Source organism: Mangrovimonas sp. sgz306409 (assembly GCF_059735265.1).
In genome coordinates, this window is record NZ_JCAPEU010000009.1 from 57,672 (window position 1) to 173,014 (window position 115,343).

At 38.4% G+C, this 115,343-nt stretch carries 112 protein-coding genes and 6 tRNA genes (2 of these 118 cut by a window edge); 40 read left to right on the forward strand and 78 right to left on the reverse strand.

Features of this window, described 5'->3' with window-relative positions; all coding sequences use genetic code 11:
* The 4 genes from mnmA to pyrG form a co-directional block, all read right to left on the reverse strand.
* Positions 1-100 carry the 5' end (the start) of a tRNA 2-thiouridine(34) synthase MnmA gene (mnmA, locus tag AC6I5C_RS14870; protein WP_497905846.1) on the reverse strand. The gene continues 1,088 nt to the left of window position 1, outside the view, so 100 of the gene's 1,188 nt are visible here — the first part of the coding sequence; it begins with the start codon at positions 98-100; the stop codon falls past the left edge of the window.
* Positions 101-206: 106 nt separating this feature from the next.
* Positions 207-911: a toxin-antitoxin system YwqK family antitoxin gene (locus tag AC6I5C_RS14875; RefSeq protein ID WP_497905847.1), complete on the reverse strand. Its 705-nt coding sequence runs from the start codon at positions 909-911 to the stop codon at positions 207-209.
* A 117-nt stretch (positions 912-1,028) separates the two neighbouring features.
* Positions 1,029-2,930 carry a membrane protein insertase YidC gene (gene yidC / locus AC6I5C_RS14880; protein ID WP_497905848.1) on the reverse strand — a complete coding sequence of 634 codons (1,902 nt, stop codon included), beginning with the start codon at positions 2,928-2,930 and terminating at the stop codon, positions 1,029-1,031.
* Positions 2,931-3,008: 78 nt separating this feature from the next.
* A complete protein-coding gene (pyrG, locus tag AC6I5C_RS14885; RefSeq protein ID WP_053977465.1) occupies positions 3,009-4,649 on the reverse strand; it encodes a CTP synthase in 1,641 nt (546 codons plus the stop codon).
* 226 nt (positions 4,650-4,875) lie between these two features.
* Between pyrG and AC6I5C_RS14890 the strand changes: the two genes are divergently transcribed.
* Entirely contained in the window at positions 4,876-5,772 is an 897-nt protein-coding gene (locus AC6I5C_RS14890) for a DnaJ C-terminal domain-containing protein (protein WP_497905849.1), read from the forward strand.
* Between the two features lie 2 nt (positions 5,773-5,774).
* Complete coding sequence (locus tag AC6I5C_RS14895; protein ID WP_053977463.1) at positions 5,775-6,071, forward strand: chaperone modulator CbpM; 297 nt, start codon at positions 5,775-5,777, stop codon at positions 6,069-6,071.
* A 5-nt stretch (positions 6,072-6,076) separates the two neighbouring features.
* Here AC6I5C_RS14895 and AC6I5C_RS14900 read toward each other — a convergent pair whose 3' ends face one another.
* The 5 genes from AC6I5C_RS14900 to bshC form a co-directional block, all read right to left on the reverse strand.
* Entirely contained in the window at positions 6,077-6,307 is a 231-nt protein-coding gene (locus tag AC6I5C_RS14900) for a DUF3820 family protein (RefSeq protein WP_053977541.1), read from the reverse strand.
* A 156-nt stretch (positions 6,308-6,463) separates the two neighbouring features.
* Positions 6,464-8,377, reverse strand: a complete 1,914-nt coding sequence (locus AC6I5C_RS14905) for a PBP1 and LysM peptidoglycan-binding domain-containing protein (protein ID WP_497905850.1) — start codon at positions 8,375-8,377, stop codon at positions 6,464-6,466.
* A gap of 49 nt (positions 8,378-8,426) precedes the next feature.
* Positions 8,427-9,962, reverse strand: coding sequence for a glutamine-hydrolyzing GMP synthase (gene guaA / locus AC6I5C_RS14910; RefSeq protein WP_497905851.1), 1,536 nt, complete (start codon positions 9,960-9,962; stop codon positions 8,427-8,429).
* A 52-nt stretch (positions 9,963-10,014) separates the two neighbouring features.
* Positions 10,015-11,385, reverse strand: a complete 1,371-nt coding sequence (locus AC6I5C_RS14915; protein ID WP_497905852.1) for a pyridoxal phosphate-dependent decarboxylase family protein — start codon at positions 11,383-11,385, stop codon at positions 10,015-10,017.
* Positions 11,386-11,388: 3 nt separating this feature from the next.
* A complete protein-coding gene (gene bshC / locus AC6I5C_RS14920) occupies positions 11,389-12,993 on the reverse strand; it encodes a bacillithiol biosynthesis cysteine-adding enzyme BshC (RefSeq protein WP_497905853.1) in 1,605 nt (534 codons plus the stop codon).
* Positions 12,994-13,105: 112 nt separating this feature from the next.
* Here bshC and AC6I5C_RS14925 point away from each other — a divergent pair, with 112 nt between their 5' ends.
* Positions 13,106-15,604 (forward strand): M14 family metallopeptidase, encoded by a 2,499-nt coding sequence (locus AC6I5C_RS14925; protein ID WP_497905854.1) that lies wholly within the window; start codon positions 13,106-13,108, stop codon positions 15,602-15,604.
* Positions 15,605-15,653: 49 nt separating this feature from the next.
* Here AC6I5C_RS14925 and rimO read toward each other — a convergent pair whose 3' ends face one another.
* Positions 15,654-16,958: a 30S ribosomal protein S12 methylthiotransferase RimO gene (gene rimO / locus AC6I5C_RS14930; protein ID WP_497905855.1), complete on the reverse strand. Its 1,305-nt coding sequence runs from the start codon at positions 16,956-16,958 to the stop codon at positions 15,654-15,656.
* A 119-nt stretch (positions 16,959-17,077) separates the two neighbouring features.
* On the opposite strand from rimO, the gene AC6I5C_RS14935 reads away from it, so the two are divergent.
* On the forward strand, positions 17,078-18,157 hold the full coding sequence (locus AC6I5C_RS14935; protein ID WP_497905856.1) for a serine hydrolase domain-containing protein: 1,080 nt from the start codon (positions 17,078-17,080) through the stop codon (positions 18,155-18,157).
* On the opposite strand, the gene AC6I5C_RS14940 is transcribed toward AC6I5C_RS14935, so the two are convergent.
* The 15 genes from AC6I5C_RS14940 to recR all read right to left on the reverse strand — a co-directional run bounded on the left by AC6I5C_RS14940 (position 18,154) and on the right by recR (position 32,505).
* Entirely contained in the window at positions 18,154-19,800 is a 1,647-nt protein-coding gene (locus AC6I5C_RS14940) for an amidase family protein (RefSeq protein ID WP_497905857.1), read from the reverse strand. The two genes, AC6I5C_RS14935 and AC6I5C_RS14940, sit on opposite strands and share 4 nt — an antisense overlap.
* A gap of 83 nt (positions 19,801-19,883) precedes the next feature.
* On the reverse strand, positions 19,884-20,840 hold the full coding sequence (gene ftsY / locus AC6I5C_RS14945) for a signal recognition particle-docking protein FtsY (RefSeq protein ID WP_497905858.1): 957 nt from the start codon (positions 20,838-20,840) through the stop codon (positions 19,884-19,886).
* A 167-nt stretch (positions 20,841-21,007) separates the two neighbouring features.
* Complete coding sequence (locus AC6I5C_RS14950) at positions 21,008-21,160, reverse strand: DUF4295 domain-containing protein (protein WP_076663445.1); 153 nt, start codon at positions 21,158-21,160, stop codon at positions 21,008-21,010.
* A 9-nt stretch (positions 21,161-21,169) separates the two neighbouring features.
* Positions 21,170-21,352, reverse strand: a complete 183-nt coding sequence (gene rpmG, locus AC6I5C_RS14955; RefSeq protein ID WP_031444791.1) for a 50S ribosomal protein L33 — start codon at positions 21,350-21,352, stop codon at positions 21,170-21,172.
* Between the two features lie 26 nt (positions 21,353-21,378).
* Positions 21,379-21,615, reverse strand: coding sequence for a 50S ribosomal protein L28 (gene rpmB, locus AC6I5C_RS14960; protein WP_497905859.1), 237 nt, complete (start codon positions 21,613-21,615; stop codon positions 21,379-21,381).
* An 88-nt stretch (positions 21,616-21,703) separates the two neighbouring features.
* Entirely contained in the window at positions 21,704-22,954 is a 1,251-nt protein-coding gene (locus AC6I5C_RS14965) for a competence/damage-inducible protein A (RefSeq protein ID WP_497905860.1), read from the reverse strand.
* Positions 22,954-23,295, reverse strand: coding sequence for an Hpt domain-containing protein (locus tag AC6I5C_RS14970; RefSeq protein WP_497905861.1), 342 nt, complete (start codon positions 23,293-23,295; stop codon positions 22,954-22,956). The genes AC6I5C_RS14965 and AC6I5C_RS14970 overlap by 1 nt, the downstream gene beginning before the upstream one ends.
* Positions 23,296-23,907: a fumarylacetoacetate hydrolase family protein gene (locus tag AC6I5C_RS14975; RefSeq protein ID WP_497905862.1), complete on the reverse strand. Its 612-nt coding sequence runs from the start codon at positions 23,905-23,907 to the stop codon at positions 23,296-23,298.
* 29 nt (positions 23,908-23,936) lie between these two features.
* Complete coding sequence (locus AC6I5C_RS14980) at positions 23,937-24,713, reverse strand: 3'-5' exonuclease (protein ID WP_076663441.1); 777 nt, start codon at positions 24,711-24,713, stop codon at positions 23,937-23,939.
* A gap of 84 nt (positions 24,714-24,797) precedes the next feature.
* Positions 24,798-26,351, reverse strand: coding sequence for an L-aspartate oxidase (gene nadB, locus AC6I5C_RS14985; RefSeq protein ID WP_497905982.1), 1,554 nt, complete (start codon positions 26,349-26,351; stop codon positions 24,798-24,800).
* A gap of 25 nt (positions 26,352-26,376) precedes the next feature.
* On the reverse strand, positions 26,377-27,315 hold the full coding sequence (nadA, locus tag AC6I5C_RS14990; protein ID WP_497905863.1) for a quinolinate synthase NadA: 939 nt from the start codon (positions 27,313-27,315) through the stop codon (positions 26,377-26,379).
* A 47-nt stretch (positions 27,316-27,362) separates the two neighbouring features.
* On the reverse strand, positions 27,363-29,174 hold the full coding sequence (locus tag AC6I5C_RS14995) for a hypothetical protein (RefSeq protein ID WP_497905864.1): 1,812 nt from the start codon (positions 29,172-29,174) through the stop codon (positions 27,363-27,365).
* A 172-nt stretch (positions 29,175-29,346) separates the two neighbouring features.
* Positions 29,347-30,690 (reverse strand): dihydrolipoamide acetyltransferase family protein, encoded by a 1,344-nt coding sequence (locus tag AC6I5C_RS15000; RefSeq protein ID WP_497905865.1) that lies wholly within the window; start codon positions 30,688-30,690, stop codon positions 29,347-29,349.
* Positions 30,691-30,770: 80 nt separating this feature from the next.
* Entirely contained in the window at positions 30,771-31,877 is a 1,107-nt protein-coding gene (locus AC6I5C_RS15005; protein ID WP_497905866.1) for a glycosyltransferase family 2 protein, read from the reverse strand.
* 10 nt (positions 31,878-31,887) lie between these two features.
* Positions 31,888-32,505 carry a recombination mediator RecR gene (recR, locus tag AC6I5C_RS15010; protein ID WP_497905867.1) on the reverse strand — a complete coding sequence of 206 codons (618 nt, stop codon included), beginning with the start codon at positions 32,503-32,505 and terminating at the stop codon, positions 31,888-31,890.
* 126 nt (positions 32,506-32,631) lie between these two features.
* Here recR and AC6I5C_RS15015 point away from each other — a divergent pair, with 126 nt between their 5' ends.
* Complete coding sequence (locus AC6I5C_RS15015) at positions 32,632-34,080, forward strand: sodium:solute symporter (protein WP_497905868.1); 1,449 nt, start codon at positions 32,632-32,634, stop codon at positions 34,078-34,080.
* Here the strand turns inward: AC6I5C_RS15015 and AC6I5C_RS15020 are convergent.
* A complete protein-coding gene (locus tag AC6I5C_RS15020; protein WP_497905869.1) occupies positions 34,051-34,413 on the reverse strand; it encodes a CoA-binding protein in 363 nt (120 codons plus the stop codon). The genes AC6I5C_RS15015 and AC6I5C_RS15020 overlap by 30 nt on opposite strands.
* A gap of 98 nt (positions 34,414-34,511) precedes the next feature.
* Here AC6I5C_RS15020 and AC6I5C_RS15025 point away from each other — a divergent pair, with 98 nt between their 5' ends.
* Positions 34,512-36,896 carry a TonB-dependent receptor gene (locus tag AC6I5C_RS15025; protein WP_497905870.1) on the forward strand — a complete coding sequence of 795 codons (2,385 nt, stop codon included), beginning with the start codon at positions 34,512-34,514 and terminating at the stop codon, positions 36,894-36,896.
* Between the two features lie 644 nt (positions 36,897-37,540).
* Here AC6I5C_RS15025 and AC6I5C_RS15030 read toward each other — a convergent pair.
* Positions 37,541-38,551 carry a 3-oxoacyl-ACP synthase III family protein gene (locus tag AC6I5C_RS15030; protein ID WP_497905871.1) on the reverse strand — a complete coding sequence of 337 codons (1,011 nt, stop codon included), beginning with the start codon at positions 38,549-38,551 and terminating at the stop codon, positions 37,541-37,543.
* Between the two features lie 235 nt (positions 38,552-38,786).
* Between AC6I5C_RS15030 and htpG the strand changes: the two genes are divergently transcribed.
* The 6 genes from htpG to AC6I5C_RS15060 all read left to right on the forward strand — a co-directional run bounded on the left by htpG (position 38,787) and on the right by AC6I5C_RS15060 (position 45,293).
* Positions 38,787-40,694 (forward strand): molecular chaperone HtpG, encoded by a 1,908-nt coding sequence (htpG, locus tag AC6I5C_RS15035; RefSeq protein WP_497905872.1) that lies wholly within the window; start codon positions 38,787-38,789, stop codon positions 40,692-40,694.
* 173 nt (positions 40,695-40,867) lie between these two features.
* Positions 40,868-41,548 carry a carboxypeptidase-like regulatory domain-containing protein gene (locus AC6I5C_RS15040; protein WP_497905873.1) on the forward strand — a complete coding sequence of 227 codons (681 nt, stop codon included), beginning with the start codon at positions 40,868-40,870 and terminating at the stop codon, positions 41,546-41,548.
* 15 nt (positions 41,549-41,563) lie between these two features.
* Positions 41,564-42,565: a transglutaminase domain-containing protein gene (locus tag AC6I5C_RS15045; RefSeq protein WP_497905874.1), complete on the forward strand. Its 1,002-nt coding sequence runs from the start codon at positions 41,564-41,566 to the stop codon at positions 42,563-42,565.
* A gap of 87 nt (positions 42,566-42,652) precedes the next feature.
* Positions 42,653-43,027, forward strand: a complete 375-nt coding sequence (locus AC6I5C_RS15050) for a hypothetical protein (protein WP_053977435.1) — start codon at positions 42,653-42,655, stop codon at positions 43,025-43,027.
* Between the two features lie 137 nt (positions 43,028-43,164).
* Positions 43,165-44,406 (forward strand): DEAD/DEAH box helicase, encoded by a 1,242-nt coding sequence (locus tag AC6I5C_RS15055; RefSeq protein WP_497905875.1) that lies wholly within the window; start codon positions 43,165-43,167, stop codon positions 44,404-44,406.
* Between the two features lie 20 nt (positions 44,407-44,426).
* The gene (locus AC6I5C_RS15060) at positions 44,427-45,293 is read left to right on the forward strand and encodes an alpha/beta hydrolase (RefSeq protein ID WP_497905876.1); all 867 of its coding nucleotides are present in this window, start codon (positions 44,427-44,429) and stop codon (positions 45,291-45,293) included.
* Here the strand turns inward: AC6I5C_RS15060 and AC6I5C_RS15065 are convergent, their stop codons facing one another.
* Together AC6I5C_RS15065 and AC6I5C_RS15070 are read right to left on the reverse strand one after the other, a co-directional pair.
* Positions 45,294-45,704 (reverse strand): hypothetical protein, encoded by a 411-nt coding sequence (locus AC6I5C_RS15065; protein ID WP_497905877.1) that lies wholly within the window; start codon positions 45,702-45,704, stop codon positions 45,294-45,296.
* Positions 45,694-46,272, reverse strand: a complete 579-nt coding sequence (locus AC6I5C_RS15070; RefSeq protein WP_497905878.1) for an RNA polymerase sigma factor — start codon at positions 46,270-46,272, stop codon at positions 45,694-45,696. Before AC6I5C_RS15070 ends, AC6I5C_RS15065 begins: the two co-directional genes overlap by 11 nt.
* A gap of 142 nt (positions 46,273-46,414) precedes the next feature.
* Here AC6I5C_RS15070 and AC6I5C_RS15075 point away from each other — a divergent pair, with 142 nt between their 5' ends.
* From AC6I5C_RS15075 to AC6I5C_RS15085, 3 genes are all read left to right on the forward strand, one after another.
* Positions 46,415-46,756 carry a DUF6249 domain-containing protein gene (locus AC6I5C_RS15075; RefSeq protein ID WP_497905879.1) on the forward strand — a complete coding sequence of 114 codons (342 nt, stop codon included), beginning with the start codon at positions 46,415-46,417 and terminating at the stop codon, positions 46,754-46,756.
* Between the two features lie 125 nt (positions 46,757-46,881).
* On the forward strand, positions 46,882-48,681 hold the full coding sequence (locus AC6I5C_RS15080) for a DUF885 domain-containing protein (RefSeq protein ID WP_497905880.1): 1,800 nt from the start codon (positions 46,882-46,884) through the stop codon (positions 48,679-48,681).
* Positions 48,681-49,670, forward strand: a complete 990-nt coding sequence (locus AC6I5C_RS15085; RefSeq protein ID WP_497905881.1) for a peptidase associated/transthyretin-like domain-containing protein — start codon at positions 48,681-48,683, stop codon at positions 49,668-49,670. Before AC6I5C_RS15080 ends, AC6I5C_RS15085 begins: the two co-directional genes overlap by 1 nt.
* 7 nt (positions 49,671-49,677) lie before the next feature.
* On the opposite strand, the gene AC6I5C_RS15090 is transcribed toward AC6I5C_RS15085, so the two are convergent.
* Positions 49,678-50,358: a M15 family metallopeptidase gene (locus tag AC6I5C_RS15090; RefSeq protein WP_497905882.1), complete on the reverse strand. Its 681-nt coding sequence runs from the start codon at positions 50,356-50,358 to the stop codon at positions 49,678-49,680.
* 31 nt (positions 50,359-50,389) lie between these two features.
* Between AC6I5C_RS15090 and AC6I5C_RS15095 the strand changes: the two genes are divergently transcribed.
* From AC6I5C_RS15095 to AC6I5C_RS15140, 10 genes are all read left to right on the forward strand, one after another.
* Positions 50,390-50,989: an alpha-ketoglutarate-dependent dioxygenase AlkB family protein gene (locus AC6I5C_RS15095; protein WP_497905883.1), complete on the forward strand. Its 600-nt coding sequence runs from the start codon at positions 50,390-50,392 to the stop codon at positions 50,987-50,989.
* Between the two features lie 436 nt (positions 50,990-51,425).
* Positions 51,426-52,307: an alpha/beta hydrolase gene (locus AC6I5C_RS15100; protein ID WP_497905884.1), complete on the forward strand. Its 882-nt coding sequence runs from the start codon at positions 51,426-51,428 to the stop codon at positions 52,305-52,307.
* A 142-nt stretch (positions 52,308-52,449) separates the two neighbouring features.
* Positions 52,450-53,178, forward strand: a complete 729-nt coding sequence (locus tag AC6I5C_RS15105; protein ID WP_497905885.1) for an outer membrane beta-barrel protein — start codon at positions 52,450-52,452, stop codon at positions 53,176-53,178.
* Positions 53,179-53,373: 195 nt separating this feature from the next.
* Positions 53,374-54,234, forward strand: a complete 861-nt coding sequence (locus AC6I5C_RS15110) for an SPFH domain-containing protein (RefSeq protein WP_497905886.1) — start codon at positions 53,374-53,376, stop codon at positions 54,232-54,234.
* A gap of 1 nt (position 54,235) precedes the next feature.
* Positions 54,236-54,394, forward strand: a complete 159-nt coding sequence (locus AC6I5C_RS15115; protein WP_497905887.1) for a DUF4177 domain-containing protein — start codon at positions 54,236-54,238, stop codon at positions 54,392-54,394.
* Between the two features lie 21 nt (positions 54,395-54,415).
* Positions 54,416-54,943, forward strand: coding sequence for a hypothetical protein (locus AC6I5C_RS15120; RefSeq protein WP_497905888.1), 528 nt, complete (start codon positions 54,416-54,418; stop codon positions 54,941-54,943).
* A complete protein-coding gene (locus AC6I5C_RS15125) occupies positions 54,936-55,121 on the forward strand; it encodes a type II toxin-antitoxin system antitoxin (RefSeq protein ID WP_076663414.1) in 186 nt (61 codons plus the stop codon). Before AC6I5C_RS15120 ends, AC6I5C_RS15125 begins: the two co-directional genes overlap by 8 nt.
* A 552-nt stretch (positions 55,122-55,673) precedes the next feature.
* The gene (locus AC6I5C_RS15130) at positions 55,674-56,888 is read left to right on the forward strand and encodes a DUF819 family protein (protein ID WP_497905983.1); all 1,215 of its coding nucleotides are present in this window, start codon (positions 55,674-55,676) and stop codon (positions 56,886-56,888) included.
* Between the two features lie 48 nt (positions 56,889-56,936).
* On the forward strand, positions 56,937-57,662 hold the full coding sequence (locus AC6I5C_RS15135; RefSeq protein WP_497905889.1) for a DUF4369 domain-containing protein: 726 nt from the start codon (positions 56,937-56,939) through the stop codon (positions 57,660-57,662).
* Positions 57,663-57,770: 108 nt separating this feature from the next.
* A complete protein-coding gene (locus AC6I5C_RS15140; RefSeq protein WP_497905890.1) occupies positions 57,771-60,080 on the forward strand; it encodes a transglycosylase domain-containing protein in 2,310 nt (769 codons plus the stop codon).
* A gap of 45 nt (positions 60,081-60,125) precedes the next feature.
* Here AC6I5C_RS15140 and AC6I5C_RS15145 read toward each other — a convergent pair.
* From AC6I5C_RS15145 to idi, 5 genes are all read right to left on the reverse strand, one after another.
* Positions 60,126-60,199, reverse strand: a tRNA-Thr gene (locus AC6I5C_RS15145).
* A gap of 58 nt (positions 60,200-60,257) precedes the next feature.
* Positions 60,258-60,527: a hypothetical protein gene (locus AC6I5C_RS15150; RefSeq protein WP_053977418.1), complete on the reverse strand. Its 270-nt coding sequence runs from the start codon at positions 60,525-60,527 to the stop codon at positions 60,258-60,260.
* A 96-nt stretch (positions 60,528-60,623) separates the two neighbouring features.
* Positions 60,624-61,595 (reverse strand): type I phosphomannose isomerase catalytic subunit, encoded by a 972-nt coding sequence (locus AC6I5C_RS15155; protein WP_497905891.1) that lies wholly within the window; start codon positions 61,593-61,595, stop codon positions 60,624-60,626.
* Between the two features lie 3 nt (positions 61,596-61,598).
* On the reverse strand, positions 61,599-62,009 hold the full coding sequence (locus AC6I5C_RS15160; RefSeq protein WP_497905892.1) for a 6-pyruvoyl trahydropterin synthase family protein: 411 nt from the start codon (positions 62,007-62,009) through the stop codon (positions 61,599-61,601).
* Positions 62,006-62,530 carry an isopentenyl-diphosphate Delta-isomerase gene (idi, locus tag AC6I5C_RS15165; RefSeq protein WP_497905893.1) on the reverse strand — a complete coding sequence of 175 codons (525 nt, stop codon included), beginning with the start codon at positions 62,528-62,530 and terminating at the stop codon, positions 62,006-62,008. The genes AC6I5C_RS15160 and idi overlap by 4 nt, the downstream gene beginning before the upstream one ends.
* A gap of 238 nt (positions 62,531-62,768) precedes the next feature.
* Between idi and AC6I5C_RS15170 the strand changes: the two genes are divergently transcribed.
* Together AC6I5C_RS15170 and AC6I5C_RS15175 are read left to right on the forward strand one after the other, a co-directional pair.
* A complete protein-coding gene (locus AC6I5C_RS15170; RefSeq protein WP_053977414.1) occupies positions 62,769-64,358 on the forward strand; it encodes a peptide chain release factor 3 in 1,590 nt (529 codons plus the stop codon).
* A gap of 149 nt (positions 64,359-64,507) precedes the next feature.
* On the forward strand, positions 64,508-64,738 hold the full coding sequence (locus tag AC6I5C_RS15175) for a (4Fe-4S)-binding protein (protein WP_053977413.1): 231 nt from the start codon (positions 64,508-64,510) through the stop codon (positions 64,736-64,738).
* Between the two features lie 58 nt (positions 64,739-64,796).
* Here AC6I5C_RS15175 and AC6I5C_RS15180 read toward each other — a convergent pair whose 3' ends face one another.
* The 28 genes from AC6I5C_RS15180 to AC6I5C_RS15315 form a co-directional block, all read right to left on the reverse strand.
* A complete protein-coding gene (locus AC6I5C_RS15180; RefSeq protein ID WP_076663409.1) occupies positions 64,797-65,114 on the reverse strand; it encodes a DUF3467 domain-containing protein in 318 nt (105 codons plus the stop codon).
* A 57-nt stretch (positions 65,115-65,171) separates the two neighbouring features.
* Positions 65,172-69,473 (reverse strand): DNA-directed RNA polymerase subunit beta', encoded by a 4,302-nt coding sequence (rpoC, locus tag AC6I5C_RS15185; protein ID WP_053977411.1) that lies wholly within the window; start codon positions 69,471-69,473, stop codon positions 65,172-65,174.
* 66 nt (positions 69,474-69,539) lie between these two features.
* The gene (gene rpoB, locus AC6I5C_RS15190; protein ID WP_497905894.1) at positions 69,540-73,352 is read right to left on the reverse strand and encodes a DNA-directed RNA polymerase subunit beta; all 3,813 of its coding nucleotides are present in this window, start codon (positions 73,350-73,352) and stop codon (positions 69,540-69,542) included.
* A 122-nt stretch (positions 73,353-73,474) separates the two neighbouring features.
* Complete coding sequence (rplL, locus tag AC6I5C_RS15195) at positions 73,475-73,852, reverse strand: 50S ribosomal protein L7/L12 (protein WP_053977409.1); 378 nt, start codon at positions 73,850-73,852, stop codon at positions 73,475-73,477.
* A 60-nt stretch (positions 73,853-73,912) separates the two neighbouring features.
* A complete protein-coding gene (rplJ, locus tag AC6I5C_RS15200; protein WP_053977408.1) occupies positions 73,913-74,434 on the reverse strand; it encodes a 50S ribosomal protein L10 in 522 nt (173 codons plus the stop codon).
* A 19-nt stretch (positions 74,435-74,453) separates the two neighbouring features.
* The gene (rplA, locus tag AC6I5C_RS15205; RefSeq protein ID WP_053977407.1) at positions 74,454-75,143 is read right to left on the reverse strand and encodes a 50S ribosomal protein L1; all 690 of its coding nucleotides are present in this window, start codon (positions 75,141-75,143) and stop codon (positions 74,454-74,456) included.
* A gap of 11 nt (positions 75,144-75,154) precedes the next feature.
* Positions 75,155-75,595 (reverse strand): 50S ribosomal protein L11, encoded by a 441-nt coding sequence (gene rplK / locus AC6I5C_RS15210; RefSeq protein WP_053977406.1) that lies wholly within the window; start codon positions 75,593-75,595, stop codon positions 75,155-75,157.
* 72 nt (positions 75,596-75,667) lie between these two features.
* On the reverse strand, positions 75,668-76,225 hold the full coding sequence (gene nusG / locus AC6I5C_RS15215; RefSeq protein ID WP_053977405.1) for a transcription termination/antitermination protein NusG: 558 nt from the start codon (positions 76,223-76,225) through the stop codon (positions 75,668-75,670).
* 11 nt (positions 76,226-76,236) lie between these two features.
* On the reverse strand, positions 76,237-76,431 hold the full coding sequence (secE, locus tag AC6I5C_RS15220; RefSeq protein ID WP_053977404.1) for a preprotein translocase subunit SecE: 195 nt from the start codon (positions 76,429-76,431) through the stop codon (positions 76,237-76,239).
* Positions 76,432-76,500: 69 nt separating this feature from the next.
* Positions 76,501-76,573: transfer RNA gene (locus tag AC6I5C_RS15225), tRNA-Trp, on the reverse strand.
* 65 nt (positions 76,574-76,638) lie between these two features.
* Positions 76,639-77,826 carry an elongation factor Tu gene (gene tuf, locus AC6I5C_RS15230; RefSeq protein ID WP_497905895.1) on the reverse strand — a complete coding sequence of 396 codons (1,188 nt, stop codon included), beginning with the start codon at positions 77,824-77,826 and terminating at the stop codon, positions 76,639-76,641.
* Positions 77,827-77,884: 58 nt separating this feature from the next.
* Positions 77,885-77,956 (reverse strand) — tRNA-Thr (locus AC6I5C_RS15235).
* 11 nt (positions 77,957-77,967) lie between these two features.
* A tRNA-Gly gene (locus tag AC6I5C_RS15240) sits at positions 77,968-78,040 on the reverse strand.
* 31 nt (positions 78,041-78,071) lie between these two features.
* Positions 78,072-78,153, reverse strand: a tRNA-Tyr gene (locus AC6I5C_RS15245).
* Between the two features lie 44 nt (positions 78,154-78,197).
* Positions 78,198-78,271 (reverse strand) — tRNA-Thr (locus AC6I5C_RS15250).
* A 100-nt stretch (positions 78,272-78,371) separates the two neighbouring features.
* Positions 78,372-78,674 carry a ribosome hibernation-promoting factor, HPF/YfiA family gene (gene hpf, locus AC6I5C_RS15255; RefSeq protein WP_053977402.1) on the reverse strand — a complete coding sequence of 101 codons (303 nt, stop codon included), beginning with the start codon at positions 78,672-78,674 and terminating at the stop codon, positions 78,372-78,374.
* A gap of 141 nt (positions 78,675-78,815) precedes the next feature.
* Complete coding sequence (locus AC6I5C_RS15260; protein WP_497905896.1) at positions 78,816-79,712, reverse strand: tyrosine-type recombinase/integrase; 897 nt, start codon at positions 79,710-79,712, stop codon at positions 78,816-78,818.
* A 109-nt stretch (positions 79,713-79,821) separates the two neighbouring features.
* Positions 79,822-80,016, reverse strand: coding sequence for a 30S ribosomal protein S21 (gene rpsU, locus AC6I5C_RS15265; protein ID WP_053977400.1), 195 nt, complete (start codon positions 80,014-80,016; stop codon positions 79,822-79,824).
* Positions 80,017-80,104: 88 nt separating this feature from the next.
* A complete protein-coding gene (locus tag AC6I5C_RS15270) occupies positions 80,105-81,523 on the reverse strand; it encodes a carboxypeptidase-like regulatory domain-containing protein (RefSeq protein ID WP_497905897.1) in 1,419 nt (472 codons plus the stop codon).
* Between the two features lie 6 nt (positions 81,524-81,529).
* Positions 81,530-82,696, reverse strand: coding sequence for an acyl-CoA dehydrogenase family protein (locus AC6I5C_RS15275; RefSeq protein WP_497905898.1), 1,167 nt, complete (start codon positions 82,694-82,696; stop codon positions 81,530-81,532).
* Positions 82,697-82,714: 18 nt separating this feature from the next.
* The gene (locus tag AC6I5C_RS15280; protein WP_497905899.1) at positions 82,715-83,581 is read right to left on the reverse strand and encodes a ComEA family DNA-binding protein; all 867 of its coding nucleotides are present in this window, start codon (positions 83,579-83,581) and stop codon (positions 82,715-82,717) included.
* An 11-nt stretch (positions 83,582-83,592) separates the two neighbouring features.
* Complete coding sequence (locus AC6I5C_RS15285; protein ID WP_497905900.1) at positions 83,593-85,218, reverse strand: alanine/glycine:cation symporter family protein; 1,626 nt, start codon at positions 85,216-85,218, stop codon at positions 83,593-83,595.
* A gap of 106 nt (positions 85,219-85,324) precedes the next feature.
* Complete coding sequence (locus tag AC6I5C_RS15290; RefSeq protein WP_497905901.1) at positions 85,325-86,347, reverse strand: potassium channel family protein; 1,023 nt, start codon at positions 86,345-86,347, stop codon at positions 85,325-85,327.
* 3 nt (positions 86,348-86,350) lie between these two features.
* Positions 86,351-86,578 carry a PspC domain-containing protein gene (locus tag AC6I5C_RS15295; RefSeq protein WP_053977394.1) on the reverse strand — a complete coding sequence of 76 codons (228 nt, stop codon included), beginning with the start codon at positions 86,576-86,578 and terminating at the stop codon, positions 86,351-86,353.
* A 78-nt stretch (positions 86,579-86,656) separates the two neighbouring features.
* Entirely contained in the window at positions 86,657-87,883 is a 1,227-nt protein-coding gene (locus AC6I5C_RS15300) for a S8 family peptidase (RefSeq protein WP_497905902.1), read from the reverse strand.
* A 96-nt stretch (positions 87,884-87,979) separates the two neighbouring features.
* Positions 87,980-89,251: a DUF2851 family protein gene (locus tag AC6I5C_RS15305; protein WP_497905903.1), complete on the reverse strand. Its 1,272-nt coding sequence runs from the start codon at positions 89,249-89,251 to the stop codon at positions 87,980-87,982.
* 71 nt (positions 89,252-89,322) lie between these two features.
* Positions 89,323-90,303, reverse strand: a complete 981-nt coding sequence (locus AC6I5C_RS15310; RefSeq protein ID WP_497905904.1) for a PLP-dependent cysteine synthase family protein — start codon at positions 90,301-90,303, stop codon at positions 89,323-89,325.
* A gap of 59 nt (positions 90,304-90,362) precedes the next feature.
* The gene (locus AC6I5C_RS15315; RefSeq protein WP_497905905.1) at positions 90,363-91,601 is read right to left on the reverse strand and encodes an ABC transporter permease; all 1,239 of its coding nucleotides are present in this window, start codon (positions 91,599-91,601) and stop codon (positions 90,363-90,365) included.
* A gap of 9 nt (positions 91,602-91,610) precedes the next feature.
* Here AC6I5C_RS15315 and AC6I5C_RS15320 point away from each other — a divergent pair, with 9 nt between their 5' ends.
* Positions 91,611-92,858: an exo-beta-N-acetylmuramidase NamZ family protein gene (locus AC6I5C_RS15320; protein WP_497905906.1), complete on the forward strand. Its 1,248-nt coding sequence runs from the start codon at positions 91,611-91,613 to the stop codon at positions 92,856-92,858.
* A gap of 3 nt (positions 92,859-92,861) precedes the next feature.
* On the opposite strand, the gene AC6I5C_RS15325 is transcribed toward AC6I5C_RS15320, so the two are convergent.
* From AC6I5C_RS15325 to AC6I5C_RS15335, 3 genes are all read right to left on the reverse strand, one after another.
* Entirely contained in the window at positions 92,862-93,740 is an 879-nt protein-coding gene (locus AC6I5C_RS15325; protein ID WP_497905907.1) for a glycerophosphodiester phosphodiesterase family protein, read from the reverse strand.
* Entirely contained in the window at positions 93,727-94,572 is an 846-nt protein-coding gene (locus AC6I5C_RS15330) for a sterol desaturase family protein (protein ID WP_497905908.1), read from the reverse strand. The genes AC6I5C_RS15325 and AC6I5C_RS15330 overlap by 14 nt, the downstream gene beginning before the upstream one ends.
* Before the next feature lie 66 nt (positions 94,573-94,638).
* Complete coding sequence (locus AC6I5C_RS15335) at positions 94,639-95,133, reverse strand: YkgJ family cysteine cluster protein (protein ID WP_307901612.1); 495 nt, start codon at positions 95,131-95,133, stop codon at positions 94,639-94,641.
* A gap of 63 nt (positions 95,134-95,196) precedes the next feature.
* On the opposite strand from AC6I5C_RS15335, the gene AC6I5C_RS15340 reads away from it, so the two are divergent.
* Entirely contained in the window at positions 95,197-95,892 is a 696-nt protein-coding gene (locus tag AC6I5C_RS15340) for a class I SAM-dependent methyltransferase (RefSeq protein ID WP_497905909.1), read from the forward strand.
* A gap of 39 nt (positions 95,893-95,931) precedes the next feature.
* On the opposite strand, the gene AC6I5C_RS15345 is transcribed toward AC6I5C_RS15340, so the two are convergent.
* Positions 95,932-98,127 (reverse strand): T9SS type A sorting domain-containing protein, encoded by a 2,196-nt coding sequence (locus AC6I5C_RS15345; protein ID WP_497905910.1) that lies wholly within the window; start codon positions 98,125-98,127, stop codon positions 95,932-95,934.
* Positions 98,128-98,282: 155 nt separating this feature from the next.
* Entirely contained in the window at positions 98,283-98,468 is a 186-nt protein-coding gene (locus tag AC6I5C_RS15350) for a VF530 family DNA-binding protein (RefSeq protein WP_497905984.1), read from the reverse strand.
* Between the two features lie 480 nt (positions 98,469-98,948).
* Here AC6I5C_RS15350 and AC6I5C_RS15355 point away from each other — a divergent pair, with 480 nt between their 5' ends.
* Together AC6I5C_RS15355 and AC6I5C_RS15360 are read left to right on the forward strand one after the other, a co-directional pair.
* A complete protein-coding gene (locus tag AC6I5C_RS15355) occupies positions 98,949-99,347 on the forward strand; it encodes a hypothetical protein (protein WP_497905911.1) in 399 nt (132 codons plus the stop codon).
* 58 nt (positions 99,348-99,405) lie between these two features.
* The gene (locus AC6I5C_RS15360) at positions 99,406-99,912 is read left to right on the forward strand and encodes a hypothetical protein (protein WP_497905912.1); all 507 of its coding nucleotides are present in this window, start codon (positions 99,406-99,408) and stop codon (positions 99,910-99,912) included.
* A 34-nt stretch (positions 99,913-99,946) separates the two neighbouring features.
* On the opposite strand, the gene AC6I5C_RS15365 is transcribed toward AC6I5C_RS15360, so the two are convergent.
* The 4 genes from AC6I5C_RS15365 to AC6I5C_RS15380 all read right to left on the reverse strand — a co-directional run bounded on the left by AC6I5C_RS15365 (position 99,947) and on the right by AC6I5C_RS15380 (position 102,862).
* Positions 99,947-100,171 carry a VF530 family protein gene (locus AC6I5C_RS15365; protein ID WP_497905913.1) on the reverse strand — a complete coding sequence of 75 codons (225 nt, stop codon included), beginning with the start codon at positions 100,169-100,171 and terminating at the stop codon, positions 99,947-99,949.
* A gap of 11 nt (positions 100,172-100,182) precedes the next feature.
* On the reverse strand, positions 100,183-101,487 hold the full coding sequence (locus tag AC6I5C_RS15370; RefSeq protein ID WP_497905914.1) for a DEAD/DEAH box helicase: 1,305 nt from the start codon (positions 101,485-101,487) through the stop codon (positions 100,183-100,185).
* A 118-nt stretch (positions 101,488-101,605) separates the two neighbouring features.
* Entirely contained in the window at positions 101,606-102,274 is a 669-nt protein-coding gene (locus tag AC6I5C_RS15375; RefSeq protein WP_497905915.1) for a uracil-DNA glycosylase family protein, read from the reverse strand.
* Positions 102,275-102,862, reverse strand: coding sequence for a hypothetical protein (locus AC6I5C_RS15380; protein WP_497905916.1), 588 nt, complete (start codon positions 102,860-102,862; stop codon positions 102,275-102,277). It abuts the gene before it with no gap.
* Positions 102,863-103,084: 222 nt separating this feature from the next.
* Here AC6I5C_RS15380 and AC6I5C_RS15385 point away from each other — a divergent pair, with 222 nt between their 5' ends.
* A complete protein-coding gene (locus tag AC6I5C_RS15385) occupies positions 103,085-103,216 on the forward strand; it encodes a 30S ribosomal protein THX (protein ID WP_497905917.1) in 132 nt (43 codons plus the stop codon).
* 1 nt (position 103,217) lies between these two features.
* Here the strand turns inward: AC6I5C_RS15385 and yaaA are convergent, their stop codons facing one another.
* The 4 genes from yaaA to AC6I5C_RS15405 form a co-directional block, all read right to left on the reverse strand.
* A complete protein-coding gene (gene yaaA, locus AC6I5C_RS15390) occupies positions 103,218-103,976 on the reverse strand; it encodes a peroxide stress protein YaaA (RefSeq protein ID WP_497905918.1) in 759 nt (252 codons plus the stop codon).
* Positions 103,977-104,078: 102 nt separating this feature from the next.
* A complete protein-coding gene (locus AC6I5C_RS15395; protein WP_168155216.1) occupies positions 104,079-104,447 on the reverse strand; it encodes a VOC family protein in 369 nt (122 codons plus the stop codon).
* Between the two features lie 66 nt (positions 104,448-104,513).
* Positions 104,514-105,560 (reverse strand): RluA family pseudouridine synthase, encoded by a 1,047-nt coding sequence (locus tag AC6I5C_RS15400; protein WP_497905919.1) that lies wholly within the window; start codon positions 105,558-105,560, stop codon positions 104,514-104,516.
* Between the two features lie 6 nt (positions 105,561-105,566).
* Complete coding sequence (locus AC6I5C_RS15405; protein ID WP_053977381.1) at positions 105,567-106,124, reverse strand: PASTA domain-containing protein; 558 nt, start codon at positions 106,122-106,124, stop codon at positions 105,567-105,569.
* A gap of 149 nt (positions 106,125-106,273) precedes the next feature.
* Between AC6I5C_RS15405 and AC6I5C_RS15410 the strand changes: the two genes are divergently transcribed.
* The 3 genes from AC6I5C_RS15410 (at position 106,274) to AC6I5C_RS15420 (ending at position 108,476) form a co-directional block, all read left to right on the forward strand.
* Positions 106,274-107,260, forward strand: a complete 987-nt coding sequence (locus AC6I5C_RS15410; RefSeq protein ID WP_497905920.1) for a D-alanine--D-alanine ligase — start codon at positions 106,274-106,276, stop codon at positions 107,258-107,260.
* 42 nt (positions 107,261-107,302) lie between these two features.
* The gene (gene coaD / locus AC6I5C_RS15415; RefSeq protein WP_497905921.1) at positions 107,303-107,758 is read left to right on the forward strand and encodes a pantetheine-phosphate adenylyltransferase; all 456 of its coding nucleotides are present in this window, start codon (positions 107,303-107,305) and stop codon (positions 107,756-107,758) included.
* A gap of 403 nt (positions 107,759-108,161) precedes the next feature.
* Positions 108,162-108,476 carry a rhodanese-like domain-containing protein gene (locus AC6I5C_RS15420; protein ID WP_053977378.1) on the forward strand — a complete coding sequence of 105 codons (315 nt, stop codon included), beginning with the start codon at positions 108,162-108,164 and terminating at the stop codon, positions 108,474-108,476.
* A 104-nt stretch (positions 108,477-108,580) separates the two neighbouring features.
* Here the strand turns inward: AC6I5C_RS15420 and AC6I5C_RS15425 are convergent, their stop codons facing one another.
* Together AC6I5C_RS15425 and alaS are read right to left on the reverse strand one after the other, a co-directional pair.
* A complete protein-coding gene (locus AC6I5C_RS15425) occupies positions 108,581-109,531 on the reverse strand; it encodes a GSCFA domain-containing protein (RefSeq protein WP_497905922.1) in 951 nt (316 codons plus the stop codon).
* Positions 109,532-109,535: 4 nt separating this feature from the next.
* Positions 109,536-112,148 (reverse strand): alanine--tRNA ligase, encoded by a 2,613-nt coding sequence (gene alaS / locus AC6I5C_RS15430; protein ID WP_497905923.1) that lies wholly within the window; start codon positions 112,146-112,148, stop codon positions 109,536-109,538.
* 231 nt (positions 112,149-112,379) lie between these two features.
* On the opposite strand from alaS, the gene AC6I5C_RS15435 reads away from it, so the two are divergent.
* The 5 genes in view from AC6I5C_RS15435 to AC6I5C_RS15455 are tightly spaced (at most 11 nt apart) and all read left to right on the forward strand, a layout consistent with a single transcriptional unit that may run on beyond the window.
* Complete coding sequence (locus tag AC6I5C_RS15435) at positions 112,380-113,351, forward strand: M23 family metallopeptidase (RefSeq protein ID WP_053977375.1); 972 nt, start codon at positions 112,380-112,382, stop codon at positions 113,349-113,351.
* A 6-nt stretch (positions 113,352-113,357) separates the two neighbouring features.
* On the forward strand, positions 113,358-113,687 hold the full coding sequence (locus AC6I5C_RS15440; protein ID WP_053977374.1) for a MerR family transcriptional regulator: 330 nt from the start codon (positions 113,358-113,360) through the stop codon (positions 113,685-113,687).
* Between the two features lie 11 nt (positions 113,688-113,698).
* The gene (locus tag AC6I5C_RS15445) at positions 113,699-114,298 is read left to right on the forward strand and encodes a LemA family protein (protein ID WP_053977373.1); all 600 of its coding nucleotides are present in this window, start codon (positions 113,699-113,701) and stop codon (positions 114,296-114,298) included.
* A 6-nt stretch (positions 114,299-114,304) separates the two neighbouring features.
* On the forward strand, positions 114,305-114,745 hold the full coding sequence (locus AC6I5C_RS15450) for a TPM domain-containing protein (protein ID WP_497905924.1): 441 nt from the start codon (positions 114,305-114,307) through the stop codon (positions 114,743-114,745).
* Positions 114,742-115,343, forward strand: partial view of a TPM domain-containing protein gene (locus AC6I5C_RS15455; protein WP_497905985.1) — the 5' portion only. It continues 232 nt past the right edge of the window; 602 of the gene's 834 nt are visible here — the first part of the coding sequence; its start codon is at positions 114,742-114,744; the stop codon falls past the right edge of the window. The genes AC6I5C_RS15450 and AC6I5C_RS15455 overlap by 4 nt, the downstream gene beginning before the upstream one ends.

Here is a 115,343-nt window from a genome sequence, read left to right on the forward strand (position 1 = left end):
TCATAAAAAGCCCAATGACCTCATAGCCTTGTTCCTTTAACAAATAGGCTGCCACACTGGAATCTACACCTCCTGAAAGGCCTACGATAACTCGTTTCATTTATGTAAGCGATTGAATTTGATTATACGTTGCAAAATTACAAAATAAAAAATGGTAACCTCTTAAAGTTACCATTATAAAACATTATAGCCTTGATAGCTTTAACCTATTGTTTGTAAGGGTTTTTGCTCTTTTTGGTAAAGTCCTTTTCTTCTTCAAGCTTGCCGCCTTTATAGTATTTCCAAATACCATCCTTACTGTCGTGCTTGTAGCTTCCTTCGGCCAATAATTGCCCTTCGTCATTGTAATATTTGGCTTCTCCGTGAAGTTCATCATTTACATAATGAAACTCCTTCAATACTACTCCTGTTTCCGAATACCATCTGGACACACCTTGTATTTTTCCATTCACATAGTTCACTCTTTCTGCAATCTGTCCATTGTCATAATACACCAGTTTTTCTCCTTCCAAATTTCCTTGGTCATTATAGGTTTCGGTAGACATGATGGCATTGGTTTTGTTGTGATAATACACCCATTTGCCCATATACAGTTTCCCATTCATCTTTCCTTCGCTGATAAGTTTTCCTGTAGATGAAAAGAACTTCACCTCGGCAATATCATTATTAGGATTGAAGGTTTTTGTGGCGCTCAACACACTCTTTTTATTATTTAAAGTATAATATTTAAACACACCAATTTCCTTACCATGATTGAACTCGCCTTCATAACGCAATTCTTTGGTTTCATGAAAATTTTTGCGCCAAATGCCGTGTCGCAATCCTTTGCTGTCAAATTGGTTGATCTGTTGGGCTAGAACCACAGAAGTTACCAAAAAACATAGGACCATTTGAATGTACTTCAATTTCATAGAGAAAAAAATTTGAGCTTCAAGTTAAAGAGATTATTGCTTTTGCAATATTAAACGAAAATATAATACAAATGTTATAGAAGAAAAAAGCTGCCTTAAAATAGGCAGCTTTTGGTTTTATTTTCTACGCTGTTGCGCATTTTTTTGCTGTTCAGCCTGCTCCATCATTTCCTTCATTTTCTTTTGGAAACGACTTTCTTTTTTAGGCTGTTTCTTTTTATGCTGAATTTTAGCCAACACCTTGTCTTCATCAATGATAAAGTTTTTGATTACCAACATAATTCCAATACTAATCAAATTGGAAATAAAGTAATACAAACTCAATCCTGATGCGTACTGGTTAAAGAATACCAACATCATTAGAGGTGAAATATACAACATCACCTTCATCATTTTCTGCATGTCTGGCATCCCTTCTTCCACTGGCTGAGCTGTCATTTGCTGTCCCGTGGTCATTCTCATATAGAAGAAAATGGCAATAGCAGCAAGAATTGGGAACAAACTCACATGGTCTCCATAGAATGGAATCTTGAACGGTAATTCTGCAATAACGTCATAAGATGACAAGTCATCTACCCAAAGGAATTTCTTTTGACGTAAATCGAAAGCCGATGGGAAGAACATGAACAAGGCATAGAACACAGGAATCTGCATCAAACCAGGCAAACATCCACTCAATGGACTTGCGCCTGCACGGCTTTGCAAGCTCATGGTTTCCTGTTGGATTTTCATTTTGTTGTCTTTGTACTTCTCTCTAATAGCGTCCATTTCTGGCTTTAGGATTTTCATCTTCGCCTGAGACAAGAACTGCTTGTACTGTACAAATGACAATAAAATCTTTACCAAAATAGTCATGACGATAATGGCAATACCATATGGCAAGAAAGAACTCAAGAATCCAAATAATGGAATGAATACCGATTTGTTGATCCATCCAAAAATTCCCCATCCTAATGGAATACTCTTCTCTAAACCTCTATCGTATTTCTTTAATACTTTGCTATCTGTAGGTCCAAAGTACAAGTTCATATTTTCGGTCAACTCGCCTCCTTTAAATTCCAAAGGCAATTTGGCCAAGTATTTTTTGGTGTAAAGTGTATCTACATCATCATTTTCCACCAAATCTTGAGACTCTAACTTAACCGTTTTAAATGGCACATCTCCAACCAAAATAGAACTAAAGAAGTGTTGACGGAACGAGATCCACTCTACATTTTCTTCGGTTTCGTCGTCTTCACCTGTTTGTGCCAATTTATCGATTTTATCTCCATCAAACTTATAGGTTAAACGGGTATAGCGGTTTTCATATTGAATACTCTTGTCGTGACGCATTCCCTTCAATCCCCAAGTCAAATCTATTGGTTGGGAACTGTTGAACACATCTCCCAAACCTTGAGACTTCACAGAGAAACCAACCATATAATCGTTTGGTTTCAACTCATATCTGTATTCCAAATATTTGGATTCAGATACTTTCAATCTCATGGAAACTACCGTATTTTCTCCATTTTTGGAAATTGTTGGTTGAAAATAAAGATCTTGTGTGTTAAGGATTCTATTGTCTGAAGTTCCAAAATTGATATTGAATTGCGTATTGCCATCCTTCACCATATAAATTGGCACCGAATCGTAATCTACAAACTGCGTTAACTTAACTTCAGAAAGATATCCTCCTTTATTGCTGAATTTTAAAGCTAATACCCCGTTCTCAACCAAGGTAAACTCATCCTTTGCTGAAGGTAAAGACGACGCATATGCAAATGCCCCTAACTTAACTTTTAATTGCTGAAGGGCTACAGAATCTAAAGCCCCAGTATTTGAAAAATCTTCGGCGGAAGTTACAAAGGCATCTTCCTTTACCTTTGCTTTTTGTTCTGCCTCAACTTGTTCTTGCTTTGCTTTTTCTTGTTCAGCAACCTCTTCTGGAGAAGGCTGGTTTGTCCAAAGCATGTACAATAAGATTCCAAAAATAAGCACAAAGCCTATTATGGAATTCACGTCAATTTTCTTTTCTTCCATGTATGATATCTAAATGTCCTATTGGTTGGATAATTACATTATTAACTTTTACAAGCTACACAAAACGTTGTCCACTTTTTAGTTTTGTGACACACTGGCACCTTTTTTATTTGTTTTGAAGCTCAAGGCAGCCTTAACAAAGGCCACAAATAATGGGTGTGGATTGGCCACTGTACTCTTGTATTCTGGGTGGTATTGTACGCCCACAAACCAATTGTTCTCTGGAATTTCAACAATTTCTACCAACCCTGTATCTGGGTTAAATCCAGTAGCTTTCATACCGGCGTCCTCGATTTGTGATTTGAAATCGTTGTTAAACTCGTAACGGTGTCTGTGACGTTCCTTGATTTGGCTGGAGCCATATACCTCTTTGGCAATACTTCCTTCCATCAATTCACAATCCCAAGCTCCCAAACGCATGGTTCCTCCTTTATCGGTAATTGTTTTTTGCGATTCCATAAGGTCAATTACAGGATGAGGCGTTGCTGGGTCCATTTCGGTAGAATTGGCATTTTCCAATCCTAAAACGTTTCTGGAATATTCAATAACGGCCATTTGCATTCCTAAACAGATTCCCAAAAACGGAATGTTGTTTTCACGTACATATCTTACGGCTTCAATCTTTCCTTCAATACCGCGCTCTCCAAAACCAGGCGCTACCAGTACCCCATCTAAATGTGCCAATTGTTTCGCAGCACTTTCAGGAGTCAAATATTCAGAGTGGATAGATTCTACCCTTACTTTCACTTCATTTTCAGCACCTGCATGAATGAAGGCTTCCAAAATAGATTTATAGGAATCCTGTAATTCTACATATTTTCCAATCAATCCAATGGTCACTTCTTCCTTTGGATTTTTATGACGGTTCAAGAATTGATTCCAACGCTCTAAGTTTGGCGTATCACTTTGCAATCCTAATTTTTTCAAGACTACTTTATCCAAACCCTGCTCCAACATTAAGTTTGGAACATCGTAAATGGTAGACGCATCAATAGATTGAATCACCGCCTCTTCTCTTACGTTGCAGAACAATGCCAATTTTCTTCTTAAATCTTCTGGTAATTCGTGCTCGGTACGACATACCAAGATATCGGCCTGTACCCCACTTTCCATCAACGTTTTTACACTGTGCTGGGTTGGTTTTGTTTTCAACTCCCCTGCTGCCGATAAATATGGCACCAAGGTAAGGTGAATCACGATTCCGTTTTGTTCACCCAAATCCCAACGCAATTGACGCACGGCTTCCACATAAGGTAAAGACTCAATATCCCCTACTGTTCCACCTATTTCAGTGATTACAATATCATAATCTCCCGAGTTTCCTAAAATCTGGATTCGGTGTTTAATTTCGTCTGTGATATGAGGAATTACCTGTACGGTTTTCCCAAGAAATTCACCACGACGCTCCTTTTGGATCACGCTTTGGTAAATTCTACCTGTAGTTACGTTGTTGGACTGGCTTGTAGGTACATTCAAAAAACGCTCATAATGTCCTAAATCCAAATCGGTTTCAGCTCCATCATCAGTCACATAGCACTCTCCATGCTCATATGGGTTCAAGGTACCAGGATCCACGTTAATATAGGGATCTAATTTTTGAATAGTTGTTCTGTAACCTTGTGCCTGAAGCAATTTGGCTAGTGATGCCGCAATAATTCCTTTTCCTAGTGAAGATGTAACCCCTCCGGTTACAAAGATGTATTTTGTATCAGTTGTCATGTTGCGCTTTTAAACGCAGGCAAATTTACAAAATTTAAATAGTTATGGCACATAGTTTTTCAGTTATTTGGGACGCTTTTAGCAAATTGGCATTTGCTTTACACAATGGTTTTCATTTAAACAGAGTCCTGCTTGATATTTTAAAAAAAATACCCGAAATTAGTTAATCTCCATTAGGATTTATCATTGTATTGCCAAGCATTGGCTTTTTTAAAACTCACACTGTATGAGATTTATAGATTATTACAAGATACTTGGTGTCGACAAAAACGCTTCAGAGAGCGACATCAAAAAAGCCTACCGTAAACTGGCTCGGAAATACCATCCGGATCTTAACCCCAACGACAAGGAAGCCGAAAAGAAATTCAAGGAAATCAATGAGGCCAATGAGGTGTTGAGCCATCCAGAAAATCGTAAGAAATACGACAAATACGGAAAAGATTGGCAGCACTCGGAAGCCTTTGAGAAAGCACAGCGCCAACAGCAATCCCAAAGAGGACATTACCAAAGCTCCTCCGGCCGATTCTCAGAGGAAGATTTCTCTGATTTTTTCAGTTCCATGTTTGGCGGCGGCGGAGGTTTTAGAAGTAGTCATGCCCATGGGCAACCAAAATTTAGAGGCCAAGATTATAATGCCGAATTGCAATTGGAACTTGAAGACGTGTACAAAACCCACAAACGCACCTTAACAGTCGACGGAAAAAACATCAGGCTTACCATTCCTGCAGGTGTAAGAAACGGACAGATTATAAAAATAAAAGGTTATGGTGGCGAGGGTATCAATGGCGGCCCAAAAGGCGATCTTCATATCAAGTTTTCCATCAACAACCACAGTAAATTTAAACGAGACCATAACAATCTGTACACCGATTTGGACCTAGACCTATATACAGCAATTTTGGGTGGCGAGGTCATTATTGACACGTTTGATGGCAAACTAAAGCTAAAGGTGAAACCAGAAACCCAAAATGACACGAAAGTGAAATTAAAAGGAAAAGGGTTTCCTGTGTATAAAAAAGAAGGGGAATTTGGCGATCTTTATGTGACCTATCACATTAAAACACCCACCAACCTTTCAGAAAAAGAAAAAGCACTATTTGAAGAATTAGCAAAATTACGATAGCGATGGACACAACTCATTTCATACCCATTTCCAAACTTTGCAGCTCCTATAATGTAACCATTTCCTTTCTGGAAGAGCTCGAGGATATTGGTCTTATTTCCATTATCAACATTGAAAAACAATATTATATGGACACCGATGCAGTTGGCTCCTTGGACAAAATACTAAGAATGCAGCGAGAGCTCAACCTCAACATAGAAGGAATCGATATTGTGTTCAACCTACTTCAAAAAGTAGATGCCCTTCAAGCCGAACTCAGTAATTTACAAAACCGCTTAAGGCTTTATGAACACGACTAAGAATTTTATTTTGGATACCTTTTTTTGATATTTCTAATCAAATCTTCCAAGCCGTTTACCTTTAGCTCATAAACCATTTGTAGCATGTCTCCTAATTTCCCCTTCGGAAAACCTTTGTTGTGATACCACACCACATAGTATTCTGGCAAGTCGATTAGATCGCGCCCTTCATATTTTCCAAATGGCATTTTGGTATGTGCCAATTTTATCAAAAAATCTTTGTCTTGTCCTAACATTTTGTCTTTCACTTATAATGCTCAAGGGACCTTAGCTGTTCCTAACTTAACATAGGAAACTAACCTCTTGATACAACAAATCCCTAAAAGTTCCATACCCGTTATGTGTACGCAACGTTTTAGGGATTATGTCAATATTGTGTTTTGTTTTGAAAACTATTCCGCTTCCACAATTGTTAAGTCGTCATACTTTACAATATAAACCGCTTCATTATAGTAGCCTCCAAAATACTTTTTAACGTATCTAAACTTGTTTTCCAAGTATTCGGTTTCCAACTCAGGAGTTGCTGCTTCATACAAATTTTCTTTGGAAGCCAAGCGCAACAAAATATCCAACGTCAAATCGAAACCACGAATAGCATACCTATTTGGTTCTACACCATACAAACTTTTATACTTTGTAATAAACCCATTGGTTGTAGGTGTAATTATAGTTTTGTTTGCCGACGGATAAGTAAATTTCAAATTAGACAAGTGATAATTTGAAATGTTCTTTCCTTCCAAGAATACCGAACTATTCTGGGTAGTCATCAACACAATATGCTGCTCTTCATTGTTCAAACCATTCAACATACTGGTTACATTAGAAGCAAAAGCTTCGTTTTGGGTCTCCAAAAACACGATATTTTCCCCTTCTATAAACATATCCTCCAAATCAGAAATCATGATGTAATTACTATCCTTCCCATCCTTATCCTTTCTGGAGAAGATTTGTTTTGCAGCCACAAACTCCGATTTCAATTGATCGCTAACCACCTTGTTTTTGGCATCGGCAATGATTACAATATGCTTTGGCAAAGAATCCCTTTTCACAAAACGAATCATTTCCTTTTGCATCAATTCACTTGAAGGCACGGTTTGAAAAACATTGTCGTACAAGTTTTCTGGTGTTGTAAAAGGAGAAATCACGGGAATGTGATCGCCTTTAACACTAGCCGCTACCCGTTCCAAATTCTTTGGAAACAAAGGTCCGATGATGGCATCGTAAGTTGAAAAATCATTATTCTTTAAAATATTGGACACCTCAGACAATTGATCCTTAGTATCAAACACCTTTAAGTTTGTAGAAATCCCCAACTGTTTTGCTGAATCCAAAGCCATTTCCACTCCCACATGAAAATCCAAAGAAATGGATAAGCGGGTATCGTTTTTAATAGCGCTTTTAGCCTCCTGCACAGAATCCACATCGATTCTATTCAATCTATAAGGCAACATCAAAGCCAAACGCTTGGTCTTTAGATTCTCAAAGTTAGTTTTGGTTAAATCGGTGTTTTCAAACTCATTACTACCCATAACCGTATTTGCCGAACCAGGAATTTTGATTACCATTCCCAATTTCAAGCCACCTTCCTTCAACTCAGGATTTAGGGTTTCCAATTCTTCCTGGGTGACACCAAACTTACGGTTTAAAGCCATATAGCCCTCACTTTTCTGTACCGTGTAGTAATTGTAATTTTCCTCGATAGCTTTCTCTTCGTTATCGGCTATGTTTGGAACATTCAAGACATCTCCTGGTTGCAATACCTCAGCCATATTTGGATTAAGAGCTTCCAACTCAGGAACTGTAATCCCAAACTTATAGGCCACACGCCATTTTCCTTCTTTAGGCTGTACCGTATACTTTTTTAGGGTATTGCTTACCTCAGCTTTAGCAACAACTGTTTTGAATTTTGGGATTTTAATTTTATCTCCCTTTTGCAGATTATTGGCATACAAGTAGGTATTGTATTTTTTGATATCGTCAACAGTTACATTGTACTGCTTTGCAATACTGTACAAAGTTTCCTTTTTCTTAGCCCGATGGTATTGGTAGCCAGTCACCTCTTTGGTTTCGGTTACAGCTTCATCTGGACGAATTTTGGAAGTAGGGATAATTAACACTGTGCCAACCGATAGCTTCTTTTTGGCATCTGGGTTAAGGGCATAAATGTCAAAAGGAGTTACCAAATATAATTTGGCAATCTCCTCTATCGTTTCTCCTTGTTTTACTTTATGTTGTTTAAAATTTTGAGCCTGTACAAAGCAAATGCTTGCTAGAGTAAACAGGGTAATTAAAACAAGTTTTTTCATATGGTTAAATTATTGTTTACGTTTATGGGGCAATAAATCGTTCACTATACTATTCCCATTCAATGGTTGCTGGCGGCTTAGAACTAATGTCGTACACTACTCTATTAACGCCTTTTACCTTATTTATTATTTCGTTTGAGGTTTTCTGCAAAAACTCGTATGGTAAATTTACCCAGTCAGCTGTCATACCATCGGTACTTTCAACCGCTCTAAGGGCCACACATTGCTCATAGGTACGCTCATCTCCCATTACCCCAACACTGTTGATTGGCAACAAGATGGCACCTGCTTGCCATACATCGTCATAAAGTCCCCAAGACTTCAATCCGTTAATAAACACAGCATCTACCTCTTGTAATATACGAACTTTTTCAGCCGTAATATCACCTAAAATTCTAATTCCTAAACCAGGCCCTGGGAAAGGGTGACGTCCTAAAAGAGCTGGCTCCATTCCCATAGAAGCTCCAACACGTCTTACCTCATCCTTAAACAAGGCTTTCAATGGCTCTACCACTTTCAGCTTCATGAAATCTGGCAATCCTCCCACGTTGTGGTGACTCTTGATAGTTGCACTAGGTCCTCCTGTTGCCGAAACACTTTCGATAACGTCTGGATAGATGGTTCCTTGCGCCAACCATTTTACATCCTGAATTTGGTGGGCCTCATCATCAAACACTTCAATGAACACACGACCAATGGTTTTACGTTTTTCCTCAGGGTCGCTCTTTCCCGCCAAAGCATCCAAAAAGCGTGCCGAAGCATCTACTCCCTTAACGTTAAGGCCCATGTGCTTGTACTGATCCAGTACATCCTCAAATTCGTTTTTACGAAGTAAGCCATTATTTACGAAAATACAATATAAATTTTCTCCAATTGCTTTGTTCAACAGCATAGCCGCCACAGAAGAATCCACGCCTCCAGACAATCCCAAAACAACTTTATCATTTCCTAACTGAGCTTTCAAATCCTCAACTGTTTCGTCCACAAAAGATTGTGGCGTCCAGTCTTGGTTTACCCCAGCAATATTCACCAAAAAGTTCTGCAATAAGCGCTTACCATCTGTAGAATGGTATACTTCTGGGTGGAACTGGATAGCATAAGTTGATTCCCCTTCAATTCTATAAGCCGCATTTTCAACATCATGCGTACTCGCCAACAACACTCCATTTTCTGGTAAATGCTTGATAGTGTCACTATGGCTCATCCACACTTGGCTTCCCTCTGAAATATTTTCGAAAAAGGACTCTCCTCCCATAACAAATGATAGGTTTGCTCTTCCGTATTCACGGGTGTTGGATGGCGCTACTTCACCTCCTGAGAAATGTGCTAAATATTGCGCTCCATAACAAACAGCCAATAAAGGCTTTTTACCACGGATTTTTGACAAATCTGGGTGAGGTGCATCTTCGGCACGAACCGAAAATGGACTACCAGAAAGAATTACCGCTTGGTACTCTTCTACCGTTGATGGAACTTTGTTAAATGGGTGGATTTCACAGTAAATATTGAGCTCTCTAACTCGTCTTGCAATTAGTTGCGTGTACTGCGAACCGAAGTCTAAAATAAGTATCTTATCGTGTTGCATGTGCAAAATTAAAATTAAATGGGAAATTATATATTGAAAAATTGAAAAAATATCAATTCATTGAATCTAAAATCATTTCAATATCCTTCTCGGTAGTATCGGGATTGATAAAACAAAAACGAGACACTGTTTCAAAGGTATCGCCTTGTTTCCATTTGGTTGGCGTTACCAAAGCAAACCCCGACTTATGGTTTCTATAGGTCCATTCGGTATAATCCTCCGGACTCCATCCTTTTCTTCGGAACAATACACAGGACAAACTTGGATCTCTTACCAATTCCACCTTATCATGCTCTGTAATCATTTTACCAGCAATCTGCGCCAATTCAATGCCTCGCTCTACAGCTTCTTTGTATCTATCGGTACCGTGGGTTGCCAATGAGAACCATAAAGGCAAACCGCGTACACGTCGTGTTAATTGTATTTGATAATCGGTTGGGTTGAAGCCGTGCGCCCCTTCGTCCTTAAAGATATCCAAATAAGAGCCTTGTTGCGAGTGTGCATTTTTGGCCAACTCAGGATTTTTATAGATCACCGCGCCACAGTCGTATGGAGAGAACATCCATTTGTGCGGGTCGATGGTGATACTATCGGCACGTTCAATACCTTTAAATTGATGTCTTACGGAATCTGCTACCAAAGCACCTCCTCCATAAGCGGCATCTACATGGAACCATAGATTTTCAGCTTCACACACCTCAGCAATGCTTTCCAAATCATCTATAATTCCGGCATTGGTAGTTCCTCCCGTAGCCACCACAGCAAACAAACATTTGCGCTCGTGCTCCGTTAAGGTTGCAATGGTCTTCTTCAAGTCTTCTCCTGTCAAACATTCTTCGGAATCCACCAACAAGATATCCACATCGGCTACTTTTGCCATCGCCTTTACAGACGAATGGGCTCCAATTGAGGTTATAATCAATCCCTTTTCTCTTTTAAAAGCATCGTCCTGTCTCCAATGTTCACGTGCAGTTACAATTGCCGATAAGTTGGCAGAAGTTCCTCCACTGGTAAATACTCCAAAAGCGCCTTCTGGCAAGCCGGTTAAGGATACAATCCATTTCATGGCTTCGTTTTCACAGAAAATACCTCCGGCACCTTCCATCCAATACGCTCCATGAATACTGGATGCCGAAGTCACCAAATCGAACATAATAGCTGCTCTTGTTGGAGATGCTGGCACAAAGGCTAAATTACGTGGATGATCTACTGGCACATTGGTATTTGCCAAGTGTTTTTTCCAAAGGTCGAAGGCGTATTCGCCTCCTACTCCTTTTGGGGTGATGGTCTCACCTACCAAGGCTTTTAACTCTTCTGCTTTTTTGGGTTTACCTATTTGGCGTTCAGTCGCGGAAACTCTATCGATAACGTATTTCATGACATCCAATGTCATTTCTACCAAGTCGATATCAATCTTATGCATTTGCTACTCTAAATTTAGAATTATAAACTCTTTTTTAAGGGGCTGCAAATTTACGATTAACTGATGAATTAATTGGTCTCCAAACTCTAAATAAAATTGAGAAAAATTGGTATTGCGTTCCTGCAAACTTTGATTGGGAAATAATTCGTTTTGAAGTTGCACAACACGGTCCAAATGATCACTCAATTTCCGCTTTTGCGCCTTGAGCAAACGCTTTTCCAAATGTTCCAAACCTTTGATTTGTTTGCGTTCTTGAGCACCAACGGCTCCTAAAAATGTGGGATCGGTTTTTTCCGCAAGTTTATATAGGTCCTTAAACTGTTGTTCGAGATGTTTTTTTTGAGTGCTAAAGTCTATATCAACCTCAGAAATGGATTTGGTTACTTTGGAAACCAAATCTTCTTGGCTTAAAAATAAATCGGCCATGGATAGTTGCAACTTCTCCAATTTTCCCCCCTGCTTTTCGGCTGCCAATAATACCGAATTTCTTAGCAACAATATTGGAAAGGTTACTTTATGGGCTTCGAAATTCGATTTCAATTGGAACCAATAAGCCAATTCACCGCCTCCACCAATGTAACAAAGGTTTGGCAAAATTACTTCCTGATATAAAGGTCGCATAATGACATTAGGACTGAATCGCTCGGGATACTCATGTAATTCCTTAACGATTTCTTCTTTATCCCAAGTAATCTCCGTTCCGTAAACACTATACTTTCCATCAAGTTCCACAATGCGTTCACGCAAACCTTCGGTTATATAAAAAAGATTGATTTCTCTAGGGTTGACCTGTATTTTGTAGTTTTCGGGCAATGCATTGATTTGGGCATTGGTCTCCGAGACATTTTTAAAAGACGATTGCTGCAACAATTCATCTTCCATATAGGGCACAAAGAGTTGCTTTAAGTTATGGTCATTGCCATCTACAATCACTAAACCATACTCTCCCAACAATTCATTCACTAAAAACCTAGTGGCATCTGTTAGGTTTGCTTGTTCTAAATATGCCTTTTTGAAAAGTTCCTTTAAACGCTTGGCATTGTTACCGGCATTCAATTGAGAAGCAAACACTTCTTCAACCGCGTCCAAACCTTCCAAATCCAACTCGCCAACTGCACCTGATGAGGCTCTGCTCCACTTTATTTTCTTTCCGTTGAAATTGAAATAATTGATCTCTTCAAAATCATGGTCTTCCGTTGCCATCCAATACACTGGCACAAAATTGTATTCGGGATACGCTTCCTTTAACTCACCACAAAGATTGATGGCAGAGACGATTTTATAGAAAAAATACAAAGGCCCAGTAAACAGATTAAGTTGGTGCCCTGTGGTAATGGTAAATGTATTTTCTTTTTTTAAGGCTTGAATATTCCGTTGTGTACTTTCGGAAAGTTCCAAAGACTGACATTGCTGTTCCAATGCTTCTACCAAAACCTTACGGTTTACCAAAGAAACTTGAGGTTGCTTTTCCTCTATCTGTTGTTTGAAGGCTTCCACGGTTGGAAACCTGTGGTAAAAAGGCTTTAGATTTTGATTTTCTTCTAGATAATCACAGATGAGTTGTGAGAAGTAGTTGGTGTCTTTAAACGGAATACAGTCTGTTGGCATAGTCACTATTCAATTCTGACGTAAATATACAGCGCAAAACTGTTTTATGTCCTAAATTTTAGTTAATTCATATTCAATTTATATCATTATTTTTATCACCTAAACCAGCGCTATGCAAAAAATATTTGTTTTTATAGTCACTGTATTCGGTTGTTCAATTTTCTCTTTTGGACAGGAATTACAATCCCCAGACAGCTTTTTAGGATATGAATTGGGTTCCCATTTTTCCAGACACCATCAAGTGGTCGATTACTTTAAATATGTAAGCCAGCAACTGCCCGGTCAAGTGAAATTGGAACATTATGGAGATACTTATGAGCGACGCCCGTTGTATGTTGCTTATGTTTCTTCGGAAGAAAACCTGAGGAATCTTGAAACTATTCGCCAGAACAATCTTAAAAATGCAGGTGTTTTAGATGGCAGCACAACTTCCAATGAGGTGGCAATCGTGTGGCTGAGCTATAATGTTCATGGCAATGAAGCTTCCAGCACCGAAGCCGCCATGAAAACCATCTTCACCTTATTGACCGAAAAACAGGAATGGCTTAAAAGCACCGTGGTAATTATAGATCCTTGTATCAATCCTGACGGAAGAGATCGTTATGTGAATTGGTATAATGAAACCTCCAGCGCTCCTTACGACACCGACCAACAAGCAAGCGAACATTTAGAACCATGGCCAGGTGGAAGACCTAATCATTATTTGTTTGATTTGAATAGGGATTGGGCTTGGGCTACACAAATTGAAAGTCAGTCGCGATTAAAGATCTACAACAAATGGCTTCCACATATCCACGTGGATTTTCATGAGCAAGGGATCAATAACCCTTATTATTTTGCTCCAGCAGCAGAACCATTCCATGAAATCATCACCGATTGGCAAAAAGACTTTCAAACACAAATAGGAAAAAACCACGCCAAATATTTTGATTCCAACGGTTGGCTGTATTTTACAAGAGAACGTTTTGATTTGCTATACCCAAGTTACGGGGACACCTACCCAACATTTATGGGAGCCATTGGTATGACCTACGAACAGGCCGGTCACGGCCGTGGCGGCTTGGGGATTATGAATGATGAAGGCACAGAATTAACTCTTAAGGACCGTATTGCGCACCATACCACTACAGGTCTATCTACTGTAGAAGTTGCCAGCAAAAATGCGGCGAAGCTAAACTCCGAATTCAAAAAATTCTTCGAGAACAGTGATGTGGATTATCAGAGTTATGTTTTAAGTGGAGAGCAAGATAAAATTGAAAGCTTAAAACAGTTATTAGACCAACATGGTATTAGCTATTATAATGGCTCCAAAACTAAGGTGAACGGCTATCTATACAACAAAGGGGACAAAGGTTCGATGGACATCACCTCCTCCGATTTGGTTATAAGCACCAACCAGCCAAAAGGTAAAATGGTGCAAGTTCTATTTGAACCCAATGTAAGCTTGAGTGATTCCTTGACTTACGATATCACTGCTTGGAGTGCTCCATTTGCCTTTGGATTGGACGCCTTGGCCAGCACCAAATTGATCACGGCAAAAGCTGAAGTTGCAACCTCTATCCCAACTCCAAAAATAGACACCAAAGCAACGGCATATATGGCCAAATGGAACCATATTACCGATGCCAAATTCTTGGTGGATTTAATGAAACAAAAAATTAAGGTACGCTTTACCGAAAAGCCCATTTCCACCAGTATTCCTGAGCAAACATTTGATCGCGGTTCCTTGATTATCATAAGAGGAGACAATCAATCTGTAGAAGACTTTGATACCAAAGTGATGGCTTCCGCTAAAAAATTCAACAAGAATCCAATTGCGGTGATGAGTGGTTTTTCAAAGTCTGGGCCAGATTTTGGATCGCCAGATGTGAAATTGGTCAATACGCCTAAAGTTGCGTTACTTTCTGGCGAATCTACATCTCCCTATGGTTATGGAGAATTATGGCACTTCTTTGAGCAACAACTACAATTCCCTGTGACTTCCTTAAACACAAAGTATTTCAAGATGTACGATTTGAAAAAGTACAACGTATTGATTGTACCCGATGGCAACTATGCCAAGGTATTGGACAATGGTGCTTTAAAAAATCTGCAAGTATGGATTCAAAAGGGAGGCAAACTGATTGTCATTGACGGTGCCCTAAAAAGCTTTGCCGGTAAAAAAGGATTCAGCTTAAAAGCCCATGAAGTTAAGGACTCCATTTCTATTGACAAGAAACTGATTTCCTATGCCGATCGTGAACGTGAAGGCATTAAAAAACTTATTACAGGAGCCGTTTTTAAAACGAAAGTGGACGACACCCATCCATTGGCTTTTGGATATTCAGACACTTATTACACATTAAAGCTGGGCAATGATTCCTATGAGTTATTGGAGGATGGCTATAATGTGGTGCATATTGGAGAGAACCCAAAAAGTGTTTCTGGCTTTACAGGAACCGATGCTCTTGAAACCCTAGAAAACTCTTTGATATTTGGAGAAGAACACATCGGCGAAGGAAGTATTGTCTATATGACAGACAATGTCATGTTCCGAAGTTTTTGGGAAAATGGAAAACTATTCCTGGTCAATGCTGTCTTCTTTGTCAACAACAACCTATTTACACTATAAAAAAAAAGCAGCACAATGTGCTGCTTTTTTTATCTTGTTGCTTCTGGGCCTATTTTACCACTTCTGCATATAAATCGAAATCTTCTGCTTCGATTACTTTTACAGTCATAAATTCTCCAGTTTTCAAGTAAGTTGATGTGGCATCAATCAACACTTCATTATCCACATCTGGGGAATCAAATTCAGTTCTCCCTACAAAATAGTTGCCTTCCTTACGGTCGATCACTACTTTAAACTCTTGACCGATTTTTTCTTGGTTCAACTCCCAAGAAATTTGCGATTGGATTTCCATAATTTCATTGGCACGTTCCTGTTTTACATCTTCAGGCACATCATCTTCCAAATTATAGGCGTGGGTATTTTCCTCATGCGAATAAGTAAAGCATCCCAAACGCTCAAAACGCATTTCTTGAACCCATTCTTTTAGTGTTTGGAAATCCTCTTCGGTTTCACCTGGATATCCTACAATTAATGTGGTTCTAATCGTCATATTTGGAACGGCCTTTCTAAACTCCTCAATTAGTTTGGTCGTTTTGGCTTTGGTAGTTCCTCTACGCATACTTTTCAAAATGGAATCAGAAATGTGCTGCAACGGAATATCCAAGTAATTACAAACTTTCGGCTCGCGGTTCATCACCTCCAACACATCCATTGGGAATCCAGTTGGGAAGGCATAATGCAAACGAATCCACTCTATACCTTCTATTTTCACCAAGGCCTCCAATAATTCGGCAAGATTACGCTTCTTATATAAATCCAAACCGTAATAGGTCAAATCCTGTGCAATCAAGATCAACTCCTTCACGCCATTGGCCGCCAATTTTTCAGCTTCAATTACCAACTCCTCTATAGGTGTACTTTTGTGTTTTCCACGCATCAAGGGGATAGCACAAAAACTACATGGACGGTCGCAACCTTCCGCAATCTTCAAATAGGCATAGTTTTTAGGAGTTGTTGTTAAACGCTCCCCTATCAACTCATGTCTATAATCTGCTCCCAATGCCTTTAACAGCCCAGGTAGCTCTGTAGTTCCAAAATATTGATCTACGTTAGGAATTTCCTTTTCTAAATCCGGTTTATAACGCTCACTCAAACAACCTGTCACAAATACCTTATCTACATCACCTGCCTCCTTTTTTTGCATGAATTCCAATATGGTGTTCACACTCTCCTCCTTGGCATTATTGATAAAACCACAGGTATTGATCACCACAATATTCCCTTCCTCTTCATGAACAACGTCCTTGCCACTAGCTTTTAACTGCCCCATCAACACCTCACTGTCGTAAACATTCTTACTACAGCCTAGGGTTACCACATTGATTTTGTTCTTTTTAAGTGATTTTGTTCTCATATCAAAAATTCAGGCTGCAAAGATACGTAATGCTTAACGATTTACCGTATGACATTAACAAATTAGAATGACTATGGAAAGCTTTCGTATCTTTAGAACACTAAAAACATCCCAAGACCATGAAACCTACTCATTTTGCTTTATCACTTTTACTGATTTTCGTCCTATCTGGATGCTCAAAAGATGACCAAACTGATAACTCCCCCATAACTTCCGAAATCTATTTTCCTCCAATGAATTCCAACAATTGGGAAACTATTTCTCCTTCGACATTAGATTGGAATGAGAGTGAACTCCAACCCTTATTGGACTATTTGGAGGCCAAGAACACCAAAAGCTTTATGATACTTTATGATGGTAAAATTGTCGTGGAAGACTATTTCAATGGGCATTCTTCCACTTCCTTATGGTATTGGGCAAGCGCAGGAAAAATATTAACATCTACAGTTGCCGGGATTGCGCAAGATGAAGGCCTCATCAACATTCAATCTAAGGTTTCTGATTATTTGGGAGAAGGCTGGACTTCTGCCCCATTGGAAAAGGAGAATTTAATTACCTGTAAAAACCTATTGTCGATGGATTCTGGATTGGACGACAGCTTAGGCGATGATGTCTCCCCTGAAAATTTGCAATACCTAGCCGATGCCGGCACTCGATGGGCCTACCATAATGTATATGTTAAAATGCAAGATGTAATTGCAGAAGCTAGCGACTTAACTTGGGACAGCTACTTTGAAACGAAATTGGCTTCAAAAATAGGCATGTCAGCAACTGGCACTTGGACCAATCTAGGGGACCTTAGTGTGTATTTCAGCAACACCCGAAGCATGGCTCGCTTTGGCCTGTTTATTTACGCCAATGGTAAGTGGGAAGATGACACCATTGTCTCTGAAGAATTTCTAAATGAAGCGACCAACACCTCTCAAAATATTAATGAAGCTTACGGCTATTTATGGTGGTTAAATGGCAAATCCTCTTTTCACTTGCCACAAACCCAATATGAATTTAACGGGTCATTAGTCCCAAATGCACCATCTGATATGTATGCTGCATTGGGGAAAAACGATCAGAAAATTTACATCTCGCCCAATGAAAAATTGGTCGTGATTAGGATGGGAGAAGCCGCCGACGGAGAAAACTTTGCCCTCTCCAATTTCGACAACGAGCTTTGGGAATACATCAATGCATTCATCAATTAATTATAACCTTTAGGCATTTCTCTCAGTTTTGTGGCCTGCTCATAGGCCATGGCCCATTGTAATAGTTGTATTTCGCGAAAAGGTTTTGAGATAAAGGTAAGCCCTTTGGGTTCTCCAGTATCCGCAGTGTAGCCCATGGGCACCGTAATCGCAGGGTATTCGGCAACCGCGGCAAATCCTGCATGAAAATTATTAATAGACAATATGGCATCTAGTTGATACTTTTGCATTGGAGTGTCCAAAAACAATTTCCCATTTGTTTTAAGGGTCGATTTGATGTTTCCCAAATCACTCTCAGTGCCTTTATCGGCCACTATGCCTTCAAATAATTTTTGACCATAAGGCATTCTATTGATGGAATCTTCCCTATTAAACACAATAACATCTTCAACCGAGGTTACCTTAACATTATTGTCTGCGTAATGTTTCAAATAAGTTGGTAAATCCTTTTTCATATCAAGGTTAAGCAACCTTATAAAATCTGGGAGTTGTATTTCCTGTGCTTCTATTTCTATAATTTCAGCTCCAAGATGCTCCAAATCCTGCAAGGCTTTGGAGTATAAAGGGTCTTCTTTTAGACTTGCGAAACATCCAAACTTTTTCCCTTGTAAATCGATAGATTTAAAATTACCTAAATCAAAATTATTTTTTGAAATACTATCGATTGCTTTCAAGTCGTCCATATCCATTCCTAACATGGCATGAAGTAAAATAGCATTATCTATAACATTCCTGGTCATAGGGCCCGGTGTATCTAAAGTTGACGAAATAGGTACAATTCCACTTCTGCCCAACAAACCAATCGTTGGCTTCAACCCTACATTGGAATTTTGACTTGAAGGCGACAAAATAGATCCGGAGGTTTCACTGCCAACCGCTGCCACACAAAAATTGGCAGCAACTGCTACCCCACTACCAGAACTGGAACCACCAGTATCCAAAACTTTTCTTCCATAAGGATTTAAGGTTTGCCCTCCAACAGCACTATACCCACTGGGACAATCTCCACAAAAGAAATAGGCCCATTCGCTCAAATTGGTCTTGCCTAATATTAATGCACCTTTGGCTTTTAATTGCTTTACTATAAACGCATCCTCTGCAAAATTATCTTTTAAAACTACCGCCCCTGCAGTGGTAGGCATCCCAGAGGCATCAATATTGTCCTTCAATAAAATTGGCATTCCAAAAATGGGATGCTTCAGGCCATTTGTTTTTATAAGTTCATCACACTTTCGTGCTTCTTCTATCACTTTTGGGTTTAAGGCAATGACAGAATTTAAAGAGTTCGGATTAGCTCTGTCATATTTTCTAATGCGATAAAGGTAGAATTTGGTCAGTAATTCATAGGACAATTTTCCCTCTTGAACATATTTCTGCAAGTTTAGAATATCCTGTTCCAAAACAAGCGGCTTCAAATTATTATAGTCGGTTTCTGAAAAGGAAGCCAATTCAGCATTGAAAGGTTCCCATAACAGTTCGACATCCATAAATTTTGAGTCCAAAACCTTGAACTCGGTGAATTGTTTGGTAGAGATATCACTGATATCTGTAGTATCAGATTTTGATTGTATAGGACTTTGGGAATTATGCTGTTTACAGGAAGAAAACAGAAGCAACAATAGAGTGAAAGCTAAGAATCTCATGGTTAGTATTTTTACTAAAAATACTAAAAAATAAAGCTCACCGATTAAGGTAAGCTTATTGTATCATTTATATAGTTGTGGAATTAGTTTTTGAAGAAAGAATCAACAAATTCAAATTTATTGAATACCTGAAGATCTTCAATCCCTTCACCAACTCCAATATATTTCACCGGAATTTTAAATTGATCTGAAATACCAATCACAACGCCACCTTTAGCAGTTCCATCCAATTTGGTAACCGCCAATGAAGTCACTTCTGTGGCAGCCGTAAATTGTTTAGCTTGTTCAAAAGCATTTTGACCTGTAGAACCATCCAATACCAATAAAACATCATGTGGCGCATCTTCTACCACTTTCTGCATCACACGTTTCACTTTCGTGAGCTCGTTCATTAAATTCACCTTATTGTGCAAACGTCCTGCTGTATCGATAATCACCACATCAGCATCTGAAGTCACTGCACTTTGCAACGTATCAAAAGCTACCGATGCAGGGTCACTTCCCATGGATTGTTTGATGATAGGCACGTCTACTCGATCTGCCCAAACCTGCAATTGGTCTATTGCCGCCGCCCTAAAGGTATCGGCAGCTCCAAGTACCACTTTTAATCCTTGTTGCTTGAACTGGTGTGCCAACTTCCCAATGGTCGTCGTCTTTCCAACACCATTTACACCAACCACCATCATAACATAAGGTCTTTTATTGGAGGGCACCGTGAATTCAGTCGCGTTACCGGCATCAATTTCCGATAACAACCCCGCAATTTCTTCACGAAGAATTTTATTGAGTTCGGAGGTTCCCAAATATTTGTCACGTGCCACACGCTCTTCGATGCGCTCAATAATTTTTAAGGTAGTATTCACCCCGACATCACTGGTCACCAAAATTTCCTCTAGATTGTCCAATACCTCATCATCGACTTTTGACTTTCCAGCCACAGCCTTGTTCAGCTTTGTGAAGAATGATGTTTTGGATTTTTCCAACCCTTTGTCTAGGGTTTCCTTTTTTTCCGAAGAAAATATTTTCTTAAAAAAACTCATGTTTAATTGGTGTTAGTTTTGGCCTTTCAAAAAGCCAAAAAGCACTTTACAAATTCCCTGCCTTAAACTGCAATCTGCAATTTTGGCAGAAAAACCTATCAAATATAGATATAAAAAAACTGCTTTCAAATGAAAGCAGTTACAATTAAATTATGAACAAATATAATTTATTTTTTGTTTAAAAAGTCGTTCACTAATTCTGGAGCCATAACAGATTCTACGAACATGTAAGCACCACTCTTAGGAGACTTCACCATCTTGATGGCTTTTGTTAATCTTTTAGATCCTGTTTGTAAAGTTGCTACTGATTTCTTTGCCATGATTCCTAATTATTTAATTTCTTTATGAACTGTCATACGCTTCAAGATTGGATTAAATTTCTTAATCTCCATTCTATCCGGCGTGTTTTTCTTATTCTTGGTAGTGATGTAACGTGAAGTTCCTGGCATCCCAGACTCCTTGTGCTCTGTACACTCCAATATAACCTGAATTCTATTTCCTTTCTTTGCCATTGTACGTGCCTTTAACTGTTATGCTATTATTTTAAAAATCCTTTAGACTTGGCTTCTTTGATTGCTGCAGCAATACCAATTTTATTGATAGTCTTCAACGCAGCGGTAGAAACTTTTAAAGTTACCCATTTATCTTCTTCAGGAATATAAAAGCGTTTTTTGATCAAATTTGCATCAAATTTACGCTTAGTCTTATTCATAGCGTGAGATACGTTGTTTCCAACCATCGCTTTTTTTCCAGTAAGTTCACAAACTCTTGACATTCTTTCTAACTTTAAATTATGTTATTTCAAAACAGGCTGCAAATTTAGAAAAAAGATTATATATCAACAAACTTAATTCGCTTCTTTTTCAAATCTTTTTTAAAATTTCTTTTTGAAGCATCTCAAACGCCTTGTTGGCCGCCTTATTTATCACCTTTACGCGGTGGTTCCCAAAGTTAAATTCTTCACTATATACGCCACTTTTAGAGGCGATTGCAATAAATACCACGCCTACTTCTTCATCTGTTTCATCTGTGGTAGGCCCCGCATTACCTGTGGTTGCTATGGCATAATCACTATTGAACATTTTCAAGGCTGCCACAGCCATAGCTTCAGCCACTTGGGCACTTACCACGGAAAATTGATCAATTAGAGCTTCTGAAATATGCAGTACATTCATCTTAGCTTCCTTAGTATAACTTACCACACTTCCCTTAAAATATTTGGAAGCCCCAGGATGTGAGGTAAAGCTCTCTGCAATTTTCCCTCCTGTACAGCTTTCGGCAGTGGCAAGTGTTTTACCTATAAGGGTCAGTTGCTTTCCTATAATAGCTTCTAGGGATTCATCCTCTTCAAATCCCACAAAAATATCTTCTATCTGAGGCAAGAGGGCATTTACTTGTCTATCTATTTCAGCTTCCACAACTTCCCTATCCAATCCTTTTCCGGTCAAGCGCAAGCGCACTTTTCCCAAATTGGGCAAATAGGCCAACTTGATAAACTTTGGCAGATTGTCTTCCCAATCTTCTATACGGGCAGCCAAATTGCTTTCGCCCATGCCATAGGTTAGAATGGTTTTATGTTTGATATATGGGAATTTAAATGCCTTTTGGAGTCTAGGAATGACCTCATTTTCAATCAAAGCTTCCATTTCAAACGGCACCCCAGGTAATGAAACGAATACTTTCCCATTCCTTTCCATCCACATGCCTGGAGCAGTTCCGTTAACGTTCATCAAAACCTGTGCTTTTGAGGGCACCAAAGCCTGATCGATATTCACCTGCACCAAAGGTTTCTTGATATAATGTTCCCAAAGGTATTTGATATGTGCCAACACCTCTTGGTTTTGGACTAGCGTATCGTTAAAATATTCTGCAATGGTTTTCTTGGTGATATCGTCTTTGGTAGGTCCCAAACCTCCTGTAACTATAATGATATCGGCATTGTCTTCAGCCTCCTTAAACGCCTTCAAAATATGCTCCTTATCATCCTGAACAGAAGTGATCTGATACACAGAGACCCCAATTTTATTTAGGGCCTTACTGATAAATGCTGAATTTGTATCTACAATTTGACCTATGAGAATCTCATCGCCAATTGTAATGATTTCGGCTTGCATTATAGGTTATAATCCTTTTTTAATTCTTCGGAGGCATTTTCGATGGCTGTTAGCACAAGGTCCAATTTATCCGAAACGTCTTCATCTTTCTTCTCAAATTTCCCCCAATCCTGAACCACGATCAAATCTTCCAAAACACCAAGTTCGAACAGATCGATAGTCGGTTTCATTTTGTGTGCTGCTTGATAGGTATTAAAATAATCCTTCCCCGCTACTGCTTCTTTTAATCTTGCCGCATCTTCGGGTACTTCTTCCAAGAAAGCCGCCACCAAAGCTACGATAAAATCCTCGTCGTTATCGGCCAACTCTCTTACTCTATATAATTTATAATGCTGTTCCATTTATTTTACAGTTATTGAAAACAAAGGGGTCCCTTCTATAGCCCCAACCAATTTGTCATTTGCATTTACCTTGCCTACTCCGGCAGGCGTTCCCGTAAAGATAATATCTCCTATCTTTAAAGTGAAATATTTTGAGACATATTCGATGATTTCATCAATTTTCCAAAGCATCAAATTGGTATTCCCCTGTTGCACAAGCTCATCGTTTTTCTCTAAGGTAAAATTGATGTTGTTCACATCTTCAAAATTAGTTTTCGGCAACCAATTGCCAATTACAGCCGCTCCATCAAAAGATTTTGCTTTTTCCCAAGGAAGCCCTTTAGCCTTTAACTTTGCTTGAAGATCTCTTGCCGTAAAATCGATACCCAAACCAATTTGATCATAATATTTATGAGCAAATTTCTTATCGATATATTTCCCAACCTTATTGATTCGTACCAAAACTTCCACTTCGTGGTGTACATCGTTTGAAAAATCTGGGATAAAAAACGGTTGCTTCTTTAACAAGATAGCCGTATCGGGCTTCAAAAACACTACAGGCTCCTCGGGTCTTTCATTTTCAAGCTCCGCGATGTGCTCTGTGTAATTTCTACCTATGCAGATAAGTTTCATAGTCCTAAAACAATTAGCAATACAACTAATTAGTCCAATTTATTATTAAACGCTCTCAATTTAATGGCGGTGAGTACCTTTTTGGTATATAGTGGAAAATCGGCATTTAACAACCAACCAAAATATCCCGGTTCATCATTCAGTACATCCTGAACACGCTTCCCTTTGTGCTTTCCAAAGGTAAAGCATTCCTCTTCCTCTTTATTGAAAGCTATAAAGCCTGCAAAGTCGGCAAATTTCTTTCTAGAGCTGAATTCCGCCAAAAACTTGGCATCATTTTCCAACTCCTCATATTTGGCCACTTGAGCCTTCAATACTTCATATGTCGCATTGGTATCGGCTTCGGCACTGTGAGCGCCATCCAAATTCTTGTTACAGTAGAATTGGTAGGCTGCCGACAAGGTACGCTGTTCCATTTTGTGATAAATAGTCTGCACATCAATAGCGACACGGTTTTTCATATCAAAATCCATTTCGGCACGAAGCATCTCCTCTGCCAATAATGGAATATCAAATCTATTGGAATTAAAGCCCCCCAAATCGGAATCCTTGATAATGTTATGAATCTCTTTTGCCAATTCCTTAAATGTAGGCTTGTCTGCGACATCTTCATCAGACACCCCATGGATTGCGGTTACTTCTGGCGGAATAGGCATTTCTGGATTTACCAACCAAGTATTGCTTTCTTCCTTTCCGTCTGGATATACCTTTAAAATGGAAATTTCAACAATTCTATCCTTTGAAATATTTACTCCGGTGGTTTCCAGATCAAAAAAGCAAATTGGTTTTGTAAGATTAAGATTCATTTTTATCAAATTTTGCGCTAAGATAACGAGAATAAAAAAAGCCTTAAACTAAATTAAGGCTTTTTTATAAGGTCTGATTGAAAGCTACACATTATCAATATTAAAATATCCACCCTTGTTTTCGGTGCGTTCCAAAGACTGGCTCACGATTAAATGTGCCACATTAATCATATTCCGAAGTTCACAAAGCGAGGTCGTAATTTTTGATGCTTTATAAAAATCCTCCACTTCTCTATGGATGAGATCCAACCGTTTTTTAGCTCTTTCCAAGCGCTCATTACTTCGTACAATCCCCACGTAATTGTGCATCAATGCCTGTAATTCCTTTAAATTATGCTGAATTAAAACATGCTCTTTGGTAATGCTCGTCCCTTTGTCATCCCAATCTGGAATGTCAACATTAGCAAGCACACTTTCATGTGTTTCGTGATATTTGAAAATGTTATGCGCATACACCAAGGCTTCCAACAAGGAATTTGAAGCCAATCGATTAGCACCGTGCAGACCTGTTCTGGAACATTCCCCGCAGGCAAACAAATTGTCAATTGTAGTTTTTCCTAATTTATCCACCTGAATACCCCCACACAAGTAATGCGATGCCGGCACCACTGGAATCCAATCGGTTTTGATGTCGATATGGCTGTCCAAACACTTTTGATAGATATTTGGAAAATGCTTGACAAACCCTTCAAAGTCCAAATGGGTACAATCCAAAAACACATGGGATTCCCCCGATTTTTTCAATTCGCTATCGATACTTTGAGATACAATGTCCCTAGAGGCCAATTCGGCGCGCTCGTCGTACTTCAACATAAAACGTTCGCCTTCCTTATTTCTTAAATAAGCCCCAAAGCCCCTAACAGCTTCCGATATTAAAAAAGAAGACTCCCCTTTGGCACCATACAATGCCGTTGGATGAAACTGCACAAACTCCATATCCTTAATGCGCGCCTTAGCACGGTAGGCCATGGCAATGCCATCACCAGTGGCAATAATAGGATTGGTGGTATGGCCATACACATAACCAATACCTCCCGAAGCCAACAAAGTACTATTGGCCTTTATGGTTGAAATCTCCCCTGTTTTTTGATTAAACACATAAGCCCCATAGCATTTCAACTCGTCAGGATCTGCGCCTTCTATATGGTGATTGGTAATTAAATCTATCGCAAAATGATGTGGTAAAATAGAAATATTGGATAATTGATGTGCACGCTTTAACAAGGCGCGCTCAATTTCATAGCCTGTTATATCCTTATGGTGTACCACTCGATATTCGGAATGCCCTCCTTCCTTACCCAAATCGAATTTGCCTTTGGCATCCAAATCAAAATTGGCGCCCCAAAGCAGAAGTTCTTCCATGCGCTTCGGACCTTCCTCGACAACCATCTTAACTACATCTTCCTCACAAAGTCCATCACCAGCAATTAAAGTATCCTTAATATGCTTTTTAAATGAATCCTTTTGTTTGTCCAACACAATGGCAACACCTCCTTGGGCGTACTTGGTATTGGATTCTTCTTCATTGGCTTTGGTTACAATAATAACATTCCTATCAGGAAACTTCTCGGCAATTTTCACCGAAAAGGTCAATCCTGCAACTCCGGAACCAATCACCAAATAATCTGCGGTCATCATCATTTCACTCGAGATTTAATAACATTTATTTAGACAGTTCCAACATGCGCTCTATAGGCAGCAAGGCTCGTTCAATAATATGCTCAGGGACTTCAATTTGTGGCGACTCGTTCAACAAACAATCATACAATTTTTGCATGGTATTCATTTTCATAAAATGGCATTCGCTGCAAGCACAGGTATTATCTTCCAAGGCTGGTGCCGGAATCAACTTGGCTGTTGGAATTTCCTCTTGCATTTTATGAAGAATCCCAACTTCGGTAGCCACAATAAATTTTTCGTTTGGATGCTCCTTCACGAAATTAATCATCCCAGCAGTGGACCCGATGTAAGTGGCCGTATCCAAAATATGCGTCTCCGATTCTGGATGTGCAATAATTTTATAGTCCGGATGCTTTTTATGCAGCTCGATCAATTTATCCATCGAAAAAGCTTCGTGTACCACACAACTACCATCCCAAAGCAACAAATCTCTTCCTGTTTCCTTCATGATATAGCGACCAAGATTCTTATCGGGCGCAAAAATGATTGGTGTTTCCTTTGGAATTGATTCCACTATTTTCAAAGCATTTGAAGACGTACATACTATGTCACTCAAAGCTTTGATTTCCGCGGAACAGTTGACATAAGTAATCACCACATGGCCAGGATGCTGTTTAATAAAAGCCTCAAAACTTTCCGGTGGGCAAGAATCCGCCAAGGAACACCCCGCATTTAAATCTGGCAATACCACTGTTTTGTTTGGGTTTAATATTTTGGCTGTTTCCGCCATAAAATGCACCCCGGCAAATACAATAATATCGGCATCTGTCTCGGCGGCTTTTTGGGACAATCCCAAACTGTCCCCTACATAATCGGCTATATCCTGTATTTCTGGCACCTGATAATAATGCGCCAAAATTACAGCGTTCTTTTCCTTCTTTAGGCGCTTTATCTCTTTCACTAAATCTATTGTCTCACTCATAGCTTCTCCATTTTCATTCACAAATTCTAAATCAACAGATCATCTCACTAATTTTTAACCTCAACATTGGCAATTTCCAACTGCAAATTGTTCAAAAGCAGTTCTCCTTTGCTAAGCATATTAAAAATTTCGTTCTTGCTGTCTTCAAAATTATGTTTCAGTTCCAAAAAGAAATTGTTGTAATACACAATTCCTGATTTTAAATTCTCTGCAAACGTTGCCAAATATTTCTGTTCCTTTTTGGTCATTTCCACTTTAGCCGTTTCCAACTTATTTTTCAGGTAATCGATATAGATATACAATTCCTTAATGAACATGTTTGGACGGTCGGTTCTAGAAATTACATTATCACGTCCGTAGATATGATCCACCATTGTTTTCAAACTCATCACTTTGGAATAATAAGCCATATTTGGCCCTGGGCAAATGGAAACACCTTCCCCTTCCTTCTTTGTATCTAAATTATATTTCAACAAGGCCGAAGTTCCCAAACCTACACAAGTGCATGATTTTTCGGTAATCTTGTTCAATTCCAATTGATAAGCTTCTTTTGAAAGATTTTGAGCGTCCAAAGCTTTAATTTTGAAATGCTGATACTCCCGAGACGCAGTACACACCCCTGTTTCCTTAAATTCCTTGTTCAATGCCACATATTTTTTAGGACAGGAACTCCCTGGTCGTCCTTTATCAATCAAGGCATCACGCTCTAAGTCTTTGGTATTTTCTTTTAGATTATTGAAAGGCACTCCCAAAGGAGAAATATCGCTTAAATACAAATCCTTTTCTTGGGCGGAAGCCAATTTCTCCAAAGTCTTTTCATCTACGGTTGTTGCTTCCGGAACCAATAAAAATGGACTTCCCCATCCTACAGAATCCAATTGATAGGCATCCAACAACAATTCGTGTTCCTCGTGAGTTCCCACTCCACCTTGAGCCGTAATTTTTATTTGCAAAGGTCCCTTAGAAATTGCTCTATTTTGAGCCTCCAATTCCTTGTTCAAAACTTCTTCTATAGACGCTCTCAGTTCCTCGCGTTTCTCCTTAAACTCCGCCAATACCGGACCCAACAAATACCCATCGGTGGCAAAGGCGTGACCTCCACAGTTCAATCCAGATTCAATTCTATATTCAGATACCCAAAGCCCTTTTTTGGCCAAGAATTTCCCTTGAATCAATGCCGAACGGTAATCGCTTACCTTTAAAATGATTCGCTTTTTAAAAGTCCCTTCTGAAGTTGGATAAAAATCATCAAACTCACTCATATAGGCATACAAGCGAGGATTCATCCCTGCCGAAAGCACCACAGAACCATTCAAGTTACTATTGGCAAAACCACGCAAGGCGGCATGTGCATCATTATAGGCCACAGGGAGTTTTTCATCTTTGTTGTAATTGTCCTTATCAACCTTGGTCATGATGTTTACATCAATACTTCCCTTTACCAAATGTTGATTTAACCAAGACTTTAGCTCCGATAGTCCTTCGCCTTTTTCTGTTAGCCTTTTAAACTCTTCTCTAAGGTGAGCATTGGAAGGCAGCATATCTAGATAGGCCTTAAAACTTTCTCCCGTTTCAAGAGCTGCTTGCTTCACAGCTTCTATTTTTTGATCGACTACTTCATTTATCAAGTTAAGGTATGAGGTAATGCGCTTTGCACGAAAATCGTCTACCTTATTGGTAATTTCCTGATAAGGCAGCTCAAAGGTTTCGCTGTACATTTTTCGTAATTTCTCGATAAGCATATCGTCTACCAAAGAAATCACCGAATCAATGCCATATTGCGCTACCTTTAAAGGTGAATCGATTGTAAAGCCAATCCCCATAACCGGAATATGAAATGAATGCGCTTTGTTATTCATTCTATGTTGTTTTTAAAATTGCAAACCTCAAATGTATCGATTTGAACTTGCAAGAATTATGATATATGTCATATAAAGATCCTTGCAGAGGACTGCATTTTTACGTAGAATTAGGGCACAAAAAAAGCCTTAACTAAAAAGTTAAGGCTTTAAATATTATTGGCTTTAAAGATTAAATATCTCTATTTACATCCCAAGCTTCCAAATAATCTTTAACGGCTTTTACAAATTGTCCTCCTAGCGCACCATTCACTACTCTATGGTCATATGAATGCGACAAGAACATTCTGTAACGGATTCCAATGAAATCACCATCTGGAGTTTCTACTACCGCAGGCACCTTTCTAATAGCACCCAAGGCCAAAATCCCTACTTGTGGCTGATTGATAATCGGAGTTCCCATAATGCTTCCAAATGTTCCCACATTGGTCACAGTGTAAGTCCCTCCTTGGATTTCATCGGGTTTCAGTTTATTAACTCTAGCTCTATTGGCCAAGTCGTTTACCTTTTTGGTCATTCCTACCAAGTTCAACTGATCGGCATCCTTGATTACTGGTACAATTAGGTTACCATCTGGCAAGGCTGCTGCCATCCCTAAATTGATGTGCTTTTTCTTGATGATTTTATCTCCTTGAACCGAAATGTTCATCATTGGGAAATCTTTAAGCGCCTTGGCTATGGCTTCCATAAAGATTGGAGTAAAGGTCAAGTTTTCACCTTCGCGTTTTGCGAAACCGTCTTTAACTTTTTTACGCCAGTTCCAGATATTGGTAACATCGGCTTCTATAAAGCTTTGTACGTGAGCAGAAGTCTGTACCGATTCCACCATATGGTGTGCAATCAATTTCCCCATACGGCTCATTTCGATGATTTCGTCCTCACCACTCGCCACAACAGGAGCTGCTGCTGGCTTGGCTTGCTGGGTTCCATTTACTTGAGGAATCTCAACTTTAGCAGGTTGTGGTGCTGCTACTGTATCCTGGACCGGTTGGCTACCTCTGTTTTCTAGGTAGGCCAAAATATCATTTTTGGTCACACGACCTTCTTTTCCTGTTCCTGAGATTTTATCAAGTTCAGCTTGGCTGATACCTTCTTCCTTGGCAATGTTTCTCACCAATGGCGAATAAAATCTACCTTCTGTAGATACTACAGGCGCTACAGCTTCTTGCGCAGCCTGTACCGTTTCCGCTACTTGGGCCACAGCAGCTGGTTCTGCTTCAACTTCCTCCTTCACCGGTTCTGCCTGTGGTGCAGCTTGAGTATCTGCAACATCGGCATCCGTCTCAATAATAGCTATTGTTTGCCCTACTTGAACTACATCATCTACATTGAATAGCTTTTCAACCAAAACGCCATCAACCTCACTAGGCACTTCACTATCTACCTTGTCTGTAGCAATTTCCAAAACCGCTTCATCCATCTCGATAGTATCTCCTACCTCTTTTAACCATGATGTTATTGTTGCTTCCGCAACACTTTCCCCCATCTTCGGGAGCTTTAATTCAAATTTTGCCATATCTATAATGAAAAGATCTGTTTTTATTTTTCGTCTGCAAAATTAATAAAAAATCAATGTGTTCTTTAAGATTTTTTCAATTAATTCTGTTCTAACAAAATCACTTTTCCTCTGTTTTTTGAGCTGTTACTTCCGAGGATAAAGGTAGAGTTTTTTGAAAGAATTTTAAATTTTGCGTTTCTATTTATTTGATTGTCGCACATATACTGAATGATTTTTTTAAAACTCAATAGGTTAGCGTCAAATATTATTTCAGTGTGCGGTTTCACTTGCTGTATCTCATCAACAACGGAAACTTTTTTGGCCAGTGCTTCCTCCAAGCCTTCTGCCATTTTATCAGAAACCAATATGTAATGATTTACCTTTGGATTGGCTGGTTTAGGTTCTCTACTGGCCACATATGCCATCCGAATTCCAAACCAAACGGCTAGGTTGAATAGGATGTTCTTTTTAAAATGTTTCTTGTAGAAAATTTGCATGGCACCGTAAAATCGGCGGGCGTAAACGGCATCTTTTAAGGTGCTTTCTCCTTTATAATGAATTGCTGTGATGGTACCATTATAGTAGTTATTATAGCCTGCTTCAAGGACTTTATAGGATAAATCCACATCTTCACCATACATAAAATAGTCCTCATCAAAGCCTTGTACTTCGTTGTAAACTTCTCTTTTAATCAACATAAAAGCCCCAACAAACACAGGGATTTTGCCTACCTCATGTTCTCCCAACTGATTGGCATAATATTCCTTTGTAAATCCTGTCACCTTTTTTAAAGAGACATATGGGGTTGGAATGTTGCGTTTACTTTCGGGCAGGAAATGGCCTGTACCGTCCACCAATCTACACCCTACAATCCCGACATTTTCCTTCGCATCTGCAAAAGCCAACAATTGTACAAATACATCTTCTGGCAATACAGTATCTGGATTTAAAATGCAGAGATATTCCCCTTTCGCACTACGAACCGCCTGATTGTTTCCTTTGGAAAAACCGACGTTATCCATATTTTCTATTAAAATAACTTCGGGAAACAGTGCCTTGACCATTTCACAACTGTCATCGGCAGAATGATTATCAACTACAATAATTTCCGACTCGATTAATTTAGTAGCTTCAACGACACTTCTTAGGCAAAGCTCCAAAAAATAACGAACGTTATAATTTAATATGACAACGGATAATTTCACGAAAAAGAAACTAGGACTTTAAGGACACCTCAAAAGGAATTCTGTTGATGATACTTCTTCCTAAGGTAATCTCATCGGTATACTCGAGTTCATTACCAACCGAGATGCCTCGGGCAATGGTAGAGGTTACAATATTGAAGTCCTGAATTTGTTTGTAAATATAAAAGTTGGTTGTGTCGCCTTCCATCGTAGAGCCTAACGCAAAAATAAGTTCCTTTATTTTGCCCTCCTTTACTTTTTCTACAAGCGATTCAATATTAAGATCGTTTGGACCTACACCATCCATGGGAGAAATTTTACCACCTAGCACATGGTACAAACCTTTAAAGGAACTGGTATTTTCTATAGCCATGACATCCCTAATATCTTCCACAACACAAACTACATCTTCCATTCTATTTGGGTTGGAACAGATTTCACAAAGTTCTGTATCGCTAATGTTATGGCAACTTTTACAGAATTTAATTTCGTTTCGCATGGCACTCAATGCTTCTGACAGGAGCTGGGTGCGTTCCTGAGGCTGCCCCAATAAATGCAGGACCAATCTTAAAGCCGTACGCTTGCCAACCCCAGGCAACTGGGACATTTCATTAACTGCTTTTTCCAGAAGTTTTGAAGAAAATTCCATGCTGCGAATTTACTATAATTTACGGACTATTTAATTATGGGGTTCTTATTAAATTACTTATTATTGTCTAACATAACAATTGAAAAGTAACATTCTGATTTTTAAAATCATCCTAAATTCGCCCCTATGACCCCGGTTACCATTGCGCTTTTAATTCTAGGTTATTTTGTAGTATTAATCCTTATTTCATTTTTCACTGGAAAAGAAGACAGCAACGAAGCTTTTTTTAAAGCCAATAAATCGGCGCCATGGTATTTGGTGGCTTTTGGAATGATTGGCGCTTCGTTATCTGGGGTCACGTTCATCTCTGTTCCAGGAGCGGTAGAAACCAAACAATTTGGGTATTTACAGGTGGTGTTTGGCTACTTTTTTGGCTATTTGGCCATTGCCTATATTCTATTACCTATTTATTACAAACTGAACCTCACCTCCATTTACACCTATTTAAAAACCCGCTTTGGAATTATAAGCTACAAAACAGGTTCGGTCGCTTTTTTGGTTTCCAGGACGGTTGGTGCTGCCTTTAGATTGTTTTTGGTAGCCAAGGTGCTTCAGTTACTTATTTTTAATGAATTCGGCATCCCTTTCCCCGTTACCGTGGTAATTACAATAGCCCTAATTTGGCTATACACCTTTAAAGGCGGCATTAAAACTATCATATTTACGGATACACTGCAGACCTTTTTCATGTTGGTTTCCGTAGTGGTGACCATAACCTTTTTAGCTTCTGCTTTGGATCTTCACAGTTTTACTGATGTGTATACAACCGTTAGCGAAAGCTCCTTGAGCAAGACGTTTTTCTTTGAAAACATTAATGATCCTCAATACTTTTTTAAGAGCTTTTTGGCGGGAATGTTCATTACCATCACCATGACCGGATTGGATCAAGATATGATGCAGAAAAACCTAACCTGCAAAAACCTGAAGGAAGCCCAGAAAAATATGATTTCCTTTAGTATTGTGTTGATTTTTGTAAACATTCTGTTTTTAGTTTTAGGATTTTTATTAACTCAGTATGCCCAACAATATGGTATAACCGCCAAAAAGGACGATTTGTTCCCTACCATTGCCATGCTTCCAGAAATAGGCATCATGACTTCTGCTTTCTTTTTATTGGGACTTATTGCAGCCGCCTACTCCAGTGCAGATTCTGCCTTGACAGCTTTGACCACTTCCTTCTGTATTGACATCATTGAATTGGACAAAAAGCCGCAGGAACAACAAAAAAAGACAAGAAAAGGGGTGCATATAGGTACCAGTATCGTACTTATAATTGTCATCCTTATCTTTGATGTTCTTTTTACGGACGTTTCCGTAATTTGGGAATTGTTCACTGCAGCAGGCTATACTTATGGGCCGCTTTTAGGATTGTTTGCTTTTGGAATCTATACCAAGTTCCAAATCAAAGACAAGTATGTTTGGATTGTAGCCATAGTTGCTCCAATAGTTTCTTACCTATTAAACACCTATTCTGAAGAGCTGTTAGGTGGTTACCAAATAGGTTTTGAAATTTTAATAATCAATGGTCTTTTCACATTTTTAGGATTAATACTGATTCGTAGAAAGCAAAACTAAGGTGCAAGCCACTTCATAGGCGATAGCATTAGCCTCCAGAATTTTGTAAAACTCAGGGTTCTCTGTCCCTGGATTAAAAATAATACGTTTAGGATGTAAGGACACCAGATAGTCATAATACGCGGTTTGCCGTGACGGATTGAGGTATAATGTCACAGTATCAATATGATCATAATTCAACAATTCATCATCAATATCAACACCAGCAACGCTTCCCTTTTTAATTCCATAGGCTACTACTTCATGGCCGTGAGCCAACAATCTTCCTATGGCAAAATTGGAATATCGGGAAGGATTCAAGGAAGCTCCAAAAACTAGGGTCTTTTTGTTCATCTGTTAAAAAGGTGTTAAGGTGTGTTAAATTAAGTAACACATCACTTTTGGGGACGTCTATCCTCCAAACATTATCACGCTAACTTACATATTTTTTGATGAAACACATTTTACTTTTTATTGCATTTCTATCATTGTCAACGCTATACGCAAAAACCGATTCAGAAAGCGCACCAAGAGACGGTTCGGTTACAGGAACAGTGATAGATGCCAACCTGAACCAAGCATTACCCTACGTAAATATAATTATTAAAAACGAAGCAGGCGAAACCATTACCGGTGGAATTACCGATGACCAAGGTTACTTCGAAATCAAACACATTCCAGAAGGAAAAAATATAATCACCATTCAATATATGGGTTACAAAACCGTGTCAAAACCATTGGTTATTGGCAACGGTAAGCATAAAATAGACTTAGGAAATATTTTACTGGAAGAAGATATTGCCAGCTTGGATGAAGTTACAGTGGTAGCCGAAGTGTCTTCTGTGCAACAAAAGGTAGACAGAAAAGTCATTACCATAGGAAAAGACCTTACCACCACAGGAGCGTCCGCTTCCGAAATCATGAACAACCTTCCCTCAGTTACCGTAGACAGTCAAAGTGGAGACATTAGCCTTCGAGGTAATGAAAATGTACGTGTTCTGTTGGACGGGAAACCTACCAACGTTCCGGCGGCACAATTACTCAAGCAAATTCCTTCTACATCCATTAAAAGTGTGGAATTGATTACCAATCCTTCGGCAAAATATAACCCCGAAGGAATGAGTGGCATCATCAATATCATACTTCATAAAAATGCTAATGTCGGATTCAACGGAAACCTCAACGTTGGCTTTGCTAAGGAAATCAGTCCAAACTTTAATAGTTCCATAGACATGAACTACCGAAACGGTAAACTTAACTTCTACGGAAACTACGGAAATAACATTGGCAAGAGTACGGGCGGTGGAAAAATAGACAGATTTGATGACAACACCGAACAAATTTTCAAGAACTGGAACAATAACAAATCTCATTTGTACAAACTTGGGATTGACTATTACATAAATGACAACAACGTCTTTTCTGTGTATACCAATCAAAACCTTTACGACGGAAAGAGAAGTAACAGTACAGACATTATTTATCTACTGAATGACAATCCAAATTTCCGTCAGTATTTAGACAATGAAAATGAAAACACCACGTCCTCATACAATGCGGCCTTTAAGCACGATTTTAAAAAAGAAGGTCACAATATTAGTTTGGAAGCCGACTACAGCACTTTTGACAGTGATGAAATTGCCGACTTCTCTTTTACGGACAATAGTTCTTACCGAGACCTTGTAAACAACAAACGCGACAATACCTTGATCAATTTGGATTATGTGAATCCACTTTCGGAAACTTCTAAGTTGGAAATTGGTGCAGAATATAGAGCCAACAATGCCGATAATTTTTACAACACCACCAATGCCAATCTTTACGATTCTGATTACGAATACAACCGAAGCATTTATTCATTCTACACTACTTATGGGCAAACTTTTGACAAGTGGTCCTATCAAGTAGGCGCAAGGATTGAGCAATATGAAGTAGAAGCCATTTTTGACCAAGTTACGCAAGAAACCGCAACTTTCAACGACGAGAAATTCAGCATTTATCCTTCGGCTTTTTTAACGTATAACACTTCCGAAAAAACATCTTTACAATTAAGTTATAGCAGACGTGTGGACAGACCTGGATTAGGACAAATCAATCCAATCAGGGAATGGAGTTCTCCTAGGGTTACCTCTATTGGAAATCCTGAACTGAGACAACAGTTTACCAATTCCTTAGAATTGAATCTTACCAAAAATGTGAAAGGCGGTAATATTACTGCGGGGACCTTCTACAGAATTATCAACGATGAAATCAATCGTTCTGTATTTATGGACCCAGAAGACCCTGCAGGAGATCGTGTGATATTAACCTATGACAATTTTGACAGCAACAATGCTTTCGGTTTTGAAGCATCAAGCAATTACAGACCAACCAAATGGTGGAATTTCAATGCCAGCGCCGAATATTATTTTAAGACCGTAAGAGGTGTAGTGGAACAGGAAAATTTGGAAATCAAAAATTCCACCTTCAATTTACGTATGAACAACAACTTTAAAGCGACTAAAAGCTTGAGCTTTTCGCTTTTTGGAATGTATCGCGGGCAAGATGAAAACCTTCAGCACAAAAGAAAACCTATGGTGATGGTAAATACAGGATTACGCTATAGCTTCTTGGAAGATGACAGAGCTACCTTCAGCTTTAGCTACAACGACATTTTCAACACTATGAAATTTGCTTTTGAACGCGACAGACCTTTCCCTAGCGAAGGTGAATTTAACTGGGAAAGTAACCAATGGCGTATAGGCCTTACATATCGTTTTGGAGGAGGTAAATACAAAGCTTTAAATAGAAAACAAAGAGACAACAATGAAACCCAAGGTAGCGGTGGTTTCATGTAACATAAATGACATATTTAGTAACCCATACAATAGTTGATGGTTAGTGTTAATGTTTGGTTACTAAATAAGAAAACCCGAGGTCTTAGGCCTCGGGTTTTCGCTATTGTTAAAATAATGTTATTATTTTAAGAATGTGTTAATTTTCTCCAAATCCAAGGGTATCTTTGTAATCGATTACTTCTGCATGTTTAAATTGATTTGAATTAGCCTTCATCAATTGAAAAACCTAAGGAATAATCAACCTCGAAGACCTCAATTTTTTGGGGTCTTTTTTTCTTCCAAAAACTGTAACAAACCATTTTCAAAACCGTCTTTTTTATACACAGCTCCTCAACTGAGTTTAATTAATTTGAATTAGCCTTCATCAATTACAATTCGTTGATTTGGTAAATGTTGGATTTTAAAAACCCAGGTGCTTAGGCCCTGGGTTTTAGCTTAAATGTTAATTAACGTTAAAAGTGTTAATTAATGAAATAAAATTGAAATTTCAACGTCTATAGTGTAGTGATAAGTTTTAAAGTTAATCAACAGAAGTATTTTTATAGTTTTAGTGTTAGTAAGGTTGGTTAATAGCTGAAAAGCCCGTGATTCTCAATCACGGGCTTTTTATTTTATGAATGGTCATTAATGTTATTGAAAAGTGATTACCACTTAATAACCGCGCTTCCCCAAGTAAAGCCACTTCCAAAAGCTGCCAACACGACTAAATCCCCTTCCTTAATTTTGTTTTGTTCCCAAGCTTCAGTTAAAGCAATAGGAATGGAAGCTGCTGTAGTGTTTCCGTAACTTTGAATGTTATTGAACACCTGGTCGTCATTCAACTTAAATTTATTCTGGATGAACTGTGAAATCCTCAAATTGGCCTGATGTGGAATCAACATATCAATATCGGAAACCTGCAGGTTATTCTTCATCAATCCCTCCATAATCACTTCACTAAAACGAACTACCGCATTTTTGAATACAAACTGCCCGTTCATATGCGGCATATAACTAACATCATCAGGATCATTGTCCCTTAAAATGTCGCTTACCCAACGTTTTCCCATCCCTGGGGCAATCAAGCTCAATTCTTCAGCATGCTCCCCTTCAGAATGTAAATGTGTTGATAAAATTCCTTTTGTTGGATCTTCTTCTCTACTCAATACGGCAGCTCCTGCTCCATCTCCAAAAATTACAGATACACCTCTTCCTCGTGTCGTTTTATCCAAACCTCTTGAGTGCACCTCACTACCAATCACCAAAACGTTTTTGTACATCCCAGTTTTGATATATTGATCGGCAATGGAAATTCCATATACAAATCCCGAACATTGGTTTCTAATATCCAAGGCCCCCACAGTTTTAATGCCCAAAGCTTTTTGAACGGCAACCCCAGGCCCAGGAAAATAGTAATCTGGGCTCAAAGTGGCAAATACAATAAAATCGATATCGTTTTTATCTATTCCGGCACGTTCTATGGCTATTTCAGCCGCTTTAACACCCATTGTGGAGGTGGTATCTCCTGTTTTGTCTTCAACCCAACGACGTTCCTTAATACCTGTACGCTCTTGAATCCAGGCGTCGTTGGTATCCATCATTTTGGATAAATCGTCATTAGTCACCACATTATCGGGCACATAATAACCTAAACCAACTATTTTTGAATTGTACATAAATCCTTATTATTTTAATCAAATCGAACTGCTTCACTGCCATTTTTGAATAAATGACAAAAAACAAGGTGTAAATTTAATCATTATTCCATCTTTATTAAACTAAACCCCTAAAAGATTTCTTCCACAAGAAGGCATTATTTCCTATTAACAATGTCAGTTTGTCACCTTTTTGGTCTTGGTACTTTTTTTGTCCTGTTCCAAGAAAATTATAAAAACATAAAATTTAGATATCATGGCAAAAGGAAATATTAATGTTTCGGTTGAAAACATCTTTCCGTTGATCAAAAAATTCTTATACAGCGATCACGAAATCTTTTTACGCGAGTTAATCAGTAATGCGACGGACGCTACCCTAAAACTTAAACACCTTACTAACATTGGTGAAGCGAAAGTTGAATATGGCAACCCACAAATTGAAGTAAAAATTGATAAAGATGCCAAGAAACTTCACATTATAGACCAAGGTCTTGGTATGACAGCCGAAGAGGTTGAAAAGTACATTAACGAGGTGGCCTTTTCTGGTGCCGAAGAGTTTTTGGACAAATACAAAGATTCAGCAAAAGACTCTGGAATTATTGGGCATTTCGGTCTTGGGTTCTACTCTGCCTTTATGGTAGCCGAAAAAGTTGAGATCATCACAAAATCTTTTAAAGATGAGCCTGCTGCTCATTGGACTTGTGACGGATCGCCTCAATTTACAATGGAGCCTCACGACAAAACTGAAAGAGGGACAGAAATCATTCTTCATATTGCAGACGATTCAACCGAATTCTTGGAAGAATCCAGAATTAGAGAATTATTATTGAAATACAACAAGTTTATGCCTATTCCAATTAAGTTTGGAACCAAGGAAGTAAACGATCCAGATTTCACGCCTAAAACAACTACCGATAAAGACGGTAAGGAAACTACAGAGCCTCACAAAAAAATTACTGTAGACAACATCATCAATAATCCAAATCCAGCTTGGACCAAGCAGCCAACCGATTTGGAAGACCAGGATTATAAAGACTTCTACAGAGAATTGTATCCAATGCAATTTGAGGAGCCTTTATTCCATATCCATTTAAATGTTGACTATCCGTTCAACCTAACAGGGATTTTGTATTTCCCAAAAATGACCAACGATTTAAGTATTCAAAAGGATAAAATTCAATTGTACCAAAACCAAGTGTTTGTAACGGACAATGTAGAAGGAATTGTTCCTGAATTCTTAACGATGTTGAAAGGGGTTATCGATTCTCCAGACATTCCATTGAACGTGTCACGTAGTTATTTACAGGCAGACGGTGCCGTGAAAAAGATTTCATCATACATCACCCGTAAGGTGGCTGATAAGTTGAAATCATTGTTCAACAACAACCGTGAAGACTTTGAGAAAAAATGGGATGATATCAAGATTGTGATTGAGTACGGAATGCTTTCCGAAGAAAAATTCTTTGAAAAAGCGGAGGCTTTTGCTTTGTACCCAACGGTGGATGGCACTTACTACACTTACCAAGAATTGATTGATAAAATCAAGGACAACCAAACGGATAAGGACAATAAAACAGTGATTCTTTATGCTTCCAACAAAGACGAGCAACACAGTTATATTGAAAGCGCCAAAGCCAAAGGTTACGAGGTATTGTTATTGGATTCTCCAATCGTGAGCCACTTGATGCAAAAGTTGGAAACCTCTAAAGAGAACATTTCATTCTCACGTGTAGATGCAGACCATATTGACAATTTGATCAAGAAAGAAGACACAAAAATCTCTAAACTTTCTGAAGAGCAAAAAACTGCTTTAGACACCTTGTTGAAAGAAACCATTCCTGCGGAAAAATTCATGGTGCAATTGGAAGCTATGGATAGCGATGCTGCTCCATTCATGATTACACAACCAGAGTTCATGCGCCGTATGAAAGAGATGCAAGCTACTGGTGGCGGTATGTTTGGAATGGGCAATATGCCAGAAATGTACAATTTGGTGGTAAATACCAACTCTGAATTGGTAGGCCAAATTTTGGATACCGAAGCTAAAGATGAGCAAGAGCGTTTGATCAACCAAAGTTTGGATTTGGCAAGATTGTCACAAGGACTTCTAAAAGGTGAAGAACTTACCAACTTCATCAAACGAAGCTACCAAATGATCAAATAATGGTAATTATATACTATTTGCAAAACCTTCCTGCACTTACAGGGAGGTTTTTGTTTTTATACCCTTTTCAAAAAACACCGTTTACTCAACAAACAGTCCCGTTTACTAAGTTACTCTTTTAAAATCTCCGATTCCCAATTAGGTTTGAAGTATTAACTTTTAAATCTAACATCATGAACAAGCAATTCAACTTAAGCATTGAAAGTCCCTGTCAAGAAAACTTCAACGATTTTTCTCCTACCTGCAAAGGCGGATTTTGCAAGTCCTGCAAAACAGAGGTGGTAGACTTCACAGGAATGGACTCCCAAGAAATCACAGATTATTTCAAAAACAATACAACCCAAAACGTTTGTGGCCGATTCAAAAGCTCGCAATTGACGGCCCACCAACCTACAATCCAAGTCAAAAGAACATCAAACTTTTTAAATGGATTGGCCTTTGCCTTTTTATCCTTGTTCGCGCTTAATTCAACTCAGGGGCAAACAATCCAACCAAAAACTACAACTTCGGAAAATCCGCCTTCCAAAATTCAGGATTCTTCGTTTCAAAAAACTTTTATAGTGAAGGGAACTGTGTCTGATAATGAAGCACCATTACCAGGAGTGAATGTGGTATTGCAAGGCACCTCCATAGGTACCAGCACCGATTTTGATGGCAATTTTGAATTCCCCATCAAACTAAAACAAGGTGATGTTTTAGTGTTCAGTTACGTGGGCATGGAATCGCAGAAGTTGGCAATTAGCAATGACCAAACAGCATCCAATGTCACCCTAAAGGTAAACATGTCAATGACTGAATGCATGATTTTAGGCAAAGTGGCCGTAAAAAAAGCTTATAAATCAAAAAGACGTTAACCCAATCTGCTCTATATGAAATACCTAGTTGTTTTAATTTCAATTTTCTATATAAATAGCTCTAAAGCTCAACTATCGGATTTTGCCCATATCGATTTCACAAAGGCAGATAATACGGCTAAACTTCACCAAGGAGCTGATTTGGAAAACCTGGGTTTGCTTGCCCACCAATTAACCGCAAATCTTCCCACCGACGTTGAAAAATTTAGAGCTATTTACTTTTGGATATGCCACAATATCAATGGAGACAGCAATCAACACAACAAAGTTGACAGAAAGCGAAAAAAAATGCATGGTGATAGCGCAGCTTATTCCATATGGAATGAAGAGTACAAAAGGATTGCCTTTAAAAAGTTATTGAAGCACAAAAAAACCATGTGCACTGGCTATGCCTATCTTATTAAGGAACTTTGTTTTTTGGCCAATATTGATTGTAAAATTATTGACGGTTATGGCAGGACTGTTAACTCCAATGTTGAAGAACTAGAAATGACCAACCATTCTTGGAATGCTGTAAACCTAAATGGCAAATGGTATTTATGTGATGCCACTTGGTCTAGTGGCTACACGATGGGCCTTACTTTTGTAAAAGATTATAACGATGGGTACTTTTTAACCGACCCCATTTTGTTTGCAAAAAACCATTATCCTATTGACCAACAATGGGTATTAACGACCAACGTATCTCGAGAAGATTTCACCTCGTCTCCTATAGTTTACGGAGAAACATTTCAGCACCAAATACAATCGGTAACTCCAACTAATTTAAATACGTCCATAAAAAAAGAGGAAGACCTCAACTTCAGCTTTAAAAGCCCCAAGGAAATTTCAAACAACAATATTTCACTGGTCTATTTTACCAGCTCACAGGAACAGACTTTAAAAATTTATGACCTTAAAAACGAAAACGGGTACATTTCCTTTAAAACCAACTTTAACCACAAAGGAATTTATGACGCTCATCTAAAAATTGGAAAGGACATTGTGGCGACTTATACTATTGAAGTCACAAGGTAAAAACCTACAACAGCCAACCGTAAGAAATTGTATATCAACAAAAAAACTAGTATTTTTAATCTTACGTAAGTCTTTATCTTTTCCAATATGAAAAAAATTCTAACCATTTTCATCATCAGTTTAGTGCTGCTTTTGGCAGCCTACTTTGCCTTTGTATATTATGTGCCCTATAGTGAAGGCACCCGATCTGGAGAACTCATTAAAGTGAGCAACAAAGGTGTTGTTTTTAAAACTTGGGAAGGAGAAATCAGCCAAGGGATTAGTGGCGCAGAAATATTTAAGTTTTCTGTTTTGGACAAGGACAAGGATGTCATACAGAAACTAAATGAACTTCAGGGCAATTATGTGAAGGTAACTTATATTGAACGCTACACAACCTTAGCATTTTGGGGCGACACCAAATACTTTGTAACCGCCGTAGATAAAGACATCTCTCCCCACTTTAATAAAAAATCGGATTAAACTGATTGTAGATACATAGCCCTATGTATTTCCCTTAAAACATCTCGTTCATTCGTGACATATTTCATTCGTTAATCCATGCACAAAACAGGGCTAAGCTCTAACTTTTGCCCTATATTTGCTGTAAATAAAACCTTATGTCATTTAAAGACTTAAATCTCAACAAACCCCTTTTAAGAGCCATCGCCGAAGCTGGTTATGACGATCCTACCCTTATTCAGGAAAAAACCATTCCTGTTGTATTGGAAGGAAACGACCTAATAGCCTCTGCACAAACGGGAACCGGAAAAACAGCCGCCTTTGCGCTTCCCATACTGCAACTGTTGTTTGACAAGCAGGATGCGCCTAAAAAAGGCAAAAAAATAAGAGCTTTGATTGTAAGTCCTACAAGGGAATTAGCTATTCAAATTGGCGAAAACTTTAAAACTTACAGCACATACACCAATCTTAGATCTACCGTAATTTACGGAGGTACGGGCATCGAACCACAAATTGATGTGCTCAACAAAGGGGTGGATATTTTAATTGCAACTCCTGGGCGTTTACTGGACCTCCATAAACAGGACGTCATTAATTTGGATTATGTTGAGACCTTGGTTTTGGATGAAGCCGATTTAATGCTAGACATGGGATTTATTGATGATGTGAAGAAAATAGAACGCCTGTGTCCTGAAGACAAACAGATTTTGCTGTTTTCGGCCACCATGCCATTTAAGGTGGAACAGTTGGCCAATACCATTTTAAAATCACCGCAACGTATTGAAGTAACGCCTACTTCCTCCGCGGCGAAAGATATTAGCCAAGTCCTTTACTATGTTCCTAAACGCAATAAAATTGAACTTTGTTTGCACTTGCTTCGTAACACCATCAAAGGGAGTATTCTAATTTTTAGACGCACCAAATTTGGTGTGGACAAACTGGAGCAGACCCTTCTCAAAAATGGTTATAAAGTTGAAACCCTTCACGGAGATAAAACTCAAAATGACAGACAGGAAGCTTTGAAGAAGTTCAAAAATGGCTATGTAAACATTTTAATCGCCACAGATGTTGCCGCACGTGGAATTGACATTAATGAACTGGATGCAGTCATCAATTTTGATTTACCAAATGTGCCAGAAACCTATGTGCACAGAATAGGAAGAACAGGTAGAGCTGGTAATATTGGCCACGCCTATTCCCTTTGTTCCGCCGACGAAAAAACATATATTAAATCCATTCAACAATTAATTAATGTACAAATACCAGTAGAGGAAGATCATCCCTATCCTTTAGATCCTAAAGCAAAGCCAGAGGTTCATCGCTCAAAAAAAACAGGCAGCAAGCATAAAAAAGGGAGAAAAGGAGAAGGTTCCAAAAAGAAAAAGAAACGCTGGTATTAATATTAATCCTCAATCAAACAATGAAATACTTCGGTATATTTTTAATTATTTCCGTATTTACAACACAAGGTTTTGCTCAAATTGACTTGTTGCATCACGACACCCAGCCAAGTGAAATGGCCGTTTCCATACCCTTCGAAATTGGTGACCAAGTTACCATGTATTCTTCAGTTTTGGACGAAGACCGTGTTATCAACGTCTATTTACCTAACAGTTATTCAAAGGCAACACATAAAAATTACCCCGTAATTTACCTTTTGGACGGAGCAAGGGATGAAGATTTTATCCATATTTCAGGACTGGTGCAGTTTGCCTCTTTTTTATGGATCGACATGGTTCCTGAATCCATCGTTGTAGGTATTGCCAACATAGATAGAAAACGCGATTTCACGTTTCCTCCTAGTGTAGCAGACCATTCACAAAATTTCCCAACGGCAGGAGGTTCTGAAAAATTCATCAATTTCATTGAGATGGAATTACAGCCTTACATTGAAAAAAGCTACAGAACCACTAGAACCAAGACCATCATTGGTCAATCCCTAGGAGGACTTTTGGCTACCGAAATTTTATTCACCAAACCTCATCTCTTCAATAATTATCTTATTGTAAGTCCTAGTCTTTGGTGGGATGAAGAAGCTATTTTGAAAAAACAGCCAGCTATCATCCATGCTAATTACAAGGTAGCAAAGAATATTTTCATTGCGGTAGGAGGACAAGAAGATGACGTTATGAAACGTGAAGCCAAAGCTTTATACACGCTTTTACAGGGTAGCGAAAATAGCGCCATTACCACCAATTTTGAATTGTTCGAAGAACAAAACCATGCAGACATTTTACATTTAGCCGCCTACAAAGGCCTTCAAACTATTTTTAAAAAAGAAGAATAATTACACTTTAAGTCGGCTGTTGAAATAATGTTTTAATAAAGGGATTTGCACCATCACCATTATTGCCAACATAGCCATTCCATACATTGTAGACTGTGAAAATTTAATTCCCGAAAACACATTCAAATTAGGGATTTTTAAATTTCCCAAAGGAAGAGTTAATCCCAATCCTTTTGACTGGGAAGGTGCAATAAATGCAATATAAAGCACCAAAGCGCATAAACCAGCCGAAAGCAGCCACCACACTGTTTTTGGTATCAAAGGTTTGTAGGCGATGCTTTTTGACACAGATAACTGATTAATTTCCTGCATCACTTTTGAAGTAAACTCAAACGACGGTGATTCGGTTTGAGAATTCTCCATGAACTTTTCAACCAATTGCTCTAACTCTTTATCGTGTTCACTTTTCATAACGCGCTATCATTTCAGGTTCTAATTGTGCTTTTAATATGGAAGCCAACTTTTTTCGGCTTCTAAATAATTTTACTTTGACATTATTGGGAGTAATACCAACCACTTTAGAGATTTCCTCCAAACTCTGTTCTTCAAAATAAAACAAGGTCAACAAAAAACTGTCCTCACCGGGAAGTTGCTTTAAACACTCTTGGATAAGCTGGGATTTTTCCGCTTCCAAAATACTATCCAAAGCATTGTCCAATGTTTTTATTTGGGGCATTGTAATGTCATCTACAGGTACATTGACTAGGTACTTTTTGTTCTTTTTAATGCGGTCCAGACAACTGTTATAGGCCACTTTATAAATCCAAGTCGACAATTTAGAATCTCCTTTAAACTTCGGCAAGGATTTATACACCTTTATAAAAGTATCCTGAGCCACTTCCTCTGATTCTTCCCTATTTTTCAACATTCTAAACGCCAAAGTAAAGACCATATCCTTGTAACGGTCTACCAATGTGGAAAATGCACTAGTGTCCCCTTCAATAATTTGGTTGATGATTATATGCTCTTCGATGGCCATGTGATAAATAGGACGGCTCCTTCACATTTGAGGTTACAACTTTTCAAGAAAAATATTTTCCCAACTTTTTGTAACCTCAATGGAAAACGTATCGTCATAAGATAAAAACATATTAAAAGTAATCAATTAAAAAACAAATATCATGGAAGAAATATTAATACCTATTAGCTTTTTCTTGGCCGTTTTCGGGGTTATCTACCTTTTTTTATCCACCAGAAACAAAGAACGTTTGGCCTTAATTGAAAAAGGCGCAGATGCCAGCATTTTTACAATGGGGAAGCAACATACGGCACCCATTTGGAAAGTCATCATTTTAAACCTAGCACTTTTACTAATGAGTATTGGGGTAGGCATTTTTGTATCACAATTACTTGTATCTATTGGAGTAGATGAAGATATCGCCATGCCAGGAACCATCTTTTTAATGGCTGGAGTTGGCCTATTCATAGGTTTTAAAATGACTCAAAATTTGGATAAGGAATAAATTACAAGCCTAATTTATTACCTCAACACCGTAAACTGCCATTCGTCGATGGCAGTTTTTTTTATGCTTTAGAAACTGTATGGAATCCGTATCTTTAAAACCTTAAATAAAATTTTATTGTTTTAATGAAGAAATTATTAATTGCTGCAGGTCTAATCGCAACCTTTATTGCTTGTAAAAATGAGACCAAACCAACAGAAACAGATTCTCAAACAATCAATGCAAATATGCCCAATGCCGACTTTGACAAAGTATTGGAAGCTTATTACCAAGACGCCTTAAAATTGAATCCTTTAAATGCCACTGCAGAGGGAGACAACAGATACAATGATTTGCTCCCAAACATGTTATCGGATGAGTTTATGGCCAAAACCAAGGCTCATTATACCAACTATAAAGAGCAAGTAAATGCATTCCAGGATGCCCAATTAAACGAGAGCCAACAACTTTCAAAAGCCATCCTAAATTGGGAATGCGATATCAATTTGGAACGCCTTACGTTTAGAGAAGACTTAATGCCTATCAACCAATTTTGGTCCCTGCCTTTAATGATTGGCCAATTGGCTAGCGGTGCTGGTTCGCAACCCTTCAATACCGTTGAAGACTACAACAATTGGCTACTTCGTGTTGATGGTTATTTGGAATGGATGGCCTCTGCAGAAGCAAAAATGAAAGAAGGTGTATCCAAAGGCTATACCCTTCCAAAATCATTGATTACAAAAGTCCTTCCACAATTGGAGGCCCTTACCAACGCTACTACCGAAGAGCATTTGTTTTTCCTTCCTATTAAAAACTTTCCAGAAGATTTTACCGAAGAAGACAAAACCAAATTGACTGAAGCCTATAAAAACCTTATCGAAACCAAAGTGGTGCCTGCCAACAAAAAGTTGTTGGATTATATGAGCAAAGACTATTTGGAAGCTGGAAGAACTACAAGTGGTATTTCAGAAATTCCAACTGGACTCGATTACTATGCTTTTGCGATTAAGCAGTACACCACTACCAACATGACGGCCGATGAAATTCACCAACTGGGATTGAGTGAAGTTGCTCGTATTTCTTCTGAAATGGAAAAAGTGAAAGCTCAAGTTGGTTATGAAGGAGACCTTAAAAGTTTCTTCGATTTTGTGAGAAACAATAAAGAACTGATGCCATATAAAGAAGCGCAACAAGTGATTGATCACTTCAACAATATTCATGCAACCATGCAACCACAATTGGAAAAACTGTTCGATTTAAAACCAAAAACCCCATTTGAAGTAAGACGTACTGAGGCATTCAGAGAAGCTTCGGCCAGTGCAGAATACAGCCCAGGTTCTGTTGACGGAACAAGACCAGGTATTTTTTATGTACCTGTTCCAAATGCTTCGGAATACAACAACTTTATGGACGAATCATTATTCCTGCACGAAGCCATTCCAGGGCACCATTACCAAATTTCATTGCAACAGGAAAATGAAGAGTTACCGAGCTTTAGAAAAACCTTATATTACAGTGCCTATGGCGAAGGATGGGCTTTGTACACGGAATCCCTTGGAAAAGAACTAGGACTTTACTCAGATCCCTACCAATATTTTGGAATGTTAAGTGCCGAAATGCACCGCGCTATCCGATTGGTAGTCGATACAGGAATCCACACCAAGGGATGGTCTAGAGAGCAAGCCATTCAATATTCCTTGGAGAATGAAGCAGAAAGTGAATCAAGCATCATATCTGAAGTGGAGCGCTACATGGCCATTCCGGGACAAGCACTTTCATACAAAATTGGCCAATTGAAGATTCTGGAATTGAGAGCCAAAGCCGAAAAGGAATTGGGCGACAAATTCAGTATTTCTGAATTCCACAACCAAGTATTGGAGTCTGGAAATATGCCATTGGCCTATTTGGAAACCAAAATAAATACTTGGATAAACGCTAATAAATAATGCGACACATTTTATTCTATATAAGCATCCTATTTTGTGGTGGTTTGGCAATGGCCCAAACCACCATTAAGGATGGAAGCACAAATGAACCTATTCCATACGCCACTATTTCCTTCGGGAATGGCAACGGTATTTTTGCTGATGATGCCGGCATGTTCATCTTCACCAAAAAGCTATATCCGGATATTGATTCTCTTTTCATTTCGGCCTTAGGATATAAAGACTTAGGAGTTTCTACAGAAAATCTTCCAAAAATCTTGCTCTTAGAACCTCATATTGACCAATTGGAAGAAGTGGTTTTAAATGTAAATGTGCAAAAAGAGGACCGAAAATTTAAAAAGGAAACGCAAAAACCCTATTTGGATGACGACTACTATAAATGCTGGTTACCAACCATAGAATCTGAAATTGCCGTCTTTTTCCCAAATGAAACTTCACAAGACAAAGAAATAGCTACCATTCATTTTCCAATTACTTTGGAATCTAAAGACTGGGAAAAGCGTAAAAAGGCCAATGCCGACAAACAACCGTTTTCTACCCTCTTTAAAGTTAAATTTTACGAGAATAAAGAAGGTTTCCCTGGAGACGTATTGACCTATGAAAACATCGTTTTTGTAGCAACCGAAAAACACGGCGATGTTTTTGAACTTGACGTAACCGAACACGAATTGGATTTCCCTGACAATGGTTTTTTTGTATCGCTTCAAGTATTGGGTTATACCGATAAAAACGGAAAATTGCTACCTAACAAAAAATACAAAGAAGTGAAGTCTAGAGATGGAATTTTAAAAATCCCAACCAATTTTAGACCGCTGCTACCATTTACAGATGAAATTGCAGAAAATAACACTTACATAAAGCGGGTATTCCTAAACGATAATGAGTGGGTTCGGTTTGAAAAAGGAAGCGGGATTGAATCCTCCCTATTAAAATCCAACCTTACCAATTATGGTATTGGAGTAACTTACAAAGTTTTTAAGGAGGAATAGGCACTATTTACTTCACAGGAAAATCAAAATAAGTGTCTGGAAATGGCTCCCAACGCAAGGTGAAATGCCACCACTCCTTTGAATAACTCCTAAAGTTATGCTTATTCATAACCTTTTGCAGTAATTGCCGGTTTGCCTTTTGCTCATCCGTAATACCTTCATAAGCCACCCATGAAGGCATTCCAAAAAAATCGTAAGGACTTCCCATATCCAAAGGCTCTAAAGTTTCGGCATCTACAATGGTAAGGTCTAGGGTACTCCCCCTACTGTGTCCAGAGCGCGTCGCAATATAGCCATCACGAAATAAATATTTCTTATTGACATTAGGATAGAATTCTTGTTTTTGAATCGTGTCCGTCAAATTACGTGCCCATTCCATAAAATGGTTAACAGATCGTTGTGGCCTGTAACCATCATACACCTTTAAGCACAAGTTTTGCTGTTGCAGTTCATCTTGCACCAACTTCAAGGCTTCTGCTGCCTGCTTGGTCAATATCAACCTATTGGCTTTATAACCTGTAATGGTATCTCCAACAAAATTATGGGAGCTGTAATATTTAAGCTCCACCTCAATATCTGGAATAACAGAATCGGCATAAACAAAACCTTCGGGTAAGGTATTTGCCTCCTGTAATTTAAAAGCAAGACTTACTACTATAAATAGTATTATCAGTATTTTGTTCTTCATAATGTTAAGCTAATTTAGAAAAATTAAGGCTATGGATTTATTTTCTGATGAAAAACTGATTTGGAAATTGCCTGATGCAGACCTTATTTACATCGCAAATTTCTTCTCAAACCAAGAAGCTTCCAATTATTTTGAAAGGCTTTTGGAAGATATTAAATGGCAGCAAGATGAAATAAAAGTATTTGGAAAAACCTATCAACAACCAAGATTAACTGCTTTATATAGTGAAAGCAATACGCCTTACAGTTATTCAGGTATTACAATGCATCCTAATCCGTTCTCCAAAGATCTTTTGGAAATCAAAACTAAGGTTGAAGAGGAAACCCAACATCATTTTAACTCCGTGCTTTTAAACCTCTACAGAAATGGCAATGACAGTAATGGTTGGCATGCAGACAATGAGGCTTCATTAGGCATCCACCCTGTGATTGCTTCGCTAAGTTTTGGTGAAGATCGCTATTTTCATTTTAAACACCGTCAATTAAAAAATGAGCGACATAAAGTACTATTACAACATGGAAGTTTATTGATTATGAAAGGTGCTATGCAGGAACATTGGTTGCATCAAATTGCCAAAACGAAACGAAAGGTTGATCCAAGAATCAATTTAACGTTTAGAAAGTTGATTTAAAGAACCCTATAAAAAGAAAAAACCGAGATCCCTCAATCTCGGTTTTCCTAATTTGCTGTTTTACATGTGTAGATTTAGGGTCTCTAAAGCCAACAACATAATGCAAATATTAATTAATTAATCCATTGAACTAAAAACTAAATTTCTAGTACACTTCAAATGTAAAACAATATTTCATTGCATCGATTAAAATACACAATAAATCGATGAAATACATATAACTTTAACATTTAAAGACAAAAACACACGTTTTACCGACAAAATGCATCTTGAATTTTTCAATTTTCTCATCTGAAAAAGCAACATTTTAATAGAGAAAACGTTTCCCAAATAGAATGATGGGTACTTTTGTTTAAATTTGAAAATAAACCAAGGACCAGCTATGAAATCTATTTTTTTCCTTTTAACCTGTTTTGTTTGTGTCAACTTTAGTTTAATGGCACAGGAAGCAAATTTCATCTCTGAAAATATCTCTGTAAATGAAATTATTGATGGCACCTTATTATTACCCAATGGCATTCAAAAGCCGCCATTGGCAATTTTAATTGCAGGATCTGGCCCAACAGATAGAAATGGAAATCAAAATTTTGCCAAAAACAATTCACTAAAAAAATTGGCAGAAGCTTTAACTAAAGAGGGTATTGCTACATTTAGATATGACAAGCGTTCGGTGAAATTATTACAAACTGGAAAGTTAGACGAAGAAATCATGTTTGACGACTTTGTAACTGATGCCTCGGATGTACTACAATATTTCAAAAAGAAAAAGGCCTTTTCCAAGATATACATCATAGGACATAGCCAAGGTAGCCTCATAGGCATGTTGGCAGCCAAAGACAATGCCAATGGGTTTATTTCGTTGGCAGGACCAGGTAAAGGTATCGATGTAGTTTTGAAAGAGCAAATAGCCAAAAGTGCACCTCAATTTTCAGAAGAAAGTAACAGAGTTATCGATATTTTAAAGTCTGGCCAAACTACTACGGAGTACTCTCCTGCCCTAAACTCCATATTCAATATAGACATTCAACCATTTATGATTAACTGGATGCAGTATGATCCACAAGCTAGTATTGCAAAACTCGACATGCCTATCTTAATACTAAATGGCACCAATGATTTACAAATTTCCGAGGCAGATGCGGAGCTATTGAAAAGTGCAGCGCCAAATGCCCAATTGAAAATCATAGATAAAATGAATCATGTATTCATAGAAGTGGATGACAACGAACTTGAAAATTTTAAAACTTACAATGATGCCTCTCTGCCTATTTCTCAAGATTTAGTAGAAAGTATTTCGGCTTTTATAAAATCAAATTAACCTAGGCACATTCAAGTTAAAAGATTCATTTTCAAATATTTTACTAAGATTAACGAAAAATAAGGTTGCTAATCGATTAAATTGTGTACGTATAGTTGTGTTAAATTAGTTTTAATAGGATTACCAATCCCACTAATTAACCATGCGAGCAACAATTTTACTACTTGTCACTTGCCTATTGGGAATATATTCCTCCAAAGCCCAGGAATTTGCCATAGGAGCCAAAGGGGGATTAAATTACTACACTATAGGCGATATCAATTCTAGAGGAGGTTCATTTCAAACAGGTCACCCTGATGAATTATTCTCCCCAAACAAGGAATTAGGTTATCAATTTGGAGGTTATTTTACTGTTGAATATGGCAAGTTCTTTCTAAGACCTGAAATAGTTTATTTGTCCTCCAAAAACAGTTATGACTTTCCGGATAAGACAGCCTATTGGAAAACCTCAAGAATAGAAGTACCTATCTTGGTTGGTTTTGAAATTTTTGATCCTGTGTCTATTTATCTTGGACCTGGATTCAATTTTTATAATGATACCACCCTTGATGGCGTTCAAGTAACGTCCTATAGTGATGGAGGTCCAGATTTGGATACAACCACGGTAAACTTCAGTTTTGGGGTTATGGTACGTTTTGGTAGATTTGGAGTAGACCTAAGGTACGAGCAAGGTATGAAAGAAACACAAGAAGAATTACTGGACATTGTTTATAGTGATTACGGAGTCAACTTAGCAGATCTAAGATCCTATAAACCCAATATGCTACGCTTAAGTGTTTTTATAGACATCTTCCGCACCAACCCAGATGATCTCGATGGCTTTTTCTCAAACCTATTCAAGAGCAACAAATGCCATTGTCCTTATAATTAAATTATCACCCTATATAAATGAAGAAAAGCACCCTTCAAAAGGGTGCTTTTCATTTCAACTAATTAACCAACCAAATGTAATATCACTATTACGATTGCATAAATTCCAATAGTCATGCCAAAAACAATTTTGTCATGATTAAATTTTTACATATCTTTATGATATCATTTTAATATCACTATAAATCAATCAAAGATGAAAGAAGAAAAAATTATCGTTCCTGCCAATGGCTATCTTATGCTGTTTCTATTTCTTGCGCTATTTTTTGGAGGTATTGCGGCTATCGCCATATTCCAAACCCCTTGGTTTGTATTTGCCATAATTTTGTCTATCCTAATTGCTTTAGGTTTTATAATGGTTCAACCAAATAACTCTAGAGTTTTATTGCTGTTTGGAGAATACAAAGGTTCTGTAAAAAAGAATGGTTTCTATTGGGTGAATCCCTTTTATACCAAAAAGAAAATATCACTTAGAGCCAGTAATTTTGATAGCGAACGTCTTAAGGTAAATGACAAATTGGGGAATCCAGTAATGATTAGCACCATTTTGGTTTGGCGTGTACAGGACACCTACAAAGCCGCTTTTGATGTAGACAATTATGAGAACTTTGTAAGAGTGCAAACCGATGCCGCTGTAAGAAAGCTGGCAAGTATGTACCCTTATGACAATTTTGCAGACGAAGGTCATGACGAAGACATTACATTACGTTCCAGTGTAAACGAAGTTAGTAATGCTCTTGAAAAAGAGATTGACGAACGTCTTTCCATCGCCGGTATAGAAGTTTTGGAAGCAAGAATTGGTTATCTAGCCTATGCTCAAGAAATTGCAAATGCCATGCTAAAACGCCAACAAGCTACTGCCATTGTTGCGGCCAGACATAAAATTGTGGAGGGAGCGGTAAGCATGGTGGAAATGGCCTTGGAAGAACTCAACAAAAAAGAAATTGTAGAATTGGATGAAGAACGCAAAGCCGCTATGGTTAGCAACCTCATGGTTGTTCTTTGTGGCGACAAAGATGCTTCTCCAGTATTAAATACAGGAACCCTAAATCATTAATATGAAAGAATACAAAGTAAGCACCAAATCCATAGGACTTATAAATCCTAGCCAAAAACTTGAGGACCACCTCAACCAACATGCTCGTGAAGGCTGGAAGGTGATACACATCAATGCATCCATGACAACCATAGTTTTTGAGCGTGAAAAATTTAGATAAAACATCTTAAAAGCACTTCTTATGGAAAAGGAGTTTTTTGAAAAACAACAAATAGGAAATTGGATTTATATCCTGCTAGGGGTAGATTTTATGGTAGTTTCTCTTTTCCTTTTTAATGAATACAAGAAAGGAGAAACCAATTTAAATGAAACTCTTTTGAATCTAGGTTTTGTTCTAATTCTAAATTTATTAATAGTTTTTTTTATTCGAAATAATGCTATCTATACAAAGGTGTCAAAAGAAGGTGTCCTATACAAATTCCCTCCTTTTTGTAGCAAATGGAAATTGATCCCGTTTGAAAAAATTACAGATTTCCAAATTCAGAATTATTCCAGTTTTAACCATGGTTATGCCGTTGGCAAATGGAATCTCTTTTCCAAAGAAGATACCATAACAACATTAGGAACAGACAAAGTAATGAGGATCATGTACGATGCCAAAAAACCACTTCTTATAAGTACCTCCAAGGCCAATGAATTTTATGATACATTGAAGAAGTTTAAATCGGAAACCTACAAACCAGAATTTATAGAAGAAAATTATGTCTAAAAAGAAAGCTTTTGCATTACGGATTAATGAAGAGATGCTCAAAGCCATTGAAAAATGGGCTTCGGATGAGTTCAGGAGCACCAATGGCCAAATTGAATGGATGCTGATGCAAAGTCTTAAAAACCACAATAGAGCACCAAAAAAGAAAACAGATTCAAATGAAGAAAGCGACACATAGAGGTCGCTTTTTTTTGTGGAATAATTTTGTCACTTTTGCAGCTCAATTCACTTACCCATGAGATATTTTTTTTATTGCGTCATTAGCTGTTTATCAATGTTTTTTTCAATCCAAAACAGCCATGCACAAACCGTTTATGTTGGCAAACCCGAAAGCGCTTATTCCGAAGATTTTGAAATACCTGTTGCAGTAGACTCTATTAACTTCAGTAATTTCTCTTTAACCATCTCGCCTACGGATTCAGCCCTAAAACTGGAGCAAGTTATTCTGAACAAAAAACTATCCCAAGGTTCCTTAAGTTTTTCTAAAAACAATGGAAGCTATACCATAAAATATTCAGGAAATGCTCCAGTCGCTATAGCAAAAAAACAAGCTTTATTCAACATAAAAGCGCACACTCAAGAACGTTTTAAAGACGCGCAGCTACTTACTATAGACAAAGCTCAATTTGACCATGCAGGCACCGTTGTTCAAGTGGCTTCCAAAATAGAAAATAGCACCGTCAATAAATTTGTATTGTTTAAAAATGACGCCATTGTATTGGGATTACTAATGTTGGCACTAGGATTTGTGTTCTACACCGAATCGCAAAAAAAGGGATTCTGGCCAGTATTCTATAAATATGTTCCAGGCTTATTGATGTGTTATATTATTCCTGCAGTCTTCAATTCTTTTGGATTAATCTCTGCCGACGTTTCCAAAACCTATTTTGTGGCTAGTCGCTATTTACTGCCAGCATCCTTAGTTTTATTGACCATTAGCATTGACCTTAAAGCCGTTTTCAATTTAGGTTGGAAAGCTTTGGTGATGTTCTTTACGGGTACCATTGGTATTGTAATTGGTGGTCCAATTGCTATTTTAATTATTTCTACCTTCTCTCCCGAAACAGTTGGTGGCGTTGGCCACGATGCGGTATGGAGAGGTTTAGCCACTTTGGCCGGAAGTTGGATTGGGGGTGGCGCTAACCAGGCAGCTATGTTGGAAATCTATGAATTCAACCAAGAACTTTACGGGGGGATGGTATTGGTAGATATAGTTGTGGCCAATATTTGGATGGCAGTCCTGTTATTGGGAATTGGAAAGCGGAACAAAATTGACAATTGGCTAAAAGCGGACAACAGTGCCATTGACAAACTACAGGAAAAAGTTCAGAATTTCAGTGAAAAGATTACCAAAAACCCAACACTCACGGACCTTATCGTTATTTTGATGTTTGCCTTTACATCAGTTGGAATTGCTCATTTTTCTGCGGATAAAATTTCGACGTTTTTATCTGACAATTTTGAAGCTGTAAGCAACCCAAAAAGTGCCCTTTCCTCTTTTGGAAGTCAATTTTTCTGGTTGATTTCCATAGCTACATTAATTGGTATTTTATTGTCATTTACCAAAGCTAAGAATTACGAAGGTGCTGGTGCCAGCAAAATAGGGAGTGTTTTTATTTATGTTTTGGTAGCTACAATTGGAATGAAAATGGACCTTGGTAAAATTTTTGAAAATCCAGGATTAATTTTAATTGGTTTGGTTTGGATGACCATCCATGCTGGCCTTCTCATTTTGGTCGCCAAACTTATTAGAGCTCCTTACTTTTTCATGGCTGTTGGAAGCCAAGCGAATGTTGGAGGTGCCGCATCGGCGCCTGTTGTGGCAGCTGCTTTCCACCCTTCCCTTGCAACGGTTGGTGCCCTTTTAGCAGTATTTGGTTATGTGGTGGGAACCTATGGAGCCCTCCTATGTGCCGAGTTGATGAGAATCGCTTCGGCCGGTTAGTTTTTAATTTTTTTTTATAAGATATTTGCCATCCAATAATTTTTTAAAATGAAGAACGCATTAATAGTAGCCCTTGCCTTTTTGGCAATTTCCTGTGGAACGGATTCTCACGATTTAACAGTTAAAGTTCGTGTTGACGGTTTAAAAAAAGGAACCGTTTACCTTGAGCAGCAGCAGGATTCAACTTTTGTTGTTGTAGATTCGGTTGTCGTGAATGGCAATCCCGAATTTCAATTGCACAGCAGCTTAAACGAACCTCAAGTTTTGTATATAAAACTGAACAAAAATGACAATGACGATCGTTACATTTCATTTTTTGCGGACAAGGGCATTACTGAAATCAACACAACCCTAAAGAACTTTAATTTTGATGCCTCTATCAAGGGATCAAAACAACAGGAGGTTTTGGAAGAATACCTATTGATGATGTCTAAGTTCAATAACAAGAATTTGGATTTGATCAAAGAACATTTCGAATCGGAAAAAAGCAATGATTCTACCAGCTTTGATTTCGAAACGCAATACAACACCCTTATAAAACGTAAATATTTATATACCATCAACTTTGCTGTAAACCATAAAGACAGTGAAGTGTCACCATATTTGGCCCTAACGGAAATCCCAAATACATCGGTTAAATATTTAGAAACCATTTACGATGCTCTAAATGATAACATCAAAGCATCTCTTTATGGTAAAAAATTAAAAGCTGAAATTGAAGTTAGAAAAGCAGATTCCACAACTGTTGCTACAGATGCAGAAGACGCTCAATAATATTTTGAAACATCATTAAAAAAGCCAGCATATTGCTGGCTTTTTTATTTACAGTAATGAAATAATACTTCTGTAATAATTTCGTTACCTTGTAGAGAAGTTAATTTTATGATTTTGAACAAGGAACGCTTACGAAAATGGGGAAAACGAATTGGTTATGGTCTACTACTTCTAACAGCTCTTTTAATTTGCTTTTATTACAGTATTTACTTTGGTGCTTGGGGAGAAATCCCAAGCAAAAATAAACTCTCTAGTCTCAAACAAAGCCAAGCAACTCAGTTACTTGACAGCAACAACAAACTTCTTGGCAAGCTATATGTGTACGACAGGCAATCCATTCCGTTTGCCGAATTTCCGCAACACCTTATCGATGCTCTCATCGCTACAGAGGATTCAAGGTTTTACGAGCATCATGGTATTGACAACAAAAGTCTTTTAAGAGTCTTTTTCAAAACTATTCTCATGGCCGATAAATCTTCGGGAGGCGGTAGTACTATCACCTTACAATTGGCTAAAAATTTGTTTGGGAGACAAGATTATGGCGCCATAAGTATTGTGGTCAATAAAATAAGGGAAAGTATCGTGGCCAAAAGAATTGAGGATCTATATTCCAAAGAAGAAATCCTGACACTGTACCTTAACACTGTTCCCTTTCCGGACAATACTTATGGTATTGAAAGTGCCTCCCAAAAATTCTTTAATAAACATGCCAAGGATTTAAACCTTTTGGAAACTGCTACACTTATAGGTTCTTTAAAAGCAAATAACAGCTACAACCCAAGGTTATTCCCTGAAAATTCGATGGAAAGAAGGAATGTTGTGCTCAACCAAATGGTAAAATACTACTATCTTCCACAATCTAGCGTTGACAATATTGTTGAAACTCCCATTACCCTAGACTATCAATACTATGCCCCAAATCAAGGTTTAGCTCCCTATTTTAGAGCTGAAGTAAAAAAACAGTTGGACTTCATTTTAAAACAAAAACAGTTTAGAAACTCCAATGGAGAGCCCTATAATATTTTCCATGACGGTCTAAAGGTGTATACTACTTTGGACAATACCATGCAACAATATGCCGAAAGAGCGATGAAAGAGCATATGAAAAATCTTCAAAAGCAATTTGAAAAAGCTTATGGGAACAATGCTCCTTGGTTAAAGAATAAACCTGCTTTTCTTGCTGCCAAAAAAAGGTTACCAACTTACAAGCGCTTGAAAAATTTAGGTTTGGATGAAAAAGCTATTCAAGACTCTTTAAACAAGAAAAAATCCACGGAACTTTTTTCATGGGATGACAACAGTATTGCCTCTCTATCCACATTGGATAGTTTAGAATACTTCTCCAAATTTCTAAACGCAGGAATGGTTTCTGTAGAAGCAAAAACAGGAGCTATCAAGGCTTATGTGGGAGGAATCGATTATAGTTTTTTCAAGTACGACCACGTGGCCCAAAGTAAACGCCAGGTAGGTTCTACTTTTAAACCAATTGTCTATACGGCCGCACTGGAAAATGGCATGGTTCCATGTACTTATTTCCCTTTAAAAGCCATTACCTATACCGATGTGGACAATTGGACGCCTACAAACGCTTCAAAAGAAGAGGACGAAAACCTTAACTATTCTCTTCAAAAGGCCTTAAGTAATTCAGTCAATACAATTGCCGTAAAAGTATTGTACGAAACGGGAATCGATCATGTGATATCCATGGCGCACAAAATGGGAATGGCTTCCGAAATTGAAAATGTGCCTTCCATTGCCTTGGGTTCTTCAAATCTTAGATTATTGGAACTTGCCAAAGCCTATTCCAGTTATGTCAACAATAGCCTACCGTCAACGCCCATATTTATCACTAAAATTGAAGATAAGAATGGTAATGTCATTGCCAGTTACGAAGACCTCTATAAAAGTCCAAAAACTGCAGAAAAGGCCTTTAGCGATAATACTAGACAAGTCATGTTGGAATTCATGAAAGCTACGGTTAACGAAGGTACAGCACAACGCTTGCGTACTTCTTATAAATTCAGAAATGATTTAGCAGGAAAAACGGGAACCACCCAAGATAATAAAGACGGTTGGTTTGTTGGCCTAATGCCAAACTTGGTCACCATTACCTGGGTTGGTAACGACAACCAGCAAATTGGGTTTCAAAGTACCCGAATGGGTCAAGGCGCCAATTCGGCATTACCCATTTTTGCCAATTACTTAAAACTGCTTAACCAAGATTCCAGGTTCAACCGTTATACCAGAGCTCGCTTTGAATCTCCTTCCTTTGAGGTCTTGGCGAGTTTAGATTGTCCGCCTATCCAAGAAGACAACTTTTTACAACGTTTACTTGGCAACAAAAAGGACCAAAGAGAATTTAAGAAGAAAAAGAAAAAAGGGATTTTTTCATGGCTGAAGCGCAAAAAGGATAATTAACAAAAAAGCATAAAAAAAGCCTCTCAAAACTGAGAGGCTTTTTAGAGCCGATAGAGGGACTCGAACCCACGACCTGCTGATTACAAATCAGCTGCTCTAGCCAGCTGAGCTATATCGGCAAAGCGAGTGCAAATATAATCCTGAAAACTATATTTGCAAACATTTTTTTAAAAGAAATTATCCTAAAGCGTTAATTTTTTCAATCAGTGTTTCTGCGCTTTCTTCCAGCTCTTGGTTAATAGACTTAAAATGAGCTTTTTTGTCTTCTACATTCTTGTCATTCACCTTTGCAATTAAAGCATCAAATTTTTCAATTGCTTCGTCAATAATCGCTTCGCTCTTCTTTGTGTCCTTGTCTGTATTGTTATATTCCCATACATACACAGCCTCAATAATATCGCCTAAAACGTAGTTAATGTCCTTTTTTAGGTTTCTAACATTTGCCATAATTTGTAATTTTAATTTGCTACAAAAGTAAGTAATTAATTGAAATAAAGTGAGGTCCTTCCTCTAAATACAAAGCTTTGTAAAAGCTTTGCAGTTTTAAACGTAAACTTCCAGAAGTGTGGCATCCTTGGCATCTATAGTAAACGTATCAATAGCATATGGCATCAATACGGTTTCACCTTTCACCAAGGTTTCCTTAGCCCCTTCAGTTTCTATGGTAGCTTTTCCTTCCACACACATATAAATAATAAAAGAATCGTGAGTGTTCTTCTTTTGCAATTTAGAACCTACTTTTAAATAATTAGTAGTAAAATATGGGCAGCTTACCATTTCATTAGATTTGTTTGCATCAGTAGGATACTCTACCCTAAAGTTGTCTGGCATATCAAAATCTATCGCATCAATTGCCAAATCGTTGTGCAACTCCCTTCCGTTACCATTGCTGTCTACCCTATCCCAATCATAAACCCGATAAGTAACATCGCTGGTTTGTTGTATTTCTGCCAAAAGCACCCCTGCCCCAATGGCATGTAAACGTCCTACTTCAATAAAATAAGTATCTCCTGTGCCTACTCTATCGAAGTTCAATATTTTGGTCAAGGTCTTTTTTTCTAGATGCTTTAAGTACATCTCTGGGGTTATCTTTTGGTTGAAACCAACAATAAGATTAGCGCCTTGATCTGCCTGCATGACATACCACATTTCGGTTTTACCGAATGAATTATGGCGCTTTAATGCCAATTCATCATTGGGGTGCAATTGGATGGACAAATCTTCCCTGGCATCAATGAATTTGATAAGCAACGGGAATTTATCACCAAAAATTTTATAGTTATTTAGCCCAATAAGCTTATCCTTATAAGTATGTAATAATTGCTTTAAGGTTTTACCTTTTAAGGCTCCATTAGCCACTACTGAAGTGTCCCCTTCCACATCACTAATTTCCCAGCTCTCACCTACATTTTTTGAAGTTCCTTTTTTATGTAGTACTTTTTTAAGTTTTTCACCTCCCCAAATTTTATCTTTCAAAATGGGGTCAAATTTTATGGGGTATAATAATTCGTTCATGCGTTACAGTCCTGAGTAGGTTACATAATTTCGTTGGGTTTCATATAAGGTGACTTCCAAATCGAGTTTGGAATCCAATCGGGCCTTGAGTTTGTTATAGATTACCACCACAATATTTTCAGCAGTGGGATTTAGGTCCTTAAATTCTTCGACCTCCAAATTCAAGTTTTTATGATCAAAAGGTTCCTCCACTTCTTCCCTAATGATATTCTTTAAGACTCTAAGGTCCATAACATAGCCTGTTTCTTTATCAATCCGTCCCGTGACGCTCACTGATAATTCGTAGTTGTGACCATGGTAATTGGGGTTACTGCATTTTCCAAATACCTCTAAGTTTTGCTCGTCCGACCAATCTTTCCGATAAAGCCGATGTGCCGCATTAAAATGGGCCCTCCTACTTACAGTGACTATCATTTTGAAATATTTATATGTTGGTAGAATTTTTCAAAAATAATCTTAAACCATGCTGTATACACTTCTGGGTGTGTGACCATATCGGTCTTTACTTCTTCCAATCCCATCCATTTCCAAGCAGCTACTTCGTCTGGGTTTATTTCAGGTTCTTCATTGTAATGTCCCACCAAAATATGGTCAAATTCATGCTCCGTAAGCCCATTGTCAAAAGGTGCTTTATAAATGAAGGAAATGGTATCTTTCAAATCAGTTACAAAGCCCATTTCCTCCTGCAATCGTCTTTTCCCCGCTTGAATATTGGTTTCCCCAACACGTTGGTGACTGCAGCAGGTATTGGTCCACAACCCTGGTGAATGATATTTATGAAGTGCACGCTGCTGCACCATCAATTCATTTTTATCATTGAACACAAACACAGAAAATGCCCTGTGCAACAATGCTTTTTCATGAGCTTCCATCTTGGCCATCGTACCAATTTGCTCATCGTTTTCATTAACTAAAATGACTTGTTCTTCAATCATACCGTAAAAATACCAATCAAATTTCAAATGAACATAATCCTTAGCCTAATTGTTTGCGTGAAAAATCATAAAAACAAGGATGATTACTTTTAAGTGAAATTGGTTAAAGTTAAATATACATAAGTCATCAAAAAATAACGTTTATACTATATCCTCTGCAAATGAAGCTCTTAAAAAGTGGAATCCTTAATTGTAACATGCCTGAAGAAGACGTATATTTGCCGTCCAATTTAAGCGCATGAATTTTAAAGACGAAATCAAAAGAAGACGTACGTTTGGTATCATTTCTCACCCTGATGCCGGAAAGACTACTTTAACAGAAAAACTCTTGCTTTTTGGTGGGGCCATTCAAGAGGCCGGTGCCGTAAAAAGCAACAAAATAAAAAAAGGAGCTACGAGTGACTTTATGGAAATTGAACGCCAAAGAGGGATTTCTGTAGCTACTTCGGTACTTGCTTTTGAGTACAATGGTATAAAAGTGAATATCTTGGATACACCAGGTCACAAGGACTTTGCCGAAGACACTTTTAGAACCTTGACCGCTGTTGATAGTGTTATTGTTGTAGTTGATGTAGCCAAAGGGGTTGAGGAGCAAACCGAAAAACTGGTAGAGGTTTGTAGAATGCGAAACATTCCAATGATTGTGTTTATCAATAAATTGGACCGGGAAGGAAAAGATGCCTTCGATCTTTTGGATGAAATCGAACAAAAATTAGGCTTAAGTGTAGTACCATTGAGTTTCCCAATTGGTATGGGGTATGACTTTAAAGGTATCTACAACATTTGGGAAAAGAACATCAACCTATTTAGCGGCGATAGTAGAAAGAATATTGAGGAAACTATTGAGATTTCTGATTTGGAATCACCAGAACTGAACAAATTGGTAGGTGATAAAGCAGCCGATACCCTTAGAGAAGAAATAGAATTGGTACAGGGTATCTATCCCGAATTCAGTAAGGAGGATTATTTAAGTGGTCAACAACAACCTGTATTCTTTGGTTCTGCCTTGAACAATTTTGGAGTTAGGGAATTGTTGGATTGCTTTGTAGATATTGCACCTTCCCCTAGACCAAAACAAAGTGAAGAGCGTTTGGTAAATCCCGATGAATCAAAATTTACCGGTTTTGTATTTAAAATCCATGCCAATATGGACCCCAACCACCGTGACCGTTTGGCATTCATTAAAATTGTATCCGGAGAATTTAAACGTAATGCGCCCTATCTTCACGTTAGAAATAACAAGAAACTGAAATTCTCTAGTCCAAATGCCTTTTTTGCAGAGAAAAAGGAAATCGTAGATATCTCCTACCCTGGTGATATTGTTGGACTTCATGATACAGGTAACTTTAAAATTGGAGATACGCTTACCGAAGGTGAAACCATCAATTACAAAGGAATTCCAAGTTTCTCTCCGGAACACTTTAGATACATCAATAATGCCGACCCATTAAAGTCGAAACAATTGTTCAAAGGAATTGACCAATTGATGGACGAAGGGGTTGCTCAGTTATTTACACTGGAACTCAATGGACGTAAAGTAATCGGTACTGTTGGAGCCCTTCAATATGAAGTAATCCAGTACAGATTAGAGCACGAATATGGAGCCAAATGTACCTACGAAAACCTAAATGTTTTTAAGGCTTGTTGGGTAGATCCTGAAGATGTCAAAAATGAAGAGTACAAAGAATTTTTGCGTGTGAAGCAACGCTATTTGGCTAAAGACAAGCAAGGACAACTTGTATTTTTGGCTGATTCCGCATTTTCATTGCAAATGACACAGCAAAAGTACCCGTCAATTAAGTTCCACTTTACTTCAGAATTCAAGTAATAAATTAATATTTCAATCGTTTTAGTAAGAAATTAAATACAAACGAAAGGGTTTAGCACTTATTTGTTGTCGCTTATCGAAAATATTGTTGAAAGATTCGGCATTTTGATAATTTCAACCTGTGAAGATAACCCCAAAATCGTCTACTTATGAAAATCCAAGCTAACCAATTCAGTAATGGAGACATTACTGTATCTTTCGATCCTTGCCAATGTATCAACTCAGAACGATGTGCCAAAGAACTTTCTAGTGTCTTCAGGCATTCTGTTATTCCTTGGGTTGATTTAGACGGAGCTCCAAGTGAAAAAATCATTAAACAAATTGAAAAGTGTCCTTCTGGGGCCTTAAGCTATAAAGCAAAAGTTGCAGAGTTTGCTTAAAAAACTTTCAATTCAATACCATAAAAAAAGCCTTTGATAATCATCAAAGGCTTTTTTTTTATGCTTGTCCCGTTGGTCCAAAATTTAATGGAATTGGTGGTTGCTCATAATCTTTTATCTCACCATGAGCTTGCTCAAATCTATGAACATTATCCCCCAATGCCTTTAATAGTCTTTTGGCGTGCTGTGGAGTCAAAATAATTCTAGACTTCACCTTACTTTTTGGAGTTCCAGGCATTATACTAACAAAATCAACAACAAATTCTGAAACTGAATGGTTAATGATTGCCAAGTTGGAATAAGTTCCTTCAGCAATTTTTTCATCCAATTCAATATTGATTTGTCCTTGTTTCTTTTTCTTTTCTTCGTCTGCCATATGTTATGTTATTCAAATTAATGTAAAAAAAGAATCCCGCTTACGCGGGAATTCTTTTTAGTTATAATTCATTTCTTCTTTGGCTTTCATCATTTCATTGAACTCCTCTTTAGATCCTACGATAATGCTATCGTATCGTCTAACACCTGTACCGGCTGGAATTCTATGTCCAACAATTACGTTTTCTTTCAAGCCTTCAAGAGCATCAATTTTTGCACTTACTGCTGCTTCGTTAAGAACTTTTGTAGTTTCCTGGAACGATGCCGCAGAGATAAATGACTTAGTCTGTAGAGAGGCTCTCGTAATACCTTGTAGGATTGGAGTAGCTGTAGCTGGACTAGCATCTCTAGCCGATACTAATGCTTTATCCTCTCTTCTCAAGATAGAGTTTTCATCTCTTAACTGACGAAGGGTAACGATTTGACCTGCCTTCAATTTCGCAGAATCTCCTGCGTCCTCTACTACTTTCATTCCGAAGATCTTGTCGTTTTCTTCAATAAAGTCAGATTTGTGAACCAATTGGTTTTCTAGGAAGATAGTATCTCCAGAATCAATAATCTGAACTTTACGCATCATTTGTCTTACAACAACCTCAAAGTGCTTATCGTTGATTTTCACCCCTTGTAGACGGTATACTTCCTGAACTTCGTTCACCAAGTATTGTTGTACTGCAGATGGTCCTTTAATGTTCAATATATCTGTAGGCGTGATCGATCCGTCAGACAATGGCATACCAGCTTTAACGTAATCGTTCTCCTGAACAAGGATTTGGTTAGATAACTTCACTAAGTATTTCTTAACCTCTCCAAGTTTAGACTCGATAATGATTTCACGGTTACCTCTCTTAATCTTACCGAAGGATACCACACCATCAATCTCAGTTACTACAGCTGGGTTAGATGGGTTACGAGCTTCGAACAACTCGGTTACACGTGGAAGACCTCCAGTAATATCCCCTGCCTTAGCAGATTTACGAGGAATCTTAACCAAAATCTTACCTACACTAATCTTCTCTCCATTATCAATCATCAAGTGAGCACCTACCGGCAAGTTGTATGAACGGATAGTTTCACCTTTTGAATCTTCAATATGAAGTGTTGGAATCAACTTCTTGTTTCTAGATTCAGAAATTACTTTTTCTTGGAATCCAGTTTGCTCATCGATCTCAACTTGATACGTCATACCTTGCTCGATGTTTTCATAACGCACCTTACCGGCAAATTCTGAAATAATTACACCGTTGTAAGGGTCCCAAGAACAGATTACATCACCTTTCTTAACAGCATCTCCACTGTTTACATATACAAACGATCCGTAAGGAATATTGTTTGTACTTAAAGTGATACCTGTTTTGGCATCTACAAGTTTCATTTCTGAAGTTCTGGAAATAACAACATCTACTTCCTTACCTTCATTATCAACGGTCTTAACAGTTTTTAAATCTTCGATTTCTGCAATACCGTCGTACTTTACGATTAACTTGTTCTCCTCAGAGATGTTACCTGCAATACCCCCTACGTGGAAGGTACGCAATGTTAACTGTGTACCAGGCTCTCCAATAGATTGCGCTGCTACAACACCAACGGCTTCACCTCTTTGTACAATTTTACCAGTAGCAAGGTTTCTACCGTAACACTTAGCACAAATTCCTTGTTTAGCTTCACAACTTAATGGTGAACGTACTTCTATAGTTTCAAGTGCAGAGTTCTCGATTGCTCTAGCAATAGGCTCATCGATATGTTCTCCTGCTTTTACCAATAATTCTTCAGTAATAGGATCATAAACATCGTTCAATGAAGTACGACCTACAATTCTATCTTCAAGTTTCTCAACAACCTCTTCATTTTTCTTCAAGGCCGCTACTTCAATACCTCTTAATGTACCACAATCTTCACTGTAAATGATAACATCTTGAGAAACGTCTACCAAACGACGAGTCAAGTAACCCGCATCGGCCGTTTTAAGAGCGGTATCCGCAAGACCTTTACGAGCACCGTGCGTAGAGATAAAGTATTCCAAAATTGAAAGTCCTTCCTTAAAGTTAGAAAGAATTGGGTTTTCAATAATTTCACCACCTCCAGCATTAGATTTCTTAGGTTTTGCCATCAAACCACGCATACCGGTCAACTGACGAATCTGCTCTTTCGATCCACGAGCTCCAGAATCAAGCATCATGTACACAGAGTTAAATCCTTGTTGGTCCTCACGGATACGCTTCATAGACAACTCTGTCAATTCAGCATTCGTAGAAGTCCAAATATCAATTACCTGGTTGTAACGTTCGTTGTTGGTAATAAGTCCCATGTTATAGTTGGCCATGATACCATCTACCAAAGTATTGGCTTTATCGATCATGCTGTGTTTTTCAGCAGGGATAATAATATCACCTAAACTGAAAGACAATCCACCTTGGAATGCGAACCTATATCCTAAACCTTTGATGTCGTCCAAGAAAGCAGCTGTTTCAGGTACACTAGTAACTTTAAGAATGTTACCAATAATATCTCTAAGCGATTTCTTAGTCAAAACTTGGTTAATATATCCTGCTGCTGCTGGTACTTTTTCGTTGAAAAGTACACGTCCAACAGTAGTTTGAATGATTTGGGTGGTCAATTCACCTGCCTCATTAAAGTCTTTTGTTCTTACCTTGATACGGGCATTCAAGTCTACTCTTTTCTCATTGTAAGCAATAGTTACCTCGTCTGGAGAGTAGAATGTCAATCCTTCACCTTTAACAGTTACATCTTCGGTAGTTAAACGCTCCTTGGTCATGTAATACAGACCAAGTACCATATCCTGAGAAGGTACGGTTACCGGAGATCCGTTGGCTGGGTTCAAGATATTGTGTGATGCCAACATCAACAATTGCGCTTCCAAAATAGCCTCTGGTCCTAATGGTAAGTGTACCGCCATCTGGTCACCATCGAAATCCGCGTTAAACGCCGTACATACCAATGGGTGTAACTGGATAGCTTTACCTTCGATCAACTTAGGCTGGAAAGCTTGGATACCAAGTCTGTGAAGCGTAGGAGCACGGTTCAAAAGCACTGGATGTCCTTTTAATACGTTTTCCAAGATGTCCCACACAACTGGCTCTTTTCTATCTATAATTTTCTTAGCAGATTTTACAGTCTTAACAATTCCTCTTTCAATCAATTTTCTAATGATAAAAGGCTTGTACAATTCTGCTGCCATGTTCTTTGGCAATCCACATTCGAATAATTTCAATTCTGGTCCAACAACAATTACAGAACGTGCAGAGTAATCAACACGCTTACCAAGTAAGTTTTGACGGAAACGTCCTTGCTTACCTTTTAAGGAATCAGACAATGACTTAAGTGGTCTGTTAGAATCTGTTTTCACAGCAGACGACTTACGTGTGTTATCGAACAATGAATCTACAGACTCTTGTAACATACGTTTTTCATTACGTAAGATTACTTCTGGAGCCTTGATTTCTACCAATCTCTTCAAACGGTTGTTACGGATAATTACACGACGGTACAAATCATTCAAATCTGACGTTGCAAAACGACCTCCATCAAGTGGCACCAATGGACGTAATTCTGGTGGAATGACAGGAATAGCCTTCATGATCATCCACTCTGGTCTGTTTTCACGGTTAGCATTAGAATCTCTAAACGCCTCCACAACCTGTAAACGTTTTAACGCTTCGGTTTTACGTTGTTTAGAAGTTTCGTTGTTGGCTTTGTGACGTAAGTCATAAGACAATTCATCCAAATCAATTCTCGCTAAAAGCTCGATCAAACACTCGGCTCCCATTTTAGCGATGAATTTGTTAGGATCTGTATCGTCCAAATATTGGTTTTCTTGTGGAAGGGATTCCAAAATGGTCAAGTATTCCTCTTCTGTCAAGAAATCTAATTTTTGTAATGGGTCACCTTCTACACCTTTTGCATTACCTGGTTGAATTACCACATAACGCTCGTAGTAGATGATCATGTCCAATTTCTTGGATGGCAATCCTAATAGGTAACCAATTTTATTTGGAAGAGAACGGAAATACCAAATATGTGCTACTGGCACAACAAGGTTAATGTGTCCTACTCTATCTCTACGTACTTTCTTTTCTGTTACTTCAACACCACATCTATCACAAACAATTCCTTTGTAACGGATTCTTTTATATTTACCACAAGCACATTCAAAATCCTTAACGGGACCAAAAATACGCTCACAGAATAAACCATCTCTTTCTGGTTTATGAGTTCGATAATTAATAGTTTCAGGTTTCAGAACCTCACCACGAGATGCCGCCAATATAGACTCTGGCGATGCTAAACCAATCGAGATTTTATTAAATCTCTGTACTGTATTCTTATCTTGTTTTCTAGCCATAATACTTTGTAGTCTTTATCAGTTTCCGGTAGGTGATACTCACCTACCGGAAGACTGAAAACTTTTTTATTCTTCTAATCTAATATCTAAACCTAATCCTTTCAATTCGTGCATTAATACGTTGAAAGATTCAGGTAGTCCTGGTTCTGGCATCGGCTCTCCTTTTACGATTGCCTCGTAAGTTTTAGCTCTACCTATAACGTCATCAGATTTTACTGTTAAGATTTCACGAAGTGTGCTTGATGCTCCATAAGCCTCAAGTGCCCATACCTCCATCTCTCCGAAACGCTGACCTCCAAACTGAGCCTTACCTCCAAGTGGCTGTTGCGTAATCAATGAGTATGGCCCGATAGAACGTGCGTGCATCTTATCGTCGATCATGTGGCCTAGTTTGATCATGTAGATAACCCCTACAGTTGCAGGTTGGTCAAAACGATCTCCTGTTCCACCATCATATAAGTAAGTGTGTCCAAATCTTGGGATTCCTGCCTCATCGGTAAGTTCATTGATCTGGTCTAGAGTTGCACCGTCAAAAATAGGGGTTGCATAAGTGCGACCTAATTTTTGTCCAGCCCATCCAAGAACCGTTTCATAAATCTGCCCGATGTTCATACGTGATGGTACCCCTAGTGGGTTCAACACGATATCAACTGGAGTTCCGTCTTCCAAGAATGGCATATCTTCCTGACGAACGATACGTGCAACAATACCTTTGTTACCGTGACGTCCCGCCATTTTATCACCTACTTTAAGTTTACGTTTTTTAGCAACATAAACCTTAGCTAGTTTTATGATACCAGATGGTAACTCATCTCCAACAGAGATTGTAAATTTCTCGCGACGTAAAGATCCTTGTAAATCATTTTCCTTGATTTTGTAATTGTGGATCAAATCTGCTACAAGTTCATTTAAGTGATCATCTGTAGTCCATGTTCCTGAAGTTAAGTGCGTATAGTCATCTACGGCATTTAACATCTTAAGTGTATACTTTTTCCCTTTAGGAATAATTTCTTCACCAAGATCATTAAAGATACCTTGTGCAGTTTTTCCGTTTACAATGTTGAATAATTTTTCAACTAATACATCTTTAAGTTCATCGAACTTTCTGTAGTAAACGCTTTCTAGTGCATCGATATCCTCCTTGTCCTTAGCTCTCTTACGTTTGTCTTTTATAGCTCTAGAGAACAACTTCTTGTCGATAACAACACCATGTAAAGATGGTGAAGCTTTCAAAGAAGCGTCTTTAACATCTCCAGCTTTGTCACCAAAGATTGCTCTCAATAATTTCTCTTCTGGAGTAGGATCGCTTTCTCCTTTTGGTGTAATCTTACCAATAAGAATATCCCCTGGCTTGATTTCTGCACCAATACGAATCATACCGTTTTCGTCAAGGTCTTTAGTAGCCTCTTCCGATACGTTAGGGATATCATTGGTTAACTCTTCATTACCCAATTTGGTATCTCTAACTTCCAACGAATACTCATCGATGTGGATAGATGTAAAAATATCGTCGCGTACTACCTTCTCAGAAATCACAATCGCATCCTCGAAGTTGTACCCTTTCCATGGCATGAAGGCCACTTTCATATTTCTACCTAATGCAAGCTCTCCATTTTCTGTTGCATATCCTTCACAAAGTACTTGTCCTTTCTTCACCTTGTCCCCTTTAGTTACAATCGGTTTAAGGTTGATAGATGTACCTTGGTTAGTTTTTCTAAATTTAATCAATGGATAAGTTTTTGTATCGCTATCAAAACTTACCATAGCTTCTTCATCAGTACGCTCGTATCTGATTACGATTTCATTGGCATCAACATACTCAACTGTACCAGCTCCTTCTGCATTGATCAATACCCTAGAATCTGAAGCTACTTGACGCTCTAATCCGGTTCCAACAATAGGTGCTTGAGGACGTAATAATGGTACCGCTTGACGCATCATGTTAGATCCCATCAAGGCACGGTTCGCATCATCATGCTCCAAGAACGGAATTAAAGATGCAGAAATAGAGGCGATTTGGTTAGGCGCTACGTCCGTATAGTGCACATTTTCCGGTTCAATTACAGGGAAATCACCTTCCATTCTGGCAATTACCTTATCATGTAAAATCTTTCCTTCGTCATCCACCTTAACAGTTGCCTGAGCAATCAATTTCTCTTCTTCTTCCTCTGCACTTAAATAGATAGGCTCTCCTTTGATGTCCACCAAACCTTCCTTAACCTCGCGGTAAGGAGTTTCGATGAATCCCATAGAGTTTACTTTGGCGTAAACTGACAATGAAGAAATCAAACCAATGTTTGGTCCTTCAGGAGTTTCAATAGGACAAAGACGTCCATAATGCGTGTAGTGAACGTCACGAACCTCGAATCCGGCACGCTCTCTAGAAAGACCACCTGGCCCTAATGCCGAAAGACGACGCTTATGCGTGATCTCTGCCAATGGGTTGGTTTGGTCCATAAATTGAGACAACTGGTTTGTACCAAAGAACGAGTTGATTACAGAAGATAAAGTCTTCGCGTTGATCAAATCGATAGGGGTAAATACCTCATTGTCCCTAACGTTCATACGCTCACGGATAGTACGAGCCATACGCGCCAAACCAACACCAAATTGGGCTGACAACTGCTCTCCTACCGTACGCACACGACGGTTAGACAAGTGATCGATATCATCAATCTCTGCTTTAGAGTTGATAAGCTCGATTAAATATTTAATAATGGTAATGATATCTTCTTTGGTAAGCACTTGCTTGTCCATTCCAATATCCAAACCTAATTTTTTATTCATTCTATAACGTCCAACTTCACCTAAAGAGTAACGTTGGTCACTAAAGAACAATTTTTCAATAATACCTCTTGCAGTTTCCTCATCTGGCGGTTCGGCATTACGTAATTGACGATAGATATGTTCTACAGCTTCTTTTTCAGAGTTTGTAGGGTCTTTTTGAAGGGTATTATGAATAATGGCATAATCTCCTTGCTGTGCATTTTCTTTGTGTAAAAGTACGGTCTTAACACCTGCATCAAGGATTTCCTCGATGTTATCCTTATCGATAATAGTGTCACGATCCAATACTATTTCGTTACGCTCGATAGATACTACTTCTCCTGTATCCTCATCTACGAAATCTTCGTGCCAAGTATTCAATACACGAGCGGCTAACTTACGTCCTAAAACTTTCTTTAAACCTGATTTGGAAACTTTAACCTCTTCAGCAAGGTCAAATATTTCAAGAATATCTTTGTCTCGTTCAAAACCAATAGCTCTAAACAATGTGGTTACAGGTAATTTTTTCTTCCTATCAATGTAGGCATACATTACTTGATTGATATCTGTAGCAAATTCAATCCATGATCCTTTAAATGGAATAACTCTTGCTGAATATAATTTGGTTCCATTTGCATGGAAAGATTGGCTGAAGAATACACCAGGAGAACGGTGCAATTGAGAAACTACAACACGTTCAGCACCGTTTATACAAAAGGTACCACTAGGTGTCATGTAAGGAATAGTTCCTAAGTACACATCCTGGACAATGGTCTCGAAATCCTCATGTTCAGGGTCTGTACAGTACAATTTAAGCCTTGCCTTTAATGGTACACTGTATGTTAAACCTCTTTCAATACATTCCTCAATTGTGTATCTTGGTGGATCGATAAAATAATCCAAAAATTCCAAGACGAATTGGTTTCGCGTGTCTGTGATTGGGAAATTTTCCATGAAGGTGTTGTATAGACCTTCATTCCCTCTTTCTTCCGATTTTGTTTCTAACTGGAAAAAATCCTGAAAGGACTTTATTTGAATATCCAAGAAATCGGGATATTCCGTTCTATTTACAATAGAAGAGAAATTTAATCTTTCAGCTGTTTTTGCTAACATCGATGAACGAGATTTTGATTAAAAATAATATAAAGGATGTATATAACAGTTATATACACAAAAGGGTTTAGGTCTTAGAGGTTACCTCTAGACCTAAACCATATTTTGTAGGTTAGTTAAGCTTACTTAAGCTCAACCTCAGCTCCAGCTTCTTCCAATGAAGCTTTTAAAGCTTCTGCTTCATCTTTAGATACAGCTTCTTTAACTGTGCTAGGTGCACCGTCAACTAATTCTTTAGCTTCTTTCAATCCTAAACCAGTTAATTCTTTAACCAATTTAACAACTGCTAATTTAGAAGCACCAGCTGCTTTAAGGATTACGTCGAATTCAGTTTGCTCTTCTGCAGCGTCTCCACCTGCAGCAGCTCCACCTGCAGCAACTGCTACAGCAGCAGCAGCTGGCTCAATACCGTACTCGTCTTTTAATATTGTAGCTAATTCGTTTACTTCTTTAACTGTTAAATTAACTAATTGTTCTGCGAAATCTTTTAAATCTGCCATTTTCTATCGTTTTAATAAAATTTTTAAAAATATATTTGTTTAAGTGCGTACTTATTTGGATTATCCTTCTTTCTCGGATAACGTCTTGATGATACCGGCCAATGTACCGCCTCCAGACTTAAGAGCAGACACAACGTTCTTAGCTGGCGATTGTAGCAATGCCACGATATCTCCAATAAGCTCTTCTCTAGATTTGATGTCAACCAATGCATCTAATTGATCGTCCCCAACATAAATTGCTTCTTCAATAAAAGCTCCTTTAAGCAAAGGCTTTTCAGATTTTTTACGGAAGGCTTTAATAACCTTTGCTGGCGCGTTTCCTGTTTCAGAAAACAAAATTGACGTATTTCCCTTAAGTACACCTGGCAGCTCTCCAAAATCTTTCTCAGAAGCTTCCATGGCTTTAGCCAATAATGTATTCTTTACTACAGCTAATTGTACGTTTGCTTTAAAACATGCACGACGTAACTCTGAAGTGTTTCCTGCATTTAATCCAGAAATATCTGCTAAATAAATATTTGGATTCTCTGCTAACTGAGCAGTCAACTCTTCAATAACTTGTGATTTTTCTTCTCTTGTCATAATATAAAAGTTTAACTACTTAGTTTATTTTTGTATCTACTGCAATACTTGGACTCATAGTACTAGAAATGAAAATACTTTTCACGTAAGTACCTTTAGCTGCAGTAGGTTTCAATTTCATCAATGTAGAAAGTAATTCCTGTGCGTTACCTACCAATTTGTCAGCGCTAAAAGACGCCTTCCCGATTGGAGCGTGAACGATACCAGTTTTGTCTACTTTGAAATCAATCTTACCTGCTTTTACTTCACTAACAGCTTTGGCCACATCCATAGTTACGGTACCAGTTTTAGGGTTAGGCATTAAACCTCTAGGACCCAAAATTCTACCTAGTGGTCCTAATTTACCCATAATGCTAGGCATTGTTACGATAACGTCTACGTCTGTCCAACCGTCCTTGATCTTTTGTAGGTACTCGTCTAAACCTACATAATCAGCTCCAGCTTCTTTAGCTTCAGCTTCTTTGTCAGGAGTTACCAAGGCCAATACTTTCATATCCTTACCTGTTCCGTGAGGAAGAGAAACTACACCTCTAACCATTTGGTTAGCTTTACGTGGGTCTACTCCTAAACGAACAGCGATATCTACAGAAGCATCAAATTTAGTATAAGTAATTTCCTTTAATAAGTTTGAAGCTTCCTCAAGAGAATAAAGCTTGTTTTTCTCAACTTTAGCTCTTGCTTCTTTTTGCTTTCTTGTTAATCTTGCCATTTCAAAAATTTTTAGTTAGGAGCTTCCCCGCCTTTAACAGTGATTCCCATTGATCTTGCAGTACCTGCAACCATTGTCATAGCAGACTCAATTGTAAATGCATTCAAGTCTTGCATTTTGTCCTCTGCAATAGCTCTAACTTGATCCCAAGTTATTTTAGCTACTTTCTTTCTGTTCGGTTCTCCAGATCCTTTTTTTACTTTGGCCGCTTCCATTAATTGTACAGCAGCTGGAGGAGTTTTGATTACAAAATCAAAAGATTTGTCTTTGTAAACAGAGATAACCACTGGTAATACTTTACCAGCTTTATCTTGGGTTCTCGCATTAAATTGCTTACAGAACTCCATGATATTAACTCCAGCAGCACCTAAAGCGGGTCCAACTGGTGGCGACGGATTCGCAGCACCTCCCCGAACTTGTAATTTAACTACTTTACTTAATTCTTTTGCCATTTTAATAAATTTAGTTTTGCATGTCTCTTAATATGGAAGCAAAAAGACATACGATATATCTGGTAACAATTATTAAACTTTTTCCACTTGCATATAACTCAACTCCAATGGTGTTTTTCTTCCAAAAATTCGCACCATAACCTCAAGTTTACGCTTCTCTTCATTGATCTTTTCGATAGTACCATCAAATCCATTAAATGGACCGTCAATTACTTTTACTGTCTCACCAATGGTGTAAGGGATTGCTACATTAGCATCGGCATCTACCGTAAGCTCATCCACTTTACCTAACATTCTGTTTACTTCAGATTGTCTTAACGGCACCGGATCACCTCCCTTTGTTTCACCTAAAAATCCAATTACGTTGGTAATGGATTTGATGATGTGTGGAATTTCCCCACTTAAATTTGCTTGAATCATTATATAACCAGGAAAATACACGCGTTCTTTGTGTATCTTTTTCCCGTTACGTATTTGAATCACTTTTTCTGTAGGAACCAATACTTGGTCAACAAAATCCTCAAGACCCAATCTCGTAATTTCATTCTCGATATAGGTTTTGATTTTGTTTTCTTGACCACTTACGGCTCTAACAACGTACCATTTCTTATTTGTGTTTGTCTCAGACATTCAAAAGTGTTTTAGCTGATTAAATCAAAATATTGTTTAATAACTTTACTAAAAACAGTATCCACTCCCCAAATAGCCAATGCAAAAACAATAGAGAAAACAGCCACAAGAACAGTTAAGCTTTGCGCTTCTGCCCAAGTAGGCCATGACACATTATTCTTTAATTCCTCAAAGGATTCCTTTATATAATTAACAATTCCTGCCATTTGACTTAAAAGTTTTTATCAGATTACAAACTCGCAACATACGTTAAAAAAATGTAATCTAAAAATTTGCACGGGTTGCGAGACTCGAACTCACGACACCTGGTTTTGGAGACCAGTGCTCTACCAACTGAGCTAAACCCGTAAATATAAATCAAGGCGTCTTGCTAAAATGTACAAGACACCTTAATTTATAAATTATAAATATTATTAGTCTAAGATTTCAGTTACCTGACCAGCACCTACTGTACGTCCACCTTCACGGATAGCGAAACGTAAACCTACATTCATCGCGATTGGTTGGATCAAATCTACAGTAATAGTAAGGTTATCTCCAGGCATTACCATCTCAACTCCATCAGGAAGGCTAATGTTTCCTGTTACGTCAGTTGTACGTACGTAGAACTGTGGACGGTAGTTGTTGTGGAATGGAGTGTGACGTCCACCTTCTTCTTTCTTTAGGATATAAACCTCAGCTTTGAATTTTTTATGTGGAGTTACAGAACCTGGCTTAACGATTACCATACCTCTAGAGATTTGGTTTTTATCGATACCTCTTAATAAGATACCTGCGTTATCTCCAGCCTCACCTCTATCCAAGATTTGACGGAACATCTCGATACCAGTAATAGTAGAAGTCAATTTCTCAGCTCCCATACCGATGATCTCTACAGGATCTCCAGTTTTAGCAACACCAGTTTCGATACGTCCAGTTGCAACAGTACCACGACCAGTAATAGAGAATACGTCTTCGATAGGCATCAAGAAAGGCTTATCCATATCACGTACTGGCTCTTCAATCCAAGCATCAACAGCTTCCATCAATTCCATTACTGTATCAACCCACTTTTGCTCACCGTTAAGAGCACCAAGAGCAGAACCAGCAATTACAGGACCGTTATCTCCATCATACTCATAGAAAGACAACAAATCTCTGATTTCCATTTCTACTAACTCTAAAAGCTCCTCATCATCAACCATATCAACTTTGTTCATGAAAACAACGATACGAGGAATACCTACCTGACGACCTAAAAGGATGTGCTCACGAGTTTGAGGCATAGGACCATCTGTTGCTGCAACCACCAAGATAGCACCATCCATTTGCGCAGCACCAGTTACCATGTTCTTAACGTAATCGGCGTGACCAGGACAATCTACGTGTGCGTAGTGACGATTTGCAGTCTGATACTCTACGTGAGATGTATTAATTGTAATACCTCTTTCCTTCTCTTCCGGAGCGTTATCAATTTGATCAAATGATCTTGCTTCAGATAAACCCGCATCAGCTAATACTTTTGTAATAGCGGCAGTTAAAGTTGTTTTACCGTGATCTACGTGTCCGATAGTACCAATGTTTAAGTGTGGTTTCGAACGATCAAAAGTTCCCTTTGCCATGTTTAATTTATTTAATCTTAATTTATATTAGTGTTCAAATTTAATTCACTGTAATATGAGCCAATGACGGGATTTGAACCCGTGACCTCTTCCTTACCAAGGAAACGCTCTACCCCTGAGCTACACCGGCTTTTTAAAAAGAGCGGGAGACCGGGTTCGAACCGGCGACATTCAGCTTGGAAGGCTGACGCTCTACCAACTGAGCTACTCCCGCTTTTTAAAAATTTAAAAATAGAGTAAAAAAGTGGGGAGAGCAGGATTCGAACCTGCGAAGACATAGTCAGCAGATTTACAGTCTGCCCTCGTTGGCCGCTTGAGTATCTCCCCAATGGTTTTTACAATATTTTAGATCATTTCTCTTAAAGAACTTGAGCCGATAGAGGGACTCGAACCCACGACCTGCTGATTACAAATCAGCTGCTCTAGCCAGCTGAGCTATATCGGCTTTTGATGCCTTTTTGTACAACAAAAAAGTCCGCTATTTCTAACGGACTGCAAATGTATATATTTATTTCTTTATTCAAAACATTTTTTGAAAAATTTTGTCATATATGTGTTCTTAATTTTTCTTTTCGCTTTTTGAGTTGGCGCTCCAAGGATGAAACTGCACTATCGGCCCCTTCTTCAAATGTCTTGCATTGTTTTTTAACGACAAGACTATCTCCGGGAACACTTACTCTAGCCTCGAAGATTTTATTCTCCTTAGCACTAGTATTTTCCACTTTCAGAAATACGTCAGACTGGATAACCCTGTCATAAAATAAATCTAATTTATCCATTCTCTTTTGGATAAACGCTATCAACTTTTTGTCTGCATTAAAGTTGACTGACTGTGTGTTTACTTTCATATGTTTAAAAATTTAAAAAGAATGTAAGACCGCTGCCCATAAAAAAAATTTAATTTTTCAAATTCCTATTTAAAAAATTAAATTCTGCTATAGGTGTGGATGCCATCCTTCATTCTTAATGGTTAGACATTGAACAATTATCTATTCGTGTTTTTTACTTCTTGGATGTGCGTTTGAATACACCTTTTTCAACTCGTTTATACTGTTATGGGTATAAACCTGTGTTGCTGCAAGACTGGAATGCCCAAGAAGTTCTTTTACTGCATTCATATTTGCACCTTGACTCAGTAAATGTGTGGCAAACGAGTGCCGCAATATGTGAGGGCTCCTTTTTACTTTTGTAGATGCCCTACTAAAATAATCATTTATAATTCTGTAAACAAGAGTTTCGTAAATTTTCACACCTTTTTTTGTCAAAAAAAGAAACGCTTCATCTACAATATTATCTAAAGAACTTCTTACTTCAAGGTACTGCTTGGCTGTTTGCACCACAGAATCTATTAACGGGATGATACGCTCTTTATTTCGCTTCCCTAGAACTTTTAACGTTTTATTAGCTAAATCCAAATCAGCCACCTTCAACTGTACCAATTCAATCCTCCTTACACCAGTGGCATAAAACAGCTCTATGATCAAACGGTCACGCAGGCCTTCAAAATCGGTTTCGCATTGCAGTGCCGTGATTACCGAATCCATCTCGTCTTCGGAAAAAGGAACCTGTACCTTTTTTGGAGCTTTTAGCGCCTTATGTTTAGCCAACGGATTGCTTTCCATATCTCCTATCTTCACCATAAACTTATAATAGGAATTCAAGGACGATACCTTTCTATTGATACTGCGGTTATTTATTCCCTTTTCTACCAAGGAAACAATCCAGGTACGTATTTGTCGATACTCTAAATCCTGTACCGACTGTTCCCCATATTCCGAAGCGATAAATTCTTCAAAGTCTCCCAAATCTTTAGAATATGCCTTTATAGTAAGTAAGGCATATTTCTTTTCATGCAGTAGGTAATCTGTAAAAGCTATTATGGACATATACTCTATGGAATGAATATCATTAAAAGTACAAAGTATTATTTACTTAAGTAACGGCAAAAAAAAAAATCCTGCGATTGCAGGATTTTAATTAAGAATAAATGTATTCTTAGATGTTTTCTAGATCTCTAAGAGTCTGGATATATTGAGCTTTTTGAATTTGAGCTCTACGCTCTACTGATGGCTTAGTAAACTGCTTTCTAGTTTGCAATGCACGCTTCGTACCAGTTTTATCAAATTTACGCTTGTAACGCTTTAGCGCTCTATCTATATTTTCTCCTTCTTTAATCGGTATAATTAACATAGTATCTTAACCTCCTCTCTTTTAGAATTTTTCGGTTGGCAAATATAATAAGTAATCTATTAATTGCAACTAAAATGAAAAAAAATATTTACTCCTTATATAAAGACGATCTTTTGGTTAAATCCTGAATCAATTGTTCATCTTCTTCACTCTCCAACAAGGTGTTATAGGTTTTCCAAAATTCCTTATTATATGGTTTCACAGAAAAAATATCCGGATTCCAATCCTTCTGAACTTCCAAAGCAATTGCTTCTGGATCAACAATAATCTCAGTAAATAGAATTTCCTGCACCGAATAATAATAGCGTTCATTTGGATCGTAAGCTTCATTTTCATCTTTGGAAGAAACCTTTGCCCCCACATTGACCAGTTTTGGAGTTTCATAATAAATGTAACTAGGATACATTTTGTCATTATACTCCATATAGGTCATTACTAACCTATGGTTTACCTGTGTCCCGAACAAATTTTTACTTCTGCTCTTTTGCTGAGGGGAAGATGCTACCAATTCGTATTCTATTTTCTTCACCGCGTAGTTATCCCAATAAATATAAATCCATCCATTGGCCACATAACCATCGTTATAAATCCCAGGTGTTTCCAGATTCACAAAATCGGTACTAACATCAATCTTAATCTTATAAATCTTTCTTCCATTATCCACCAAAACAGTATCCAATTCAAATTGATGGTTTTCCAACATGTGGTCACCAAAAAGTGCTTTATTGGATTTAGTGTTTCTAAGTAAATTCAATTTCCCCTGAAACAAATGCTCCAAACCATTGGTCCTTCTATCATTCCATTTTATAGCTTTAACCAAAGAAGCCGTTGCAATGGTATCGCGTCTTAGGTTTTTAGCCCTTAGGTTTCTAAGCTTCTTTTCCTGCTTCAAATAAGCTGTATATGCCAACAAACTATCTACATCACGCAAATCATAACTCTTGCGCATTTCATCTACATTAATCTTTAAGTTTACGTCGGCATCGGAAGTAAAACTGGAATCGTATAGGGTAATAGCACTTTCTATGAGCCACTTGAATTCCTTTTTGTTTCGCTCCTTATGTCTTAAAAAACCTTTTTGAACATATGGCTCCTCAGGGAAATTGTCTCCCAATTTCTCCAAGGCCCGCTCCACAATTTCGTTTCCTGTTTCGGGTCTTGTTTCGGCCACCAAAAGAATCTCATCCAAGGAAGCAATATCTTCCTCTAAATAAATTTCCATGCTGTTGTCAAATTCACCAACTGGCACTTTATAACTCTTATACCCAATGGAAGATATTACCAAGGTGTCTTTTGCAAACTCGTTAGGAACCAAAAGGACAAACTTTCCATCGGCGTTACTTACGGTACCAATTGTTGTATTTTGAACATAGATACTGGCACTTTCTACAGGCATCAATGTTGCAAAATCCACAATTTTATTTTTGAGTTCTTTTTGCGCAAAGGAAGGCATCGCACAAAAACCGATAGCCATGGCAAAAAGAAACTTAAAATGGGGACTTCTCATAAAATATTAGGTTGCTGGTTTATAATCCTTTTTATCGATTACCATTTTGGAAATGATCTCACGAAGGATTTCGGAAGTACCTCCTCCAATAGGACCTAGCCTACTATCTCTTAACAGGCGCGCCATTGGATAATCTTCCATATAACCATACCCACCTAAAAACTGCAAACAACCATAGATTACCTCGTCTGCCATTTTAGTAGATTGCAGTTTGGAAATGGTCGCTTCCTTAACCACATACTCTCCTTTATTCAATCTATTGGCTACAGAATAATTGTACTCCTTGCACAATTCCATAAAACTGTACATATCGGCATACTTGTGTCTTAAGGCTTGGTATTGATCTATGGATTTACCGAAAGTTTTTCTTTCAGACATATATTGAAGGGCATACTCCAAAGCATACTCTGCTCTAGCGTGGGCGTTCACTCCCATTATTAGTCTTTCCAGAGCAAAGTGCTGCATGATATAAGGGAATCCTTTACCTTCTTCTCCCATTAAATTAGAAGCGGGCACCACCACATTGTCAAAAGCTATTTCCGCAGTATCTGAAGCTCTCCATCCCAATTTATCCAATTTAGAAGCAGAGATTCCTGGAGTTTCCTTATCAATCACAAACATACTGATCCCTTTATTTCCCAATTCTGGGTTTGTCTTGGCAGCCACCACCATATAGTCACAGTAGTAACCATTGGTAATAAAAGTCTTTGATCCGTTAATTACATAAGAATCTCCTTCTTTAACCGCTGTAGTTCGCATTCCTGCCACATCACTTCCTCCAAAAGGCTCACTTACACAAAGGGCTCCAATTTTGGTTCCAGCAATGCTAGGTTCCAAATATCTCTTTTTAATATCATGGTTGCCTTCTTTATTCAAATGCGTCATGGCCAAATAGGTGTGCGCCCAAATAGCTGCAGCAAATCCTCCTGAATTCACTTTCTGTAATTCTTCCAAAAGAATCACGGTATAAAACAAATCTAAATCAAGTCCTCCGTAAGCCTCTGGATAAGGCAATCCAAGATATCCCATCTCTCCAAACTTCTCCCAAATAAACCGTTCTATAGTCCCGGTTTTTTCCCATTTATCTATATGTGGTACGACTTCTTTTTTTAAAAATTCCTTAAGGCTTTCGCGAAAAAGCTGATGTTCTTCAGTGAAGTACATGCTATTCATAAATATAGTATTCTAGAGTTAATTAAGCGTCAAATATAGCTTAATTATCTCAAACCGATGAACCGGAAAGTCTTTTACTTTTGTTAATTCCTCCAACGATTTAAACCCCTCGCGAAGCGTCCGTTCTTCAATGATTTTATGGGCAATTTCATAGTCAATATACTTAATGGTCACCAGCTCATCCCTGGAAGCTGTGTTCAACTTTACCTTACTTAAATTCTCCGGTTCCTTCACAAAAAACCGTTCGGACATGCGCTCGATGACCTCAGGTGACAGACCATATACCTCCTGCAATTGCACCATAGAAATGAAACCCAAGGGCAATGTCTTTCTATAATCCATGATCCGTTTGGAAAGCACTTCTCCAATTCCGTTCACTTTCCTTAAATCCTCTTGACTCGCCTTATTTAAATCTATTTTTGTTATTGGAGAATTTACCTTATTCGATTTCGGTTTTGCTTCAGAAGTATGCGTCACCCAATCTGGGAATTTGAAATAAGGCGCCATAGTATTCAACAATGAATCAGAAACCATTGTGACCTGTTGGAATTCCTCTTTAGAATTCACCCATTTCCCTTGTTCCCTAAAATGAAGCAATCTGTCAATTTCTTCATTGCTCATCCCTAAAGTATAGCCTTTGTAATCTGTAATAAAGTTTGGGTTGAATGGAAAGATTTTTGGTTGGCGTTTTTCGATTTCAACAGCTTTAAGAGAATCGATCTCCTTTTGAAATTTCTCAAGGTTTTCATTGTCAAAATCAATTTCCTGCCTCGGGAAATCCACAAAGAAATATACTAATTGAAGAATAACAATTAGGCTCAATAAAGACAAAATCCCATTCCGTTGTTGTTTGGTAAACACGAAATGGGATTTTATATTTTTCATTTGATTTGTTTTTACATGTGCTCGGTCAAATCCTTTGCACCTTCTTCCAATGCATCATGTTTCACCTCGATGGCTTCCATATATTTTCCAAGCTCCCTTCTAATGATTGGCGCCAAGATCACCACCCCAATAATATTAGGTACAACCATGGCAAAAATCATGGCGTCGGAGAAATCAATAACAGCTCCAAGGCTGATAGAAGATCCTACAACCACAAAAAATAGGAATAAAATTTTATATACTAAATCTGATGTTTTTCCTTTTCCAAACAAAAATACCCAACCTTGCATTCCGTAGTAAGACCAAGAAATCATGGTAGAAAATGCAAATAGGATTACGGCTAAGGTCAACACTACAGAGAAATGAGGAATCACAGAGTCAAAGGCAATAGCTGTTAGCTCTACACCTTCCTTAATTGGCACTCCATATTCCATAAATTGCCCGTTGAAATTGGTAATTACAATCACCAAAGCAGTCATAGTACAAATAACCACGGTATCTACAAAAGGTTCCAAAAGCGCTACAATTCCCTCCGAGGCTGGATACTTGGTTCTTACTGCCGAGTGGGCAATAGCTGCCGAACCAACACCTGCTTCATTGGAAAACGCACCACGACGAATCCCTTGGATCATCACTCCCACAAGACCTCCTGCGATTCCCAATCCAGAAAAAGCACCATCATAGATCAACGCAAAAGCATCATCGATAAGGCTGAAGTTGGCTCCTAAAATAATCAGCGCTGCCAACACATAAATCCCAGCCATGAACGGTACAATTTTTTCCGTTACAGAAGCAATTCTTTTGATTCCCCCAATAATTACTACGGCTACAATAACCGCCATTACAATACCAAAGTACATACCTGCATTGGAAACGTCTTGCAATTCAAACAACTTAATAAATTGAGCTGCCGCTTGATTGGCTTGGAACATATTTCCACCTCCAAAAGAACCGCCAATTACAAACACCGCAAATAAAACTGCCAATATCTTTCCAAAGCCAGCCATTCCTTTTTCCTTAAGACCTTTGGTCAAGTAGTACATTGGTCCTCCGTAAACGGTTCCGTCTTTTCCAACGTCTCTGTACTTCACACCTAAGGTACATTCTGCAAATTTGGAAGCCATCCCTAAAAGTCCAGCCATGATCATCCAAAAGGTTGCCCCTGGACCACCAATAGACAAGGCTACGGCTACACCAGCAATATTTCCCAATCCTACAGTGGCAGAAAGGGCTGCAGTAAGCGCCTGAAAGTGGGATACTTCTCCATCGGCACTATCATCCCTCAAGGTTTCAATGATATTTTCATGATCGTTAGGCGTCACATCGCCATACAAAGTGTCGGCTCCATGCTTTTCAATATCTTCATATTTCCCCTGCACTACTCTAATTGCGGTACGGAAACCTGTAATATTTATGAATTTGAAATAAACGGTAAAATATATAGCACCTCCTATCAACACAATAAGCACCCACGGAATACTGTAGGTGTCTGAAAAGGGAATTTCCTTGAAAATCCACTCTACAAACCATCCGGTATAGTCCTTAAAAAAGGCATCGATTTTTTCGGAAGTTGATTCTTGGGCAAAAGTTAAAATTGGTAATAAAACTGAAAGTAATGATAGAAGATATTTCTTCATATGGAATTTTAAATTTAGTTATTTCTTAATCAATTATTGTTAGGGCTGCCAAGATGCTAAAAAAAATTGAACTAATAAAGCCTTGGTTGTTAAAATCAAAAATTAACTACCTGATATTGTAGACCGAATTCAGTTTTTGAATCTGCTCCGGACGCCCCAAAACAATGAGCTTGGAGTTAACTCCTAACTTCATTTCAGCCTCTGGATTCACAATATATTCCCCGGCGCCATTTTTAAACCCAATGATATTGCATCCCGTTTTATTGCGCAAATCCAAATCTCGAATGGTCTTTTCATCGGCATCACTGCAAAGCTTTGCCACTTCAATTTCTTCAATATTCACATGCGACCTTCCAACGATGGAAAGGTTGTCTATAAACTCAATCAAATCCGGAACCACGACCAAGGAAGCCATATGGTCCCCTCCAATTTTATCGGGAAGAATGACATTGTCTGCCCCTGCCAATTTCAATTTATTATAGGTCGTTTCCTGTGATGCCCTACTAATGATTCTCAAGTTCTTATTGATTTGCCTTGCGGAAAGTACCACAAACAAATTATCAGCATCATTTGGCAACGCCGAAATCAACGTACTTGCTCTATTAATACCTGCCCTGTGGAGCACCTCATCTTCATTGGCATTCCCGTGAATGAAATTTACCAGTTCACTTTCAAACTTATCAATAAGTTCCTTATTCTGCTCAACGACCACAAATGGCTTATTGTACGCTATCAACTTTTTAGCCGCCTGTGTCCCGTTTCGGCCATACCCACATATAATGATATGGTCCTGAAGTTGGTCAATTCGCTTTTGCATATTCTTTTGTTTTAATTCTTCAAAACTATTTTGGCTTAGCAAATACTCTGTCAATACACTGATCACATACCCCACAATTACTATGCTCGCCAAAATCAAAAACACCGTAAAAATTTTGGATTGATCATCCAACGGACGCACCTCTCCAAACCCCACGGTGGTAATGGTAATAACCGTCATGTAAAGGGCATCAATCCAATTATAACCAGAAATGATCCTAAACCCAATCATTCCCGAAAAGACCAAAAAAGCCAACAGCAATATCGCGATGGTTGTTTTGGATTTGGAAAGACGAAGTAAGGTGCTGTTCATATATTATAGATCAAAAACCGAAGAACGTTTGGTATAGAGTAAGTCCTTGACGCGCATTAAAAAGGAAAGAATCAAATACAGGGCAAAACCAAAACCAAGGGTTACAAAGGTCAAGTAAATAAAGGACGTCCTTACAACTTTGGCCCTAATCCCCAAACGGTCGGCAATACGTTGACACACATAATAGCCGTGTTTCTGAAAATGCAGTAATATCTTGTAGAAAATATTCATTAAAACAAATTTGATGATTTTAAATTACAAAAAAAAGCCACTTTCGAAAAAGTGGCTTTTTAAAACTATATATTCTGTTTACAGATGAATTATTTCATCTGCATTCCCATCGGGATCACCATTGACGGTTCCATCTGTGGAAGGATTACCCAATAACAAGACTCCTGCTGCATGTGGTGCCGCCATTGAAGTTCCGCTTATGCTATTATACCCTCCATTTTTCCATGTAGAATAAACACCTACTCCAGGGGCACAATAATCTACTGGAGGGTTGCCGTAGTTTGAAAAGTACGCCCAATTATCATCAGAATCCATGGCCGAAATGGTATAGATATTAGCTCCATTGGCTCTTGCTGGCGAATGACTGTTGGCATTATTGGATTCATTTCCTGCCGCCAACACAAACTTCACACCCGATTCAGCCGCAGCTGCAATAACTGCATTATCCAAAATCTGTGATACACCTCCGCCTAAACTCATATTAGCCACATCACCTGCTTCTCCTTCAGCCTTAACATAATCCACACCTGCAATAACCCCTGACAAACTACCACTTCCGCGACGGTCCAATACACGAACCGCCACAACCGTAGTCCCAGGTGCAACACCTACAGAACCTATATTATTGTCCAAAGCTGCGATGGTTCCAGCCACATGGGTTCCATGACCATTTTGATCATCGGCACTGTTTGCCCCAGAACCAGATAAGAACGAGACACTTCTAGACACATCCACGTTCAAATCGGGATGATCCAAATCTATACCCGAATCAATAATCCATGCCGTATGGCTTGAAGCTGTGTTTCCACCACCAACTCTAGTAGTTCCGTAAGGTATTTGTTGTGTATCGCTAGTCCCCGTATTTCCTCCGCCAGGCTTACCTTTATAGGGAGAAATGCTCATGGTGTAGTTTTGCTCTATCCTTAAAACTCTTGGATCGTTCTGTAAATTTTGTAATTGGGCTTCAGATAAATTGGCAGTAAAACCTTTTACAGCATGGCCAAAGGTTGCCGTAATATGGGAATCCTCCAATCCTATTATTTCAAACTCATTTAAAAACGAACGTTTTAACCCATTCATTTGCGAGGTATATTCCTGCGGTGTTTTCACCTTTGGCAAAGGTGCCATTCTTTGGTTGGAATTATTATACACTACAATATAACTTCCAGGAATCACTTTTGACTCCATAAAAGATACCGTTTCTATTTCTTCATCTACTTGATCGGTTGCATCTGGTTGACAATTAAAAATTGTCAAACCCAAAGTCCCTATTAAAGAATACTTAATAATTGATTTTAGCTCCATCTTTTTTAATATTTATTCATTCAAATGTTAATTTATTTAACAATTTAAATTTTTAAGCCGAAAACCAAGAAAATAAATTCTTAAAACATTAAGCTATTAGACCAACTGTAGAATATTGGCGCCAATCGCACAGTCAAGACACTTTTGCCTTTCACAATAGTTCCTCTTTAACTGAATCAAGGCTTGCGATTGTAGCGCGTTTTGACATTTTACACCCAAATTGGCAAAGGCAGAAAGCAAACTATTACTTTCTGCATGAATCTGTTGCGCCAATTGCACCACATTATCAATCTCCTTTCCATTGGCTTTGCAATGGGCAAATTTTATTGGGATAATAGTATTGATAAGAAGTAAGTCGACGAAGGTTTTGGTCAATCGTTTTTTAGACGGCTTGGAGCTTTTGCCAAAAGAATAGTGGGTTTCCCAATACAGGGATGTTTCACAATCCAAAACCTTATAATAATCTTCAAGGGAGTTGAGTTCCATAAGTTTTGAAAACAATTGCTTTTCATTTGCATATAGACTTGCCAACTGCGATAATCTGATAGTCGGAAAATTTGGTGGCCGCAACCTAAAAAATTGCGGTGCTAAAACAGACACATTGGAAAACTGAAATTTCTGCTTCAGAAATCCATACTCTTTTTGAAGTTTCAAATAGTAAACATCCTCCAATTCACTGTCCAACCAACCACACTGCCCAAAAAAAAGCGCTTCCAATCCAAATTGGTTGCTCTGCAATTTTCTTACCACTGAATAATCGACAGACTGCGCCAAACTGAAAAATGCTTCGCCATTGACTTTTAATCCAAAGTTTTTAGCCAACATTTTGAACAATACAGCCTCCCAATCATTTTTTGAATTTGAAAGCTGTTTCTCAATAGTTAGGTACTTCTGTTCCAAACGTTCAATGTACAAGCGCTCCAACCAATTGTTTAAAATTAAATCTTCTGTTTTGGACAGATCGTCTTCACAATAAATCCATTTATTCCCTTTGGAATATAGTTTGAAATAGGTGTTCAGCAACAGTGTGTCCACTGCGTCCTTTAATTGTAAAGTGGGAATTTCGGAATTATCTTTTCTAAAAATTTCGGTATCATGTTCCCATACCACATGCAAAATCACATTGTCGTAAGCTTGGTCCTGTTCGTGCCCGTGCACATACCAATCGGAAGATTTTACATGCACCTCAACATTACCCGCCCACAGCTGATTTCCAATTTTTATTTGAGCATTGAAAAAATCGGGGCCGGAATCTGTATTATGCTGCCCTACCTGCAATGGGGCCACAGTTTCCCCGGTAGTGGTTTTCAGGTTCTGCGCCTTGCGGATTTTATATTTCCAGAGATAGTGTAGAAAATCTTCTTGCATCTCTTAAAAATAAGAAATATTTACAACGCAACACTCTGAAAAACAAACACAAGAAAATAATCTTACATTCTTTAATCTAGATACCCCATTTTCCTCATCCAGTCATTATTGAACATTTTCCCTACATAACGGCTTCCATGATCGTGAAATAGCACCACTACCACATCGTCTTTGGTAAAATGTTCTTCCAACTGTAGCAGTCCTTTTACGGCTGCTCCAGCAGAATTCCCAAGAAACATCCCTTCTTCCTTTGCCAATAATTGGGTGTAAATGGCTGCATCCTTATCGGTGACTTTGGTAAATCCATCAATAATACTAAAGTCCACATTTTTGGGCAGAATGTCTTCACCAATTCCTTCTGTGACATAAGGATAGATTTCCTTCTCATCAAAAATCCCCGTTTCATGATATTTTTTGAAGACACTTCCATAGGTATCAATACCCCAAACTTTCACATTTAGGTTTTGTTCTTTCAAGTATCTTCCAACTCCAGAAATGGTGCCCCCAGTACCTACTCCCACTACAAAATGGGTTACTTTACCATCTGTCTGTTTCCAGATTTCCGGCCCTGTACTTTCGTAATGTGCTTTGGTATTACTAGGGTTATCATATTGATTGACATACCAAGAATTTGGAATCTCTTTTGCCAATCGTTTCGCTACCGAATAATAACTTCGGGGATCGTCAGGAGCAACCGCTGTTGGACACACTACTACTTCTGCTCCCATCGCCCTAAGCACATCCATTTTTTCCTTGGACTGCTTGTCGTTGATCACAAAAATACATTTGTATCCTTTTACAATGGCTGCAAGTGCCAATCCCATTCCTGTATTTCCGGATGTCCCTTCAATAATAGTGCCTCCAGGCTGCAGTCTACCATCGGCTTCGGCATCTTCTATCATCGTTAAGGCCATGCGGTCTTTAACTGAGTTTCCCGGGTTGAATGTTTCGTATTTCGCCAATACCAAACAAGGCAATTCTGCGGTAAGTTTATTGAGTTTCACCAAAGGGGTGTTCCCAATGGTTCCTAAGATATTTTCTGCGTAATCCATGCTTTAAAATTACCATAAATAAACAAATGGCAAAAGTTAAAGATGTCACCTTCTTCTATTTATTCGAACCTGATGGCCTTGACTGGAGAAATTCTAGTAACAATATATGAAGGCACCAACAACATGAGCATACAGGCTAAAAAACAGCCTATATTCAGCAACAATATATTTTTAAGACTCACGTAAACAGGGATGGTCGTCATATAGTATTGTTCAGGGTTTGGGAATTGCAAAACACCAAAATAATATTGGATAGCCAAAAGCGACAGCCCTATCAAATTTCCCCAGAATAATCCCAAACCTACTAGGTATGTAGCGTTGTAGAGAAACACTTTTCGAATGCTCCAATTGGAACTCCCCAAGGCTTTTAAAATACCTATCATTTGAGTACGTTCCAAAATCAATACCAAGAGCGCCGTAATCATATTGATACCCGCCACGATAATCATGATTCCAATAACCCCATAGGTATTATTGTCGAAAATATTGATCCATTCAAAAATTGAAATGTATTTCTCGGTGATGGTTTCGGCATTAAGGTTGGAAGGTGTTGCCTCATAAATTTCCAGTCCCTTTTCTTCAATTTGATCAAAATCATCAATAAACACCTCAAAATTCCCAACTTGATCTGATTGCCATTTGTTAAGCCTTTGCACTTGCTTCAAGTCACCAATAATAAAGGTCTTATCAAAGTCTTGAAACCCGGAATTATAAATTCCTACCACCGTAAACTTTCTGATATTTGGGATTTGATTGGCATCCTCCTTTCCAAACACCATCTGAAAAGAATCTCCCACTTCAAACTTTAACCTATTGGCAATGTATTGAGATATCAACACCTCATTCCCCATCTGCTCACCAAATTCTGGCAAACGTCCTTCAACCAAAAAATCCTGGATATATTTCCAATTGTAGTCCTGCCCCACACCTTTCAACACCACCCCTTCAAAATCGGTTTCGGTACGGATCACACCAAACTTCTTGGCCACGCCTTGCACATGCGAAATTCCCTCTATTCCTTTAAATTCGGGATAAAAATCTTGATATAAAGATACCGGTATTTCTGACTCATCAGAGACATTGGTATCATAGTTGGAAATGGTAACGTGCCCATTAAAGGCCACAACTTTATCGCGTATCTTTTTTTGAAGTCCCAACCCAGTGGCCACGGCAATGAGCATAACGATAATTCCTATGGCTATGGCGGTGATGCCAATTTTTATAATTGGGGCCGAAACACTACTTTTATACGCTTTACTGCCAATAATGCGTTTAGCTAAGAAAAATTCGTAATTCAAAATACTTTTATGCGATTAACCGTTTTCAAAAATACAGTTTTATTATTTGTTTTAATAGCGTTTTCATGTGGAAACATTGCCACTTCCGAAGCTGGTGCCAACGCTTCCAATTTTTCAGACTTTAGTTATACCTCCAAGGAAGTTGACCTTGATGCTCCAATTGCAGTTGGCGCCAACCAAACCGAAGCCTACTTACCTTTATTACAAGGAAAAAAAATTGGGATTGTGGCCAATCAAACCTCTGTGATCTTCCATAAAAAAGGTTACACCCATTTGGTGGATTCTTTAGTTGCCTTAAAAACAAATGTTGTAAAAGTATTTGCACCTGAGCATGGTTTTAGAGGCACTGCCGATGCCGGAGAACATGTAAAAGATGGCATCGATTCCAAAACCAAACTACCAATCATCTCTCTTTATGGAAGCAACAAAAAGCCATCAGCAACTCAATTGGAAGGTTTAGATTTAGTGGTATTTGACATCCAAGATGTGGGGGCTCGCTTTTACACCTACATCTCTACCTTACATTATGTCATGGAAGCTTGTGCCGAACAAAACATCCCTGTGCTGATTTTGGATCGCCCTAATCCAAATGGACATTATATAGACGGCCCAATTTTAGAAAAAGAATACAAAAGTTTTGTAGCCATGCACCCTGTACCGGTAGTACACGGTATGACCATTGGGGAATATGCCCAAATGATGAATGGGGAACATTGGCTGGACAATGGAATTACGTGTGATTTGGCGGTAATTCCTGTTCAAAATTATACCCATCAAAGAAGCTATAGTCTTCCTATTGCGCCGTCTCCAAACTTACCTACCGATAAAGCCATTAACCTATACCCTAGTCTTTGCTTTTTTGAGGGCACCAATGTAAGTGCTGGACGCGGGACTCCAAAACCCTTTGAAATCTACGGAAGTCCATATTTAGATAAAAGCATGTACACATTTAAGTTTTTACCGCAACCCAATGCTGGCTCCAAACAGCCTAAACATAAAGGGATGTTATGCTACGGAGAAAACCTAAGTGACTCTCCAAACTTAGCGCGTTTGGACTTAAATTACCTCATCAACGCCTATCAAAACACCATTGACAAACCAATTTTTTTCAATGACTTTTTTACCAAATTGGCAGGGACCAAAACCTTGCAAAAGCAAATTGAAGAACGTCACACGGCAGACGAAATCAAAAAAACTTGGGTGCGCGGCTTAAAGGCCTACGACCAAATGCGCCAGCCTTATCTTCTTTATAAATAATAGTTATTTCTTATTTAAAAGCTGAAGTGCTCGTAACGGGTAATCGGTGATAATACTGTTGACCTTATAATCAATCATTCTTTGGATGTGGGCAGTTTCATTAACTGTCCACGGAATGATTTTATAGCCCAAAGCTTGATATTTGGCTACCACTTCTTTTGAAAGAAGTTCAAAATATGGGCTGATAATTTCTGGTTGAAAGCTGAGTTCCTTGAGTTTCTCTTCAATGGATTCCGTTTCATCTACCAAAAGCGCAACGGACATTTCGGGCGCTTGTTTTTTAACTTCTTCTAGAATTCTCACATCAAAGGACTGTAAGTTGCAACGCTCAAACACCTGTTTTTCTTGAATATCCTTCAATACCAATTGTACAAAATCTGCTGGATAGGGGGTGTATAGCACATCATAATCAGGTCTTGCCTTCAACTCGATGTTATAGGCAATATGCTTATTTAAACTATCAGCCAAATCAAATACTTCAGTCATGAGTGGCTTAAAAGTCCGCATATTTTGTTGCTCCGGAAACCTTGGATGTTGTTTGCTACCACAATCGAATTGCCTTATGGAATCATAGGTCATCTCATACAGGTTATAAGCCATATCATCTACCAATGGAATTTCATTACTGAAGGGATCCAAACAATAAAACCGACTGATAAAAGGCTCGTGCGACACCACGACCTTTCGGTCCTTGGACACCACCACATCCATTTCCAAAGTTTGCACACCAAGCTCAACGGCTCTTTGAAATGCCGGAAGTGAATTTTCCGGAAGCATCCCCCTGCAGCCTCTGTGGCCCTGCACCCCGATGGATTGATTGGTATTACAATTGGTCATAATTGCGAAGAGTAAGAAATGACATGCTGCTTTATAAATCTTCATTGACTGGTAAAATTGTGGGCTTTTTATATTTCTGAAAAGGCTGTGTCAACAAATTTCCCAAATTGCCATTCTCCTCTTCATTTGGAAATACATCCACGCCGTACACCAATTTGTCTCTATCCAGTTCCATATAAGTCCCTAACAAACGGTCCCAAATAGAAAAAATATTTCCATAATTGGAATCCGTATAAGGCAACATATAATGGTGATGCACCTTATGCATATCTGGAGACACAAAAAAATAACTTAAGAATGTATCCAAACGTTTGGGCATTTTAATATTAGCATGTGTCCATTGGGTAAACACCACCGAAAGCGATTGGTAAATAAACACCAAAGCAATGGGTGTACCAATGACCACTACCCCAAACAAGGTAAACACAAACCGAATGACACTTTCTATGGGATGGTGACGGTTGGCCGTTGTGGTATCAACCTTATGATCGGTATGGTGAACGAGATGCACCATCCACAATGGTTTTACTTTGTGTTCCACATAATGAGCCAAATAGGCGCCAAAGAAATCCAGCAACAACACTCCCAAAAGCGCATACAACCAAAGCGGCATCTCTGGCAGCCAATTCAAAATTCCGAAGTTATGCTCTTGGACCCAATTGGCTGTTTTGAACAACAAAAAGGCCAAAAGTAAATTGACCAACGCCGTAGTTAACGTAAAAAACAAATTGGGGATAGCGTGTCGCCATTTGTGGTATTTGAATTGAAATAAAGGAGCTGCGCCTTCCAACATCCAAAAGAAGGCAATCCCTCCAACCAAAATAATGCTTCGGTGGAGCGAAGGAATGGTTTCGAAGTAATCAATAATAGATTCCAAGGAGAAAAGTTTTGAATAAAGATACTAAAAATGCTTTCTCCTAAACTTCCTTTTATCGAGAATCCCCTAAAGCTTAATACGCTTTTTCATTTCCTCCACAATATTGAAAGCCGCAGGGCAAATAGCCACATTCTTCAAAGTGAGATTGGAGATTTGTTGGAACTTTTTTCTATCGGTATGGGGATATTCCCTGCAAGCTTTCGGCCTTACTTCATAAATGGAACAATAATTGTCTGCTCCCAAAAACGTACAAGGTACACTTTGCAACACGTAGTCATTATCTTCATCTACCCTTAAAAATTCATCGATAAATTTGGATGGTTTCATACGGAAATGCTTTGCAATCCTGTCCACATCCTTGTCCGTAAATAAAGGTCCCGTGGTTTTGCAGCAATTGGCACATTCCAAACAATTGGTGCGTTCAAACTCTTCCTCGTGCAACTCCTGCATGATATAGTCCAATTGCTTAGGTGGCTTTTTTTTAAGCTTGGCAAAGAAAGTTTTGTTTTCCTTATGTTTATCTTTGGCCTGTTTTGGTAGATTTTTAATGATGTCTTCCATGCTGCAAAAATAAGAAACTCCTAAGATACCATCACCAAGCACCCAACTATTAACAGTACTGCTATGAAAGATTTATTTGGACAAGCTCTTTTGGATTACCACCAAGGTAATTACACCGAAGATTTGATTACCTCTACCAACATTTCGGAGGAAGATGAACTGCCGCTTCCCTATCTCTTCAGAAGTTATAAGGACATGCCAAAATTGGAACAAAAGGCACTTCAACTTGCCAAAGGAAACGTTTTGGATGTAGGTTGCGGTGCAGGCAGCCATAGTCTGTATTTACAGGAAAAAGGACTAAAAGTTAAAGCCATCGATATTTCGGAAGGAGCCATTACCGTTGCCAAAGACAGAGGCGTTTTTAATGCTGAAGTTCTTCCTATTCTGGAAGAAACCGAAACCTTTGACACTATTTTGCTGTTGATGAACGGTACAGGAATCTTCCAAGAACTTTCTCTAGTAGCTACCTACCTAAACCATTTAAAATCCCTATTGAATCCAAATGGGCAAATTTTAATCGACTCTTCAGACATCAAATATATGTATGAAGACGAAGATGGTGGTTTGTGGATTGACACCAATGCCAATTATTATGGCGAACTGGATTACTTTTTAAGCTACAAAGGTGAAAAAGAACTTCCCATGAAATGGCTGTACCTTGACTTCAATAGGCTCTACACCGCCTGCACTTCCGTTGGACTAAAATGTGAACCCGTCAAAGAAGGAGACCACTTTGATTATTTGGCAAGGCTAAGTTAATCTGCTTTTATTTAAGTCTATACCTTTAGTTCACCCAAACTAATCTTTAATTACCTTCAAAAACTGCTCTCCTTTAGCAGTCTTTGCCTGCACAGTATACATCCCTTTTGATAGACTGGATACATCACATTGAAAATCCCCCGCCCCTTGGGTAAAGGCCTGTTGTTTTACCAACCTTCCCTGAAGATCATAGATGGCTATTGATAAAAGGGATTCATTAGTTTCAAAATGCAGCACATTTGATACAGGGTTGGGATACACCGACACAATTCCTTCTTTTGAAATCTCCTCAATCGATAGAGCATCTTCCACAACCGTAGTAGCATTATTGGTATGTATAGCGGCATTGTAATCAAAGTAAATCTCAGCCACATTGCTAAACTCATCCCCAGGCTGCAAAGTGGACAAGGTCTTTAATTTGAAAACCACAAAACCATCATTGGTGGCATCTTCAAAAGGAAGGTTGATATCCTCAAAAATAAACTCCACCTTATTGCCATCTGTGATACGAGTATAAAAATCATGACTGGCATCCAAAGGCATTAACGAAGACACGTCATATTTATCGGTATCTATATAATCCTTCACCACCACATTGATGGCACTGGCGGTTCCTGTATTTTCAAAACGTACCACGTAGGTAACATAATCCCCAACTTGTGATTCGGTAATGCTTGCCCCCTCAAGGCAGGTTTTGTCATTAGGATCGAAAGAATTGACAAGGGTCTGAAACAAACTAGCTGTATTGCCTTCAGGAGTTTCATCCGTTCCCTCAATTTCCACCGCTGTCGTAAACTCCAACACCTCTCCTCCCAATAAAGGGAAATTAGTATCGGTTGGCGTATTGAGAAGCATGGTGATATAAAACTGTTCGGTTTGGAAAGGGGCAAGATCCATAAAATCCCATAACAGCTCGCCTTCATTTTCATTGGTTGATACTGGCATAGTTTCCACTACGGACATGACATTGGCATCAAAACTAAAAGTGACCTCACCCGACAAAGTAGTTGTTCCCTTATTCTTGCAGATGACTTTATAATCCGCCTCAAAACCCGGTCTTGCTTGATTCAAAGGAATTACAGAAACCTCCAAATCATTAAAATCACCATTGGGAGTGATACAAAAATCCTGAACAACATCGGTTGGATCAGTGATAAAATCAACTGTCAAACTTTCTGGCTCAACCGAAAAATAGGCCTCATTTTCCAATTGAGGTGTGATGACATAGCTGCCCTCTGGCAAATGTGTTTCATACACCCCCATAGTATTACTATAGACCATATTTGTATTGTTTCCGTAAACTACATCAAGCTTCAAATTTGAAAATTTCACATCTCCTTCATCACATCCATCAAGATTCACATCAACTAAAACTTCTCCTTCTAAAGTAAAAAATGTACTTCCAGGTGTGAATGAACAATACTCTGTAAAAGTGACAGGATGCTCTAACTCAAGTTCAATTTGATTGGAAAAATTTGAAACCGCTTCATTCACGCACATGTATTCCAAATTAGGAAGGTTTTGTATCATTAGGCCCGGCACAGGATAGTCTGGAAATAAGGCATATGTATTCCCGTTTTTCAAATTGATATAGTTCAAATTTTCGTTGTCCTGTATTGACACCATATACAAATCATGCAAGTTACTAAGGTCTAATTCATAAATTCCAGGATTCTCATCACAATAAAAATGTGTAATCGAGTTATTATTACTCACATCTACTTCCTCTAAATTTGGATTATTTGTTAGATAGAGATCAGAAAGTGCCTGATTGGATGAAATGTCAAAATTGGTTATATCAGCCCCATTCAATGATAAATTTTCCAAACTTACCAAGCCTTCTAGGTCAATTGCGTCTAATGGCACGTTATAAAAATGAAGTATTTCCAAAACAGTTAGCCCCTCTAAATTAATAGAAGATACATTTTGAAAATTCTGTACCCACAAATATTTTAAATTAACAAAAGCCTCTATACCGGTTAAATCTGAAATATTATTGGTTTCATCCCAATAATCCCCAAGTTTTAAAGATGTTACAGCTAAGCCTTCTTCAACTTCTATTTCGCCATTATCATTTGTATCTGCATCAACATCTCCAACCCCATCCTCATCAAGGTCAACACAATTTGAAGTGGTTAAATAAGTTTTAAAATTGGCATCTGGAATATCTACGATTTGAGCGTTAGCCGACATCATACATAAAAAAGAAATAAGCACTAAGTAGACTTGCTTCATGGTTGGTTAATTTTCCTACAAAGTAAAAAATATTTGGACACCATAAAACTTTAAAGACAGGAAGTTTAACAATATTCAAAATTCCTTCTTTACAACAACCTATGAAACCTAATTATGCTCCTTTTTGATGAGATTTTTTTACAATTCTGAAAAACCTATCTCCTATTCTGCAACATCTCCGAATACAATTCTTCTACTTTGGTCCTAGCCCAAGGTGTTCGTCTAAGAAATGTCAAACTTGATTTAATGGAAGGGTTATTTGGAAAGCTGCGAATATTGACCATATACCCCATATACTCCCAACCGTAATGTTCCTGAAATCTCTTCGATTGACAAGGCATCTTCGACAAGCGAGGTTGCGTTGTTGGCATGGATGCCAGCATTGTAACCAAATTAAATTTCGGCCTCATTAGCAAACCAGAATAAACCCAAAAGACCATATTATTTATCCACCTAAAAAAGCTTCTCATAAGGAAAGCTTTTTTTACAAATTAGATACCTGACAATAAAAACATTACTTTTAAACCTAAGATGTCTTTTTCAAATTAATTAAGATAAATAACGCAACCTAATTCAAAAATTGTCATCTTACAGTCATATAAAGAAGCGTTATGCCAAACCACCATTTAACCACTCAAATTCGCATCATAAAATTTAGCTTCATTGCTAAGAACACCATTGTAAAACAAGTATTATTTCACTTTCTAACCACACTCTTAGTCTTTAGTTGCTGTTCTAATCCTGGAGATGAAATTTCGAGAAACAATATTCCCGTCACCCAAAAAAATAGGATTCCCTATGAAAACCAACAGATTGTTAACATGCAATACAACGAAAGCTATGAATTTATACTCGAGGCTAACGTGAATAACTTTTTTACCAATGACCAAGAATTTTGTGAAGATTATAATAGTTACGAGCATTACAGTGTCAATTTAAATTCTGAAATTCCACAGATCAATATTGAAATACAGGTGATGAATGATTTTGAAAGTCCTTTAAACACTTACATAAGCCTGAAAGTTAACAGGGTGTATTTTTCATATGACGAATCAATACCTCTAGAAACCCTAGACATTGGCAATACAACTTATACCGAAGTCTACAGATACTCATCCTCAAATTTGGAGAGTCAAATTTCAGAGATATTCTATAATGAAACCCAAGGTATCTTAAAAATCAACTATAACAATGGCGATTATGTACACCTCATTCCGTAGAGCTTTTTTATTTTGTTCTGTATTTCTATTAATGGTTTCCTGTGAGGATTGTTTAAAAATGGGACTTATAGAGGAACGCACCCTTATTTTAGAATCTTGGATCACCAATCCGGATATAACAGAAAAACAAGTTACTTCTTCTGTTGAAATTCCAGACACAGCCGTACTTACACATGAATTTATGGACCATGGAGATACCATTTGGGATAATTGCGATAACGTGTCCCAATCTTTTACAAGTAGCGTGACCTATCAATTTAATAATTTTCCCATCCAATTTGTTACAAGATTGCGTAAACAGGGTGAAGCTGACGGGTTTGAATTTAGAGTCACCTATAATGACATGAAAGCTATTTATAAATTCCACAACGATTACTCCTCAACCAAAAATACCATAGAGCTACTTCCTGATTATACCTTAAACGGGGTGACCCATCAGGAGTTGTTTAAAATCACGTTTTACCAAGCTTCGCTTCCAACAGAAATAAAAACGCTGTATTTTATTAAGCAGGAAGGTGTTATTTTTATAGAATTGAATAATGGCATGACGATCAACCTTAACTAATAAGTCAATTTCCAATACAATGCCTCAAATGTAATTACCGGGGATTCTTTTGCAACATTTCCAAATACAATTCCTCTACTTTGGCCCTTGCCCAAGGTGTTCGTCTAAGAAATGTCAAACTTGATTTAATGGAAGGATTATGTGTAAAGCAGCGAATATTGACCATATACCCCATGTACTCCCAGCCATAATGTTCCTGAAGTTCAGTCACCATTTGTTTTAAAGTGATGCCGTGTAATGGGTTATTGGGCTGCTCCATAATTTCAAAAATTAGCTACGAGGCTCGTTAGATCGTCTTCCTCTATAACGTTTTGGCTTTTTATTTTTGGACGTGGTAGTCTTTGCTCCTTCACTTTTAGAATTCGCTTGGCCAGTTTTTGGTCGGCGTGATTTCTGATTTCTGTTCCCTTGCCCTGGTTTAATGGGCTCTGTAGACGCATTAGGATCAGGTTCGAAGCCTTCCAATATTTCCACAGGAATGTTCTCTCCTACCAACTTTTCAATGGCTTTTAAATAGGTGGTTTCATCAGCGCTTACCAAAGAAATGGCCTCACCACTAGCACCAGCTCTACCAGTTCTTCCTATACGATGCACATAATCTTCAGAAATGTTGGGCAATTCAAAGTTCACCACATGCGGCAATAACGGAATGTCTAATCCTCGGGCCGCAATATCTGTCGCCACCAACACATTGATACTTCCATCCTTAAAGCCTGCCAAAGCTTTGGTACGGGCACCTTGACTTTTATTACCATGGATTGCCGCTGCCGTAATGCCACTAGAGATCATCTTTTTCGCAAGTTTGTTAGCGCCATGTTTGGTACGGGTAAAGACCAAAACCTGTTGCCAATTTCCATCCTTGATCAACTTTATAATCAAGCCTGTTTTTTTGCCTTTGGCAACGCGATAGACTTTTTGATTAATCGCTTCGGCCGTTGAATTCTCTGGAGTCGCTTCCACTAGAACGGGATGGTTCAAAATACTATGGGCCAACTTTTTGATGTCCTTGGAAAAGGTAGCCGAAAACAATAAGTTTTGACGCTTGGCAGGAATCATTTTCATGATTTTTTCAATGTCGCGTAAAAAACCCATGTCCAACATGCGGTCAGCTTCATCCAATACAAAGAATTCCACTTTGGCCAAAGACAACAACTTTTGATTGTGCAAGTCCATCAATCTCCCTGGAGTAGCAATCAATACGTCAACACCTCTTCTTAAGGTTGCCACTTGTGGGTTTTGGTTAACCCCTCCAAAAATAACGGCAGATTTAATATCCAGAAACGTGCTATACTCCTTAACGTTATCATGTACTTGAGCCGCCAATTCCCGCGTAGGCGTCAACACCAAGGCACGAATTGGGCGATTTCTTAAAGGAGTCTCTTGAGACAACAAGTGCAACATTGGCAAAGTAAACCCTGCGGTTTTTCCGGTACCGGTTTGTGCCGATGCTAAGACATCCTTCCCATCTAGAATGGGTGGAATTGCTTTTTGTTGGATTGGAGACGGTTCGGTATATCCTTTTTTATCTACCGCTTTTAAGATGGCTTCTGTTAGCCCGAGTGCTTTAAATGACATATAAATTGTTTGTAAATGACAATCTATAGTGTAGCGTCATTCTTTTTATCAAGCGGCAAAGGTACGCTAATTTTTATTATGCTTTTCCTCTACAAGAATTTGGTAAAGAATATAAATCCTAAAAAAACTCCCGATACTGCATCACCCTAAAATCGAAAGTAGTAAAGTCAGGATTTTTAGCTTTGAGTTGTTGATAAAGAGGCATACTCCCAATAGCTCTATTGGCCGATCCCGATGCTGAAGTCAACGAGACAGTCTTAATCACCCGAACTTCTTCATTTTTATCTTTTAATTGAAATGAATGGATGCGAGGCACTTCGGTTTCTACAGACTGTAGTTTAATATCATATTCCTTGCAATGCCTTCTGAAGAAATATTCTGGGCCGTTCTTGCTATTGCCTCCTGTAAACAATAATGTGTTGATATTGGGGTATTTCTTTAAATAGCCAATTACATCCCTCAATTTGATATTGGTCATGCCCAAATCGGAAGCATCGATTTTTTCCCGTTCGGCACTTTCCACTATATCGCAAACCCCTATTTTGTGTTTATGCAAGAACTGCTTGCGCTCTTCTACAGCTGCACGGGAATTGTCATAACGAAGATTCAGATTATGAATGACATCTATATACAACCACAAAGAGTTGTAATAACTGCCATAACAAAAGTCAACATCCTTTTCCAACAACTCCCCCATTGAAAAGCGTGGCGGCGGCAACGTGCCCACAATGAGCTTGGTAGTATCTTCAAAAATAAAAGGCGGGTATGGATGTTGGTGCAAAAACATCTATTGAGTACTTAACATTTTCTCGACTTCGGCAATGACAGCTCTATACTTTTTTCGGTTTGGTTTTGTAAGGTTTTGAATTTCCTGATGCAACTCCCCTAAAATGACATTAGCTTCTTTGGTATCTCCTTTTTCATTTAAAAAATGAACCAATTGCAAACGCTCTTCATAATTACTGTAAGGCGTATCAATATACCGAAGTTGCTCCTCTGCCTCTTCCATTCGTCCCTGTTCCTTTAGGGCCAATCCATAGAAAAATTGCACTCGGGATTTCATGAACTCCTTTTCCTCTTTAATCTTTTCAGCAGAAGCTACCACATTACCATAATCTCCAGTATAGTAATAACACTTTAGCAATTGGGATATCACATAGTATTGATTGTGCCAGGTATCCTGTAAAGCCAATTCATAGTGCTTGATAGCATTGGAATAATCTTGAATTTGAAGATAGGCGTCGGCTAGATCTACCCTGTTTTGGTAAGTTTCGGAAAATTGCAGTTTTCGTTCCAAATCCTTGACCTGTTTAGTGGGATTGATTATGGTTGTTAGATTATCATGGATTTTCTCTACATCTCGCTTATTGTACACCTGAGTTATCAGTTAAATGATGCTCCCCACAACCGGTACAAACATAATTACGAAAAACCAATAATTTTCATTTCTGTTCCTGTAAAGATGGTAAATACAGTAACCCTGCAGGGCTACGATAAGATAATAGGCCATTGAATAGATTTTAAGCGAAGCTAAATGTACTAAAGTAATTTTTAAATTTTTAGTATATTAAAGCAGAACCAATAAAATCCAAATATTATGGGAAAAGGCGATATGAAAACCAAACGTGGTAAAATCCATCGAGGCACCCACGGTGTCCTGCGTCCTAAAATCAAAAAACGTCAAAAAACCGAGGATAAAATCAATGTGAACAAAAAAGCCCAGGTTTAGACTATCTGGTAAATACCAATTCAGTTTCAGAAGACATGGTTTCGCTATACCCATAGCCTTCATAGTTGAAGCCTTTTAAATCATCCAAGGTCATGGCATCGGTATCAATAATATAACGCGTCATGTAGCCTCTTGCCAATTTTGCAAAAGTCATGATCATTTTGTATTCGCCATTTTTGAAATCCTTGAATGTACAGGTAATTACAGGCACTTTTAGAGCTTTGGTATCAATGGCCTTAAAATATTCGTTGCTGGCAAGGTTTACAAACAATTCGCCATCTTCCAATTCATCATTTAAGGCTTGAGTGATTTCCTTCTTCCAAAACTCATACAGGTTTTTGTTCTTACCTACAGGAAATTTTGTACCCATCTCCAAACGATAAGGCTGCATTAAATCCAATGGCTTTAAAATTCCGTACAATCCCGAAAGAATGCGAACCGTATTTTGAAGTTTTTCTATTTTATCCTGAGGAATGGTATAGGCATCCAATCCTCTGTATACATCACCGCTAAAAGCATACACCGACGGTCTTGCGTTCTCAACTGTAAACGGTAATTCCCATTCTTGGTTACGCTCATAATTCAACTGACCTAAATTATCAGAAATCTTCATAAGCTGAGATAAACTTTTAGCCGATTTCTTCTTCAATAATTTATTTAGGCGTTCTGCTTGTTTTAGGAAACAGGCTTCTGTGAATTGTTGGGTAGGCAGTTGACTTTCGAGGTCTAGTGATTTTGCAGGTGATATAACTAATTTCATGCTTTGGTTTTTGTTGTCCCAAAATTACAATTACCGTATCTATTTTTCAATTTTGGGATTTTATATTTTCTATAATAGTATAAGCAAAAGTAATTATAAGCATTAATTTAGTGTCAATTCCTCCCCAAACTGCAATACATAACCGTTGTTGTCGTAAATGGCAAATTCCCGCATACTGCACTGGAAATTATCTATGGGATAGCACACCTCTACATTGTCTTTAACCGTTTGCCAAAGTGTATCTACGTTTACCGTCCTTATGTAAAAAGACCCTGTAAATTCAGCTTTATTGAAGGGCACCATATCATTTGGTTTGGTAAGAATCAATTCTACACCGTCCCGGTGTATGGAGGCCCATTTTGTGGCCTCATCAAAGGCATCACAAACAAAGCCCAATTGACTTGTATAAAACTGAATTGTGGCTTCCACATCTTCAGTATACAGCATTGGCACAAGGTTATACAATTTCATACGGATAATTGGTTTGAATTACCCTATGAATTTACTAAAAAAGATCTATTAATTTACCGAAGGAACCTATTCAATATCCAAATTTTGGTGTTTGGCATAAACCCGCCATTTTTCAATACATTGAAGCATATCTTCTGGAATTTCAGCATTGAAATGCATGAACTCTCCAGTCGTTGGATGACTAAAACCCAGCGTTTTAGCATGCAAAGCCTGCCTAGGAAGCACCTTAAAACAGTTTTCTACAAACTGTTTGTATTTTGTGAATGTAGTCCCCTTCAAAATACGTTCGCCACCATAGCGTTCGTCATTAAAAAGGGTGTGCCCAATGTGTTTCATATGCACACGAATTTGGTGAGTACGGCCGGTTTCCAACTTACAGGAAATCAAGGTTACATATCCAAAACGCTCCAATACTTTATAATGGGTTACGGCCGGCTTGCCCTTGTCTTCATCCTCTCCTTCAAAAACAGTATTCTGTAAACGGTTTTTAGGATGTCTACCAATATTGCCCTCAACAGTGCCTTCATCTTCTTCCACATTTCCCCAAACCAAAGCGACATATTCACGCTCACTGGTTTTGTCAAAAAATTGCTTCGTTAAATGTGCCATAGCCTCTTCTGTCTTGGCCACAACCAACAAACCACTAGTGTCCTTGTCGATACGGTGAACCAATCCAGGACGATTACTCGAATTGTTAGGCAAATTTTCAAAATGGTAAATAAGGGCATTGATTAAAGTCCCCGAATAATTCCCATGTCCCGGATGCACTACCAAACCAGCAGGCTTATTGACTACCAACAGCTGATCGTCTTCAAATACAATATCCAAAGGAATGTTCTCTGGTGTTAAAAGTTCCTCATAAGGAGGATACTCAAACAATACACGAATCCTATCCAAAGGCTTCACTTTGTAATTGGCTTTTACAGGAACATCATTCACGTGAATATTCCCATTTTTGGCTGCAGATTGAATTTTATTACGAGTGGCATTCTCGATAAAATTCATCAAGTATTTATCGATGCGAAGAGGTTGTTGGCCAGTTTTTACAGTAAACGCGTGGTGCTCATACAACTCATCATCATTCTCGTCTATAGGCGTATATTGGTCTGTCATAATCTTTTATTCTGCTCTGTTTCCGTTACCCAACACCAAGTCAATCTTGGAAGTCAATGGCAACATGTCTCCTGCTTTAAGAGGTTGTCCCTCAAATTCTACATCAATTACCTCATCTTTACCCAAATCGTCCACATACCTAATCTTTCCAACTTCAAATCCTAAAGCTTCCAAAGTAGGTTTGGCCTGACGGAAGGTACGTCTTACAATATCCGGCACAGCGACCTTACGGTAACCAGATGGGTTCAGTATTACATAAATCTTGCGGTTTTCCTTTACCTGCGTACCCGCCAATGGATATTGTTCAATTACCGAATATTTTGGGTAATCTGGATTGTAATTGGCTGAATCCTGAATTTCCATACGCAAACTGCGATCGTTCAATTGGATCTCAACAGTCTCCAAAGTTTTCCCCTTCAACTCAGGCACTTCAATAAATTCACCGTGATTGGTAGTACTTTTCAACCATTGCAAGATCAAAAAACACATCAAAAATATTACGGCTAAGGCTAGGGCTAATTGTTTTAAAAAAACTTTACTGGTAAGAAACTTTACAAGACTCATGTAATGATTTTAAGTTAGGGCAAATATATAAAACTCAAAGGTTTTTTCTTTTCCTTTAATATGCTAATTTAGCTTTCCTAATATTACATACGTTCTGTGAGCGTTTAAAGATTATTTATAAAGAATTTCCTTCCCTTCGGGGTACTATCATGAAGAAACATATTGCCATTATAATGGGCGGATATTCCAGCGAATATGAAATATCCCTTAAGAGTGGTCAAGTGGTTTACGAAACCTTGAACCCAGAACTTTACACTGCTTACCGCATCCATATCTTTAAAGACAAATGGGTGTATGTTGACAAAAACAACACGGAATTTCCTGTAGATAAAAATGATTTCAGCGTGATGGTTGAAGGAAAAAAAATCCAGTTTGATTGTGTGTTCAATGCTATTCATGGCACCCCTGGAGAAGATGGCTATATGCAAGGGTATTTGGAGTTGTTGAAAATTCCGCATACAAGTTGTGGCATGTACCAAGCAGCCCTTACCTTTAACAAGCGAGACTGCCTTAGCACCCTAAAACCTTACGGAATTAAAACCGCCACCTCCTATTACCTCAATCAAGGAGACACTGTAAATGAAGATGAAATTATAGCCAAGGTTGGGCTCCCTTGCTTTGTAAAGGCCAATAAAGCCGGAAGCAGCTTTGGGGTGAGCAAAGTGTACAAAAAAGAGGAATTCCAAAACGCACTTGAGGTTGCCTTTAAGGAAGATGATGAAGTCATCATTGAATCCTTTTTGGATGGCACCGAAGTATCTGTTGGAGTGATTACGTATAAAGGTGAGGTTACCGTACTTCCCATTACCGAAATTGTAAGCAACAACGACTTTTTTGACTACAAAGCCAAATACCTTGGCGAATCTCAGGAAATTACCCCTGCCCGCCTATCGGAAGAACAGGCCGAAAAAGTAGGAACTCTAGCCAAAAAAGTGTACGAAATCCTGAAGATGAAAGGCTTTAGTCGAAGTGAATATATCTTTAAAGACGGAGAACCACACCTGTTGGAAGTCAACACAGTGCCAGGCCTTACCAAAGCCAGTATCTTGCCGCAACAAGCCGCTGTAGCAGGTATCAGCTTAGGCGAACTGTTTGAAAATGCCATTGAGGAAAGCCTTAAAACCCAACACTCTTAAATTATTAAGTATCTTTGATGCTGTAACCGCTTAACAACTATAATGAGACGCGCAATTTTCCCTGGTTCCTTTGATCCAATTACCCTTGGACACTACGACATTATTCTAAGAGGAGTCAAACTTTTTGACGAAGTGGTAGTGGCCATTGGTATCAATTCCGATAAGTCTTATATGTTTTCACTGGAAGAACGCAAGCAGTTTATTGAGGAAGCTTTTAAAGACGAACCAAAGGTTAAAGTTATCACTTACGAAGGTCTCACCATTGATTTTTCAAAAGAAATAGATGCGCAATTTATCTTACGAGGCCTACGTAACCCAGCCGATTTTGAATTTGAAAAGGCCATTGCCCACACTAACAGGAAACTTTCGAGAATAGAAACGGTATTTTTACTTACTTCGGCAAGAACCTCCTTCATCTCTTCATCTATTGTAAGAGACGTCATTAGAAACCACGGAGACTACACAGTTTTGGTACCCGACAGCGTCAAACTGAAGTAACCAAATACACTTAAAAAAAATTTAGCTGGTTGGTTTTGGATTTGGAACAAAAAAAAGCATCAGATCATTCTTGCCACGCAAAAAGTATAACTGACGCCTTTTTAAAAAATTGATTAATAGCAATACTAATATATAACATAATCCCCTCAACCTTAAGTTTTTTCGACGAGAAGCAATTAAAAAAGATTAAGCGTAATCCTACAAATCGAATATTGCAGTTCACCGATAAAATTGGTTAATTCTCCCAATAAACGCATTTTAAAAGCCATACAATTCTCTCAATAAGAGAATATTACACATCAAAACGCATCTTGTAATATTTTCATTTTCAAGCAACTGATGTAACCTTAGTTACCTTCTCGATGAAAAACTATGCGTTACTTTGCACAAAACAAATATGATTATGGGAATACTAGATATGCTATTCGGAAATAAATCTGATGAATTAAAATCGCTTTATGAAAATGGAGCTATAATTATTGATGTAAGAAGCGTTGGAGAATACAATGGCGGTGCCATTCCAGGATCTAAAAACATCCCGCTACCGCAAATAGCTACCAAAGTTAAGGACATCAAAAAACTAAACAAACCAATTATTACCTGTTGCGCTAGTGGTATGCGTTCAGGTTCTGCGGCAAGTGTTTTAAAAAGCCATGGTATTGAAGTTGTCAACGGTGGAGGCTGGTTGAACTTGAGCAGAAAATTGGACCTAGTATAAAAGAAAACTTGATTGATTACATGTTTGATAAATGATTTTGATTGATGGAAAAGCCCGAGGATTGATTGACTCGGGCTTTTTTATTATGCATTTTTCAAAACCATTTAAAATTCCATAAAAGGATACTGAGCCACAAGTTCTTCCTCCTTTTCCTTAAGAACCTTTAAAAACGTTTGATGTGCTTCCGAATTTGGATTGAAAGGCCTGTGCATCATCCCTTTTTGAACCGTATCCACCATCTTCATTGTAGGTTCTGTACTATCATGGAGCCACACCTTCTTAAACCGCTCCCACACATAGTTGATGGCTGTAGGATTAGGATGCACCATATCTTCAGCATAAAATCGGTAATCACGCAACTCGTCCATGACAATTTCATAGGAAGGAAAATAGTAGGTCTGCCTTCTTGGCTCTACCACCTGATGCACCGCACTTATCAAATGTGCCTTACTTTGAGTATTTTCTACAAAGCCATCCTTTAAATGTCTAACCGGAGACACTGTAAAGATAACAGATACTTCAGGATTCACACTTTTAGCCAAAGCCACCATTGCTTGCAACGATTCAGCAATAGCATCTATTGACAATAATTCTTTACTAAATTTCTTTTGAGGTACCTTATGACAATTGGCTACCACTTCATCACTTTCTATCAAGCGGTATATCCAGGCGGTTCCAAGCGTAATCACAATATGAGAGGATGCTTCAAGTGCTTGTTTGGTTTGTTGAATGCTCTGGTTAAGATTCTGTAACAAATCGTCCTTTGAAGAGGCACTTAATTTGGAATGTGCTGCATAACAATGCCATTGCTCATTATGAAAAAACCCATCTTCTTCTGTGTATTCTTTGTCATTTATAGCGTTGAACAGCAAACTTTCAATTGCCAAAGGATGGAACAGAATTCCAAAAGGATTTAAGGTATTCTGGAATTTATAATACGCTAACTTCTCCCCGATATTTTCAACAAAACAAGACCCCAACAGAATCAATCTAGAGTTGTAATCTATCAGATTGTGCTGTTGGGGTTTTAAAGGTATTTCTGTTTGTAGTTTCATATATCTAGTTCAGGTACTCCGCGGCAGCTTCCAAAGCTGCTGCAATACCTCCAGGATTCTTTCCTCCCGCAGTAGCAAAAAATGGTTGTCCACCACCACCACCTTGGATATGCTTTCCAAGTTCTCTAACAATTTGCCCTGCGTTTAAGCCTTTATCGGCAACGATTTCCTTGGAAATATAGCAAGACAATAAGGCTTTACCCTCCTGTTTTGTTGCAAACAATAGGAACAGATTATCAAACTGGCCACCTAATTCAAAAGATACATCCTTAATTCCGGCTGCATCCAAATCAACTTCCTTAGCCAGAAACTGAATACCATTCACCTCTTTAAGTTCATTAATTAAATCACCTTTTAGGTTCTTGGCCTTATCTTTTAGCAATTGTTCAATCTGCTTTTTAAGCGCGGTATTTTCTTCCAACAAACCTTCCACAGCTTTCACCGTTGACTTAGGATTTTTAAGTGTTTGCTTTAAGGTATCAAAATCCTTATCCACATCCACAAAATAGTTTTTCACTGCTACGTTGGTAATCGCCTCAATACGACGTACACCTGCTGCTACTGCACTTTCCGAATTAATTTTGAAATACCATATATCACCCGTTTGCAATACGTGTGTACCACCACAAAGCTCCATAGATTTCCCAAAACGAATGGCACGTACAGCATCTCCATACTTTTCACCAAATAAGGCAATGGCACCTTCATCAATAGCCTGCTGCATTGGAATGTTTCGTTTTTCTTCAAGCTTAAGATTCTCTTGAATACGCGCGTTTACAAATTCTTCAATAGCATCCAACTGCTCTCTGTCAACCTTTGCAAAATGCGAAAAGTCGAATCGTAAATATTTTGGACTTACTAAAGATCCTTTTTGCTCTACATGAGTTCCCAACACAGTACGCAATGCCTGGTGCAACAAGTGAGTTGCTGTGTGATTGGAAGCAGATAGCTGTCTCAATTCTGCATCTACAACCGCTTTGAAAGTAGCATCTAAATGTTTAGGTAGCGTTTTCGCGTAATGGATAATTAAGCTATTTTCCTTTTTGGTATCGGTTACGTAAATAACATCACCATTAGGAGTTTCAATATATCCTTGATCTCCAACTTGACCACCTCCTTCTGGATAAAACGGCGTCATATTGAATACCAATTGGTATTGCTCACCATCTTTTTTGGTAGTAACTTTTCTATAACGTGTCAGTCTTACATCGGCACTCAGCGTATCATAACCGATAAACTCCTCAGCTTCATCTTCCAATAAAATCACCCAATCTGAAGCCTCTACTGTAGAAGCGGCTCTGGAACGACTTTTTTGTTTTTCCATTTCGGTGGCAAAACCAGCCTCATCAATGCTATATCCCTTTTCACGGGCAATCAATTGGGTTAAATCCAATGGAAATCCAAAGGTATCGTATAGTTCAAAAGCTTTGGCACCTGACACCACATCTCCTTTAGTTTCTTCTACAACCTTATCCAATAGCAATAATCCTTGCTCCAAAGTTCTTAAGAAAGATTGTTCTTCCTCACGAATCACGTTGTAAACCAATTGTTTTTGAGCCTTTATTTCTGGGAAAGCCTCTCCCATTTGATGGCTCAACGTTTCGGCCAATTTATATATAAATGGTTCTTTCTGCTCTAAAAAGGTGAATCCGTAACGGATGGCACGACGTAAAATTCTTCTAATTACATAGCCTGCTCCTGTATTGCTTGGCAACTGTCCATCGGCAATGGAAAACGCCACAGCTCTCACATGATCGGCAATCACACGAATAGCAACATCTATCTTTTCATCTTTACCATAAGCTTTATCTGTAACCGTTTCAATCTCCCTAATTATTGGAGTGAACACATCAGTATCGTAATTGGACTGTACGTTTTGCAATACCATACACAAACGCTCAAAGCCCATTCCCGTATCAATATGCTTGTTCGGTAAGTTTTCCAAGCTGCCGTTGGCTTTACGATTGTACTGCATGAACACCAGGTTCCAGATTTCCACCACTTGTGGGTGATCCATATTCACCAAGTCTCTTCCTGACACTTTTGCTTTCTCTTCTGCAGAACGAATATCAACATGGATTTCACTACAAGGTCCGCATGGCCCTTGATCTCCCATTTCCCAGAAATTATCCTTTTTATTCCCCAATAAAATGCGGTCTTCAGGAACAATGGCTTTCCAGAAATCGTAAGCTTCCTGGTCCATCGGCAAATTGTCGTCCTCGCTTCCTTCAAAAACGGTTACATACAAGATATCCTTATCAACCCCGAATTCTTCTGTAAGCAGTTCCCAAGCCCAGGCAATGGCTTCTTTCTTGAAATAATCTCCAAAACTCCAGTTTCCCAACATTTCAAATAAGGTATGGTGATACGTATCATATCCCACCTCTTCCAAATCGTTGTGTTTACCAGATACACGTAAACATTTTTGCGAATCGGCTATACGGGACTCCTTCACTTTGGCATTTCCCAAAAAGTATTCCTTAAAAGGCACCATTCCCGCATTGACAAACATCAAGGTAGGGTCATCCTTTAAAACCATGGGAGCAGAGGGCACGATGGCATGCTGTTTATTTTCGAAAAAACTTAAAAACTTCGAACGGATATCTTGAGATTTCATGTATGTAAATTGCTAATCTTATTTTTTTAATTCAGTCCAGCCCTCAAAATGGCCGTGACACTACTTGCAAATATATTGTTAAATTAAGGCCCTGAGGCTCACCGTCTGAAAATATTCGCAATTGTTTTTATAATTTTACAATGGAAATATTTTTGTAGGTTTGTTCGTTCCTTAATAAAAATGCTCCATGAAGGGGCATTTTTCAACTGCAAAAATACTATAAATTGCGACATGAGTAAGGTAAAATATTATTACGATCCAGAAACCCTTTCGTACCGTAAGATAGAGCGCAAAAAACGTACAACCTTTAAGTACGCCCTTGTGTTTCTTTTGGCTGCGGGCCTTTTTGGATTCATCTCAAACTTTATCGCTTCCCAATTTTTTCAATCGCCAAAGGAACGTGCGCTTACCCGCGAATTGCAAAATATGCAGTTACAATTTCAGCTTCTGAACAAAAAAATGGACGAAACCGAAAAGGTACTTGCCAATGTTGAAGAGCGCGACAATACTATTTACCGCTTATATTTTGAAGCCAACCCAATCCCAGACGAACAGCGCAAAGCAGGTTTTGGAGGGGTCAACCGCTATAAAGGCCTTGAAGGTTTTGACAATTCCAAGTTGATAAAAGAAACCAGTCAACGCATGGATATGCTTCAAAAGCGCATTGTAGTTCAATCAAAGTCTTTGGATGAAATTGCAGAATTGGCAGCTGATAAAGAGAAGCTTTTGGCTTCTATTCCTGCCATACAACCTATCAACAATTCTGATTTAACGCGTATGGCTTCAGGTTACGGTTACCGTACCGATCCTTTTACCAAAGTGCGTAAGTTCCACTTTGGGATGGACTTTACCGCCCCTAGAGGAACTCCTATTTATGCTGCGGGAGATGGCGTTGTAATACGTGCAGATAACCGCTCAACTGGATATGGAAACCATATTAGAATAGACCACGGCTATGGCTACGTAAGCCTATATGCCCACCTATACAAATACAACGTTCGCAAAAACCAAAAGGTAAAACGTGGTGATTTGATAGGATTTGTGGGAAGTACCGGAAGGTCTGAAGCGCCCCACCTACATTATGAAGTGTTTAAAGATGATGACCGTATCAACCCTATCAACTTCTATTATGGTAACTTGTCTGCAGAAGAATACAACAAACTTCTGGAGAAAGCCTCTTTGGAAAACCAATCTTTAGATTAATATATTATGCATATCAATCTTCCTGAAAAGCGCTACTACAGTATAGGTGAAGTCGCCAAAGCTTTCAATGTAAATGCCTCTTTAATTAGATTTTGGGAAAAGGAATTCGATGTTATTAAGCCTAAAAAGAATGCCAAGGGCAACCGTAAATTCACCCCTGAAGACATCAATAACCTCAAGTTTATCTACCATTTGGTGAAAGAACGTGGCTTTACTTTGGAAGGCGCCAAAACCCATTTGAAAGAAGAACGTCAAAAATCCCTGAGTACCTTTGAAATAATTAGTAAATTAGAGGGTATCAAAGCCCAACTAATAAAAATCAAAAATCAACTTTAAAACACACTATTATGAAAAAGTGGCTTATTCCGGTAATTATTATAGCCGTAATTGGTTTTGGCCTGTACAATTGGGCAGTAGGATTTAACAATACTGCCATACAACTTAACGAAAATGTAGCTGAAGCCTGGGGAAATGTACAAACAGCCTATCAACGTAGAAATGACCTTATAGGCAATTTGGTAAAAACCGTTCAGGGTGCTGCCGATTTTGAGCGTGGAACCCTCACAGATGTTATTGAGGCACGTGCCAAGGCAACCTCAACAACCATTGACCCTACCAACATTACCCCAGAGCAACTAGAGCAATTCAATGCAGCCCAAGGAGGTTTGAGCAGTGCGCTTTCACGCTTATTGGTGGCGGTTGAACGCTATCCAGACCTGAAAGCTAACCAAAACTTTCTAAAGTTACAGGACGAATTGGCCAGTACCGAAAATACGATTCAAACAGCGAGGACGCGCTACAACGAAGCCATTAAGCCTTACAATAACCACGTAAAGAAATTCCCAAATTCCATCTTGGCTGGTTGGTTTAACTTTGAAGGCAAGCCATACTTTGACGCCGAACCAGGTGCTGAAAAGCCAGTGGATGTAGAATTCGACTTTAAATAAATCACTATGTCCAATATTGAAGATTTCCTTAGTGCTGAAGAGGAACAGGAAATTATTGAGGCCATTAGAACGGCTGAAGACCATACTTCGGGCGAAATCCGTGTGCATATAGAACGTAGCTCAAAGGACGAAACACCTTTCGAACGCGCCAAGGAAGTCTTTCACCTTCTAAAAATGGACAACACCAAACTAAGCAACGGTGTGCTTTTGTATGTTGCTGTAGACGACCACAAATTCGTTATTTGCGGTGATAAAGGCATTGATGCCGTAGTGCCCGAAAACTTTTGGGACACTACACGAGACGCCATACAATCCAGATTTAAAGAAGGAAATTTTAAGCAAGGAATTATAGATGGCATCCTAAAGGCCGGCCACGAACTGAAAGTTCACTTTCCGGTTGAGGACGATGATATTAACGAATTACCTAACGAAATATCCCGAGGATAGTGAAGCCATACAAAATCAAACATATCAGTCTTAGCCTATTATTGAGTGTGTTTTGTGCTTTAACCACGTTTGCTCAATTTGATATTCCCCCTAAACCAGAGTTCCAAACCAGCGTCTATGATTATGTCAACCTTTTGTCGCCTAATCAAAAAAGCAATCTGGAGCGTAAACTCATTAAATATTCCGACACCACATCCACCCAAATTGTAGTAGCTATTATTGCTACTACCAAAGGTGAAAACATCGGGCTACTTGCTCCTAGATGGGGCCATGAATGGGGTATTGGACAAGCGAAGGAGGACAATGGGGTATTTATTCTGTTGGCACGTGATGATCGTAAAATTTGGATTTCACCGGGCTATGGCGTCGAGCCTATGCTAACGGCAGGGGTCGTTGGAGAAATCACGAGAAACATCATTATACCTGAATTCAAAAAAGGAAATTATTACAGTGGTCTTGATAAAGGTAGCGACGCCATTTTTATGGCCTTAAATGGAGAATTTAAAGGCACCCGACAGCAAGACACAGGTGAAGAAATTCCCTTTGGCTTTATCCTTTTCATGCTTCTTATTTTTATCATTTTCTTGATTGCTATCTC

Bases quoted from the DNA above. Each gene is read 5' to 3' on its own strand.
- AC6I5C_RS14875 (WP_497905847.1), bottom strand. From the start codon at position 911: ATGAAATTGAAGTACATTCAAATGGTCCTATGTTTTTTGGTAACTTCT.
- yidC (WP_497905848.1), bottom strand. From the start codon at position 2,930: ATGGAAGAAAAGAAAATTGACGTGAATTCCATAATAGGCTTTGTGCTT.
- pyrG (WP_053977465.1), bottom strand. From the start codon at position 4,649: ATGACAACTGATACAAAATACATCTTTGTAACCGGAGGGGTTACATCT.
- AC6I5C_RS14890 (WP_497905849.1), top strand. From the start codon at position 4,876: ATGAGATTTATAGATTATTACAAGATACTTGGTGTCGACAAAAACGCT.
- AC6I5C_RS14895 (WP_053977463.1), top strand. From the start codon at position 5,775: ATGGACACAACTCATTTCATACCCATTTCCAAACTTTGCAGCTCCTAT.
- AC6I5C_RS14900 (WP_053977541.1), bottom strand. From the start codon at position 6,307: ATGTTAGGACAAGACAAAGATTTTTTGATAAAATTGGCACATACCAAA.
- AC6I5C_RS14905 (WP_497905850.1), bottom strand. From the start codon at position 8,377: ATGAAAAAACTTGTTTTAATTACCCTGTTTACTCTAGCAAGCATTTGC.
- guaA (WP_497905851.1), bottom strand. From the start codon at position 9,962: ATGCAACACGATAAGATACTTATTTTAGACTTCGGTTCGCAGTACACG.
- AC6I5C_RS14915 (WP_497905852.1), bottom strand. From the start codon at position 11,385: ATGCATAAGATTGATATCGACTTGGTAGAAATGACATTGGATGTCATG.
- bshC (WP_497905853.1), bottom strand. From the start codon at position 12,993: ATGCCAACAGACTGTATTCCGTTTAAAGACACCAACTACTTCTCACAA.
- AC6I5C_RS14925 (WP_497905854.1), top strand. From the start codon at position 13,106: ATGCAAAAAATATTTGTTTTTATAGTCACTGTATTCGGTTGTTCAATT.
- rimO (WP_497905855.1), bottom strand. From the start codon at position 16,958: ATGAGAACAAAATCACTTAAAAAGAACAAAATCAATGTGGTAACCCTA.
- AC6I5C_RS14935 (WP_497905856.1), top strand. From the start codon at position 17,078: ATGAAACCTACTCATTTTGCTTTATCACTTTTACTGATTTTCGTCCTA.
- AC6I5C_RS14940 (WP_497905857.1), bottom strand. From the start codon at position 19,800: ATGAGATTCTTAGCTTTCACTCTATTGTTGCTTCTGTTTTCTTCCTGT.
- ftsY (WP_497905858.1), bottom strand. From the start codon at position 20,840: ATGAGTTTTTTTAAGAAAATATTTTCTTCGGAAAAAAAGGAAACCCTA.
- AC6I5C_RS14950 (WP_076663445.1), bottom strand. From the start codon at position 21,160: ATGGCAAAGAAATCAGTAGCAACTTTACAAACAGGATCTAAAAGATTA.
- rpmG (WP_031444791.1), bottom strand. From the start codon at position 21,352: ATGGCAAAGAAAGGAAATAGAATTCAGGTTATATTGGAGTGTACAGAG.
- rpmB (WP_497905859.1), bottom strand. From the start codon at position 21,615: ATGTCAAGAGTTTGTGAACTTACTGGAAAAAAAGCGATGGTTGGAAAC.
- AC6I5C_RS14965 (WP_497905860.1), bottom strand. From the start codon at position 22,954: ATGCAAGCCGAAATCATTACAATTGGCGATGAGATTCTCATAGGTCAA.
- AC6I5C_RS14970 (WP_497905861.1), bottom strand. From the start codon at position 23,295: ATGGAACAGCATTATAAATTATATAGAGTAAGAGAGTTGGCCGATAAC.
- AC6I5C_RS14975 (WP_497905862.1), bottom strand. From the start codon at position 23,907: ATGAAACTTATCTGCATAGGTAGAAATTACACAGAGCACATCGCGGAG.
- AC6I5C_RS14980 (WP_076663441.1), bottom strand. From the start codon at position 24,713: ATGAATCTTAATCTTACAAAACCAATTTGCTTTTTTGATCTGGAAACC.
- nadB (WP_497905982.1), bottom strand. From the start codon at position 26,351: ATGATGACCGCAGATTATTTGGTGATTGGTTCCGGAGTTGCAGGATTG.
- nadA (WP_497905863.1), bottom strand. From the start codon at position 27,315: ATGAGTGAGACAATAGATTTAGTGAAAGAGATAAAGCGCCTAAAGAAG.
- AC6I5C_RS14995 (WP_497905864.1), bottom strand. From the start codon at position 29,174: ATGAATAACAAAGCGCATTCATTTCATATTCCGGTTATGGGGATTGGC.
- AC6I5C_RS15000 (WP_497905865.1), bottom strand. From the start codon at position 30,690: ATGGCAAAATTTGAATTAAAGCTCCCGAAGATGGGGGAAAGTGTTGCG.
- recR (WP_497905867.1), bottom strand. From the start codon at position 32,505: ATGGAATTTTCTTCAAAACTTCTGGAAAAAGCAGTTAATGAAATGTCC.
- AC6I5C_RS15015 (WP_497905868.1), top strand. From the start codon at position 32,632: ATGACCCCGGTTACCATTGCGCTTTTAATTCTAGGTTATTTTGTAGTA.
- AC6I5C_RS15020 (WP_497905869.1), bottom strand. From the start codon at position 34,413: ATGAACAAAAAGACCCTAGTTTTTGGAGCTTCCTTGAATCCTTCCCGA.
- AC6I5C_RS15025 (WP_497905870.1), top strand. From the start codon at position 34,512: ATGAAACACATTTTACTTTTTATTGCATTTCTATCATTGTCAACGCTA.
- AC6I5C_RS15030 (WP_497905871.1), bottom strand. From the start codon at position 38,551: ATGTACAATTCAAAAATAGTTGGTTTAGGTTATTATGTGCCCGATAAT.
- htpG (WP_497905872.1), top strand. From the start codon at position 38,787: ATGGCAAAAGGAAATATTAATGTTTCGGTTGAAAACATCTTTCCGTTG.
- AC6I5C_RS15040 (WP_497905873.1), top strand. From the start codon at position 40,868: ATGAACAAGCAATTCAACTTAAGCATTGAAAGTCCCTGTCAAGAAAAC.
- AC6I5C_RS15045 (WP_497905874.1), top strand. From the start codon at position 41,564: ATGAAATACCTAGTTGTTTTAATTTCAATTTTCTATATAAATAGCTCT.
- AC6I5C_RS15050 (WP_053977435.1), top strand. From the start codon at position 42,653: ATGAAAAAAATTCTAACCATTTTCATCATCAGTTTAGTGCTGCTTTTG.
- AC6I5C_RS15055 (WP_497905875.1), top strand. From the start codon at position 43,165: ATGTCATTTAAAGACTTAAATCTCAACAAACCCCTTTTAAGAGCCATC.
- AC6I5C_RS15060 (WP_497905876.1), top strand. From the start codon at position 44,427: ATGAAATACTTCGGTATATTTTTAATTATTTCCGTATTTACAACACAA.
- AC6I5C_RS15065 (WP_497905877.1), bottom strand. From the start codon at position 45,704: ATGAAAAGTGAACACGATAAAGAGTTAGAGCAATTGGTTGAAAAGTTC.
- AC6I5C_RS15070 (WP_497905878.1), bottom strand. From the start codon at position 46,272: ATGGCCATCGAAGAGCATATAATCATCAACCAAATTATTGAAGGGGAC.
- AC6I5C_RS15075 (WP_497905879.1), top strand. From the start codon at position 46,415: ATGGAAGAAATATTAATACCTATTAGCTTTTTCTTGGCCGTTTTCGGG.
- AC6I5C_RS15080 (WP_497905880.1), top strand. From the start codon at position 46,882: ATGAAGAAATTATTAATTGCTGCAGGTCTAATCGCAACCTTTATTGCT.
- AC6I5C_RS15085 (WP_497905881.1), top strand. From the start codon at position 48,681: ATGCGACACATTTTATTCTATATAAGCATCCTATTTTGTGGTGGTTTG.
- AC6I5C_RS15090 (WP_497905882.1), bottom strand. From the start codon at position 50,358: ATGAAGAACAAAATACTGATAATACTATTTATAGTAGTAAGTCTTGCT.
- AC6I5C_RS15095 (WP_497905883.1), top strand. From the start codon at position 50,390: ATGGATTTATTTTCTGATGAAAAACTGATTTGGAAATTGCCTGATGCA.
- AC6I5C_RS15100 (WP_497905884.1), top strand. From the start codon at position 51,426: ATGGCACAGGAAGCAAATTTCATCTCTGAAAATATCTCTGTAAATGAA.
- AC6I5C_RS15105 (WP_497905885.1), top strand. From the start codon at position 52,450: ATGCGAGCAACAATTTTACTACTTGTCACTTGCCTATTGGGAATATAT.
- AC6I5C_RS15110 (WP_497905886.1), top strand. From the start codon at position 53,374: ATGAAAGAAGAAAAAATTATCGTTCCTGCCAATGGCTATCTTATGCTG.
- AC6I5C_RS15115 (WP_497905887.1), top strand. From the start codon at position 54,236: ATGAAAGAATACAAAGTAAGCACCAAATCCATAGGACTTATAAATCCT.
- AC6I5C_RS15120 (WP_497905888.1), top strand. From the start codon at position 54,416: ATGGAAAAGGAGTTTTTTGAAAAACAACAAATAGGAAATTGGATTTAT.
- AC6I5C_RS15125 (WP_076663414.1), top strand. From the start codon at position 54,936: ATGTCTAAAAAGAAAGCTTTTGCATTACGGATTAATGAAGAGATGCTC.
- AC6I5C_RS15130 (WP_497905983.1), top strand. From the start codon at position 55,674: ATGTTGGCACTAGGATTTGTGTTCTACACCGAATCGCAAAAAAAGGGA.
- AC6I5C_RS15135 (WP_497905889.1), top strand. From the start codon at position 56,937: ATGAAGAACGCATTAATAGTAGCCCTTGCCTTTTTGGCAATTTCCTGT.
- AC6I5C_RS15140 (WP_497905890.1), top strand. From the start codon at position 57,771: ATGATTTTGAACAAGGAACGCTTACGAAAATGGGGAAAACGAATTGGT.
- AC6I5C_RS15150 (WP_053977418.1), bottom strand. From the start codon at position 60,527: ATGGCAAATGTTAGAAACCTAAAAAAGGACATTAACTACGTTTTAGGC.
- AC6I5C_RS15155 (WP_497905891.1), bottom strand. From the start codon at position 61,595: ATGAACGAATTATTATACCCCATAAAATTTGACCCCATTTTGAAAGAT.
- AC6I5C_RS15160 (WP_497905892.1), bottom strand. From the start codon at position 62,009: ATGATAGTCACTGTAAGTAGGAGGGCCCATTTTAATGCGGCACATCGG.
- idi (WP_497905893.1), bottom strand. From the start codon at position 62,530: ATGATTGAAGAACAAGTCATTTTAGTTAATGAAAACGATGAGCAAATT.
- AC6I5C_RS15170 (WP_053977414.1), top strand. From the start codon at position 62,769: ATGAATTTTAAAGACGAAATCAAAAGAAGACGTACGTTTGGTATCATT.
- AC6I5C_RS15175 (WP_053977413.1), top strand. From the start codon at position 64,508: ATGAAAATCCAAGCTAACCAATTCAGTAATGGAGACATTACTGTATCT.
- AC6I5C_RS15180 (WP_076663409.1), bottom strand. From the start codon at position 65,114: ATGGCAGACGAAGAAAAGAAAAAGAAACAAGGACAAATCAATATTGAA.
- rpoC (WP_053977411.1), bottom strand. From the start codon at position 69,473: ATGGCTAGAAAACAAGATAAGAATACAGTACAGAGATTTAATAAAATC.
- rpoB (WP_497905894.1), bottom strand. From the start codon at position 73,352: ATGTTAGCAAAAACAGCTGAAAGATTAAATTTCTCTTCTATTGTAAAT.
- rplL (WP_053977409.1), bottom strand. From the start codon at position 73,852: ATGGCAGATTTAAAAGATTTCGCAGAACAATTAGTTAATTTAACAGTT.
- rplJ (WP_053977408.1), bottom strand. From the start codon at position 74,434: ATGACAAGAGAAGAAAAATCACAAGTTATTGAAGAGTTGACTGCTCAG.
- rplA (WP_053977407.1), bottom strand. From the start codon at position 75,143: ATGGCAAGATTAACAAGAAAGCAAAAAGAAGCAAGAGCTAAAGTTGAG.
- rplK (WP_053977406.1), bottom strand. From the start codon at position 75,595: ATGGCAAAAGAATTAAGTAAAGTAGTTAAATTACAAGTTCGGGGAGGT.
- nusG (WP_053977405.1), bottom strand. From the start codon at position 76,225: ATGTCTGAGACAAACACAAATAAGAAATGGTACGTTGTTAGAGCCGTA.
- secE (WP_053977404.1), bottom strand. From the start codon at position 76,431: ATGGCAGGAATTGTTAATTATATAAAGGAATCCTTTGAGGAATTAAAG.
- tuf (WP_497905895.1), bottom strand. From the start codon at position 77,826: ATGGCAAAGGGAACTTTTGATCGTTCGAAACCACACTTAAACATTGGT.
- hpf (WP_053977402.1), bottom strand. From the start codon at position 78,674: ATGAAAGTAAACACACAGTCAGTCAACTTTAATGCAGACAAAAAGTTG.
- AC6I5C_RS15260 (WP_497905896.1), bottom strand. From the start codon at position 79,712: ATGTCCATAATAGCTTTTACAGATTACCTACTGCATGAAAAGAAATAT.
- rpsU (WP_053977400.1), bottom strand. From the start codon at position 80,016: ATGTTAATTATACCGATTAAAGAAGGAGAAAATATAGATAGAGCGCTA.
- AC6I5C_RS15270 (WP_497905897.1), bottom strand. From the start codon at position 81,523: ATGAGAAGTCCCCATTTTAAGTTTCTTTTTGCCATGGCTATCGGTTTT.
- AC6I5C_RS15275 (WP_497905898.1), bottom strand. From the start codon at position 82,696: ATGAATAGCATGTACTTCACTGAAGAACATCAGCTTTTTCGCGAAAGC.
- AC6I5C_RS15280 (WP_497905899.1), bottom strand. From the start codon at position 83,581: ATGAAAAATATAAAATCCCATTTCGTGTTTACCAAACAACAACGGAAT.
- AC6I5C_RS15285 (WP_497905900.1), bottom strand. From the start codon at position 85,218: ATGAAGAAATATCTTCTATCATTACTTTCAGTTTTATTACCAATTTTA.
- AC6I5C_RS15290 (WP_497905901.1), bottom strand. From the start codon at position 86,347: ATGAACAGCACCTTACTTCGTCTTTCCAAATCCAAAACAACCATCGCG.
- AC6I5C_RS15295 (WP_053977394.1), bottom strand. From the start codon at position 86,578: ATGAATATTTTCTACAAGATATTACTGCATTTTCAGAAACACGGCTAT.
- AC6I5C_RS15300 (WP_497905902.1), bottom strand. From the start codon at position 87,883: ATGGAGCTAAAATCAATTATTAAGTATTCTTTAATAGGGACTTTGGGT.
- AC6I5C_RS15305 (WP_497905903.1), bottom strand. From the start codon at position 89,251: ATGCAAGAAGATTTTCTACACTATCTCTGGAAATATAAAATCCGCAAG.
- AC6I5C_RS15310 (WP_497905904.1), bottom strand. From the start codon at position 90,303: ATGGATTACGCAGAAAATATCTTAGGAACCATTGGGAACACCCCTTTG.
- AC6I5C_RS15320 (WP_497905906.1), top strand. From the start codon at position 91,611: ATGCGATTAACCGTTTTCAAAAATACAGTTTTATTATTTGTTTTAATA.
- AC6I5C_RS15325 (WP_497905907.1), bottom strand. From the start codon at position 93,740: ATGAAGATTTATAAAGCAGCATGTCATTTCTTACTCTTCGCAATTATG.
- AC6I5C_RS15335 (WP_307901612.1), bottom strand. From the start codon at position 95,133: ATGGAAGACATCATTAAAAATCTACCAAAACAGGCCAAAGATAAACAT.
- AC6I5C_RS15340 (WP_497905909.1), top strand. From the start codon at position 95,197: ATGAAAGATTTATTTGGACAAGCTCTTTTGGATTACCACCAAGGTAAT.
- AC6I5C_RS15345 (WP_497905910.1), bottom strand. From the start codon at position 98,127: ATGAAGCAAGTCTACTTAGTGCTTATTTCTTTTTTATGTATGATGTCG.
- AC6I5C_RS15350 (WP_497905984.1), bottom strand. From the start codon at position 98,468: ATGCCTTGTCAATCGAAGAGATTTCAGGAACATTACGGTTGGGAGTAT.
- AC6I5C_RS15355 (WP_497905911.1), top strand. From the start codon at position 98,949: ATGCAATACAACGAAAGCTATGAATTTATACTCGAGGCTAACGTGAAT.
- AC6I5C_RS15360 (WP_497905912.1), top strand. From the start codon at position 99,406: ATGGGACTTATAGAGGAACGCACCCTTATTTTAGAATCTTGGATCACC.
- AC6I5C_RS15365 (WP_497905913.1), bottom strand. From the start codon at position 100,171: ATGGAGCAGCCCAATAACCCATTACACGGCATCACTTTAAAACAAATG.
- AC6I5C_RS15370 (WP_497905914.1), bottom strand. From the start codon at position 101,487: ATGTCATTTAAAGCACTCGGGCTAACAGAAGCCATCTTAAAAGCGGTA.
- AC6I5C_RS15375 (WP_497905915.1), bottom strand. From the start codon at position 102,274: ATGTTTTTGCACCAACATCCATACCCGCCTTTTATTTTTGAAGATACT.
- AC6I5C_RS15385 (WP_497905917.1), top strand. From the start codon at position 103,085: ATGGGAAAAGGCGATATGAAAACCAAACGTGGTAAAATCCATCGAGGC.
- yaaA (WP_497905918.1), bottom strand. From the start codon at position 103,976: ATGAAATTAGTTATATCACCTGCAAAATCACTAGACCTCGAAAGTCAA.
- AC6I5C_RS15395 (WP_168155216.1), bottom strand. From the start codon at position 104,447: ATGAAATTGTATAACCTTGTGCCAATGCTGTATACTGAAGATGTGGAA.
- AC6I5C_RS15400 (WP_497905919.1), bottom strand. From the start codon at position 105,560: ATGACAGACCAATATACGCCTATAGACGAGAATGATGATGAGTTGTAT.
- AC6I5C_RS15405 (WP_053977381.1), bottom strand. From the start codon at position 106,124: ATGAGTCTTGTAAAGTTTCTTACCAGTAAAGTTTTTTTAAAACAATTA.
- AC6I5C_RS15410 (WP_497905920.1), top strand. From the start codon at position 106,274: ATGAAGAAACATATTGCCATTATAATGGGCGGATATTCCAGCGAATAT.
- coaD (WP_497905921.1), top strand. From the start codon at position 107,303: ATGAGACGCGCAATTTTCCCTGGTTCCTTTGATCCAATTACCCTTGGA.
- AC6I5C_RS15420 (WP_053977378.1), top strand. From the start codon at position 108,162: ATGGGAATACTAGATATGCTATTCGGAAATAAATCTGATGAATTAAAA.
- AC6I5C_RS15425 (WP_497905922.1), bottom strand. From the start codon at position 109,531: ATGAAACTACAAACAGAAATACCTTTAAAACCCCAACAGCACAATCTG.
- alaS (WP_497905923.1), bottom strand. From the start codon at position 112,148: ATGAAATCTCAAGATATCCGTTCGAAGTTTTTAAGTTTTTTCGAAAAT.
- AC6I5C_RS15435 (WP_053977375.1), top strand. From the start codon at position 112,380: ATGAGTAAGGTAAAATATTATTACGATCCAGAAACCCTTTCGTACCGT.
- AC6I5C_RS15440 (WP_053977374.1), top strand. From the start codon at position 113,358: ATGCATATCAATCTTCCTGAAAAGCGCTACTACAGTATAGGTGAAGTC.
- AC6I5C_RS15445 (WP_053977373.1), top strand. From the start codon at position 113,699: ATGAAAAAGTGGCTTATTCCGGTAATTATTATAGCCGTAATTGGTTTT.
- AC6I5C_RS15450 (WP_497905924.1), top strand. From the start codon at position 114,305: ATGTCCAATATTGAAGATTTCCTTAGTGCTGAAGAGGAACAGGAAATT.